This window comes from Thermosulfurimonas sp. F29, from assembly GCF_019688735.1.
Lineage (GTDB): Bacteria > Desulfobacterota > Thermodesulfobacteria > Thermodesulfobacteriales > Thermodesulfobacteriaceae > Thermosulfurimonas_A.
This window is the reverse complement of the sequence record NZ_JAIFYA010000002.1, coordinates 506,200-619,283: the sequence shown is the minus strand read 5'-3', so window position 1 is coordinate 619,283 and position 113,084 is coordinate 506,200. Positions and strand designations below refer to the sequence as shown.

Below are 113,084 nucleotides of genomic sequence, written 5' to 3'. Positions count from 1 at the left end.
TTCAACCTGGAAGGTTGGGGAACGACATAGGCTGCTTTTCTACTCATATTGGTTGTGTTCTTACTTATGCGCTTAATAACTGAAGGTTTAAGTCGGTGGTGAGGGCACGGTCTTTGAGGCCAAGCGGGCCTTGCGACGGGAATGGTGACAGCAGGAATACTTGGAAAATTTTTTTGATTATGGTAAAAATAACTTCAATCTGGTAAATATGGATTGCTATGGAAGGAAGTATGGAAGTACGCTTGGATAAGCAAGGAAGGATAGTTATTCCTGCCAAATTACGGCAAACAGTAGAGCTACGCCCCGGGGACCCACTGATTGTCCGTGTGGAGGGTGGACGGATCATTCTTGAAAGAAAAGAGGCCATACTCGAGCGGGTTAAACAGAGATTTGCGGCGGTACCCCCGGAGGTCGATCTGGCCGAAGAGCTAATCGCCGAGCGCAATGCAGAGGTCCGGCAGGAGGGGTAAACACATAGATATGAATCGCGTTTTGGATGCTTCGGCACTTTTAGCCTTCCTACACAAAGAGCCCGGAGCAGAATTTGTAGAGCTGGAGCGTTCGGTAATCTCCGCCGTCAACTGGTCGGAGGTGCTTTATAAGTGCCTGAGTTGGGGAGTAGACATTCAGGGGTTGCGTGAGGACTTAGAAGCTTTGGGCCTTTCCATCGAACCCTTTACGCTGCAAGATGCTGAGCTTGCTGCCGGATTGTGGCCTCAGACCCGTTCTCTGGGCCTGTCCCTTGGGGATAGGGCCTGCCTCGCCCTCGGCCTGAGGCTTGGGCTTCCGGTGATTACGGCTGATCGCTCTTGGAAGAATCTTCGACTGGACATTGAGGTTCGAGTTATTCGCTAAGAAGCGAACAGGTAAAGCCAAAAATATTAATGGAATCACAAATAGTGAACCTTTCTGTTGGAACATCTTGATCCTAATTGCGGTGCTTCTAAGGAGATTCCGGGCGGAGGTTGAAACGGATTGGTTACCCGCACTCTTGGGGTTTCCACCTAGGAATTTTTGAGCCTTGTCCTGAACTTTCGGGGTAGAGGCGCTTTTTTGAAAGGCGTTGATGGTAGAAATTTTGATGCCAATCGCGGGGGTGAGGAGCTCGTAGGCGAAGCTAGAGGTACACGCTCGGAGCTTCCGCCTGGGGAATTTTTGCGTTATTTTGAATATCGCAGGAGGGATAATATGGAGCTTAGAGAGAAAATAAAAAAGGAAATAGATAATATGCCGGAAGAATTGCTTCATTGTTTACAAAAATATCTTGAGGATATTGTCAAGGAAGATAAACAAAGAAAAAAACAAAGAAAAACGATTCATTTAAAGGGACAATACGATAATTTAAATGTTAGAAAAATAGCTTATGAATCCACTGCTTGTTGATACTAATAATATTAATATATGCGATTGACGCTGATTCTAAATTTCATGGTAAAGCTATTGATGTTATTTTGGGATCAGATTATATATTGTATACTACCTCTAAAAATGTTTCTGAATTTCTAGTTGTTCTGACAAGAAGTAAAGATAAAGATATAAAGATAGATGCTGCCGAAGCTCTAGAAATATTGGAAAGTTTATTTGCCGAGATACAGTCCGGGGTTGGATGCGGACGAATATTTGAACCATGACGTGAAGAGTGATGCAGTGGGGAGGAGGAAGGTGGTTGCGTTTACTATTTTGTGTACTGCTTGATAGCTAATGGTAAATTTTTACCGGAGGTTTAAGATGGAAAAGTTTAGTGAAAAAGATTTCGATCTTGGAATATTGCCTGAAGAAGCAAAAAAAGAATTAATAGATTTTTATCAGTTTTTGATTTTTAAATATGGAAAAAGAGTAAACAAAGTCGAAGAATTGAAAAAACTATTTACGAAGCCTAAAGGAAAATTGCCTCAAGATTATAGGTTTGATAGAGAAGAAGTACATGCTAGATAGATTTTTTGTGGATTCAAATATTTTGATTTATGCGATATGTGAAAACTCGCCAAAATGTGATATTGTCAGGCAATTATTGATAGATAAAGCTAATCAAGTAGTTGTCAGTTCTCAAGTAATATAATGGGTTTATTGCCGTATCTCTAAAGAAAAATATCTTAATTATGGAAAATATTTATGCTAATGCTTTTATGGAAATTTTTGATTTTGCAATTATAACGAAGAGAGATATTAAAAAAGCAATGTTCGTTAAAGAAAAGTATAAATATAATTATTGGGATAGTTTAATAATAGCCTCAGCATTAGAGAATGATTGTTCAGTTTTATATACAGAGGACATGCAGCATGGTCAGATAATTGAGGGGAGATTAAAAATAGTAAATCCTTTTGTCGGGATATCTTAATGGTAATTGCGGTGGCGCTGAGTAGAGTTCGGGCGAAGCTTGAGGCGGATACGGTTACTTGTATCCTTGGGGCTCTTTTTGTATAAAAGATGAAAATAAAGCTGGTTAACAATTTTTCTAAAAAGATAATTTTTACAAACCATGCACTTGAGAGAGCTGAAGAAAGAGGTGCTACAATAGAGGAAATTTGGGAGGTTTTGAATACAGCTGAAAGTTCTCTTGCTAAAAAAGGAAAATATCAAAAAGAAAAGATTTTTAAATTTGGGAAGGAATGGATGGGGAAGATTTATGAGGAAAAGAAAATAAGAGTTATTTATACTGAAGAGGAAGATAATATAGTGGTAATAACTGTTTATGTTTTCTATGGAGAATGGAAGATGGAGGTTAAGAAATGAAGATTTATTACGATGATAAATATGATCTTTTATATATACGTTTTTCAGAAATAGAAAAAGAAAATGTTAAGAATGTGGAAGTTATGGAGGATATTATTTTAGATATTGGAAAAGACGACAAGATAGTGGGAATAGAAATTTTAAATGCATCTGAGAAGGTGAATTTGAAAGATATATTGCCTATTAGATATTTTTCAGAGAGATCTGATCTTCTTATTGAAAATAGGGACTTTGGATAGATTCCCTTACTTCGCCGAGCTGGTAAGGGGCAAGGGCGGCTTATGCCTTTACGTATGCGGTTATCTGCACTCTCGGGACTTCTGTCTGTTGAATCTTTGTGATATATATCACTATGTTACAGATAGCTTTGTTTCTGGATAAGTGGGGGTGGATTAGGCCTTTATGAATAGTCTCTCGGTTGCGGCGGCGCTAAGCAGACTCCGGGCGAAGCTTGAGGCGGATGCGCATTTCAGGGAGCTGGTTAAGGGCGGCGCCACCTTTTTCGTCCTCAGAATCCTCGGCATGGCCGTGGCCTACGCCTTTACGCTTACGGTCACCCGCACCCTTGGGGCTTCCGCCTGGGGAATCTTTGCGCTGTGCCTGACCGTGCTCCAGATAACCTCGGTAATTGGAAGACTCGGGCTGGATACGGCACTTTTAAGGTTTATAGCCCAATACAACGCCCAGGGTAAGGGAGCCACCGCGAGAAGCATATATATTAAATCGGTAAGTCTGGTAATTCCTTTTTCGCTATTCCTTTCCGTTGCTCTATATTTCCTGGCGCCCGTGCTTTCCGCAAAGGTTTTCGGGAAAGAATATTTAACCCCTTACATGAGGCTTATGGCTTTTGCCGTTCTTCCTTTTGTTTTGCTTTATATAAATTCGGAAAGCCTCCGGGCCTTTAAAAAGATAAAAGAATACACGATATTTCAAAATTTACTGCCGTTTTTAATCGCCTTATTTTCTCTTGGAATTTTCTTTGCCTATTTACATATCAAAAGTACGGAAGCGGTTATTTATGCTTATGTTATCGGAATAGGGGCAGCGTTTCTGTTGAGTGCCGCCTCTCTTCGAGAGGAATTCGTTAAAGCAAACGGAACCAAAGAAAATGTTCCCCTCAAACACATACTTTCGGTTTCTTTTCCCATGCTCATGTCAAGCTCGCTTTTTATGGTAATGTCCTGGACGGACACGATAATGCTGGGGATGTGGCGCACGCCGGAAGAGGTTGGTATATATAATGTGGCGGTAAGGCTATCCATGATCACGAGCTTTACTCTTGCGGCCATAAATTCCATTGCGGCCCCGAAGTTTGCCGAGTTTTGGGGAAAGGGAGATTTGGAGAGTTTAAAAAGAGTGGCTCAGCAATCTACGAAGTTAATCTTTTGGACTTCGGCTCCGGTTCTTGTTTTGTATTTAATTTTTCCCGGATGGTTCATGGGCTTGTTTGGAGAGGAGTTTAGAATGGGGGCCTTGGCTCTGGTGTTTCTTGCTCTGGGGCAGTGCGTGAACGCTCTATGTGGTAGTGTGGGATATATTCTTCAAATGACCGGTAAAGAAAAAATCGTTTACGCTGTTATTTTTTTGGCGTGTTTAATTAATATAGGCTTAAATTTCTTGTTGATTCCCATGTTTGGTTTGTATGGAGCTGCTATTTCCAGCTTTTTTAGTGTTTGCTTCTGGAATATAGTTATGTTGTTTTATATTAAGTCTTTGTATGGATTTTATACTGTTAGTTTTGGAATTTTGAGTATGAGGATGGGATTGTAGGTTGAGACTTTCCTCCGGAGGAAGGGTGGAGTTTGACCAGGATATATTCGAATGGTTTCCGGTCGATGGTGTTATTAAGGGTGCGCTAATATATCGTTAGATATGGGGGAAGTGATTATGGAGAATAACAGATTCGTAGCATTGGTTGGAGCTGGATATTGGGGTAAAAATTTATTGAGAGTTCTATATGAATTGAAAGTTTTGCATACAGTGTGTGAAATTGATGAAAGAATTGTCGCTGAAAGAATGAGAAAATTTCCGGATGTATATTATACTTCTTCTTATGAAGAAGTCTTAAATAATAGAGAAATTAAGGCAGTAGTTATTGCTACTCCTGCAGCTACTCATTATGAAAAGGCAAAGCAGGCGCTTTTAGCTAATAAAGATGTTTTTGTGGAAAAGCCATTGGTATTAAATTTGGAAGAAGGAAAAGAGTTGATCGAGATTTCGAAATATAAAGATCTAATTTTAATGGTTGGCCATATTTTTCATTATCATCCAGCGATTATAAAGTTGAAACAAATCATAAAAGATGGTGGTTTGGGAAAAATTCAATATATTTACTCTAATCAATTAAACATAGGTAAATTTAGGACCGAAGAAAATGTGCTTTGGAGCTTTGCTCCTCATGATATTTCGATTATTTTGATGTTATTAGAAGAGGAACCCTTTAGAGTAGGTGCTTTTGGATTGGCAGCACTAAATAAAGATATATTTGATGTAACTATTACTACTCTCGAGTTTAAAAGTGGTATAAAAGCTCATATATTTGTAAGCTGGTTACATCCCTTTAAAGAGCGAAAATTGGTGGTAGTGGGCTCAAAAGCTATGGCTGTGTTTAATGATGTCAGTGATGAAAAACTTGTTATTTATCCCCATCGAATTGAATGGAAGAATGGAAAGATTCCAGTAGCTCATAAGGCGGAATGTTACACCGTGGAGGTAGAACCACTTGAGCCACTAAAAGAAGAGATGAAACACTTTATTGAATGTGTACTTGAGAGGAAGCGTCCGCGAACGGACGGTGAGGAAGGATTGAGGGTTCTAAAGATATTAAAATCTTGTGAAGATGCTCTTCGAGAGGGCAAAGTTATTGAAATAAAAGGTCAAATTTTTGAGAGTGGGTCGTTTTTTGTCCACCCCTCAAGTTACATAGACGAAAATGTGAAAATTGGTGAAGGTACTAAAATTTGGTATTTTTCTCATATTCTTCAAAATACAATAATAGGTAGAAATTGTATAATCGGGCAAAATGTAATGATTGGGCCGGATGTAGTGATAGGAGATGGCTGTAAAATTCAAAACAATGTTTCTGTTTATAAAGGAGTAACTCTGGAGGATGGAGTATTTTGTGGTCCGTCTTGCGTTTTTACCAATGTTATAACTCCACGAGCCTTTATTGAAAGAAAGCACGAATTTAAGCCAACACGGGTAAAACAGGGGGCTACTATAGGAGCTAATGCAACCATCATGTGTGGAGTAACAATCGGCAGATATTCGTTTATTGGAGCCGGGGCGGTGGTGACCTCTGATGTTCCCGATTATGCTCTTTTTCTGGGGGTTCCGGCCAGGCATTCCGGATGGGTCTGTAAGTGCGGTGTGGTGCTTACACGAAAGACAAAGAGTGAGAAAAGAGAGGAATTAGTTTGTGCAAATTGTGGAAGTAAATACATACTTGACGGAGAAAAATTTATAGTATTGGAGGAAAAGATATGAGGGTTATTGCCAGGAGAACGGAAGAGGGTTTCTTGATTCCTTTTTGCGGAAATCTTAAAAATATTCAGGCAGATGAAGTGGAATTGTATGTTTTATTGATAAAAAGATCTTTCACCGAAGAATTAAGAAAAACCCTAAAAAAAAATCCAAACAGAAAGATAGATTTTAAAGAAGAATGGCATAAATATTTAGAGGAGAAATATTGTGGCTAAAATACTCGTTGATATCAATGTGATTTTGGATGCAGTTTTAAATAGAGATGAGATTAGTAGTGCACTCTTAGATAAATTGGCCGATTCTTATCATGAATTGTTTGTAACGGCTTCTATGGTAGCTGTTCTTGATTATTTTCTCAATAAATATAACGCAAACAAAAAGGAATTCAAGAAGAAGTTCTTTAGCAGATTTAAGGTAATTACTACTACTGGTATGGATGCATTGAATGCCTTATCTTTTGAAGACGGTGAAGATGCTTTGATATCTTTATCTTTTAAAAGAGTGGCTAAAGATGGTTTGATAATTACAAAAGACAGGAAATTCCCCTCAAATGGTTTATCGGTTTTAACACCCGAGGAGGCGTTATATAACCAAGAACTTTTTGGTCAAGAGGAGAATAAAACGATATCCCTGTTGGATTTGCAGAAAGAATACAGACATCTGATGGAGGAAATTGATGATGTCATATTAAAGTGTGCATCAGGTGGCAAATACATACTCGGGTCGGAAGTTTCGGAGTTCGAACAGAAATTAGCTAATTACATCGGTGTCAAACATGCCATAGGGGTATCTTCCGGCACGGATGCTTTGGTGCTATCCTTAAGGGCCCTGGCAATCAAACTTAAGGGAAAGGAGTATTGGGATAAAGAGGATTTGGTGATTACTACCCCCCTCACTTTTACCGCCACCGGAGAGGCCATTTTAAGGGCCGGGGCAACCCCTCTTTTTGTAGACATAACTCTTGATACCTTTAACCTTGACCCTGAGGAAGTCGAAAAAACTCTTGAGAAATATGAAAACAGAGTGGTGGGAATTTTACCGGTCCATCTCTACGGACACCCCTGTGACATGGACCGGATAATGAGGCTTGCTCGAGGAGCGGGAATTTTTGTGGTGGAGGATTGTGCGCAAAGTTTAGGGGCTCGGTGGAACGGTAAACAAACCGGGAGTTTCGGCGATGCCGGTTGTTTTAGCTTTTTTCCCACTAAACCTCTCGGAGGCTTTGGAGACGGAGGCATGATAGTGACGGATGATGATGAGCTTGCGGATATCATCAAAATGCTTCGCACGCATGGTGGAAGAGACAAAAATCGTCCCGAGCACATAGGTTACAATGCCAGACTCGACACCCTTCAGGCAGCCATATTACTTACCAGACTAAAATATCTAAATGAATTTACGGAAAAACGCAGGAAAATAGCCGAATTTTATCATAAGAAATTAAAAGGAATAGACTGGCTAGTTCTTCCGGTGGAGCACGAAAAAGCTTTTCATGTATATCATCAATATACGGTAAGGGTGCGGGGAAGGAACAGAGATGATGTGCGGGAAGGATTGAGGGAGAAGGGGGTCCACACCATGGTGTATTATCCGGTTCCGCTTCATCGAATGGAGGTTTTCCGTCGGACCCGAATGGAGATATTCGGAAGTCTGAAGAATGCCGAGACAGTTTCCAAAAGTGTTTTGAGTTTACCCATAGAACCTTTGTATTTTGAGCGTAAGGATATTCTGGAAAAAGTGGTAAGTGCTTTTTTGGAATGCGAGTAAGACCTTACGCTATATGGATATCGCCTTTCGCTACGGCTTACGGGTGGTGGTACGGGTATTGGGCGGTCGCCGGAACGCTTTGCAGGATTTTTTACGAAAGGAGGGGATAGATACAGCGGTTTATTATCCTCTCTCCGTGCATCTGCAGCCTGCTCTGCGGCGTCTCGGCTATCGCTTGGGTGATTTTCCTGTGAACGAAACAGGCTGTGATGAGGTCACGGTGTTTTTGCTTATGTTTTCTGGATAGGAGAGACCATCGGTGCACAAGTTATAACTCAAGTTTTTGAGAGATTTTCGGATTTTAGAGAGGAGGTCTATGTCATGAAAAATTTTAAATATATTGCTGGTTTAGTTTATAAAACCTCAAACATAATGTTAAGCCATATAGAAAATTTTTTGGCTTGTAATGTTTCTTCTAATAACTTTAAAAATCCTCCATTGTTTATAATAGGTGCGCCAAGAAGTGGTACTACTATTTTATATCAAATTCTAATTAATAATTTCGAGTATGGATTCCTCTCGAATTTGCATTGTTTTTTTTACGGATTTCCCTCGTTAGTACAATTTTTTTTAAGGATTTTAAATATTAGTGTATCTTGTATTCCTTATCATTCTCATTACGGTTATGTGTCCGGTTTTCTATCACCAAGTGAGTGTGGCTCTTTTTGGTACAGATGGTTTCCGAAGTCTCCGGATTTTGTCGAATATGTACCTGCGGGAAGTCTTCGTAAAATGCGCAAAGTTCTAATTTTTTTAGAAAGATTATTTGATCGACCTTTATTGTTTAAAAATGTCTATAATTCTTTACGGCTCCAGCATTTTCTTTCCGTTATGCCAGAATCTAAATTTATTGTAGTTAAAAGGAAAATTTATTATAATGCTTTATCTATCTTAATTGCAAGAGTTAGAATTAGCGGATCTTTGAGTAACTGGTTTTCTGTGAAACCGCCAGACATTAAAGCCAATAGCCCATATGAAGAAGTGTTAGATCAAATTGCTGCTATATATAAATATATCGAGCATTTTATTAATGTCTATCCGGACAAATTTTTGGTTATTAAGCTTGAAGATTTAGTTGATAATCCGCAAGAGGAATTAATAAGGATATCATCTTTTTATCCATGGGTTAGGACTTCTCGTAATTATCCTCGCTTTGAAGGTATACTAAATTCTTCTGAAGTAAATAAAGATTTGTCTGTACCAGAAATTAATACGGAAAAATTGAAAGCTTTGGTGATTGATAGATTTGGTAATTTAGATAGTTATCCATAGTAAATGAAAATGATTCTGGGGATATAATGATATCACCTCATCTTTTTGTTCAGCCTAAATGGTTGGATTTGTATAAAGAGGCTTATTTTTTTAGTTATCTGGTAAAAGATGAGATGGTTTTGCCTTTGGTTTTTAAAAATCGTTTCGGCCTGCGTGTTATTACTCATCCTCCACTAACGCCTTACTTGGGGCTTCCTAAAGAATGCGCTACACGGGAAGCTTTGGATTTCTATGCAAAATCTATTAAGGACAAACGCCCAGATTATGTTTATATTGCTTTCCCTCCTGGAGTACATGATTTACTGCCCTTTAAGTTTGCAGGGTTTACAGTCGAAGTGCGATATACTTATATTCTTGATTTAGAATTTGATGAGGAAAAGTTGTGGAGAAATATGGATAAAACTCGTAGAAATGACATTAGAAAAGCCTACAACGATAGACTTCAGGTCGTCTCGTTAGACATTCAATCTGTATCAATAGCCGCAGGTCTTATACGAAAAACCTTTGCCCGTCAGGGTCGATCTGTGCCGTGGCTTGGCCTGGCCAGAAGGATAATGGAGAAGTCTCTTGGTGAAGGCTGGGGACGGGGTTGGCTGGTGAAGCAGGGAGATACACCAATCAGTTTTACCTTCATCGTGTGGGATGAGACGACCGCTTACTACCTTCTCGGAGGTTATGATCAGGAAAAGCGTCATCATGGTGCCGGACCTTTAGGCATGTGGGAAGCCATTCGTTTTGCGAAAAGCATAGGACTTAAACGGTTTGATTTTGAGGGATCTGAAATTCCTTCCATTGAGCGTTACTTTAGAAAGTTTGGTGGAGTACTGACTCCGTATTATGCCGTGCGTTACATGTCACCTCGTTTTCAGATTTTTCACGCTCTTTATCGGATGATGAAGCGAATATGATGCACCACTGGCTCAAATGGCTCGAACGAGAAGAGTGGACTAAAGAAGGGTTGCCACTGGATTTTCCCTCCCAAAGGCCCTTTTACGATCTGCCCATTTTTCGTCCCTATCTTGATGAGTTTATCATCTCACGGGGATTGTGGGAGCCGCCTTCTTACTATGGAAAACGGTTTGCGGTTTGTATCACCATGGACCTGGATTCCTTTTTCACCAGGAAGGAATATCTGCGAAAGCTGGTGTGGGCTTTGCGGAAGCACGAACCCAAGATGATTTTGGCCTCCGTGTATGGCCTGATGAGGAGAAATGGTGATACGGATCTTGAAGATTACTTGGAAGTTTACCGAAAACATAAGGTGCGGGCCACTTTCTTTGTGCCTTTTTACTTGGGATACAGCCAGGATCCCCGGGATCCTCTTTATTCGTTGACCCAAAAGATTGCCTTTGACGGACGGAAATATGTGCTTCGGGAGGTTTTGCTTCGAATAGCAGAAGAGGGCCATGAAATCGGATTGCACCCCTCTATTCCCGCGGCTTTTGATGGGGAACGCCTCAAAAGCGAAAAGCTGGGGCTTGAGCGGATGCTGGACATGGAGATTGTCAGCCTGCGCCAGCACTGGCTGATGTGGCACCCTCAAGAGACTCCCCGCCTCCAAACCGAAGCGGGCTTTCTCTACGATTCCACTTTTGGCTTTAATCGGCTTCCGGGTTTTCGCGCCGGTACCTCTTATCCTTTTCGCTTTTATAAAGACTCGGTTCTTGAGTTGCCTCTTATCCTGCAGGAAGGGACTCTTTTGAAAGGGCTTAGCGCGGGGGCTCTGGGACTTTCGCTGAAACGGGCCGTGGAGCTAGGGAAAACGATACTTGAACGGATAGCCAGGGTGGGCGGCGTGGCGGTGATTCTGGTGCATCCTTCCATTCGGGGATCTCCGGAGAGTGAGGAGCGTCTGAGGTGGCTTGAAGCCCTGTTGAGCGAAGCCATCCATCTGGGAGCTGTCTTTATGACCATTGGCGAAGTGGGGCGTTTCTGGCAGGAGCACTACGAATCCTTGTGGGAGGAAGCTTTGGGGCAGGTTTTTCAAAATTTACCCCTGGAGCAGTGGAATGTGTGGCGTTTTCGGACTGATCGGGAAGAATAGCTCTTCTGTATCCGGAGATGTTTTCCGCCTCCTTCGTCACAGAGGGCCTGACGATTATGGCCTTTTGTGCTGGGATGGAGAAAAACCCCCCACCCGGGGAAAGCGTGTGAGCTGTGCCGCCTCTCTGGTATATCTGGCTCACACCCGTCTTTCCATTCTGGACCTCTCTAAGGCCGGATGGCAGCCCATGGGGACGCCGGACGGGCGGTACTACATCGTGTACAACGGCGAGGTTTACAACTACCGGGAGTTGCGTGCGGAGCTGGAGAAGGCGGGCGTTCGGTTCCGTTCCCATACGGATACCGAGGTGGTGCTCCGGGCTTACGCCCTGTGGGGACCGGAGGCGCTGAACCGGTTCGTCGGGATGTTCGCCCTGGCCATACTCGACACGAAAAGGCGGGCGGTCTTTCTGGCCCGCGACTTTTTCGGCATCAAGCCCCTTTATTACACCCATCTTCCCGACGGGGGGCTGGCTTTCGCCTCGGAGATCAAGGCTCTCTTGGCTCTGCCCGGAGTGAAAGCCCGGGCCCATCCCCAGCGTCTTTACGACTATCTCCGCTACGGTCTTACCGACCACGCCCCGGAGACCCTCTTTCAGGGCATTTACCACCTGCCTCCGGCCCACTACATGGTGGTGCCGGTGGATGAGCCACGAAGGGCCGAACCCGTTCGATACTGGGACCCCACGCCCACGGAAACCCTGGACATTTCCTTTGAGGAAGCTACCTCTCGCCTGAGGGAGATGTTTCTTGAAAGCGTGCGCTTGCATCTTAGAAGCGATGTGTCGCTGGGAAGCGCCCTTTCCGGAGGGATTGATTCCTCGGCCATTGTGTGCGCCATACGCCATCTGGACCCCGGGGCTGAGATTCACACCTTCAGTTTCATTGCCGAGGATGCGCCGGAGATCAATGAGGAGCGCTGGGTGGACCTGGTGGGAAGGCATGTGCGGGCCCGGGTGCACAAGGTGCGTCCCCGGCCGGAGGAGATCGTGGAGGATCTGGACGACCTGATATATGCCCAGGACGAACCTTTCGGCAGCACCAGCATTTATGCCCAGTACCGGGTGTTCCGTCTGGCCCGGGAGCACGGCATTAAGGTGATGCTTGACGGACAGGGCGCAGACGAGCTATTGGCGGGGTATCCCACCTACTATGCGGCGCGCTTTCTTTCCCTTCTTCGGCAGGGAAAGTGGGGAGCGGCGTTATATTTCCTGAGGCACGCCTCGAAGCATCCGGCTTCTCAAGGGATTTGGGCCATTCTCAAGCGGACCGTAGCACATTTGTTGCCGGATTCGTTGCAAAGCCCTCTTCGGCGAATGGCCGGGGAGGAAGTGCTCCCCGCCTGGATGAACGGCGAGTGGTTTGCCGAGCGCGGGGTGCGTCCTCGTCCCCTCTGGAAAAGCCGTAGCCGGGAGGCCCTGAAAGAACAGTTGCTCCTCACCTTTGCCCAAATCAATCTGCCATCCCTGCTGCGCTACGAGGACCGAAATTCCATGTGGCATTCCATTGAAAGCCGGGTTCCCTTTCTCACTCCTCAAGTCGTGCAGTTTGTCTTTTCTTTGCCTGAGGGGTACATTCTTTCCCTTCAGGGCGTGACCAAGGCTGTGTTTCGCGAGGCAATAAAAGGGCTCGTCCCCGACTCCATTCTCAACCGGCGTGATAAAATTGGCTTTCGGACGCCGGAGGCGCGCTGGCTGACTGCTCTTCGCCCCTGGGTGGAAGACTTACTTCGAAGCGAGGCAACCCGGGCGATACCGGTTCTCTGTCTGGAGGCGGCCCGAAAGGAGTGGAAGGCCATGCTTGAGGAAAAGCGGCGTTATGACAGCCGTTTCTGGCGCTGGGTGAATCTCATCCGCTGGACGGAGCGGTTCGAGGTGGAGTATGAGTAAAGTTGTGCATGTGGCGGGCGCGCGTCCACAGTTTATCAAGCTGGCTCCGGTGCTCAAAGCCTTTAGAGAGAAATGCTCATGCCACCTGTTTGTTGCTCATACTGGAAAAAAATGCCCGTCTCATCCTTACCGACTCGGGCGGTGTGCAAAAGGAGGCCTTTTTCTTTCGGGTACCCTGCCTTACCCTGCGGGAAGAGACGGAATGGGTGGAAACCCTTGAGGGAGGCTGGAATCGGCTGGTTGGTACGGATCCAGAGCATATTCTACAGAAGGCCCAAACTGCGCTTTCGTTGAAGAATGATGAGGCACGGACTTTAAAAGACTTATATGGCGGCGGAAGGGCTGCGGAGAGAATCGTAGAGATAATAAGGAAGACAGATGCGGAAGGTTTTGATTGTTACCTATTGGTATCCTCCAAAGCAGGCTATCGGCTCTCTGCGTGTGGAAAAATGGGCCAAGTATCTGCCAGAGTTTGGCTGGGAGCCGATCGTAGTCACGGTGGAGCCTCGCACGGATATGTACACGCGTCATGGTGCGCTTCCAGATGAGCTGCGTCGGGGAAAAGTATATCGGACTCGTGACCTCTCCCTGAATGAATTTCTTTACTCCTGGGCGAGCCGTTTTCGTACGCAAAAAGGCGTTTCCGACGGTGGAGGGTATAAAAGTCCCTCCACGCTCCACCGATTTGGACTAAGGATTGGATCCTTTGCCTACCGCCTTTACAAGCAGCTGATCTGTTTTCCTGATGAAGCCGTCCCCTGGCTGCTCGAATACCCCAAAATTGAACGCATTACTCAGAAGGAACGCCCTGATGTTGTGCTTAGTTCCTCTCTGCCCAACACTTGTCATATTATTGCTTCTCGCCTAAGTCGGCGTTTGAGACTTCCATGGGTGGCGGACTTTCGGGATCTCTGGACGCAAAATCATGCGTTTCGCAGAATTTTTCCACTGCGTTTACTTGAAGTATGGTTAGAGAAGCGCACCATTGCTCACGCAGCTGCACTGATTACAGTCTCAGAACCGCTGAAGGACCAACTGGAAAGTCTTCATCGTAAACCCGTTTTCGTCATACCCAACGGTTTCGATCCGGACGATTTTCCGGAAGAATCTATTTCGTCCAACCCTGATGGACCGCTCCTTATTGTGTATACCGGCATGATCTATCCCGGGAAGCGAGATCCGAGTCCCTTATTTGCAGCACTAAGTGTTTTGTTGCGGCGTGGAAAGATTAGCTCCGGGGATGTGCGGGTGGATTTTTATGGTCGCAAGCTGGATGTTGTATTGGATCTGCTTGAACGCTATCCAGAGGTGAAGGACATGGTGCAGCTTAGAGGAGAAGTAAGCCACGAGGAGGCTATGAAAGCTCAGCGGGCTGCGGATGTGCTTTTACTTTTGGGGTGGACGGATCCTCAAGCCCGGGGGATTTACACGGGAAAAGTTTTTGAGTACCTGGGAGCGAAACGGCCTATTCTAAGCATAGGGCCAGAGGGAGATGTTATTGAAGAGCTTCTTAATGAAACGAAAGCAGGTGTTCATCTAAAATCTGTAGAAAGTATTGCGTCGTGGCTGGAGCGGTGGTTGCAGGAGAAGAAGGTGTACGGTGCCCCTGCTTATCAAGGGGATGAAGAAGTTATCCTGAGGTATACTCGTCGGGAGCAAACGCAAGATTTGTCAAAAACTCTCGATTTTGTGATAAAATTATGAAAAGTGTTTCTTTGAAAAGAATAGAATTTTTATCATCTGTCCTTTTGCGAGGAATCTCCTCGAAAGTTTTGGTTTTGGCGCTTGTTCTGCTTCCTTGGGTTAAGCTCGAGTTGTTTCCTCGAATCACTTGGGCCGATGCGGTATTTCTGCTTTGGGGCCTGACACTTTACATACAATGGACTTCTCATCAATGTCCGTTATGGCTGCCTTCGTGGCCGCTAAGGGTTTACGGGTTTTTTCTAATCCTGTGGACAATAACCCTGCTTACTTCTGGAATGAATGTCCCCCATCTAGGGGCGTATACTTTCGAAATCGTCGGACTCATTTACTTAGCTGGGTTAAGCTGGCTGCTTGCCTATGTTCTTTCCACTTCATCTTTAATCTTTAAAACAACTATTAATGCCATTATTTTAGGGATAACTGTGACCTTATCCTTTGGGCTTGTTGGCATCTTAGATGCTATACTATTAGGGAAGTTCACGGTCTTCTTCTACAACAATGCGAATAAACTTATAGCAACATTCAAGCACCCCAACCAGCTTGCAGGGTTTTTTGTACTATTCTTACCCTTGATTTGGGAGCGTTTTCTCTATGCTACTCGCTTAAAAACGCGCGTGTTCTATGGAGCATTGTCTTTGCTGACGCTTGTGGAAATTGCAGCGAGCGGATCGAGAGCGGGCATGGTCGCTGCGCTCTTCGGGTTGGGGTTGGGCTCAGCATATGTCGTTTTTAGGTTTTCGTTGCGTCGAGTGGTCTTGATAGGAATAATCGCTGCTGGCTTTGGAGCAGCAATCGCTTATTTACAGCCTTCTATTTGGGTGATTCATCGTGCTTTTGGTGGCTTTCAGGTTGTCGCACATGGAGAAATCACCGACCCATTTCGTCAGGAAAACTGGCGTATGGCTTTACAGATCTTCTACCGATATCCGCTCACAGGCTACGGTGTGGCCAACATAGCCCTAGACTACGGGTACGAAATCCACAACACCTACCTCGCTGTGGCGGCAGAGACCGGTTTTTTAGGGCTCCTGCCTTTTATTGGGCTCCTGACTTTCACGCTCTTTCTCGCTTGGCAAAATACTCGTTGGGCTAAAAAAACGGGTCAATGGCCCGATGTGGCCTTGGGGCTGTGGATTGGATTATTGGCCGAGTTGCTGTACGCCACTCAGCATCATATGCTTCGGGCCCGCCACCTGTGGGTGGCGCTGGCCTTAGTGGTAGCGTTAAATGTGCTTCTAAGACGAACATGGTTCTCTGGAGGGCGCGTTTAATATGTGTGGCATTACCGGTTTTTGGATTAAGTATGCTGGGAAAGGTGATGAGCGAGGGCGGCTTGCACAAATGAACGCGTCCCTTACCCACCGCGGCCCTGACGAGGACGGCTTCTTTACCGAAGGGCCTGTGGGCCTGGCCAATCGCCGTCTGAGCATACTCGATCTCGAGGGCGGGCGGCAGCCCGTGTTCAACGAGGATAGCTCGGTGGTGGTCGTCTATAACGGCGAGATCTACAACTACCCCCAACTACGGACTGAACTGGAAGCGAAGGGCCATCGCTTCGCCACCCGCACGGATACTGAGGTCCTGGTGCACCTTTACGAGGAGGAGGGGCCGGATTTTGTGAAACGCCTACGGGGGATGTTCGCCTTCGCCCTTTATGATCAACGCAAACAGGAGCTTCTTCTGGCCCGGGATTCTTTCGGTATTAAACCTTTAGTTTATGCTGAACTACCAGAAGGCTTCTTTTTTGCCTCGGAGCTCAAAGCCCTCCTTTCCCTGCCCTTCTTCCCCCGCGAGGTGGATGGCGAGGCCGTGGCTTTTTACGCTGCTTTCAATTACATCCCCGCCCCGTGGACCGTCTGGAAGGCGGCCCGCAGACTTCCGCCGGGGTATCTCATGCGGGTGAGGAAGGGGAAGGTTGTTGAGCTTAGATCCTATGTGGAGTGGCCTCGGGAACCCGCCCCCTCTTCGATAGAAGAGGCCGTGGAAAGATTGGAGGAGACTTTGAAGGATTCCGTGCGAGGGCATCTTATTTCCGATGTGCCGGTGGGAGCTTTTCTTTCCGGTGGGCTTGATTCCTCCCTCGTCTGTGCGCTGGCCCAGAGAGAGCTTTCCGGGCCCCTCCGGACCTTTACCATTGCTTTTCCCGAGTGGCCCACTTACGATGAGGCTCGCTATGCCAGGAAAGTGGCCGAATACCTTGGTACACAGCACGAAGAAATCCCGGTGACCGCCCGTGAGGCCCGGGAGATTATGTGGGAGGTGTTGGAGCACCTGGACGAGCCCTTTGCGGATTCCTCCCTGGTTAATGTGGGCCTTATCAGCAAGATGGCGGGAAGGCGAGTCAAAGTGGTCCTTTCTGGGGACGGGGGAGACGAGTTTTTTGCCGGATACAACAAGTATCAGGGGCTGGCCCTGGTGGAGAGGCTCTATCCCTGGCGTGGTCTTTTCATGCCCCTTAAATGGCTGCCTTTTCCGGAAAGACGGGGAAGTCGTGTGGGGGAGAGGCTTCGCCAGGTTCGAAAGCTTTTGAGACTGCTTCGTCCGGAGGCTTTCGAGCGCTACCTCCGGGCTACCATGGCCACCGAGCCGGAGACGGTGGACGGTTTGCTCAGGGATGACTTTTCAGGGCCATTATCGGTTTGCTCAAAGGCCCTTTATCGGGTGTGGAAGGAGTCCGAGGAGCGGTATCCGGAAGACAGGATAAACACCTGGCTTCGGGCGGACGCCCACTGGGTACTTCCCTACGATATGTTGCATAAGGTTGACACGGCCAGTATGCAATACAGCCTTGAGGTGCGGGTGCCGCTGGTGGATGTAAGGGTGGCGCGGATGGCTTTTTCCCTTCCCGGTAAGTGGAAGCTCCGGGGATTGACCCGGAAGTGGATCCTCCGGAAGGTGGCGGATAAATACCTCCCTGAGGAGATTCTTGAAAGACCCAAGGGAGGTTTCGGTATCCCCCTCGGGGAGTGGATGCGCGGGGAGCTTCGGGAGGTTTTCGAGGAGTATTTTTCATCTTCGGGGCTTAGCGAATCCGTGTGGAAACCGGAGGGGGTGCGGAAACTGTGGGGGGAACATCTCAGCCGCCGAAGGGATCGGTTCTGGGAGCTATGGAATGTTTTCGTCTTTGAGGTGTGGAGGCGAAGGTGGAGACCGATGTTTTAAGAAAGGCAAGGTTTCTCTTTCTTGCCAATACAGACTTCAATCTTTACAACTTTCGCCTGCCTCTTATGAAGGCTCTGGTGTCAAAGGGGGCCGAGGTCTGGGCGGTGGCCCCGGCCGGAGAGTTCAGCCGGCGTTTTGCGAAACACGGAATACACTTCAAGTCCTGGAGAATCAACCGGCGGACTCTTAATCCCTTTTCCGGTTTTTCGGCCATAAGGGAGTTGAGGAGGATTTGTGAGGAGGTTTCTCCGGATGTGGTGCACGCTTTCACCCTGCGGCCGGCCCTCTACGCGGGGCTTGCCCTTTACGGCACGAAGGTGCGTTTCGTGGCCAGCATAACCGGCCTGGGCAATCTCTATCTGGAAGATGGGATAAAGTGGCGCCTGGCGAGAAGGGGCGCGGAGTTTTTTCTCAGGAGAGCCTTCGCAAGGGCGCAGAAGGTAATTTTTCAGAACAGAGACGATCTGGAGTATTTTGTGAAAGGAGGGATGCTTTCCGGGAAAAAGTCCGTGCTCATCAGGGGCTCGGGGGTGGATGTCCGAAAGTTTTGTCCCGGCATGTTTTCAAGCGAAGAGATCAGGCGGTTCAGGGAGAAGGAAGGGTTGCCGGAGGATGCGGTGGTGGTGCTGATGGTGGCCCGGGTTATTAGGGCCAAGGGGGTGTTTGAGTTTGCGGAAGCGGCGGGAAGGCTTAGGAAAAGCAAAACGGTGTTCGTCCTGGTGGGTGATCCGGACCCCGGGAACCCCTCTGCTCTCACGGAGAAGGAGCTTTCCTTTCTCAGAGAGCAGGGCGTGGTGCTTTGCGGTTTTCAGGAGGATGTGCGTCCGTGGCTGGCCGCGGCGGATATTTATGTGCTTCCGTCTTATCGGGAAGGGCTTCCGGTTAGCGTACTCGAGGCCATGGCCTGCGGGCTTCCGGTGGTGACCACGGATGTTGCGGGATGTCGGGAGACGGTGGAGCCGGGGGTGAACGGATTTCTCGTTCCCCCGAGGGACGGACGGGCCCTGGCGGAGGCGATAGGGCGTCTGGTGAGGGATCCGGTGCTTCGGCGGCGCATGGGAGAGGCCTCGCGTCGCAAGGCCGAAGAGGAATTTTCCCTGGACAAAGTGGTGCAAGCGCATCTGGAGCTTTATAATGGACTATTAACAGAGTTAAGCTAGCTTGAGATTTTGAGGGAGTGGGCTAAAAGCGACCGGGAGCTTGCGGCCATGTTGAGAAACTTTGATTCTATTATAGGGGGAAGAAAATGAAAGTACTGGTGACCGGATGCGCGGGGTTTATCGGATGGCGGGTTTGTGAAAAGTTGCTCGACCGTGGCCACGAGGTGATAGGGGTGGACACTCTGAATGATTACTACGATCCCCGGGTGAAGAGATGGAGGCTTGAGCGTCTTGAGGGACGCCCCGGTTTTGTTTTCCAGGGGGTGGACATTGAAGATCGTGATTCTTTGCGGTCGCTTTTTGAAGAATACGAGATCGAGGCGGTGATCAACGAGGCCGCCAGAGCCGGGGTGCGTTACTCCCTTGAGAACCCCTGGGTGTATCTTCGCACCAATGCGGAGGGCACGCTCAATCTGCTGGAGCTGATGAGGGAATTTGGAGTGAGGAAAATGGTACTGGCTTCCACCTCTTCCCTTTACGCCGGTCAGAAGATGCCTTTTTCGGAGGATCTTCCGGTGAATCAGCCCCTTTCGCCCTATGCGGCTTCCAAAAAGGCGGCCGAGGTGCTGGCTTACACCTACCACTATTTATACGGAATTGATGTTACGGTGGTGCGATATTTTACGGTTTACGGTCCGGCGGGCCGGCCGGATATGAGTATTTTTCGGTTTATATGGTGGGCCTTAAAGGGAGAGGAAGCCGAGGTGTTTGGAGACGGTTCCCAGAGCCGGGATTTTACCTACATTGACGACATTGCCGAGGGCACGATAAGGGCGCTTCGGCCGATGGGATACGAGATCGTCAATCTGGGGAACAGTCGTCCGCACAGTCTCCAGGAGGTGATCACCCTGGTGGAAAAATACACGGGGCGCAAATTGAAGATCAGGCACCGGGAGTTTCACCGGGCGGACATGAAAGCCACCTGGGCGGATATTGATAAGGCAAAGAGGCTACTGGATTGGAGACCCGAGACGGATCTCGTGGAGGGGATCAGGAAGACGGTGGACTGGTTTGTGGCGAACTGGGACTGGCTCAGGGAGGTGAGGATCCCGTGAGTTTGTCGCTGAGCCTCAGAGATTTCGAAGAGGGACGGGAAAGGATTGCGGTGGTGGGGCTGGGATATGTGGGGCTTCCCCTGGCGGTGCTACTGGCTCGAAAGTTCCGGGTGGTGGGGTTCGATGTGGATAGAACCAGAATTGAGGAGCTTAAGAGAAACATCGACCGAACGGGTGAGGTGGATTTGAGCCGGAGGGGGGCGGAGGTGGAATGGACCTGGAAGGAGGATAAGCTCGGGGAGTGTCGGCTTATTATCGTGGCGGTACCCACCCCGGTGGATAAACTCAATGATCCGGATCTCAAATTTCTGGAAGCCGCTTCAGACACGGTGGGAAGGAATTTGAGCCGTGGCAGTGTGGTGGTTTACGAATCCACGGTTTGGCCGGGACTAACCGAGGAGGTCTGTGTGCCCATTCTGGAGAAGGCGAGCGGATTGCGGTGGAGAAAGGATTTTCATGTGGGATATTCGCCGGAGCGTGTAAATCCCGGAGATAGAGAGCATACCATTGAAAAGATCGTAAAGGTGGTGGCGGGAGACAGTCCGGAGGTGGCAGCTTTTTTGGCCGGGATTTACGGGGCGGTGATTGAGGCCGGAGTGCATGTGGCCCCGAACATAAAGGTGGCGGAGGCGGCCAAGGTGATCGAGAACATCCAGAGGGATGTCAACATCGCCCTGATGAACGAGCTGGCTCTAATTTTTCACCGGCTGGGCATAGATACGAGGGAGGTGCTTGAGGCCGCGGCTACGAAGTGGAATTTTTTGCCCTTTGAGCCGGGGCTGGTGGGAGGACACTGTATAGGGGTGGATCCGTACTATCTGGCCCGCAAGGCCCGGGAGGCGGGTTACATTCCCGAGTTGATCCTGGCCGGTCGGAGAATTAACGAGTTAATTCCCGAGTATGTGGCTCAGGAACTCATCAAAGCCTTAATAAAGAACGATAAAAAGGTTAAGGGTGGTCGAGTATTGATTCTCGGTTTTTCCTTTAAAGAAAATGTGCCTGATGTGAGAAATACCAAAGTTTACAATATTTTTAAGGCGCTAAAGGAGTATGGACTTGAGGTTTTGGTTTTTGATCCTATAGCGGATAAAGAAACTGCTCATCGTGAATATGGAATTAATTTTATTGAAAATCCCGAAAATTATGCACCTTTTGAGGCTATATTAGTGGCAGTTAGACACAGTTTCTTTAAAGAAAATTTTAAATTGGACAGAATTTCATTGCTTCTTAATTATCCAGGGATTCTTTTTGATGTTAGAGGCCTTTATGATAGAAAAGAAGCGATAGAGAAGGGACTTTTTTATTGGAGATTATAAAATGTAATAAAATACCTACTGCTTTTACAGGAAGAGTCAATGAAAGCCATAATCCTAGCCGGTGGTTCGGGGACCAGGCTCTATCCGATTACCACAGTACTCAACAAGCACTTTCTGCCCATCTACAACAAGCCCATGATTTATTATTCCCTTTCGGTGGTTATGCTCACAGGGATAAGGGAAGTTATCTTCGTGGTGAACCCGCAGGATCTCAAGGTTTACAGGAGACTTTTTGGGGACGGCTCGCAACTGGGGATGGACATCCGGTATGCCGTGCAGGATAAACCCAAGGGGCTTGCCCATGGGCTCCTGGTGGCGGAGGAGTTTGCGGAAGGGAATAATGTGTGCCTTGCGCTCGGGGATAACATATTCTTCGGGCACGGGCTTCCCGAAATCTTGAAGGAAGCCAGGAAAGATGTGGAGACGAACGGGGGAGCCTGCGTTTTCGGTTACTACGTCCATGATCCCGAAAGATACGGCATAGTCGAATTTGACGAAGAGGGAAGGGTTTTGTCGCTCGAAGAGAAGCCGAAAAAGCCAAAATCAAATTACGCGGTTGTGGGGCTTTATTTTTACGATTCCACGGTTTTTGAGAAGGCCCGGAAAATAAAACCCTCGGATCGCGGGGAGCTTGAAATCACTTCGGTGAACGAGGAGTATTTGAAGGAAGGGAATTTGCGGGTAAAGCTTCTCGGGCGAGGATTTGCCTGGTTCGATGCCGGAACGCACGACAGTTTCCTTGAGGCCGGGGAGTTCGTGGCCACGATAGAGAAAAAGACGGGGCTGATGATCGGCTGTATCGAGGAGATCGCCTACCGGAACGGGTGGATAGACCGGGAGCAGCTCCGGAAGCTGGCCGAGCCGCTCGCGAAAACAGACTATGGCAGGTATCTTTTGAAATTAGCGGATGGTAAATAGATAATTTCGTGTTATAATTTCAGAAAATTTGAAATTATGAGGTTGCTTATGGTTAACCGTCAGGAAATCCGTATAGGAAAGCGAGGGGTTGTGGTCATTCCCGCTGAGCTGAGGAAACGCTATAAACTTGAAGAAGGAGATCTTTTGTTAGTCGAGGCCAGAGAGGATGGAATCTTGTTGCGCAAAGCTGTGACTCTTCCGGTGGAGGTCTACTCTCCAGAAAGAAAGGCTGAGTTTCTGCTATCAACCGCTCTTGACCCTGAAGACTACCAGAAAGCCCGGGAAGAGGTTCGAAAAATGGGGCTCAATCCCGATGCCATTCCTCACATCAGACCGGAAGATTAAAGGTGGATCGCATCTTTTTGGACGCTAATGTGCTTTTCTCTGCGGCTTATCGATCCGACTCAAAGTTGCGAAAACTCTGGGAATTAAAAGACGTCAAACTCATGACCTCCAGATACGCTTTAGAAGAAGCTCGTATAAATCTGGAAACTAAAGAACAGAGAGAAAGGCTGGAGCAACTTGTTAAAGCTCTTGAGATTGTAGAAGAACACTCAGAGGAGAAACTTTCGGACGAAATTGATCTTCCCGAAAAAGATAGACCAATCTTACTGGCAGCGATTAAGGCCAAAGCCACGCACCTTTTGACAGGAGATATACGCCATTTTGGAAAATTCTTCGGACGCTCGGTCAAGGGCGTACTTGTACTACCACCAGCGGTTTATTTTAAGGCTAAAGGATGTTAAGCAATGTTCTTTGAGGAGGCTTGCCTGGTTCGATGCCGGAACGCACGACAGTTTCCTTGAGGCCGGGGAGTTCGTGGCCACGATAGAGAAAAAGACGGGGCTAATGATCGGCTGTATCGAGGAGATTGCCTACCGGAACGGCTGGATAGACCGAGAAGCTCTGCGGAAGCTGGCCGAGCCGCTGGCTAAGACGGAATACGGGAAATATCTTTTGAAATTGGCGGAGGGGGAGAGATAGGGGAGGGAAGTAGGAGAAGATATCCTACCTCCTATGGCATTTTATTCTTCCGCCCGTTTCAACACCTCCTTAAATTCCTCCAGGGTTTTGACCCTGATGGCCGCCCTGTGGAGGACCTTGAGAAGTTCCCTTTGTTGAATGTCTTTAATCCTGGAGATGATGGAGGAGGGGACTATTCCGAATCTCTCCTCCAGGGCCTCAAGGACCATTTCCCTGGCCTCCTCGAGCAATCCCTGTTGCAATCCCTGTTGCAATCCCTGTTGCAATCCCTGTTGAAGGCCTTCTTCGAAGCCTTCTTTTTTGATTATTTCATAGGCCGCGGATTCGATCATAAGGTCTCGCCTCCTTTCTAAAAGTTTAAGCGGTATTTCCCTGGAAACAAGGCCTCCCAGGATGGCCATTCCCGTGAGTAAATCCGCTTTCTCCTCCCGGCTGTACTTCCCCTCATAGATTTTTCTTTCGGCTTCTTCCAGGAGGCTTTCGCCGTCTTTCATGAGGGGGACGAAGGGGAGAAGACAGGGCGGACCTTTTTGGGAGGTGATATGCCCCGAAATTTGGACCACCTGGAATGTTAGGGTCTTTACCTACCGCTGTCATTTTCTGAACCACCCTCCCTGTAAGTATACCTTCTGGAATTCCCTGGAGCGAAACTCAGGACCATCGTCCCGCCTTATCTTCTCCGGTGGCCCATAATGCCGGCATAAATGGTCAAAGTACTCCGCACCCATCTTCCCATCTATCCTTCTGTCTCACCAGGCTCCCAGAAAAAATCGGGTAGCCTCGTCCATGACCTGAAATATCCGGATTTTTTCCGTCAGCTAACCGTTCCTCCTTGGAGTCCATGCTCCATCGTTTCGAAGGCTTTCTGGCAACCTCAATGGGAAAAGCTTCTTCTTCCGTTCTCGGGGTCCTCCGCCAGCCTCGCTTCTTGCGAGGACAAAGACTGGTTGGCCAGTTTTTCTTCGTAAGAAGCCTTTTTTCTCCGATAGAAGTAAGAGGACTTGGATAGAAAAAACCCGCGGTATTTTTTGCGCCACCGGTAGATGGTCTCGCGATACACCGTATTTTCTTGCGATAGCGGCTACGGAGTTACCGGGACTGTCGGCCTCGGCTAGGATTCTTATGATCTGGTCGATAGTAAACTTTTTCATGGCTCACCTCCATTATTTTGAGTTGCCATTCCTATAAATCCTAACATCTCGGGTGGTTCGAAAAATGGGGAGCAGGTAATATGGACACCAAGCGGACCTATTAAGCAGGGGGTGTCTGGAAACCCTTGAAAATACTGGCGGCCCCACCGGGACTCGAACCCGGGTCTCTGGCGTGAGAGGCCAGTATCCTAGGCCGCTAGACGATGGGGCCGTAAGGCATCAATAACATAACTTACTATCAAAAATTGTCAACCATCTTCCAGCAAGAAGTGTTATAATGCAATATCCTGTAACTGTGGATTTTATCGCAATATTTCAGTGGGCCGCCCAGGACTCGAACCTGGAACCTATGGATTAAGAGGAAAGTGCGGCCCTTTCGAAAAAGGAAGTATAACGAGAAAAAAGAAGAAGTCAAGAGCTTTCGACCGTCACCAAACCGTCACCAGGTTTGGCCACCAGGAATTGATGGGCTAGACCCATAGCAGTTATAGAGCTTGCCATTTTTTTCTCACAGGGACCGAAAACAATCCCTTGGCGGGTATCTCCTCAACCCGCCCGCTTCGGTTTCCTCAGCACAATCTCCACTCCCGGCACGGCCCCGTAGAGCTTGCCGGCCCGGATCTCCACGATTTGACGGTCGTCGAGCACGACCACCCCCAGCAGAGCGTCGAGCACCGCCTTCACCAAATTGTCGAGGTCGGGCTTTTTGGCCGGGAGGACTTCCCCCGCCAGCGCCGCAAGCCGCTTCCTCCTCGAAAAACTCTTCGGCACCGGCAAGTAGAACCACAACTCCAGCGCCACCGGCCCCTCGATTGGCCTCGATACCCTCTCCGCCGCAACGAGCCGCACGTAGCTCTTCCAGTCCCGACTGGCCTCCGGATCCTTGAGACCCACCCGACCGTTCCTGAACCGAACCACACGGGGCCGACCCTGCGCCTTCGGTATCCCCCGCACGAAAAACGACACCATCAACGCCTCCTCAACGCCGCAAGAACCCGCGCCTGACGCTCAAACCCCCCGAACGACTCGTCAAGCGCCTTCACCTTGCGCAGCAGTACATCCAGCACCCTCAGCTCCACCCTCTTCCCCACCAAATAGTGCACGCACACCGACCTCTTCGACGAAATCCGCCGAAACCGTCCCTCAAACTGCACAAACGTCGCGGGAGACCAGTCAAATCCCGTCACCACCGCATGTTCCAGCCAGTCGAGATCCATCCCCACGTTCACCGCTCCCACCGTGGCCGCAAGCGCGACCGGATCCCCGCTTCCCGCAAGGCTCCCCACCAGAGATTCGCGGGCCCGCGGCGACGTGCTCCCGTCCACGAACGCCTTCCGCCAACCGCGAAACACCCCCTCGCCCTCCAGAAACTTCCGCACCTCCTTCAGGACGTCCCGATGCCAGACGAACACGCCGATCCGACGGGCACCGCCCTCCGCCAGCATCCTCAGGTACTCCTTCAGATGCTCCGCCTTGCTCGCCTCAAGCGCCCGCCGCTCCGTGGTCAGATGAACTCCCAGGCCCTCCTCGACCAGCGCCTCCGCTTCATCGTCCGTCCGCCGATCCCGCATCAGCTTCCTCAGAACCGCGGCGAAAGCCTCCTCGTCCAGCGGAAGCGGAACAACGCGCCGGACCAGATCCGGCAGCTCCCCCGCCACCTCCTCCATCGTGCGCCTCAGCGTGAAAAGCCCACAGAACTCCCGAAGGTCCCTTCCCGGCCTGAGACCCACGGCCACCTCCCGTCCCGCAAACCGGTTGTACTCCCACACCGTGAGGTGCCGAAAAATCAGTTCCCTGATCAGCGCCGAATACGCATTGCCGCGCTCGTCCACCAGCCCCAGGACTTCCAGGATCGCCAGAAGCTCATCCGGCCTCCCGCGAGTGATCGGCGTACCCGAAAGCCCCATGCGCTTCACCGGGGCCTTCGCCTCCTTCTCGATCTCCCGAACGAGCTGTAACACGTTCTTGAACCTCCGCGACCGACGGTTCTTCAGGTACTGAACCTCGTCGAACACCACGCAGAGAGACCGGTCCCGACGCTGAGCGCGCCATTCGAGCGTCATCCGCCGAACCGCCTCCCAGCCCTTGTCCCCCGCCGAGGCCTGACCGTAGCTCACCAGCACCGCCTCCGCCTCCACGGAAACAACCTCGTCGGGAAACACCAGAACCCTTCTTCCCGTCCACCGCTCCACCTCCTGCCGCCACTTCTCCAACAGAAACGCCGGGGCGAACACCAGAAGATCCGCATCAAACGCCTCGCACGCCAGAATCGCCTGCACCGTCTTGCCCAGTCCCATCTCGTCCGCCAGCAGCACCCCGTGGGGCGCTTCCGCCAGAAACCGCGCCCCCTTCCGCTGATACTCCTTCAGGTCCTCCCGTTCGAGTACGTCAGGACGACGCAACCCGCAAAGGGGAAAATCGCTTTCCACGTAATCCACGCTCAGCTCGGCAAGCCTCTCCTTGACCCGCGGCAGAAGATATGCCGGAAACAGCCACTGTCTGGTCGCCGGATCGTACCGCCGCACGGGAAGCCGTTTCAGAACCGCAAGCGCCTCCTGGAACCGGTCCCCCTTTTCGTGCAGGTGGACCACGCCCACCAGCGGATGCGCGCGACCGATTATCGTCGCCATTTCAACACCTCCTTCCCCTCTATCCCTAAGCATAACAAAAGCTCCCCTCCGTTCCGCGTGGTTCGCCGATCCCCTGGCGGACTCGTTCTTTTCCTTCTCCCACGATGCTGCTTCAACCGCAGGCGGGTTCGTATTCTCCGGATCTCAGGGCCGGACCGCTGTCCGATTATCTCCAGCGCAAACTGGAAACTCAAAGTGGACTCCTTCCCGAAGACCTGGGTCTCAAGGAAATATCCCGCCGCCGGAAAGGAGCGAACGGCCCCTCCGCGACACGCAAAAACCGCAAACCGTATCCCAAGTGGGAAACCGACGAAGCGAGACGTCGCGCCATGGAGGAAGCCCTCGAAGCGCGCCAAGCAGGCGAAAAGATCTCCACCATCGCCGAGGCCCTGGGAGTGACCGAACGCACCGTCAGACTCTGGTTGCGCAAAATGGGACTTTCCGGAAAACCTTTCCGGAAAACCCGGTCGTCCTCCGAAACCGTCTTATGAGAAAAAACAGCAGGAACAGAAACTGCGAACCTTTCTGCTTCTCGTGCTCAAAGAGGACCTTTCGGTGGCGGAAGCGGCTCGACGGATCGGAGTGGCCCGGCGAACCATCTATCGCTGGCTCCAGCAGCACGGCGTCCGCCTGTCCGAACGACCCACCGAACGCCGGGCCGCGCTGGAGTCGCTCCTCCAACGGCTGACGCAGGAGACACAGGAAAACCCCACGCAGGAAGAGGACCGCGAGCCGGAAATCGGAAATTTGCCTGAACAAATAAGTCGTGGGGCGGGCGGTACGCCCGCAACCGGGGTGCCGGGTGGGTGGGCCGCTCTTTCTCCCCCCACCACCCTTACCGGCTTCGCGCCGAAGAACGCTTTTGGGCCTGATCCGCCGCGTCATGGCGATCCGCCGCGTCGGGCTGTTGGTCGATGCGGCGTTGGTGGTTTGTGCGCGCATGGCCCGCCGCGCCTAAAACACCACGCGGCGGGCGACAGGGACGGTTTGTCCGACAGGAGCGGTCGTTTCTGCGGGTACCGATGCCCGCGTTTCCTGCCGTGGAAAGGGGATCAGGGGCTGTGCGGTGGCGAATATGTCGTCCGGTTCGGTGATCCTTGTTCTTTTTCTTGGTCACAAACTGGTTCAAGGAGGTGTTACCATGTCGCAGACCGTTTTGGTCAACCTGACGCCTCATCCGTTGACGATTTTTCGGAAGGGCGAGAAGCGGGAGTATCCCTCCCTGGGAGTGCTTCGTTTGACCGAGAGGACCGAGGAGGTGTCGTCTCCGGTCGATCCCGGTGTGCCCCTGGTGGACAAGCGGTTTGTCAACCTGGAGTTTCAGGTCCGCGGGCCGGAGGAAATGGATAGACTCAAGCGGATTCTGTCCGATCCGCGCTATCAGGTCGTGGTGGTGGCGAGTCTTCCGGTGTTGCAGGCCTTCGCTACGCTGGACAATGTCGAACGGGCGGAGGTTCTGCGGAAGGTGTTCGGCACGGCTCTCGGCATCACGGTTGACGCTGCCTGTCAGCTTGCGGCGCCTGATACCGGGCCGGACTCCGCGGTGCGGGATGAAAACGGTCGCATTGTGGGCGTCAGGCGTCTGATCCGCAGCGTGGAGTATGATTTCGCTCGGTCCGTTGGCATGTCGCGCAAGCGGCGTTTGGTCAGCGCGCCGGGGCTTTGAAGACGCTGGGCTTGAGGGGGGCGGTCATGGTTTCGGCGATGGTTGTCCGCAGGAACGGCAGGGTCATTGCCTCCTTTAGGGATGAGAAGGGTGAGGAGGTTTTTGCTCTTTCGCCGGGTGAGGTTGAGGGACTGGCGATGAAGTTTGCGAGGTGGGTGGATGTGGTTCGGGCTCCTCAGGGTGTGTTTCAGGAGTGGAGTGGGCTTGATGATCGCGGACGGAACGTGCGGATAACTTTTATGCCGTTGAAGCGTCGGTCCGTGTTGGGGTCGCTTTTTTTCAGGGAGAGACCGCGGGGCAGGTTGACCGTTGAGGTTGAGGGGCGTGAGCGGTTTCGGCATGAGGTTACCGATGAGGAGCTTGAAGGAATGATGCGTCGGCTCACCGAGGTGGCGGAGCGGTCTTTGCAGCTCTGGACTCCGACACAGGAGGACCGCACGGTAAGGGTGGAAAGGGACGGTTTGAGATTGGAGGCGGTGTTGAGGGATGTGCCCAAGAGGAACCTGGATTCCGCCAGGCGTGTTTTGCGCGCTTATCTTTCGCTTAATGCACGCAGGGTGGCACGGGGCAATGCGTTCGTTTCGGTGGAGGGCAAACGTTTGCGGTTTTATGAGCGCAGTTTTGATGGTTCGTGGATGTCCTGGTCGGTACCGTTGAACACGGTTCCTGAGAGCGCGGAGGCCCTGGTGCGTTACCTGAGTGAGCGGCGAGAGGTTTCGGGAGACGAGTTGGCTCTTGCGCGGCGGTCGCAGGTTCATTTGCGCGTGGAAGGGCAGGGGCCGAAGAGCGTCCGCGTCCGAGGAATTTCGGCGAACCGGTGGACACTGGGGATGTGAGAATCGCGACTTCCTGATCCTGTCGGGGTGGTTGGGGTCCGGTGGGAAGTCTTTGTTGATTTTTGCGACCTGTTGGGTATATACTGAACAGGGACATTATAAACTCAGCCGAAAAAAGGCAGGCGAAAAATGGATCGAGTCTCAGCAGAATCACAGGTAAGACAACAAGCAATTGCTCGTTTACAGAAGGAGGTGTTGAAAGTTTCGTGGAGGCTGGCTCAGCATATTGTTGAGTGGAAATTAACTGGAGGGACAGCCCTTACTCTATTTCATGGTTTTACCCACCGGTTTTCCGAAGATCTAGATTTCTTTTTTGACCTGTCACCTGATGAGATCAAAGAAATCATTGTAATGTGGGAACGAGAACTACATCACAGTCTGGATTGTGCTATTACCGAATTTGCAGTGCAAGAGAAGGGATCGTCTTTTGTGTCAAGACGTATAGTTGAATTCTCTTCGAGCAACGAAAGCATCATTGTAGATTTTGTTTCAGATCCATTTCCTGGTCTTTTTCCTAAAGAGATAAAAAAAGGCACTTTTCTGGATATGGATATGATGGAATCCAAGGGGAATTTTGTTTTTAGGGTGGATCCCGTTGTAGCTATTGGTGTTAAAAAGCTATGGGCATTTCATACCAGTATGGTGGAACGACTGCCGCCTCGTTCCAAAGATATTGTTGATATTTATGTGCTAGGAACTTCTGCACTGGACATGGTTTCGCTTCTTGATGAGTACAAAAGACTTTTCCCAGATTTTCCTATCGAGAATATATTGTTATTTGCTAGAAACATCGTTAGGCAGATCGATTATTCCAACATCTTGAATCTTAATATATCTATTGAAGAAATGTTCAAGTGGTATGAAGAAAGAGTTCCTAGTATCATAGCCCTTTTTCAATGCGATCTTGATGAAATCCAAGATCAAAAACAAAGGGAATCGAAAATAAAAAGCAGAACTTTTCGCATACGTTATCCCGGGCCTTAAAAAATGTACACCAAAGAAGAAATTTCCAGACGGATGAGATATCTGAACCCGCCCAGGAATTGGGCGCGTCTGTTACTCAAGGCGTTAACTTATGATCGAAGAGAGAAAACCTTTGCAGAGGTGCGTGCGAGTGTTCTGAAAGGCGATTTCGAGCTCACCTTGAGACTTTTTGAGGTGGCGCCGAGTGTGGACTGGATTTGCCGCATACTCGGATTTGAAGAGGCTCAAAAGGTCTGGCTGCGGGTCAAACCGTTTTTGAAACCTTCTGATCATCCTTTTAGTCTTTACCGTCAATGCGAAGCCTACTTGGAGTACTGGCCGCAGGCTCTTAAAAACAACCGCGCCAAGGATGCCTAACCGGACCCTTTTGCAAGCGGCGAGAAGTTTCGGAAAACGAGTTGATTCTCGCGCGGCGGTCAGAGGAGTTGCGGCGAATCGGTGGACACCGGGGACTTAAGTTTTTGATCCCGCCGGACCGGTCGTGCTGATCGTTGCGGTTTCCCCGCCGATCCGTTCGTTTCGGGTTTGGTATGCTTTTATGGGATGAACAAAACACCAGGGAGGTTTCCGGGATGAAAAACAGCAAGGATTTCAATTTGGAGCAGAATTTGCGTCAGGTGGTGGAGGCCTGTTTTGCGCCGTTTTATCGGCGCATGGAGATGCGCATGGTGGCTTCCAAGGTGGCGGACGGCTTATTGAAAATGCTGGACGTGCTCGGACGGGGTTTGCCGTCTCCGAAAGGTGTGGGGGTTGTAAGTGGTTTCGAGTGGCGGCTTGGAGGGCTTGACAGTGGCGCGAATGGTGACAGGCTGCAGTTTACGATTTGGCCCTTGGCCATAGACGTGGAGGACGGGGAAACCAATCTGTGGAGCAATTGTTTTGGGATGGCGATGTTTCTGGAAGCACTATGGAATGAAGAGGTGAACGAGTCTGGTTTCCTGGTGGAGACGGCCTTGACGCCTCGGTTTGCGTTTTCGGGAGCGGCACGGTTTTTTGATGATGTGGTGCGGCCCTGTCCGTTGATGTTCTATAAGATGTTCATGGTGGCTAAGTCTTTCAGAAGCGACAAGTTTTTGATGGAGATTGACAGTATGGTGTTGATGCGGGGCGAAGGCGATGCGGAAAACGATGAGGATGATGAAGATGTACCGGTGCTTCTGACGTGGCGTTCGCCGCTGATGGAAGGGGTATTCTGGTCGGAGGCCCGGACGGAGGATGTAACGGAGTTTTTGCTGGAGAGTTTCCGTTTGGCCGTGCGGCGGTGGTGGGATCTCCTGGGCCTTTGTTTTCAAGAGGAAACAGCGCTGTTTTTCCGGGATTGCTTGGAACTGCGCTGCGACAGGTGTCGGACGTGGTTCGGCAAGAATCTGGGACTCCTGCTCCCGTCGGCGTGCGGGGATCAAAGCGGATCGGCGTCTCCGGAGCGGATTAAAAACCGGAAGATGCAGGTAAACTAGTCTCGGTGCGGTTGACACATCTATGTTTTCCATTAAAAATGAAAATGCCATGAGTTTTAAAGGAAAAGTCTTGGAGTTCAATGAAGAGCAGAGGCGTATTTTCATAGATGCTCAACAGTTATGGGAGGCTTTTTGCGAACTGTATCATGAAGGGCTGTCGTACCGGGGAGGACTTTACTGGAAAAATGTAAGAGGGCGCGATTACTTAATCCGTGTGCTTGATTCACGCGGGGCAACAAAATCACTAGGGCCGCGTTCCCCCGAGACCGAAAAAATTTTTGAGAATTGGCACCGAAAGAAAGAAGAATTTCGACGCAAGCGAGAAGCCTTCATGCAAAAAGCGGATATAGTACGACGAATGTGTAAGGCATTACATTTAAACCGTGTTCCCTTGGTAGTTGCCAAAATCGCACGAGAAATGTTTTTGATGCGAGATTTGCGTAAACGCACCATGATTTTAGGAACTAATGCCATATATGCGTATGAGGCCATGGCAGGAGTTTTTGTGTCTTCTGGACTTTTAGCGACAAGAGATCTTGATGTGCTATGGGATGCCCGCTCGTGTCTGCAGATCGCCGGGCTTTCCAAGGAAGGCTTCCTGGGATTACTGAAACGCGCCGACCCTTCTTTTCGGCCTGGCGATACGCCTTACCGAGCAGTCAATAAAGACGGTTTCTGGGTGGAACTCCTCAAACCCACCCCTAAAACTTTAACCGAAATACAAAATCCACATTTACGAATTTCTCCTTTTCCCGAAGATATGCTGGCGTTGGAAACAAAAGGGACTCGATGGATCGTTTCTTGTCCTAAAGTCTATGCAATTGCTATAGGACACGATGGCCTCCCCGTTCCTCTAGTAGTACCGGACCCTAGAGCATTCGTCCTACATAAACTCTGGGTTGCGCGTCAGACTGACAGACCCGCCCTTAAACGCAAACGTGACGTGGCCCAGGCTCTATTAGTGTTTTACCTGCTCAAACATTACCTTCCTCAGTTTCCTTTAAATGAAGAAACAGTGAACCGGGAATTACAAGCGCTTCCTGTTAAATTGAGAAAACTAACAAAACTCCTTTCCGAAGATAAAAACGAAGATGAAACGTATCGAGCAATTCGGAATGCTTTGCCTTCTATGGGCTACTAACTGTTAACCGATATTTTAACCAAACTTTAACCAAAAAGTCGAAATAATAACGCAAAAGTGGAAAAGTCACCAAAGACGATAACGCCGCTTGACGATCGGCTTAAGGGTGAAGTTTTTGTCACCCACCCCCACTAACCGCGGAGCGGTCTAGTGGGGGCTTATCGGAGCGGGGCGGGACGCTTCGATGGGCTTTCCGGTGAGGGAGGTGGGTGACCGATGAGGAGGCGAGGGACATGGGCGACCGCGGGGCTGAAGCTCCCAGGCTCCCGGCGGGAGGAGGCCCGTCCCTCCGCAAGAACCGAACGCCCTCGTCTCCTCCAGGGAGCCGAACCGTCCCACACGGGACGCCCGATCTATGGGCCGTCCTTAAGGGCGGGAGGTAAGACATGCTGATTGCCACGAAAGACAAGCATGGCAATCCAGGGCACCCCACGAGGAAGGTGGACATGGTGTTTCGGCTGGTTCGTCGCGGACGGGCGAAGCTCATCGGCGGCGGGTTCAAACCTCTGTGCGTCCAGTTTCTGGACCGGGAGTTCGATCCGGCGAAGACCGTGCCGAGGAGGTTCACGCTGGTTGTCTGGCCTGGATTTAAGAGAGTTCGTTACGCCCTCTTTGACGGTGTGGATCTCATTGATCGGGGAATCCTCCAGGCGAGAACGCCCGAGATCAGGAAGCTCATCGAGGAGAGGAGGATGCATCGGAGACGAAGGCGGTATCTGGAAAGAAAAAAACGAGAGCGAAAGGGGCTCCCACGATTCAACAAGGTTCGGAGAACGGTTTTCGAGAAGGGGAAACGGTCTCCCACGGTGGACCACGGAGTGAGGACGGTTCTTTCCCTGATAGGAAAGATTCGGAAGTGGTGGAGTCTTCCCTGGGCCGATCTTGAGCCGGTGCTCGTGGACTTCCGGCTCGACGTGCGGGCTATCACCTGGGGGAAACCGGAAAGGCCGGAGGACTATCAGGTTTCACCGAGGGGAAAGTTCAAGGGCGAAAGCCCGAAAGAGTACACCAGACGGGTATGGGGCGGGCGATGCGCGGTCTGCGGACGGACGGAGGACGTGGAAATTCACCATTTGAGACCGCGCAAGCAAACCGGAACGGATCTTCCTGAGAACCTGATACCGCTTTGCGGAGCCTGTCACCGTCTGGTTCACCACGGATTGCTTCCCATCCCTCTGAAGGGAATGGACCAGCGGGCGCTGGGTGTGGTCAACACGGTGTGCGGTTTGCTTAGGAAACTGGAATTAAAAGCAATTTCGGCTTGGAAGGCGGTTCGCAGGAGACCGGACGATCCTCTCATCGGGGCGTTCGAAGCGATCCTTGGAGCGGACATCGAGCCGGAAGAAATTCCCGAAAAACGTCTAGCGCAGTTCAGGCGTCACCGAAGAGCGGTGGTTCATGCGGTTCGAGACAGGCTGTATCGGGTGGACGGAAAAATCGTGGCTCGCAATCGGAACCGGAGGACGGATCAGAAGGAGCCGAGCTGGAACGAGTATAGGAAAAAACACCCCAAGCATGTAGGTATGGTGGAAGTTAGTCTGGGGGTAAAGTTGGTGCGACGGATACAGACGGACGTCCGGGGAGGGAACATTTATCGTGCAAACGGCGTGGTGTTTGTAGCCAGGGCTGCGCAGCACAATGGTCGAAGCATTTACTCTCCAGATCTAGAAAAAATGACGGGAAAAAACTACATCAGCATCAAGAGGTGCAAAAGACTCATGTATAACGAAGGTATTACACCGATTCCTCTCCACCCAACCTGCGGTCTGGGCGGAGAATTCTCGGCAGAAATGTGTTGAAAATTAAAGCCCTGCAGGAGAGGGTGGCCGGTCGGGACCTTTACGATCTTGCTTTCATCGTAGATGTTTGGAGCAGAAGGCTCAAGCGGGACACGCTCAGGCGGGTGCTTCAGTTGTTTCGACAGAAAACGGTTGAGGAGTGGATGTCGGAGTTCGAACGGGATTTCCAGGATGATGCTCGTTTGGGGGAAGCGGCGTTTTACTTGACGTATTCGCGCTTGTTGTACGGAATCAACAAAGTGCAAGTCTTGTTACGGAATGCGCGAGGGAACCATCCTGCTTGCTAGCTGAAAGACCGCGCGGCGGATTCGTTCAAGATGGTTTTAGCTCGAACCACGGCGTAAGATCCTTCCACCAGCCGAGTTTGGGCGGCATGGCCAGGCCGTACCAGCGGGTCATGGTCTCCTCGAAGTAGCCCTCACTCGAAGTAGCCCTCAAGCCTCTCATGCCAGTGGCCGAAGAGCCAGAGCCGGGGCCTTGCGGCGAAAAGGATCTCGTCGAGCATGTCCCGCGTCGGGTCCCGCAGGGAGCCGTTCTCCGAGGGCTCCGCTCCCCAGGAGAGCCTGAACCGGAAGGCCCGAGGGGCCTGATGCGAAACTACGATGTGGATCTCCTCGCCCTTCCGTTTCACAGCTTCCACGGCGGAGAGTGCCGCCACAAGGTCCTCCCCGCTCGGTATCTCCTCCGGGAACCAGCTATGTCCGAACCGGCGCATCTCTCGATCTATGGAAAGTCCGCCTCCGAAAAAGAGCACGTTTCGGCCCTTGACCTCCACCACCGCACCGCGCGGGCAAAGAAAAACACCCGGAGCGACCTCGATGGGCTTTCGACCGTGGCGCTCGATGAATTCCATTATCGTCCAGTGGTCTTCGTGGTTCCCGTCGCAGAAGTAGACCGTCGCACCCTTGAGGTCGAAGCAGGAAGGATGGAAGACCGGGATGAGCTCGCGGGTCTTCTTGTCCACGTACCTGTGCTTGGGCCAGAAACCGAAGTCCCCGCAGGCAATCACGATGCCGCCCTCGGTCCGCTCCACGGCCACGTTGAGCCACTCCCACTCCCCGTGGATGTCGCCCACGGCCAGAACTTTAGCCATGCGGAAACCGGGCTTTTGCTCCGAATTCGGGCAAAGGAGTCTCCAAGCCGAGTCTTTCCGTCACGAAGGCCAGGTGCTCCGCCGTCCTTTCCGCAAGCCGGACGAATTCGCCGGGAGGAAAGGGAGGCGGTGTCATCCAGGAGACGGGCTCTTCGATTTCCCGAAGGCGGCTCGCCAGGTGCTCGTAGAGCGCCCGGCTCCAGGCCGGAACCCATCCCTCGCGGGCGAGCACCTCGAGGATCCTTTCCTTCCGTCCGAGGAGAAACGGCGGGTCGCCCGCGGAGAACCGGGGCCTCAACCAGAAGGCGAGCCCCATCGCCGGACAACGCACAGCTCGCTTGAGGTCCTGAAACACCCAGTCCAGACCGAAAGGCGGCCAGAACGGACGATATTCGCGCAAGCGCGCAAGCTCCATCTGTTCCCTCACCTCCTCAAGGGCCTTTTCGAAGCATCGGACGCCCAAGCGAACTTCCTTCAACATGGCCTGATAGCGCAGACGCGGATCGAAAAACGCCTGGAAGACCTCTTCCGAACCGATCTCGGCGGCTCCCCGCAAAAAACCGGGTGAAACGTGGATCACCCGTCCAGAAAGAAGGACCTCTTCGGCGAAAACAAGATTCAGGCGTCCCTCGATCTCGCCGGGCATGAAGAAGGCTCCATCCGATTCGCCGAGTCCCTGGGCGTCGAGCACGGCCTCCTGGGTTCTGCCGCCGTAGCGCCTGCAAAACACGAAGAAGTCCCAGTCGGAATCGGGATCGGCGTCGCCCCTGGCCCTTGAGCCGTAAAGCACCACCGCGAGCACCCCCTCGGTTCGCCGAAGAACCTCAACGGCCCGCAGCACGCCGGAGGGAGCCTCCCGATGGAATCCATTCGAAACCCCCTTGAAGCGGACTACCGCCGCAAGGAAAGTCCTCGCATCGATCCCCAGAAAGGACTCGTCTTTCCGCGGACACGAAGGCGGCACCACGGGCGTCCGAACCAGTCTTTCCAGGTACCGTTCCGCCAGGCGGTCCATCCGCGCTTTCCTAAGCTGCGGCGAGAAGTCTTTTCGCCTCTTCCGCGAAAAGCAGTTTCACGGCGAACAGCGCCGGGAAGCCCACGGCTTAAGCCGTGGGAGGAACGGCGCTAGGCCGATGTACTCTGGGCTTCGATGTAGCGCCTGATGGTTTCTGAGGACACGTTTCCCGCTGTAGACACGAAATACGCTCTGGTCCACATGCTGGGGAGTTTCCTCAGCCAGGGAAACTCCCTTCGCAGCACCCGCGCGGTATATCCCTTGATGCGAAACATAATCTGGTTCGGTGCTAGATTCGGAGGCGCAGATACGAAAAGGTGCACATGATCAGGCTGTATCGCAAGCTCAAGAACCTCAAGCTTGAGCTCCCCGGCCTTTTCCAGAATCAGTTCTTTAAGCCTTTCAGCCACTCTCCCCACCAATACCGGCCTGCGCCGCCTCGGTATCCAAACGAAATGGTAGTTCAACAAATACATTGAAGTGTAAGCCCGTTTATAGTCTTGACTCATAAACAAAAACATACTACGCTTAAAGCAAGATGACAAGGACGGAAACCGTTCGCTTGCTTCCCACACGGCGGGAAAGGCGCATTCTCAAAGAAATCGGCGATCGGGTTAGTGCTCTCTGGAACGCGGCGAACTTCGTCTGTCGCCAGCGGTTCTTCAAAGGGGAGAAGGTTCCCTCCTACGGTGAACTGTGTTCGCTCATGAAGAACACACCGGAATACCAAGCGCTTCCCTCGGATATCGCCCAGGAAGTTCTCAAAAAACTGCGCCAGGCGTGGACTTCGTTTTTCAGGCTGAAAGCTCTTTATGCGATGGGGAAGATCTCCGAGAAACCATCGCCTCCTCGCTACCGCAAGGACCGGACCACGGGAAAAAGGTTTTCCGACTGGATTCCCGTGAAATCCGCACGCGCGTATGCTGTGGACGGCGATTGGTTTCACCTGACATTGCCTGCGGATATGAGAAAGCGTCCGGGGGATCGGTTATCCGTGCTCTACAAGGGAACCATGCGTTTTCGAGGCAAACGCACGACCTGCGAAATCAAGTACGACGCCGCAAGGGATCGCTGGTATGCACGAATACAGACCGAAATCCGAACGGTGAAAAAAACAGGGAAACGGCGCGCCGCTATAGATTTGGGCGCGAAACGCACAGCGGCGCTGGTCATTGAAGGGGTTCCTGTGGGAATCGTTTTCTCGGCTCGCAACCTGTGGAAGGATTACCGATACTGGACCAGGCGCATAGCCGAACTGCAATCGCTCCTAGCGTCCCAGGGGCTCAAGACAAGCCGACGACTCAAGAAGCTTTATCGCAAACGCACGGCTCGACTGGAGCACGCTTTGCGGGCTTTTGCCAGAACTGTAGCCGAAATTCTCAAGGCACATGATGTGGGACTCCTCAAGGTCGGCTACCCCAAGGAATGCCGGAGCGAGATGCGGTTCGGCAGAAACAACATCAAGGTTCACAATTTCTGGGCCTTTCTCAAGGCGATCAGGTATCTCAAGGACGCCTGTGAACGGCGCGGGATAAAAGTTGAGCCGGTGGACGAGACCGGAACTTCGGAAAGGTGCGCCGTGTGCGGGGAGGAGGTCAAGCGTCCGAAGCGTTCCGTGGTGATTTGTCCCGAACATGGAAGAATGCACGCCGATGTGAATGCGGCGTGGAACATTCTAGGGGAAACCCCGGACTACGGGGACGGGCCGGAGGCCGGCCTGGCGTGGGTAACCTGCGAGTGGGACAAGCACTCGTGGAATCCACGCCGTCAATCCCTCAGTCGCGTCCCATCCGCGGCTGAGGTTCTGAGGGTTGCATCCCTCAGAATCCCACGGCTTTAGCCGTGGGAGAAGTCAAAAGGGCCAGGTAAGGCCAGTCCTCATGGTTTCCACCGACGAAGTAAACCGGAACGGGAAGCTCGATCTCGCCGTGAAGGAACTTTATGGCCTGCACCTCATTATCAAACACCTCGTAGATCAGAGGTGCGTCCTGCGGGCCGCTCGCCTTAAGGATGCGCAGGTACTCAGGATCGTCCGAGGAAAGGAAGGCCAGGTCCCCCACCTGGAAGGCCAGCTCCACCCCACAGCGGTCGCGCAGGACCGCAAGCACCCTTGCCAGTAGCTCGAACCGCCCGTGCACGTCGCCGACGACCGCAAAGCGCATGATCGGTGCCTCTGGAGTCGGCGGGGGGATTCGAACCCCCGTAGGACCGGATTTGCAATCCGGCGCCTCACCGCTCGGCCACGCCGACCCCGCTTTATTCCAAAAGTTCCTCTACCGTCCAGAGCTTGCGCTTCGGACGGGGATGAACCTCAAGCTCAAGCTTAAGCGCCTCAAGCACCCGGCACACCTTCCGAAAGGATACCCGGCCCACAAACCCGTTTTCCAGAGCCGAAAGCGCCGTCCGAGAGATTCCCGCTTTAGAGGCCAGGTCCGCCTGGGTCAAACCGAGCTCCCTGCGCCTTTCCCGGATCTTCCTGCCAAGGTCCTCGCAAAGCATGGGGCAGCTCCTTCACGGTTTTCCGGAGACCCTCGGTCAAGGAAAACTCAAGCACGACCTTCATCCGCCGGGCAAGCCTTGCGGTTTCAGGCCCTCCGTCCCTCTCAAGGTGCCGCACCGTCTCAAGGAGATCCTCCGCGGCGGCAAGCGCCTCGTCCCATGCCGAAACCACCTCTCCCCCGTCAAGACCGCACCGTTCCTCGCCGAAACGCTCCAGAGTTTTCTGGTCGAACCAGACCCTGCGTCCGAAGAGGGTGAGAGCCGGTTGATCCGTGGGATCGTACACCCAAGTGCAAACCACGTCGTAGGCCGGAGCCAAACGCACGTCCCCAGCGTAGGGATGCGAATACAGTACACCGAAGTTCTTGAGATGCGCATCCCCGTTCTTGAGAAGGAAATTGAGCACGAGGAGCTTGTAGAAGCGCTTGAGGTCCTCGGCGGGATCAGCGGAAATTTTGCGCAGGACCCTGGCCACGGCCTCGTACGATCCGTCGTACTTGCGGTTGCGGGTCTTGCCGAGAAGGGAAGCAAACTCCTCGAAGGCCGCTCCGGTGTCGAACCGTTCCACCACGAAAAGCCTTCCGTTCCGGGAAACCCGGAACCGTGGCACAGGAAGCCCCGCCCGACGGCAGGCCTCCATGCACAGTCTCTCGTTTTCGGCAAGGGCAAAAAACTCCCGTCCGAAGGTCTTGACCACGAAGCGTCCCGTGCGGAGAACCCCCTTCTCGTCGTCCTCAAGCTCAGCCAGCACCTTGGGTTGCACGCCTCCCACCGGCGAGGCGGCGAGAAAAGCCTGAGCCAGCTCCCGGAAAAGACCCGGATCGTCGCTCTCAAGCACCTCGGAAAGCCGGAAAAGAGGTTTTTCGGAATCAAGCGCTTTTTCCCTTTCGGTCTTGAAAGTCAGAAATCCTTTTATGCGTGGAGCAAGCACCTCGAAGATCTCAAACTCCTCGAACATTTCGTACCGCTTGGCGAGCATGTCCCGCAGAACCCGGTAGAGCCATCCCTCCGGCATGAACTGATCAAACACAGGAAGGAACTCCGCCCGCGATACGTAACTTTTGGGCGTGTAGGGCATGACCATGGAAACCGGATTGTCCCTCTCGTAGTTGAAGACGTGCTCCAAGGTCTCCGGCAGATACCAGTAAACACCCGCCCTCTCCCCTCCGGCGAAAACCACGACACGGTGCGGTTTGTTCATACTGTTGAACATTTTAAGAGGCAGGCACACAGCTGTCAAGAAAACGTACGGTGTGGTTTCCGGTTTTTGGTCCTGTGTCGGCTTGTCGTCAAGTGTCGGGTCATGTCTTGCGCACCCGTTTGCGGCTTCCGTAGTCGTCGAACGGATCGATGGCGTACGGATCGGCCAGGGAACGTAAAATATCCAGAATCCCCAGCACGGAAAACACGGCTATCCAGGACGCCAGGGACACCCCGGCGCCTTTCCCGGACTCCATGCGCTTGATCGTAGAGACCGAAACGCCGGTGCGCCGCGCCAGATCCTCTTGACGCAGCCCGGCTGCAAGCCTAGCCCGACGCGCAATCTCCCCCAACAACCGCACAATCTCGCTCTCATCAGCCGTGAGAAGGACCGCCATGGCGAGAACACCGTTTGCTCGGAAACCGACGACTGTGGCCTTTGATTTGATTGAGCCGTTTGCGCACCGCTTTGCACAAGCTCTCGGTTCCGGGAATGTCCGAAATTTCCCGCAGGTAACTTTCGGTCAGATCGACGGCGTCGTCCAGAACCGTTTTCGCCTCAGCGGAAGAAAGTCCCAAGAGCCTGCCGAACCTTACCAGATCAGAACGCGAAAAATCCCCGGTCTTTCCCAGAAGCGGCATGGAATGTTCGTCCAAACCCCAGAGGTTTCCCACGAGATCGTAAGCGGGCGACAATCTCAGGATCTTGCCGTCCCAAAGACAGGCGAAATTTTTGAGATGATCATCCGTGTTGACGATCATGACGTTGACCACCGCCTGCCGAAAGAACTGACGCAGGTCCCGGTCCGGGTCGGAAACGTAGCGTCGAAGCGAACCGGCCACGGCTTCATAACCCGCCTCCACCATGTGGCTTCCCCCCATCAGAGTGGCCAGGGAAAGAACGATACATCGACCATGAAAAGGAGGGTTCAGTCGAACGATGTCGAACCGTTTGACGGCGAGACAACAGGCATCAGCGACTTCAATTACGCGGAAATCAGGCACCGGGACTCCCAGACGCTTGGCGAACCTGAGTCCGGCGGCCTCGACCAGAGCATTGGTTTTCGGCGAAGGATCCAGAACAGACGGAAACTTAACGAGCCAAGGGGTTCCGTCTTCGTCAACCAAGGTGACTTTGGGACGCGCTCCTCCTGCGCTCGTGCCGGAAACCTGAAGATAGCGAAAGACCGCTTCCGCTTTGCGCATTTCGAACTGTGTCGATTCTCGAAAGCAGGCTTTCAGGGCCTCGAACGGAATCCAGGTCGGAGGCGGAGGATGCTTTAGGTCCGCTGCGGTGCAGAAAAGAGCGCCTATGAGAGAAGTGTCCTGCAGTCCCAGCGCGAGATGCCGACGTCCTGAAAAATCGAAACGGTGCTTCTTGGAAAGGATGGCCAGTCCCCAAGCGTCCGGCAGAGTATCGTCAAGCACGCCCAGAGGCGCGCTCAGAGCCGTAGCCCGAAAAACTTTTTCGACAAGCGGCAACCGGATCGGATCCAGAGGATAAGCATCCTTCCTGCGCAAATAAGACTTCAGATACCGGAAAACTACGCGCTCGCCGCTGAGCATCAGCTCGCCGGACGGTACCGGGTTCCCCTCAGAATCTATCCGCCAGACCAACAACCGCCTGCGCTGCGCCAAACGCATACCACAGATAGCATAGATCAAAACTGATCCCTTGTCAAAGAAAACAGGGGTTAAAGGCGCTTTTTTGAACTGTTAACCTCGGATTGAGGACGACGGAAACTCAACCGCTGCCGGGAAGCCTCTTGCCCGATCGGTTGACCCGTGCTCCTCCGGCGCTTGTGCCGGAAACCTGGACCATGCGTTTGATCGTGGAAACCGAAACACTACGGTTGTAGAGAGTTCTTGCGATCAGAATGACGTCTGCGGGAATTGGCGTTAGCTTCAGCGTCGATTCGGTTCAGGATTGCTTCGCGGGCATGATAGACGTGGGTGCGGGCGGTTTCTCTGTCGAACGAACGGCTAAGACGGTCGGCGAATTCCAAAAGGCGTTCCATTGTGTCGCGTATCGGGAAATCGAACCAGTGGAACCGTTCTGGCGGACTGGACAGGTCGATCTTGGGAGCCAGAGCCACTATCTCGACATCGCTTGTGTCTACACCAGCTGCGGCGATTCGGTCAAGAGCAGTCTTAATCTGTCGTAGTTTTCGTTGGCCGAATACGCTGAACGTAGCCTCAAACAGAGCCAACAATTTCTTGCCGTCCGGCGTGTAAACGGCAAAATCGAGTTCGCAAATGCTAGTGTGTGTCTTGACGATCTGGCGTCCTGCTTCCCGGCCTGGAAACACCGTGTAGAGTATGCCGGTCCACCACGTTTCCCAGAAAGATTCCAGGTGTTCGAGATAGGTTGACCAGAGCCGGTTGCGCACCGATTCGTTCAGGAATCCCCCCAACAAAACCTGCGGCGCGAACGGTTCTACGCACCTGAAGCAGAAGCAGAGAACGGGGTCGTCGAGCACGTAAAAAGACTTCTTGTCGCGGAAAGGTTGTTTCTCGCGACGGACCATACCGAGTTCTATCAGGTTTTTGAGGTACGGTGCGAGCTGGTGTGGCGGCATCCCGGTGTGTTTCTGTATGGCGGCGAACATGGAGGCCCGTCTCCGTCCTATGGCCCGTACGAGACCGAGAAGCGTATCGGGGGCGCTAGTTTCCTCTCGCAGGATAAAAAGCGGCTCGTCCAGGAACGGCGAATCCGGCCTAAGCGCCTGTTCCAGGACGGCAAGACACGCTTCCTTGAAGGGGACCTCGGTGTCCCGCAGCGGTGTCGGATCGAGCCAGGTCCAGTACCCAGGAATACCTCCCACAATAGCGTACAGGGCCACACCGCGAAACCATGTCAGACCGAACGCATCGCACAGGTCTTCCAGGTCAAGAGGCCGCACATGGATGCTCATGGTCTTGCGTCCATAGAGAGGTTCGCCTGTATCGAAGAACGCACGCCGCATGACGGAACGCGCGGACCCACAGAGGATCAGGAGAAGGCGAGGATCCGGCTTTGCGTCCGCATGCACGTCCCAGAACGCCTGCAGGACCGAAGCGAACGAAGGATCTGCCTCCATGAGCCGCGGGACTTCGTCCAGCACGAAACAGAGCTTCGTCCCGGCGGTCGTTTCCATTAACGTTTTCAATAAACCGGTCAATCCCTCGGCGGACTCCAGTTCCACCCGTGTCCCGATCTGTCTGGATATTTCCTCGGCCATGAACCGGTAGAGCACCTGCGCGGGACGTCCTCGCGGAACCTGCACGTACACGCTCGACCCCTTGCGTCGTCCGATGTGCTCCAGGATGAGCCGCGTCTTTCCCACTCGTCTGCGGCCGTGCACCACCACAAACGAGTTTCGTTCAGCCAGGTCTTCCCGTTCCAGCGTCTCCAACTCCCTCTCCCGTCCTACAAACTTCAACACTATAACCCCTGTCCCGAAAATTTTGTGTGTTGATGTTATTATAATACGAAAAATATAAACAGCGAATCGAGCAGTCCTCGATCTCGTGTCAAACCGTTGCCGCCACATGCGAGCCGGATTCTACGCACCCGTTTGCGTCTAATTCGTCAATACCACACCGGTCCGAAACCGCCGCCGCACGAGCTCGTTCCGACGCACTCGGTCCCTAAACCGACGCAGAACCGCCGTCACCAGCCGCACCATCGCCTCCCGATCCGAAGCCAACACCACCTGCCGACAAACGGGCGAAAGCAACTCCTTCACCTTCGGAAGATCCCCCTCATCGCCGCAGTAAAGCCCTATCACCCGACACCGACGCCCGACCCGCACCCAAACCTCCTGGTCCTCTTGCGACATGAACGCCCCGTCCGTGACGACAAAAATCGTCTCCGGCTTGTCCGGAACCAGCGCATCATAAACCGCAAACCCGTCCGTGCCACCGGTCTGAAGCCGCTCAAGATCCTCAAACCGCTCCATGCGAGCAAGCATGCGTTCACCACCAACCATCCGGGTTGCAAACACCCGCGCCTCCGCAAGCGGCGCAAGCCGTCGGGAAACCTCCATGAAAAACGCTCCCCAGAACACCCCCTCCCGCAGGGGCTTCCCGTACATCGATCCCGACGTGTCCAACACCACATCGCACACCGGAAGCGGAAGCGGTTCCCTGATCGTCTCCTGCCGCAGCCAGCACGCCGGAAGACCGTTCTCCTCCGCGGACCGCACCAACGACCGCACGTCAAGCCGCTCACCAACCACGTCAGGTGTCCAAACCGTCTTCGGCATCATCCGCACCATCGGAAACCTCCGCAGGAGACGCTGCGCCGTTCTCCGTCCCTCGGCCACGGCCCGCACGTGCTCCTCATCCGGCTCCGCACCGCCGAGCTCCCTCGCCGGAACCAGCCGACACCTCCCCAAACGCGACCCGGCAAAACGCTGAAGCAACCGCCGCAGACCCTCCTCCTCGCCATCCTTCATCGTCCGCAATGGTTCCACATCGTCCGGCGTATCGTCGTTATCCGGTTCGTCCGACGGACAGGACGCATCCGGGGCGTCCACGTCGAACGTTCCCTCCGGGTCGGGCTCGAACGCCTTCCCCTCCTCGTTGAAGCTCGCCTCGCCCTCAAGACCGGGAATCCCCCTCGAAAAACCTCTCTCCGCCTCGTGACGGGGAAACAGCTTTGCGAGGGTCTCCCGCCACCTTGCGAGAAACGCCTCGGCCTCCCTCGCCGTCTCCGCAAGCGACTGGCAGCGCTCCGCACACCGCCTCGCCGTGCGCGCCAGGTCCCCGATCAGCTCCCGAAACTCGGAAAGCTCCACCCCGCTGTCCGCAAGACGCTCCCGCAACGCCGCGGACCTCAAACCCTCCTCCATCCGCCGCCGCGGAAGATCCCCCAGAGAAACGTACACGTCCGCCAGGTCCGCAAACGAAGCCGCATAGAAAAGCGCCGCCGGTCCGTACCTCTCCACCGCCTCGTCGCCCCGCATCCGCGCCAAAAACACCCGGTGCGCCCTCTCCACACACAAAAAACCCTGCGGAAGCCTTTCCGCCAGACGACATTCCACCCGCCGATCCTCCAACAGATTGACCAGATTCCTCAGCAGGGGATCCCCGAAAATCCGTTTGCGCTCCTCCGGGTCTTCGGGAAGCCTGCTCCAGACCACATGACAGTTCTCGTGGTAGAGCAGCCCCAGAAACGCCTTCCGGTCAAAGCTCAGGGCGTAGGCAAAGTTCACGTACACGCTTCGCCTGTCGTAGTTGAACCAGGCCGGGGCCCCGACGTCGATTTCGACCGTGCCCTGAAACCGCACCCCCTTCGGGCCGTTGCAGGTCTCCTCGAAAAGCCGCCGCAAACCGTTCACCAGAAGACCGGCCCCCATCTCGCGGGCGAAAAGCGCTCCCTCGCCCCTGAGTTTCATCCGGTCGAAATCCTCCTCGCCGAGAAGCCGCCCCGCCTCTCGGATCAGCTCCTCGCCGGAAATGCCGGGGTCAAGCTTCCCCGTCCGCACCAGCTCCGCAACCCGCGAACGCCTCATGCCCTCGCCTCCTTAAAGGTCCACGGGACTTGCGCCCCGTCCCCGCCGCACGGTTCTAACCGTAGCTCTGGCGGAGGAAACCCGTCGCCTCGACGCGGCTCCCTTCGCCGACTCCGCCGGAGCCGGGGATTTCGCCGAAGTCAACCGGGAAAGCGTCCACGCCACCGTTTTGGCCGCCTTCGAGAGATCCACCGCCTGCCGGAACGTCTCCATAAGCCCGTTCAAAGCTTCCCGCCAGTCGGGGTTTTCTCCCGGACGCACCAGCCTCACGAACGCCAGCTCCATCGCCCGCGCTAGCGCCACCTTGGGATCGGTCCCGTTCCGCGCCGCCGCAAACGTCTGCCGCACTACGTTTACCAGAGCCCGCGTGGAGATGCCCTCAACAAGCGGTCCCTCCTCCCCCTCGGCCATGGTCCGAACGGCACCCGCAAAACGCACTAAGGGCCTCCACAGCGTCTCCCTCAGCGCAAGCACCGCCTTCTCGTCGAGACCGTCCCCCAGAACCTCGCGCGCCGCATCCTCAAGGATCAGCATCTCCTCCTCCGGCGAGGGGTATCCCACGAACACCACCGCCAAACGATCAAAAAGCGCCGCCGGTATCTCGTAAACTTCGTTGTAGCCCGTGTTGGCCGTGGCCGCAAACTTCAGGTTCTCCCGCGGTGCCGTGAGCGTCTCCCCCGTGAAGTGATTCCGAAGCACCCATTCGCTTTCGTCGTACACGTTGATCGCCTCGATGAAAATGGACTGGTGGCGGGAAGGCATCCGGTTGATCTCATCCGCCACGAAGAGCACCTTTTCGCCGCGGGCCGCCCGCTGAAACGCCTCGCCCAGCGGACCGTACCGGAAAACGAACCCCCGACCGTCCGTACGGGGCACGAAGGTCCCCAGCAAATCAGCATCTTGGAGCGATTCCCGACCCGCCACTACCACCGGCACAAAACCGTCCTCACGGGCCTTCTGGAGAAGACAGGTGGTCTTGCCCGTGCCCGGAGGACCCACCAAAAGCACCCCTGAACCGTACCGAAAAGCGAACTCGATCTGCGCCTCCGCCTCGGCGTTACGAAACCGTATACCCATGGCTTACTCCCCTCCGAAGTCTGCGTATCCTGCGCTGAGCAAGACGTTTCCAGTAGGATCGATAAACGTCCCGAAGTGCTTTCTCGGCCTGATCCCGCGCCTCGTAGAAAACCTGTTCGATCAGCTCGGCTTCCCGGCGGGCCACTTCGTCCTCCGTGGGGCCTTCCCGCCAACCCCGTCCCCTTGTCCGCTCAATCACGTCGTCCCAGGCGTCCTCATAAGCGTCCGCCGCAAGATCCGTCAGGGTGCGCCACCTCGATGCCCCGATCAACCAGGCCGCCTCCATGAACCCGTCGTCAACCTCCGCGGGCGAGGGGGTCTGAAGCACGAGCCGCACGCCATCTTCCTCAAGATCGGCCAGCTCCTCCAGCAGATCGGGATGCCAGCGCCAAGGGTCCCGTGCGGCCACCCCCCGCCAACCCTCCTCCACGAAGATCCGCCTAAACTCCTCATAGTCCTCCGCCACACATGCGTCCGCGATGGCCTCCGCGATTTCCTGCTCTCTGTGCTCTGCCATCGCAAACCTCCCATCATGGATTCGGAAGAGATCCCGCCGAAACGAAAAAGAAAACCGCCGAGGCCCGCGCGCGGCGAAATTGCGAGTGACGGAAAAACGGACGAAAAAGGAGTGGACGGTTCCCGTGTTAGGGTGTTGTGGTGCCGTTGACGGAATTCCCGTTGGAGGAACCGCGGCTCCGGCTGCGGGCCAGGCAGATCCCTTTCCCCGAAGGGAGACGCACCCACCGCCAGCCCAGAGACCGGCACAGCGCTATCACGTGAAACTGCGCCGTCGTCAGGTTGCGCTGCGCCATGGTGCGCACCTGACTCTGAGCCTGCAGCACATCCTGCGGCCTGCGCTCCCGCACCAGAAACCGCCCCATATCCACAGACTGTTCCGAACCCGCGGCGACATTCCCTCTTGTCCTTTCCTCCGCGTTTTCCCTTTCCCGCTGTGTTTCCCGTTCCCCCGGCCAAACGCACCTCAGTCCGAGCTTCAGCTGCCCGATATTTTTGACGTGGAAACGCTCGGCCAGTACGGAAGGATCCAGATCGAGGGCGTAGCGACGCCCCGGAACGATTTCGCCCAGATCCGCAAGCTCGCGTCCTCCGAAGTGGAGCACAAGCCGTACACCTCCACCCCGCTCCAGACACCGCCTGATCGAATCCGCCTCCGGGTTCGTCCGCACCGCAACCCGCACCCTGTGCTCACCCCACGACCACACCTTCGCCTCAATCTCACGATTCGCCGACCGGGTTTCGCCCTCTTCCCTGTCTTCCCTGTCCGTCCGATTCGGCCGAGAAGCGGCGAAAGCGTGTTCCCCATCGTCGTCCCGGTGCATCACCGAAACACCGGGGATGCGGATGGAGAACCGCTCGCCTTCACCATCGTCCTGGTGCATCATCACCGAAACGCCGGGAACGCGGATGGAAAACCGTTCGTGTCCTCTGCCCGCCCGCGCCGCGGACGAAAAGACGGACGAAAGAACCAGCGCGGCCGCCAGAAAACCTCCCGCTACCATCCGCACCGCTTTCCGTGCCTTCATGGTTCAACCTCCCTTCCCCGATCAGACGAACGGTCCGCGGACCCCTACGGCCCGCGGACCGCTCCTTCGGCTACCTTTTCACATAAAGCGTCGCGCTTCCCGTCTTGCCGTTCGCACAGGATGCGCTCCAGGCCCCCGGACAGCAACGCACCTCAAGCCTGACCCAGGTCGTGGTGCTGTAAGGACGTTCCACTTCGAGGCCGGAGTAGGTCCTGCTGAAGCTGTTGCTCGTGGGCTGATCAGGCAGGTCATACCAAGTCGCAAACGGAATCGAGGTGTTTCCGTAATAGACACTCACGACGTAACCCGTCCGCTTGACGAACCTGTACTTGCAGCGCCCGCCCGCAAATCCCCTAACGGTCACGGTCGCGGAGAACGACTTGCGTCCACCGTAAGTGCGCAACGGATTGCTCCAAGAACTCGACGGTGACAGACTCACCGTCACCGACCGACTTGCGGAAGCGCTCCGATAACTCCTGTACGCACCAGACGAAGCGGAAGAAACGGGCTTCCCCTTCGCATATACCGTCACGCTGCCTTCCCTGCCGCCAGCACAGTTCGTGCTCCAGGTCCTCGGACAGCAACGCACCTTGATCGTCTGCGACTGTACCGACTCGCTGTCGTTTTTGACGGTGAGCGGCGCCTGCGCATTGATGTTATCGTTGTCCACATTGGCATACAGCGTGCTCCAGCGCCCCTCGGTTAAACCGAGCACGTCCATGTCTCGGTTCGACGATACGTAGTACTTGCACGATCCTCCCTTGAACCCCTTGATCACAAGCGTCAGGTTGAAGCTACCGTTGGGCGCAAGCGGACGGCTACGTGAAGTTCCCGCTGAAGCCCCAAGCGTCACCTCCAGCGGACGGTTCACTTGGAACCGGATTTGATCCCCCTCACAGTAAGCGCTGTCGGACGATTCACCCCGCGGACAGCACTTCACGCTGAGAGTCACCGTCCCCACACCGTGACCGGTGAGGTTCCACGTCACGTCTCCGGTATCCAGCTCATCCTGCGACACCGGGTTCCACCACGCTACCCACCGCCCGTTGGTGGGCCTGAGCGTAACGTCGTTGCTTACCTTCACGCCCACATCGCTGACCGTATCCCCTGCATCATACTTGTACCAGCAAGTGCCGCCGCGGAATCCTGAAATGTAAAGATGCACCTTGACCCCGGTGGTGTATTCGTTCTGATCCTGTTCCAGTCCGTTAAAATCAAACTGAACCAACCGGGTCACCTGGGGACGCTTCACCGTGAAGTTCGACTCCACCTGCGACACATATGCTTTGTCGCCGCTTCCCAGACGGCAAACCACCCTGTACTGCACCCGTCCCTCGTAATTCTGCGGAATGATCGAGGCCACCGTCGCGTTGCTGAGATCGATGCTCACATTCTGCTCGGTGATGGACACAGTGCTCACCGCCGGGTTCGCATTCGGATCATTGGGATACTCCACCGTGAAGGTGCACTTTCCGCCCTTGAAGCCGTGAATGCGGATTCCCCCTCCGATGGGATCGTTGGGTTGCCGCTCGCCCGTCGGAATGCTCGATGTCACCGACGGTCTCAGCACGGTGATCTTCTGAACACCGCTTTCCACCCACTCGCCGTTGTTGAAGTTCGGATCCTTGCACCGCATCGCCCAGTTGAGCTCCGCTCCCCGCGCCGATGCCATCAGGTTTAAGAAAACGCTTGCCCAGGGCTTGCCCTTTCGTTGCGTAAGACCCTCGATAATCGCCTTCGGCTGGAACGAAGTCTGCAAGCAAATACCACTATCCGCCGTCGCCACAGGCTGCCAGTCTGCCCAGGTCGCTTCCGTGGTCGTGACCCAGCCGGTGTCCAGATCAACGTTGCCGTTCGCGTTGACGTCCATCCAGACACGCATCTGACAGGTAAGACCGCCGAGATCGCTCAGTTTCTTGCCCGACAGCGTGTAAAAGCACACGGTCGCCTTTCCTGTGTCCGTGGGATACAAGGCGGACGGATCGACAAACAAGCGCAACCACATCTGCGGACTCTCCGCGGAAGCCATGGCGGAAGATCCGTACTTTACAACCCGCAGCGACCGTTCCAGCACCACGCCGGACAACTGAAAATTCCGGAAAGTCTGTTCCCTGTCCCGCAAGGCTGCAGCCAGGTCGTCCACCTCGTCGCACGCAATCCGAACCGCCAATTCGTCAGCATCATTTTTCGCTTTGAGCTGCACGGTGTCCGTGTGCACGGCCTGATGCGGATCGTAAGCGACCGTTCCTGGAGGCGTCGTCCACCCATCCCGGCCAACCTGAAACCCCTGCGCGCCCTTGAACTTCACCAGGCACAGAACCTGCTTGTCGTTGTGAACATTGTCCACCGTCAGCTCCGCGGTGACGGTCTCCTCCGGACGAACCACGTCGCTCGCCGACCGCAGAGTGAGAGTGGCCGTGAACTTCTTGGGACCCCGCCTTCCCCGAAACGCATTCACAAACTCCTGCCCGAACGACATGTTCACATACCGCACCCGCACGAACTTCTCATAGGACTGCCCGTCCTTTTCGCAGACCACCCGGAAGGTTTCGTCGTGATCCTTGTAAACCGGCGTCCACGCCACATTCGAGGTATCGTAATCGGCCCTGACGGTGTAGTTTTGGCCGATCACGGTCACGTCACCCGGCGTTCCCACTTCCCAGTGACACACGGCGTCTTTGAGCCCTTCGTAAGTGAGATCAACGTAGACCGGTTGATCCGCATACAGCGTCACCACGTCGTTAGGACCGAGCTGATCGGCGTCCCAGGTCTGCACGCCCCATCTCTCGCTGTTTTCCAGCTGTTCCTGGCGAATCACCAGCCGGATGCGGGCCCGGGAAAGCGGCTCGCACCGCCCGTTCAGCCACGTGTAGCCGGTCTCGCACAAACACTGACCGGAATGGTTGGGATCAGGACCGGTGGCGTGAGGGGTGCGCCTAGGATCGCACGGACCTTCTATCGGAACACACCGTCCTTGTTTCGCATACCACTGGTACCCAGGCTCGCACTTACACCAACCGGAGTGACTGGGATCAGGACCGGTGGCGTGAGGATCGCGTTCGCACAAAGGAGGATTGGTAGGAGGATTGGTGTCGCCGGGGTTGCCGCCGCCACCAGACGTATTGGTCGGAGTGAACGGATTCGGATTAGTTACAGTGCCGCCGCCACTGGACGGATTGCTCGGAGCGGATGAACTCGGATTGGACGCAGCCGAGGCGAGCACGCAGCGGTTCCCCGTCCAGGTCCCGCCCAAGGACTCGCATATCTGCCGCGGGCTCTGCTGCGAACCCTGCGCGGTCTGCTGAGGAAGCACGCAGCGGTCGCCCGTCCAGGTCCCGCCCAGAGACACGCACACGTCCTGAAGGGAAAGCTGCGTCCCGTTTCCGCCGTTGGGAGAGGGCTGCGTGATCCCCTGAATGGCCGCCTCGATCCCCGGCGTGTTCTCGCACACACAGTTGCGCTTCTCTTTCACGCACTTCTGGTAAAGGTCCTCACGGGTGAGAACCGGAACGAACTTGAGCACCCCTCCGCCGGTCCCGTTGGCGGCCTGGATCTCCCAGTAACCGTACACGCCTCCGTAGTCGAAGAGACACTGCCGGATGACCTCCACGTTTATCTTGAGGTCCCTGGGCGGACGGGCGATCACCGCCCCCGCACGAACCACCCAGAGAAACACCGCCAGTAAACCGCAAAGGACCGTCCACACCGTCATTCCGCGCCGGATGTCTTTCATGACGCTCCTCCTCCCTGCATGGGGTTTCGCTTTTTCCGAGAAAAAGAAGTCCTCTCCCCTCCACCCGCCGAACCACGCCGAATCCCTCCGGGAGATGACAGCCTCCGCTTTGTTATGCTAAGAGATGGAAAGGAAAACACGCCGGGAGGGATCGGCCATGACGAAAAGGCTTGCGGTCGCAACGACGATCATCGTGATGGTCTTGACTTTCGTTATGGGGAGGGCCTTGGCCGCGGCGCTCCGCCCGAACCTGATCGGGGATGTCGTGCGCCGCGGACCGCGGAAAGGCGCCTTCGCCGGATGGCAAGACTTGCAATCGCACGTGGTGCACGACTACTGCAATCTGGACGAGTATGAAAGGGAAAAGGTCGAAAGTGATCCCGAAGAATATTCCTGGTTCAGGGTTGTGGATAATCTGTTACAGGTGGGATACTATGTTAACTCGGTTCCCCACTCTTGGTATCAGGCCCGCGGGGTGGATCTCGGGCGGGTGATCGTGCCGGTGATCGCCACGGAGAACCTTACGCCGGACAGGGCCGCGGCACTCCGCACGGCCCTCCGCATCTGGAACGCCATCGTCCCCTGGCGGTTCGAGCTGTGGGGCGGCCTGCACATCCGCTTCGATCAGCAGACCGCCCCCGTCTGGCGGGAAATCTACTATGGCTACGAGGACGATCCCGACCGCATGCTCCGCAAAATGAGCGAGTGGCTTCCGCAAATCACGGACTGCGTTTCCGGCGCACCGCATGGTCTGGGCTGTCCGCCCTACCGGTTCTACGAATCCGTGCGTCTCGACGACGGCGAAACCGTCTACCTCGCCCCGCCCGTCTTCGTCTTCTACAGGGAAGACGTGGACCGCATCCAGGACCTCGGCCTGAGAGAGTATGTGCCGATCCTCGATGCTTGGGGTGTAACTCTACCCAACACCTTCGCTATGGTATTTTTGAATAATCTCGGGGATGTAGATACAGAAACAATCCTTCACGAATTCGGGCATGTCATGGGGTTGAACCACGCCTTCAGCGATCCCGCGGACTCCGAAATTTATCATGCGCCCGAAGAGGACCTTTTGGCCGAGGGGTTCTCGGTCATGAGCTACGACGGCATTGCTTTCCCCACCCTCCAGGACATCGAGCAGTTCCAGAAGGGCTACTGCGAGTACATGGACTGGTACCCCGGCCACGTCCGCCTCAAAAAGGACGCCTCACTCTGGGCCGAACGGTACCGGCCCTGGTTCTGGGTGGACACGTGGGGAAATTGGGTAAATGGAACCGGTCCCTACGACTACACCGTAGCCCTTCTCTACTTCACGCCGTGGTTCCCGTTCGACGTCTCCTTTTGCCGCTACGACGCCCGGTCCGGCGATGAGGTCGGATGCAAGCACTGGCCCTGGGGCAACCGTCCCCCCATGGAGCGCCACGCCTACCAGAAACCCGGTCGGGACGTGTTCCCGCCGAGATACATCAGTCCTTGGGTCGCAAGCTATCTTTCACTAAAAGACGCCATCTATGACGACTCCGATCCTCTCCAGCTCAACCTCTTTCCGGTAACCCCCACGGAGGTATCGGGGTTCACCATCACGGACAGTCGCGGTCGGAAGCTGGCCGGGTTCTGGACCTTCGGGCGCGTCCCCGAAGAGGACCAGGAGGCCCTCTGCCGGGCCATGAACGGAACCCGCTACACGGAGTGGTACGATGACGATTTGTACCGGGCCGCCTGGGCCTGGACATGGTATGGGGTGGACGAAGTCAAAAATTACTACTCCAAACAAGCCCACCGCGAGGTGCTGTTTCTGTGTCTGTTTCCGGGGCGGAGCTGGGACGAGGTGAAGGATCGGGCGCTGGCGGTTTGGCGGCACTACGCCCGCTACGGCGAGGTCGGCTCCGACAACGGCTCCGATAACTCCGGTTCTGGTTCCGATAACTCCGGCTCCGGTTCCGATAACTCCGGCGGTTCCTCCGGCAACATGGGGGACGATCCGTTCACAAGCGCATGCAAATCGTTTCACAGCTTCATCCCGTGGGCTCTGGCGACCGATCCCCTGGGCGGTGCCGACGACAACCTGGTCTCCTTTGTCCTGTGCGCCAACGCTACCCTCGACGACGTCCCCTCCCTCCGTCCTCGCTCCGTGATGGCTTCGCGGCCCCTCGATCACGTCCGCGTCGTTCTGACCGTCACCTCGCCGGAGCTTCCCCGACGGTTCGCCGGACGCGTCCTGCATCGCCTGGTCGTGGCCTGCCGCAACGACTCCGGCTGGTGCACGGACCTCCTCGACCTGGGAACGGTGCGGGTGGACGAAAACGGCTACGTGAACGGACGCGTCTACGTGGTCTTCCCCCTCGTGCCGGAACCCGCGAACCTCGAAGCCTTGGCGGGGACCTCGTGGACGATCTACTTCGCCTTGGCCCCCGACGACGGACACGGCTCCTGGAACCTCGAAGACCTCCTCGTGGGCGTAGTGGGGCTAAATTTGTAGAAGAGGACGACATCGTGGAGTTTTTCGTCGGCAGGCAACGGGAACTGGAACGCCTGGAAGCCGCCTACCGCGCCCGATCCCAAAGTTTTGCTTGACCGGATTCGTTCCTGCTCCGAACCCGGCGGAAGGACCTCGCCGGATTAACCGTACCAGACGGAAGGCTTTATCCCAAAAAGTTGAACTTTTTGGGAACAACGTTACCATTTAGTAAAGATGATAGGTCTTGATAGGATAAGGGAAGAAAGTCTTTATCCGCGGGAGCTACTCTCAAAGCTTGAGCCCTGGCTTGCCCGCAGGGAGGCCATAGTCATAGTGGGCCCGCGTCGGGTGGGGAAGACCTCTCTGCTCAAGCTTCTGGCCCTGAGGCTGGCCGAAGAAGGGAAACCGGTATTTTTCTTCGACCTCGAAGATCCCGACGACCGGGATGTAATCGAGGCCGGCCCCGGGGCCCTCAGGAAATTTCTGGGCAGACCCGGGGTGGTCTTCTTGGACGAGTTTCATCTGCTCGAAGATCCGGCCCGTTTCGTAAAGCTCACCGTGGACCACTTTCCCGAGCTCAAACTCATCCTCACGGGTTCCTCAAGCCTTGCGGTTCTCAAGCACTTCAGGGACTCCCTCATCGGTCGCCTGGTGGAGTTTGAACTTTTCTCCTTAAGCTTCCGTGAATTCCTGCATTTCCGGGAAGAAGACTCTTACGCTCGCTGGCTTGAACCCGTCTCCATCCGCCAGCTCCGGGCCCCCGAGCCCTTACGAATTCCCGGAAAGATATGGGAGCTGCTTGAAGAGTTTCTCCTTTTCGGAGGCTTTCCCGAAGTCGTTCTGGCCCGGGATCCGGAAGTAAAGAGCAAGCTCCTCTCACAGATCTTCCGCCTCTACGCCTTGAGGGATCTAAGGCTTCTCTTTGCCCAGCCGGACCCCAGAACCTTTGAGAGGGTCTTCCTGGCCCTTTCCGGAAGCGTGGGGTCCATAGTCAAGTTTTCGGAGATGGCCTCGGACATAGGAGTAAACCACAAGACGGTAAAACACTACCTGGAACTACTTAAGGCCCTTTTCCTGGTGAAGGAAGTGCCGCCGCTTGCGGAAAACCCCCGCACGGAGCTCAAGAAGGCCTGTAAGGTCTATTTTGCTGATACCGGACTTTTAAGCTGGGCCTTGGGCAACTTCTCTCCCTTGGCCTTAAGGCCGCAGGCCGCTGGACTTTATGCGGAAAACATGGTAGCCCTTGCCCTCTTGAGAAACTTGAGACCTGAGGAACGCCTCCGCTTCTGGCGAAAGAAAAGCGGCCCGGAAGTGGACTTCGTGGTCCTTACTTCGGGAGAATATCTCCCCGTGGAAACAAAATTTCGCGGACGCCCGGAAAAACTCTCCGGCCTGAAGTCATTCATCAAACGGTATCGTCCTCTCCGGGCGGTAGTGGTCTCCCGCGACCGGTGGGAGGAGAAATCCCTCAACGGGACCAAGGTGCACTTTTTGCCGTTGGTTCTGTTTGAGGGATAGAGAACTTAACAAAAATTTCCTTACAAATTTTTCGTCAATTGATCCCTGTCACCGTAAAGTCGCCACTGACCGTCTACGATTTGGGCCCATCCCACCGGACGCGCTTCCTCCGGCTCCATCCGGTACACCGCAAACGCCGAACCGTATCCATCGCCCCAATGATACTTTTGTCTGCCGGTTGATACTAGCATGGTCCTTCCCTCCTGTTTTCGAAGTTTCCTAAGCCAGATAAACAAAAGAAAGGCCCGGCGTTGAACCGGGCCGCGAAAACTGCCGATGGGAAACCCGTCCGAAGACCGCGCTCAGCACTCAAAGACCCGGCACCGGGCCGAGCCTCCGGCTGTCTCTAACGGTCCAGACAGACCCGATACCAACCGTACACCAGGTCCGCAAAGTCGGATGACGAAGCCGCCCCCACATAAACATCCCAGCAGCTTCCCGCCAGAGCCGCGGTGTCGAGAGGAGACTCGATCAAGGGAAACGACATCTCGTCGCCCGAAGCTGTCGCCTGACCGAGGCTCATTATATCGGAACACCACCCGGCCTCGCGGTTGCAAACCATCCAGTAACGCATCAAGGGACGACCGATGTGGGTCTCAGGGACCAGCAACCGAACGTGCATCACGGAAGGCCCCGCGGGCCGATGGATCACCTCCGCCGGAGCGTCAGGCGGCGAGTGCAGGGTCCCGTACGGAAGAACACCGGGAGGCCCCAGCTCGATCGGCCCCGGCGTCTCGCTTCCGAACGAACAGTACCTTCTCTCGGAACCCTGAACATCATGCGCTTCCAGATGCACCGGCTCCGCCTCCAAAGCCGTAAGCACCCGCATCGGCGTCGAATCCACATCATTGACCTCGCCCCACGAGGTCACTCGCCAAGAGTCCCCGGCAAGCAACATGGACTGCGCATAGCACGGATCGAACGGATCGTTCACGTTCACCGTGCCGTTCGCCGGAAGGTGCAGCAGCCAGAGCGAACGTCCCCAAGAAGAATCAACGTTGGCTTTCGACTCCGTATATCCCGTTATCAAGAGAGAACCGTCTGGGTTGACCGCTGCGTCGAACCAGCCGTCGTCGGCCTCGCCGCCAAACTTCTGGGCGTCCAGAAAGTTTCCGCTGTCGTCGAACCGCAACAGCACACCGTAGGACACCTCCACCGGCGAAAAGGCTCCCCGCCTGGACACGGTGAAGGTGCTTGCCACCGTGACCGTGTTTCCGTTGACGACCACCGAGGAACGCCCGGCGAAGTTGGGGTTCGTCTCCAGAGCACCCTGACCGTCCTCCACGTATCCCCAGAAACGTCCCCACTCCGGTTCGCCGTCTCGGTTCAGCTTGAGTAGCACCGTCCCGTGCGCAAACAAGTTCTCCTCCACGAACTCCATTCCGAACCCGGTAACGTAGTATCCGTCTTCGGTGACCGCCACATCGGTTCCCGTCCCGCCGTAAAGTTCGTTTTTGCGAAAGCGCCGCCGCCAAACCAGTTGCGCATTCTCGTTAAACTTCGCCACGTACAGCGAATCGTTCTTATCAACGCCCGCGACGACGAATCCTCCATCGGGCGTCGGCTTCGCTCTGAAGAGATCCCAGGCGGATTCGTCAGCGAGCGCAGCATCCACGGTTCCGTTCTCCTCAAACACCACCAGCCACCCGCCTCTAACCTGGTTGGGATCGGAAAACACTCCAGAAAATTGACCGAACCCGACGGCGACATAGCGGTTCCCCACGCGGACCACATCGTGGAAACCGCGCGCACCGTTGCCATGCCCCGTGAACTTCAGGCTCCAGATCACGCCGCCATCGGCGTCCGTTCGGAAGATTACACCGTTTTCGGTGACCGCCACATAGCCCCCGGACGGAACCTCCGCAACGCCTTCCACCGCTCCGAGACCGTAAGGAAAGTCCGTCGAATCGTACACCTTCATCCAGACCGGATTGAGCCGGGGATCGAGCCTGAGCAGGAACCCGTTTCCCGTTCCGTTTTCGAACGCGCCGCCGACGACGATGCCTCCATCCGCAAGCCGGACCAAAACCCTGCCGGACAGATTTCCGGGAGCATCAACAGCGCTCAGCGAAAACGCCAGGGCCGCAGCGCCCCACCAGACCACCCAGCCCAAACAAACCAGAAACGCCAATCCCTGAACGACTTTTTTCGCCATCGGACTCCTCCTTTGAGACGGTTTGGTGTCATCATACTTGCCCGAAAAGAGAACCGCAAACAACAAAAAAGCCCGGCGTTGAGCCGGGCCACGGATTTGCGGTGGACGAATTCGGAACTAATAAACCACAAGTGTATCGTTATCGCTATTTTTTGCGGCTTCCGTTATTGTCAACATTTTGCACCGTCCGGTTTCCGCATCCCCCACCCATACGCCGCCCAACGCATGACACACCGCCACCACGTGCAACTTGGCCATCCGCAAATTGCTCTGTAACTTGCTCCTGAACCGTTCGGCAAACCTCTGTTCTTGGTTTACACTTGTTGTCTTGGGCACATTTTCATCTCCCTTCGAAGAATCTGCTCTCCCAGAATTGTTACCGCCCTTTGAACCCTCAAAACCGGACCCTCCGCCACGGAAACCATGGTAACCCGTCAAAAACTCCCGCGTCACTTTAATGCCTCTATCAACTTTCACCGCCACTTCAGCCCGCGCTTGCCGAAAACGCTGGGATCCATTGTCTTCCTCCTCAACAGCCTGTATGTAATTGTCCTCACAAACACCGACAATCCTGTAACGCCCTTCCCTGTTGAAGCGCACTTTTAAAACACTATTGGGCTGCACCTCTCGCTTGATCAGCACATCATCTTCGGCTTGCCCGGTTCCCTTCTCAGCAACCTGCAACCAACACCGATTCACACCGGCAGGCGCGTCCACAATCAACGTCGCCTGTATCGTCTGCCCAACCGTAACCCGTTCCGCCGAAAGACTCAGCGCTACCCGCAACGGCGGCAATATAAGAGCCTGTTTGCGCTTTAACCACGCGCGAAGCTCCTTGGAACCGTGATCCATCGCTTCCCGCCAGACACTCTCAGAATCCGCCCAAATAAAGCGCTTGAGATCCTTGTCCCAATGAACGATCTTGGCCGGATCAGTTCCGTTGTCCGCCAGCGTCCGTAACCGTAACAGCCAAGACCGTGACTCCTCCAAATCCTGCGGGTTTCCAATGTTTCCCTCCGTTAGCAGTTCCTCCACCTGTTTCCAGCCCATGTAGGCCAACCGCCTAACGCGCCGCTTTTTTTCTTCATCAGTATAGCGAGATCTGAGCACCGCTTGAATTTCGCGACGCCAGTTATCCGCCACCTTTGCAACGGTCGTTTTGGACGCCATTATACAGTCCAAGGAATGCTTCTTTTCGGTGCTTTTGGTGCAAAACAATGTGCCCGAATGTGAATATAGATCTGAAAATCTATAGTGCCACCACAGCTTGGATGCCCTCTTGTTCCTCTCAAAATCAACGCGAGAATAGAAAAACGGAGCAGATTGTATTCTGCCAACAACTTGTCCTCTTCTGTCGTATGTGACAATCACAGCCCACTGCTTATTTCTGTATGAATGGAAATTGGCTAACACTTCTCCCAGTTTTTTGTCAGACAAGTCGAAAATTTCGAGTTTGCGTCCCCTATACCTTCTATTGCTCCAAATTTCCGAATGCTTCACAAACACCTTTTGTGGCCAATTTGTCTTTTCAAGAGCCGGTCCTATATACAACGATACACGACGGTTATCGTTTGCCGCTATAAGCGTGCCGTTTTCTCCTCTCAAAACCAACGAATCAATGCGCCCGTTGTTCCACCAACCAATCATGTGGTCGGAATCCCCCTGCCGATACAAAGGAAGAAGGTTCCATGCATAACGCAACATGCGCAGCCTGTCTTTCGCCTGCTTGGATCTCTTGGAATCAGGCTTCAACATCTCCTGACGCAAAGATTCGTCTATTTCAGCCAACACCACGCCTCTCGCATCTATTAAGCGAAAAATGCGTTGGTCACTCGCCATTATCTTCGTTACTTCCACCCTGACTGCCACCGGATCTTCCTGCTTCAGGTTTCCTTTTTCGTCTAAACAAAACACTTTGACTGCATCCCCTGCTTCCGTGCGCCAGTAAAAACATTGCTCAACCTCAGATCGGTTTTTAATAACCGCCTGCACAATGGGCAGGGGAAGTGAAGCAAAATCAATTGATGCGGAATCTCGTGAAGTGGAAGCTCCGTAATATCGAGCTTTTATACTGCTGGGTACAACCCAGTGTCCATTGGACCACTCGTCATTCCAATCAATCCATCCAATCACATCTTTCTCCGAAAAGGAAGCATCCCCCAGACGCCGCTTAAGCACGAATACTTTGCCCTGCTTAGCGACTTTTTGCCAGAGGTCATCTGGAACAGGCACATAATTCCGATCAATCTTTTCCGGAACTTCCGGTGTAGTCTCAATGCGTGGCGACACTTGATATCCGAGTATGCAAGCACAATAGTGCCAACCATAAATGTCTCTCCAGTGAACAAATCGTTTTGTACGGCAATGAGATGCAAAAGAGCCATCGCATACTCCTGCTGCCAGCCTCGTGTTCCTTGGATAACGCAAGTCGCTAAGGTAAAGCCGAAGAGCCTCTTGATAAAACCGTCCCAAGAAGTAATCCCGGACACGGCGAGCAGAAGTCAAGGGAAAAGCCATCGAAGCGGAAGCCCCCAAGGAACCATGTGCAGAAGAACTTAAACCCTGGTAACTTTCACGCTTTACGCCATCTGCTCCAACTACAGCGCTGATTTGGCAGGGGTTGTACAGAGGCCTGACCTTCTCCGTTCCGTTTTCATAATGCTCCACCAGATACCACTTGCATCCTGGGTAAATTGTTTCAGCATCCACCTTCGCATCGGGAGCATATATGTAAAACCAGCTTGCCTGAACCGCTCTCCACCCCATCATCGCCAAAACCCAGCTCAAAACCAGAACCAAACCAATACGTTTCCCTGCTTTCATTGCTCGCCTCCCGGCACAATCTTTTTTCCGCCCTGCTTGGAAGGAAACGAAAAGAACTTTCTCTCCCGAAAACCCCTTGAGCACACGAAACGATGACCGCGTCTACGGCAACCCTCCGCACAGGCGAGTACCGTTCCAGCCGATCACGCAGACCTGCACGTCGGATCTCTCCGCCGCAAAGGACCAGAACGGCGCATAGGTCGGCACAAGCGGAACCGTGAGCCGTCCCCATACACCTTCGCGCGTCGCCCGCAGGTCGAAAATCTCGCCCCCCTGAAGGTCACACGGTGTCCGCACGTCCGCGCTTCCGTCCGCACCGCACACCCATGCCCCGTATCCGTCGCTGTTCACCAGCCGCAAACGGTTCCCGTACGCACCATTCCACACGAACTCCACCTCGCCGCGTCCGTTCACGAGAACCAGCGCCCCGTCCACATTGACCAGCCGCCGCGCCAGATCGAACCGACGCACGACCCCGTCCTGCGGCACCACGTAAACCCACCGCCCCGCCGTCACCACCGGCGCACACCGCTCCGCACACACCCGATGGCCCTCCTCGCTAACCACCTCGAAAACACCCGGCCACGCAAGATCACCGTTTGCGTCCAGAACCGGTCCCTCATTTCGACCGATCCGCGCCGTCGGATAACGTTTGCGGCTCAACCGCAAAAGCCCGCCTCCGCTGTCCGTGGCGTTGTCCGCATACGCATACTCCAGCACCAGCGTCCGCAAACACCGCTCCTCGTAAGGCACGTAAACCACATAAACCTGCGCCTGAACCAGATCCCCTCCGTCGGCAAGACGAGCCTCGCCCACCTGCTTCGGAACCGCTCCGGGATTGTATCCCTCGCAAAAAACCCGCACCGGCTCGAAGTTCAGCGTCCCGTTACTCGACCGCACCGCATAAGCGAAACCCAGCAACCCCTCCACCCGTCCGTAGCGGCTGACCGGCATCACCCAGGGACCCGACAGCCGCACCACGACGTGACCGGTCGCAAAGTTGAGCACACGCCGGTCGGAAAACAGCGACTCCGGCTTGCTCGCAAGTATCCCCTTCAGCCAGACTTCTGCCACATCGTCCGGCGTGAATCGAACGGTTCCGTTGGTGTCACCACTGTTTTCTCCGGTAGCGGTTTCGTTCCCTTCGCCGACGGGAACATTCAGCGCGAACGGATACCTCCTTCCCGAACGCCGGGACTCCAGAAACAGGCGATGGTTTCCCGCCGTGAACACTCGCAGGACACCCTTCAGGGGAGGTCCCGGCAGGAAGGCGTCGAAGTCGTTCAGCTCGTAGTAAACCGGTTCGGTCGTCCACCTCTCTCCGTTCCAGTAGAGAACCCCTTGCGCGGCCTCCGTCCCCACGGCGAACTCACCCGATCCGTGGAACCGAACCTCGAAACCCTGTCGCTCGCCGATCCAGCGTGTTTCGATTTCCGCAGCCGTTTCCGTCCCGTTTTCCGTATTATCGGTTCCGATGCCGCCGGTTTCGACATGTCCCGCTCCGTCGTTCCACCGCCAGACCTCGAAGACTTCCGGCGCGAAACACAGCCGTCCCCGTCCGCTGACCAGCGCCGTCAGACCTTCGCTCTCCCCTTCAAAGCGGGCCTCGTCGCTTGAGGCCTCCAAACAACGAATCGGCGGAGAACCCGCCTCCGTGAGGCTGAAACAAACGTCCAACACGGTTCGCTCCGCGGTCTCATTGTCGGCTCCGCAACCGAGAGCCGCAAGCTCCTCCGGCGTGTAGTATTCGGGATGCGCGCACGGATCGTCGTCTTCGTCCTCACCCACGGCCAGATTCTCGACGACAAGACCCGGCAGAACCAGACGGTGTATCCGCGCCCTGCCGCCCACCGTCTCCACCGCGATGCGCGCAAATTCGTGACGACCGTCAGGAACCAACACGAACTCCCCCGCCGAACCCGATTCCTCGTAGACACGCCGGTAAAGCACCACCTCTTCGGCGGAACCGTTTGCGGAACCGTTCGAGGAATCCGCCTCGCCGCAGGACGTCACCAGGGAGACGGTGAGAACGCCCCGCACCTCGAACCGGGGGACCGTGACACCGGTTGCGGCCCGGACCGTTGATTGCTCCATCCCTCTCAGGCCAACCCGGAAGGAAAGACACAGCCACAGCAGCACCACGGCGACCACGAAACGAATGGACGTCGAGAGTCGCATGTCGCACCTCCTCTAAAATTGGGGAGTTTTCTTGAGGCCAAAAAGAAAAAGGGGGAGCAATGTCGCTCCCCCTCCTGACTGTGCCGCTGTGTCGCGACTTCCGACGTTTAAGGAACCTCGCAGTAACCGTCCTCCAGGGAACCGCGCCACTCGCCTCCGAGAGCCCGACAGATAGCCACCCGATGGTACAGACTTCGACGCACATTTTCTACAGCCTGTTGCGCAAAATGCAACCTTAAGGTGGTTTCCGTGACCAGAGGAAGATTCTTCAATTGATCATGCTCCTGCGTCAGGGAAGCCACTTGACCCCTTAATTGATCACGCCCTTGTGTCAAGGACGCTAACTTGTCCTTTAACTGATCACGCTCTTGCGTCAAAGGAGCTATCTCCTGCGTCAAAGAATTTACCTTGTTCTTTAATTGATCGCGCTCTTGTTTACAAGAGTAGCCTCGCGGCATCCAGGCTAACAGCCCCGCCCCGAAAAAGACAAGAGTCCAAAGCGCTACAATCAGCCAAAATCGAAAATGGTTGCCCTTCATGACAACGCTCCTCCTTCTCATCGGGTTTTGTAAGCCTCTCATTCCAAAAAGAACCCCACCCCCTCCTGAACGCCCCAACCACACCGGAACACTAGCCCAGCGAAGAGGAAATCTGCATGAGGGGTATCCAAATAGCCGCAAACACGATGAACATGACCCCCGCCGTCAGCACGATGGCCACGGGCGCAAGCAGGTTCTTCGCCTTCTCGATCTCCGCATAGAACCGCGCCCGATACACGTTCGAGGCCATCCGCAACGTGTCCACACTCATGCCCCCGCGCACCGCCGCCGTCATGAACACCAGCGCCTCGTCGTCGAAAAGCCCCGTCCGCTTCATGGCCTCCACAAGATCGCCCCGTGCCTGCAACCGCTGCCGTATCCGCGTCACCGCGTGCCCGAACATCGTACGGCGACCTCTCCGTAGTTCCTGCGCCGCCATCACGTCCAACGCCTCCGTAAGCGTGTACCCCGCCTCCCCGTAAGTCAACAGCATGTCGAAGAAGAGATACTGAAGCCGCAACCGCTGCAGACTGCGCACCACGGGCATCTCAAACAAAAGCTCCGCATTCTTGAGCACATAAACCGTCACCGCCAAAAACGCTCCCGCACCACACCAGAACCGTTCCCTCAGCCAATCGCCCGCCGCGAACACGAAAGCCGTGAACCGGGGAACCTTCTCCGGCGGAAGCGCATCCACAAGCGGCCTCAGCTTGGGCAGAGTGAAAAACACCGTCACAAAAATCAACAACACCACGAAAAACAACGCCCCCACAGGCTGAATCAAAGCCACGATCGCCTTCCGCTTCTCCTCCCGCTCCTTGGCCTCGAGCTCCATCATCTTTCTGACGGCCGTGGCCAGATCGCCGGTCTTCTCCCCGGCCATGAGCATCATCACTTCGTGGTGCGAAAGGGTCCCGAAGGCCCGCTGAACCGCCTCCGTGAAAGTCCGCCGCCGTTCCATCTCCCGCAGAATCACCTCGCAAACCCGTCGGGCCTCCTCACTCACCACCATGTAACCCCGCACCGCCTCCACCACCGAAAACGCCCCCAACACATTCGCCAGATAAGTGAAAAACTCTCGCTTGAGCTTCTTCCGCCGCAACCGCTCCGTGAACATTCCGCACTCCCCCCCCTCGGAATCTTACCCTTCCGTGTCGAGAACGGCGCCTACCGACAGATGCTCCTCCTCGCCCACCGAATGCTTCCATCCGCCACGGATCCATCGCACCACCACACCGCCGCCTTCAACCCGAACCAGACGCACCCGATCCCTCACCACGTCACCTACGCGGTAAACCGTCCGCTTGCCGCCCGCGGTCTCGAACACCACCGCATCGCCCACCACCCCCACAAGCCGCAAAACATGGTCCTCCGAAGCATTCACCTCCGGAGACTTTCCGACCGGCTCAATCGAAACGATTTCGCTGGCCTTCCGCGGCGGCGAAGCCTCCGACGGCTTTTGCTCCGAGGAAAGGTTTTCAGGCGTCGGAAGTGGAGCAAGCGATATTCCTGAATCGGCACTTCCGGCTTCCGGCCCGAAAAACCTCGCCCCCGGCTCCTCCACCTGCCGACGCTTGACACCGAGAAGCGTCTTTTCCTCGGTCTCGATCCTGCGCACCGCACCGTAGAGGTCCGCAAGCGACCGCAAAGCCTTCACCTCCTCCTCGATCACCCTCCGACGGTTCGCCAGCGTCCGCGCCAAACGCCGCCAGCGCCCCTCCTCCTCAAGCCAGTCCCGATAACTCTTCGCCGCCGAACCGTCCCCCGGCACCGCCTCCGCCGCAATCCAACGCGCCCTTTCGAATTCCTCCAGAAGAAGCCTCCTCGCCGCCTCTTCCGGATTTCCCACCGCCTTTTCCTCCGCTTTCCCCTTCGCCTTCTCCTTCTTCCCGACAAGCGCCAAAAACAACCCGACCGACTTTTCGCTCTCCTCTTTGTTCTCCTCAGCCACCGCTTTTTTCGCTTTCTCCGGTTGAGCCGCCTGAGTCGGTTCGATCGGCTTCAGCTTCGCCGCAAGCCCCTCCGCCTGCTTCCCCGGTTCGGCCCGCCGCTCGACCGCACGTTTCCCGGTTGACCGCTCACCGCGCCGTGCCGCCGCACCGCCGCGCACGACACGGTTCCCCGCAACCTTTCCCGCAACCCGCTTGGAAACCGACCGAACCGCCGTCGGCCTCCGGGAAACAATTCCGGGCCGCCGAAACACTACCTTCCACACCACCGCCCCCGCCAACACCAGCACCGCTAAAACCGCTAAAACCCCACCAACGACCACGAACTTCTTCGTTTTCCTCATGGCTTCACCCCCTTCTTCACAGAGTGACGATGGTCGGAGTCAAAATCATGAGCACGACCTGTCCCTCTTGACTCTTGCCGCGCTCGCCAAGCAGAAAGTCAAGCGGCGGTGCCCCTTTGCGGTCGAACACCACCGCCCGCCGCGCTGAAGCCGCCACCACCACCGGCTCCCCGCTCTTCACCCGCAGGGTGAAGTACTGCTTCCGTACCGTCACGTCCGGGTTCTGCACCACCGTCCCATCCGAAAAGGTCACCTTCTCCAGATTCACCAGGTCCTGCCGGGCAATGAAAAGCGAAAGCGTCACCACCCCGCTCTCCCGGTCCGCCTGACCTTGGACCTTCACGTCGAACCCCAGACTGAGCTTCCCCTTCGTCACGGATACGTGCGAGGTGGTGGCCGTCTCCCCGCTCACCACATTGGTCTCCACCTTCGACACGTACTCCCGCTCCTCACCCTCGGAGAACACCGCCGTCCCGCCCTGCGCCAAGTACAGCTCCGTGGCGTCCACCACCACGCCGTGGTGCTTCTTCCGCAGAAAGTTCACCAGCAATGCATGCTTGTCCGGGTTGGCCAGGTTTCGGTAACCCAGGGCGTAGGCGTCCTCGCGAGGCTGCGTGCTCCCACCCTGGAAGACGAACTCGCCGGTCTTGCTCCCTACGCCCCACTCCCAGGGCTTTTTCAGTATCAGGCGCCGCAGCAGGAACTTCCACCCCAGCGCGAACTCGTAAGCATCCGACCGACTGAGCCGTACCATGGTCACCCGCACCCGTATGGCCGCGTTCAGGTTGCGCACCAGGTCCCGCACATACCGTTCCACCCGAACCATGCGCTCCGGGGTCGTCTCCACGTCCAGCCGCCCCAGCGACTCGTAAAACACCCAGCGCCCGTCCTTCCCGATCAGATCCGCCAGGACACGCTCCAGGTTCTCCCGGAAATGGTTGGACGACTGCGCCGACACGTGAAACCCCTCCCGCTCTATCGAAGTGCCGGAGGTCTCCTCAAGCACCGCCACCGGTACCACGAAACTGCGGCGCACCCACCGCCCCAGGTGCAACCGACAGCGGCCCTCCGACCGGTCCACCGTCGCCACGAACCCGGTCTGCCGCTCCACCGTTTCGCCGATCTCGCACAGCGTGCGGAACCGCACCGGTCCCCAGTCCACCTCCGCTTTCCGCAGGTCCTCGTCTTTCACCTCCGGCGCAAGGACCGCCTCCACCTCACCGGCATAGATCCGCAGCAGCCGCACAAACTCTCCCAGGGTCTCCCTTCCGCCCACGGGTATCCGTCGGGAGCAAACGCACCGCCTGCGCCGCACGGGACGCGCGGGATACTCCGCCTCGATTCGCACCGTCGGAGGCTTTTCCGTCCGCACGGGCCGCAGATGCTTCTCCACCGTTTTCGCCTCCTTCGGCGTGAGACTTCGCTCAAGTTCCCGTTTCATGGTCCGATCCAGGTCCACCGGCCCCATGCGCTCCATTCTTCCCGCGCATCCCGTAAACACCGTCAGCGCTACGGCCAACACGATCAAGCCCGTTAAACGACTACAAATCCCTTCCCGGATTCGCTTCACGGCGCTCCCTCCCTTGCGACAATTTTGTCCCTATCTCCAAAAGAACTCCCGCAACGCGCCTTTCTTTTCGAGGAAGCTGGATTGATCCGGGCAACCTGACTTAAGTCCGAGAAGGAGATAACGCGATGGATTCGGCCGCATCGATGTTTCCCCAAGCGTTTCCCCAAGCGGAATCGTCCGGCGGGACGGCCCCGTCTGACGAGCGGACGGCGGAGGAGGCGGCCCGAGCCCGCGCGCTTATGGTCGAAATAAGGGCCATGGCCGGTCGGGGTGAGCTGGATCACGAATCCGTGCGCAAACTGGCTTCCATCCTGGTCGGCCTGCGGGCGGCGAACCGGTCCGACCTCGCCCGCACCCTGGAAACCGAGTTCACGGAGATCATGGGCGACCTGGCCGCCGAGATACAAAAAATCCTGCGACGCAAACGCCTCCGGTTCCTGGAAACCGCCCTGAAAAACATCCGCCGCGACCTGCTGCGCCGCGGACGACGCCCCGACCCCACACTGGAACAGTCCGTCCGCCTCTACGCCGATATACTGGGACTCCGAAACGAAGTCGAACTGCGCCTTGCGGCCTGGCACAGGGAACACCAGCGCCGCCAACAGGAACACGACATCCTCATGACGCCGTTCCCGAAACGCCTCGCTTAATTGACCGGAAAATCAGGGACAGATCTCGTAAACAGCCACGTAGCAGTCCGTGCCGTTTCCCAGAGCCGTTGCCACCTCGCACCACACCCGGTACGAAGTGTCGTTCAGACTCTCATACCAGGCCCGCACACCCTGAATCGGATATCCGTCACTCGACGCAAACATTACGGGCGTCACGTACGCTTCCCAGGCCCCGCGCACCGGACAGGACCGCTTGGTCAGCGTCGTCCCGCTCGGAACCACCCCGGCAAACATGATCTCCTCATCCTTGACCGGGAAGATCGTGGCCTCGGTCATGGTCACCACGATCCGAGGGGGACTCGCGCTCCTATCCAAGACAGCGAAAGGCACACGCGCCAACACCGCCCCGGCTTCTTTATACCGGGCTATGCCCCCGGAAATCGTGATGACGAGACGCTTCGGAACCGCCGTGTTGTTGGCCGAGATGGAAACCGTCCCCCCGAAGGGATCCTGGGGAGCCTTGGGAAGAAATCCGTTGGTCGTGAGGTCGCTCCAAACGGACGGAAAATTGCGTTTCCCTACGTCCGACCAGTAGTACCGCCGTGCCGCTTCGAGGGTCCAGTTCAGCTCCGCCGCCAAACGTTCCGCCGACGCAATCCGGGTCTTCGCCAACCGGGAGGGCAACCACAGCGCCGCCACCAAAGACAACACCAGCATCGCCACCGCAAGCTCGAACAGCGTGAATCCCTTCCGACCACCATCTTCCGCATCCGATGCGTTGGACTCCGAAACCGCCGATGCCTTCCGCATACGCCAAGCGTCCCTCAGCTCGACGCAAAGCATACGGGTCAGGAAACAAACAAGCGATGCAGCCTCCACGTTTTCCCCGCCGCTGCGGTTCTCAAGCGGAAGCTCGAACCTTTTCGTTTTTCCATTCAGGGAACCAGAACGCATTCCAGCACCGACTGCGTGCCGTTGACGTTACAGGTGCAATTTCGGGCCACCCCCGTCCGGTATGCTTGATTCCCGACCCGACAGAGAAGATCCAGCTCCGGGAGGCGGCCCTGCACCGTCACCGTCAGGCAGTCATCGTCGCCGCCGCAGAGGGTCCACCCCACCGTGACGGTCTGGCCCACGGGGGGTTTCTGGCTCCAGGTGAAAGGCAGGCTCCATCCCTCGGCGGTCCAGAGCTGAGCCAGCGTGGGGGTCCCCCGCGCCTCGGCCCGACGGTAAACCTGCTCCCGCACTCCGGCCAGAAACCCCACCGCGGCCTTAACCCGATAACGCTCCATCAAACCGGGAACCACCACGGCCCCGACCGCAACCAGCAACCCGATCACGACCGAAACCACGGCGAGCTCCAACAAAGTGAACCCCTTCCTTCCGGCCATCGGATCACCAGGTCCTGTATCCGGCAATGCGCACCTTGAGAACCGGAGGACTGGCTGTGGTGTCGCACACAGCCCGCATGGACGCATTGCTGCTGGCGTATCCCGCCGTATCCGTGCCGTTCGCCACGTCGGTCACCCCGTTGAGCGCGTTGAACCTCTCGGCCACCTTGGCACAAATGTCCTGGTTGGGCAGATTGTTGACCGTGATCTCCGCATACGCCGAAGCCGTCGAATCCACAGCGACGTCCCAAGTCATTCCCCGGAAAAACCGGGTGCTGAGGTTGATTCCGTGACTGGTAAGCCAGTCCTTGGCGCTTGCGGGGGCAGTTTCACCCTGACAACCCTGAGTCAGGAAGTTGTAGAGGGGACCACAGTCCTCGTCCGCCCGCATCGTCTCTATGGCCCTGCCCATCTGACTGAGCGCCACCGACAGCTGCTCAATCTTCCGCTTCGTGAGATACCCCGGCACCTGCGTGGCCAGCAACGCCGCAAGCCCCGCAATCAAAATCATCACCACCGCAAGCTCAATCAACGTGAATCCCGCCTGTCTCCTCATGGCCATACCTCCTTCTGTTTTTTTCTTTTGGTTCCCCTTCTAAAAGAAAGACTCGGAGGGAGGACGATCGTTTCGCATGTCTGATACCCGGTTGAAAACTTCGGGGTTCACCCTGCTTGAGCTGGCCGTGATGTTGGCGATCCTTTCGGCTCTGGCCGCATTGTCGTTTCCCTACCTTCGGCGCGTCGTGGCCGTCAACCGCGAAAGACGCGCCGTGGCCTTTGCCCGCGCCGCAGCCGACGCCCTCTGCCGCTACTGGATCAACAACGACCGCCTTCCCGACAACCTCACCGTCCTCGCCACCGAAGGATACTTCCGGGCCTCCCCGCCGCCGGGAACCGAAGTCTCCTTTTGGGGAGGAACCGGAGCAGGCGACCCCGCCTGCCTCAACACAAACACCTACATCGCCGTCTCCGTGCGCAACCCCGACTTTCAGGGACTAGTCCTCGACCGGGACATCTCCTACGACGCGGCCAACCACACCTACACCGCTTACTGCGTAACTCCCGCGCCCTACTCGGACTACTTCTTCAAGGCCTGGCTCGGCCCGGATGGAAACTGGGACAACGCCTCATGCCCCGGCGCCGAACTTCCCTGGCGTCCCTGAACTGCCGCCGGGGAAGATGGCCTGCCGAGAACCCGCACCGCCAGCTCCTCCGCACGACGACGCACAATCCACGCCGCCCGCCGTAAAACCTCCGGTCCCACCTCCGTCGGCAACCTCTCCGCCTCCCCCGCAACCGGATCCTCCTCCTGAGACAACCGCACACCTCTCTCCCCGGCAAGCCTCGCCATGGCCTTACGCATGCCCTCCGAAGGACGAAACATAACTCCGCTCCTCCGTCATCCGCTTCTTTTCTTCACCGCAACCCCCAAAAGAAAACACCGGAGGTTCCGTCATGGCCGTCTTGATCCTCGCCGAAAAACCCAGCGTCGCCCAGGACATCGCCAAAGCCTTCGCCCGCACCCTGAAACGGGACCGCACCCACTACGTGGTCCGCGATCCCGACCTCCTGAACGGCGAAGAAACCATCATCACCTGGGGATACGGCCACCTCCTCGAACTAAAAATGCCCGAAGAATACGACCCCCGGCTGAAGGAATGGTCCTTTCAGGGACTTCCCATCTTTCCCGCCCGTTTCGAGTACCGCCCCATACCGAAAACCCGTCAGCAGTTGCAGGCCATCCGCGGTTTCGTTCAAAGCGGAAAGATTTCGCGGGTGATTCTGGCCACGGACGCCGACCGGGAGGGACACCTCCTGGGCATACTCATCCTGCGGTATGCGGGCTGGAAGGGACCGATCCTGCGGTTCTGGACCTCGGAGGCCCTTACACCGGAAGTGGTGCGCCGGGTGCTTCAGCGGGAACTTCGCAACAATGACGAGTTTCGTCACCTTTACGCCGAGGGCCTTGCCCGTCAGCACGCCGACTGGCTTTACGGGATCAACCTGACCCGCGCCCTCACTCTGGCCGCGGATGCCTCCCACCCGCAAACACCGCCGCAACGGTCCTGCCGAAACGTGTACTCCATAGGTCGCTGCCAGACCGCCGTGCTCGCCATCCTCGCCCAACGGGAAGAACAAATCGCCCGCTTCGTCCCCCAGCCTTACTGGTTGGTAAGCGCTCGCACACCCTGGGGCGAAGCCTACGTGGTCCCCTGCCCGGCCCTGAAAAACATCCCCGAACTCCGAACCTCCTCACCGACAGCCGAAGAGACCGAAGAGGAAACCGAAACGGATCCCCCGGAACATGACGGTTCGGCGCGGAACCGCTCCGGGACCTCCGCGCCCTTCCGGTTCGCCCGCGAGGAGGACGCCCGCGCTACGGCTCAAACCATCGCCCGCCTCGGCTCCGCCCGTGTCGTCTCCGTCAACCGCCGCAAACAAATCGTCCCCCCGCCGCGGCTCTTCTCCCTCTCGGAACTCCAGTCCGAGGCCAACAAGCTCTACGGGTTCTCCGCCCGTAAAACCCTCGACCTGGCTCAGTCCCTCTACGAAACACACAAGATGATCTCCTACCCCCGCACGTCCTGCCCTTACATGGCCTCCTCCAACGCGAACAAACTGGCCCGGTCCCTCAAGATGGTCGGTGTTCCCGACCCCGGACAGGCTCTCAAGCGGGCCTGGTCCCGCCTGATCAACGACAAAGCCGTGGCCGAAGCCTCTCACCACGCCATCGTGGTTGAACGCCTCCAAAGCGCAGCGGGGAAGGAACTTTCCCCGGACGAACGTAAGCTCTTCGAACTGATCAAGGCCCGCATGCGTGCTGCTGTGGACGAACCCGCCGTCCAGGAAACTCTGGAGGTTCGCCTGCGCTGCGGCGACTACGAACTGGTTCTCAAACGCACCGTGCTCGTCTCCCCCGGTTGGAAACGCCACTACCCGCCCGGACGCGTTCCGCAAACCGCTCAGCTGAAGGCAGACATCCGTCCCGGCCGAACCGTTTCCCTCGAAAACGTTCGCACCGAGCGCAAACAGACCGAACCCCCGCCGCGCTACACCGAGGGAACCCTGGTCTCGATCATGAAGAACGCTTGGCGTCTGGTCAAGGATCCCCGCCTGCGTGAAATTCTGAAGGAAGCACGGGGGATCGGCACGGACGCCACGCGGGACCAGATCATCGAAACCCTCAAGACGCGCGGTTACGTCGTCTCCCGCGGGAAGACCCTTGCGGTTTCCCCGAAGGGTATGGCCTGTTACGAGGCCGCGTGTCGCCTGAAGCTCTCCGCCGCGGATCCCGCCACCACCGCCGTCTGGGAGAAAGAGCTCGCCGCCATCGGCCGGGGGCAGGCCTCTTACGACCGCTTCGTCAACGGAATCAAGAAGCTGGTGAAAACCGAGGTGGACCGCATCGTTCAGGCCGTGCGGAACCAAACCCTGAACCTTCCCTCGGCACCCACCGCGGCCCCAACGCGCTCCCGCGCTCCGCGCGGACGACGTTCCCTTCGACGACAAACCACACGCCGGTTTCGCAAAGCGTCCTCGAACGACCGCTGAGGGGAAGAACTATGCAGTGGCGCAACCACCTCCACACCGGGTTCACCGTGGGATGGGCCGTTTTCGGGAATCCGGTGGCGGCGGCGCTGGCCGCCTGGGGCGCCCTCCTCCCCGATAAACTCGCCTTCGGGTTCCGCCGACACCGCGACTGGACACACTCGCCCCTCATCTGGCTGGCTCTCTTCCTCTTGATGCGGAAAACCGCCGCCCTCTTCGACGTCCCACCGGAAGCCGTCCGGTTGGCCCTGGCCGTTCCCCTCGGTGCCCTCGTCCACGTCCTCTGCGATGCCCTCTCCCGCGCCGGGGTGCCCCTTCTCCCGCCGGGAATCCTCTGGATCGGGATACCCCTTTACCGCACCTGGGACTGGACCGAAGAGGTCGTGGCCGCCCTGGTCTCCGGCGCTGCTTTGGCCACAGTCTTCGCCGGACTCCTCTGACCGCTCCGCCACCGCAGCATCACCCGCACGGGAAGACGTCGGGGAATCTCCACCAGAAACGGCGGAAGACGCCGCAGCTCAGCCTCGCTCGTCTTCTCCGCCGCTCCGAAGAACTCCGACAGTCCCGCCATGAGGCCCTCCCGGAACCGGTTGTCCGCTTTGCGCTGATACTGAAGACAGACGTTCTCATTGCAGACCACACCCGTGGAATCCCTCCGCGCCGCGGCAAACCCCGCCGAAAACGCCCGCGCAAACGCCTTGAGCAAGGCCAGCTTGCGATCGTTGCGCACCACATACCATCCGAACCCCGGAAACCCTCGCATCGAAAACACCCAGCCCTCCACCTTCGTCGTCGTCCCGTCCGCGTGCACCAGCTCCCGCACCACACCCGTTGCCCGCATCAAAACGGGATCGGCGGTCGTCTCCCCCAGGAGAAAATCGCGGTTTGCCGCAAAACCCGCACAGGTCCCCGGATCGGTCACCCGCAACACGAGCGGCATCCGACGCCCCGGAATGCCCACCGTGGGCTCGTCCACCTCCGCCGAAAGCTCGCACACCCTCTCCGTCCCGCTCGCGATCCCGCCGGAAGACGAACCGGAGGTCCCGGAACCGTTCGCCGACCGCTCCCGTTTCCCCCCAGAAGCCGGAGAGGACAGAACCGCAAGCCCAAGGCGCGTGGAACGCACCGCCTCATCCCACAGCGCAAGCAGCAAATCTTCATCTCCCGCCGCTCTCCCTGCGGTCTCACGGGAAACCTCCCGCACGGACGGATGAAACGAAGGGCAAGGGGAAGGTTTCGACGTCTTCGGGGACGGCGTCATCGGCTTCGGCTTCGGATGAACGTCGCCGTTCGCCGTTACCGGAGGAACCAACACCCCTTCCGAGGCAAGTTTCTCGATCTCCTTCGTTTGCGCCTCGTGCAGAGACTCCGTGGGCGCCGGGTTGAAGGGCGAAAGGTTGCGCCGCACCGAGGAGGCCATCGGCGGGATGGCCCGTTTCGTCGGCGTCCGCTTCGGAAACAACACGGCCTTCACCACCAGCACAACCGCAATCAACACCGCCGTGAACCCTCCCGCCGCCGCAAGCAGCTTCCGACGCTCCTTGAACTCCGCAAGAAGCCTCGCCACCCGATCACCTCCCTTCACCTCAAACATCGAGCATAGGGGCGTCCCACCACGTTTCGTCGTTCACCGAACCGGACTGCTTTGCGCCGAAGAAGTCCGGCGGAAGCGCGTCCACCCTCAGCCGCGCATGCCGCTCCACCTCGCAGGGCGAAACGACTCCCTCCAGCACGAGACGCCATCCCACCTGGCTCATGGTCTCCCCCGACACGCCCTCCGCACCGGCATCTTTGAAAAGCTCGTCCATGCGGGAAAAGTCGTAGGCACCGCTCGCCACCATGCGCCGGAAAAGTGCCCCCGTGGACAACAGATCCCACAGCACCGTGCGACCGCGGAACCCCTCCCCGCGGCAGTCCGGACACGGAGTCGGTGCACCGTTCTCCGCAAAAAGCACCCCCATGGGAACCCTGATCATCTTCGCAGGCAAAACCCGAAAGGACCGCCTCAGGTCCTCCAGAAAATCCCGCCACATCTCGTGCGTCCAGTAAAGGGTCCGGCCTATGTAGATCTTTTCGCCGTACCTGGCGATGAGGGCCGGGATGCGATCGGCCAGCTCATTCAGCGGAACCCGCAGGGCGCACCGGGGACACACCCTCCGCACCAACCTCTGGTTCAGCACCACCCGAAGCACCGAAGCCACCAGGTCCGCGGGCTGCCCCAGCGTGTGCGTGAACCGCATGGGGGCTTCGAGCACCGAAGTGGCATGCACCGTGGTGATCACCAGGTGACCCGTCACCGCGGCCCGCAGCACCTCCCGCGCCGTCTCTTCGTCGCGCACCTCGCCCACGAAAATCACATCGGGATCGTGCCGCAAAACCCCCCGCAAAGCGTTCGCAAAGGTCACCTCCGCCTCCGGGTTGACGGTAATCTGAACCAGACTGGCCCTCTCCGCCTCCAGAACGTGTTCCACCGGATCCTCGATGGTGATGATCTTGATCGGTTCCCGGAAAAGGTGTTCCAAGAGGGCGTACACGGTGGTGTTCTTCCCCGATCCCGTGGGACCGCACACCAGAATCAGACCGTGCTTCCGTAGGAGAAACCGGTGCAGCTTGCGCGCCGTGGCGGGAAAGAACCCCAAGTCCTCCAGGACGAACCGACGTTTGCCGCCGGACCCCCGCGCGTGCGTGAGCCTCAGACAGACCTGCGCCCGACGGCCTTCCTCCGTCTGCGTGGGAAGCAGCGACACCCGCACGTCGAACACACTCTGCGGCCCGACGCGCCAGGCGATCCGGTAGTCCTGAACCCCCGTGTAGTCCCCCGGATTGGCCTTGGCCAGCACCTGAAGGTAGTTCACCAGCCGATCGTGGCGCACCCCTGTGTCGGGAATCTCCCTGACAAGCCGCAACACCCCGTCCACACGCAGGAACACCCGTATGGTGCGCCGCCGGGGATGAAACTCCACATGCACATCCGACGCGTTCCGCAGGTACGCCTCCCGCAGCACATCCTCCCAGAACACACGGGGGATGAGCATCGTGTACACGCGGAACGGTTCCTCATCGCCGCTTTCCCCGGCCAGGTGCTGCAGAAACCGCACGTAAAGGCCGGGAGGCGTCACGATCATCCGCGAGGAACGTGCCCCCGTGAGAAGCGCCGCAAAGGGGTTGGGGGTCACCGTCCAACCCCCCTCCGTTGAAAACACGTAAGCGTCCATGGCCCGGTCCAGAGCATCGCGGGAAACCTGTTTGTTCCCTTCCGACACGGTTCGGAGAAGCGTCTGCAGGTCGTTCGTGAAACGTGCCCCGACCAAATGCGCCAGAAACGCCGCCAGCAGATCCGTATACGGTTCGATCTCCCGCCGGTCGTAAGCCACGAAAACCAGATCGCTCACCGTCCGCTGTCTGGAAAACCAGTAGTGCGCCGAATCGCATACCCGTATCAGGTGAAGCAGGAGATCACGCAGATCGTCGTCGGTTCGGTCCACGGACCGAACGAACTCGAACCGTGCACCCTGCGCCAGAGCCTGAAGGTGTTCCTCGCAAACCCTGCGAAACTCCTCAATGGAGCCGGGAACCTCGCGCCGCACCGCCGCCTCCCTGTCCCGGTTTTCCCGTTCTTGGTCTCCTCAGCGAATAGGAGGAAACCGTCACCTCTCCTTCATCGGGCTTCACGCGCACGACCAGACCCGGCACGACGGCCCGCAGGCTTTCAAGACTCCGCCAGCACGGTTCCGTGAGGGGAAACCGCCCGACAAGAACCGGGCGATCTCCCTCCCAATGCGCCTCCAGATGCTCCGGCGAACAGCCCGCAAGCGCCTTCACCAGCATCCGCAAAAACCGCTCCCGCGCCGTCTCCCGTAGATACGTCTCCGCGAGGCTCACATCTCCCAGCCGCCGGGCCAGATCCTCCTTGAGCCGGGCCAGTTCGTTCGTTTCCCGTTCAAGTGCCGCGCGTCGCTCGTGCAACCGGTAGAGAGTCCAGAGCCGCTGCGTCGTCGTCGCCGCGGTCAACACCGCGTAAACCGCCAACCCCGCCGCCGCAAAGCGCAACACCGACTGCTTCGCTCGCTCCCGACGAACCTCCTCGTAAACCCGCCACTCCGCCTCCCGCACCGGCCACTCAAGACGACGATCCCCCAACAGACAAACCTCCAGATAACGACCCGGATCCGCTTCCCTGCGACGAACAAGCTCCTCCTGAAACTGCTTCCAGGCCTCCCGGTACTCGTCAAATTCGGGAAACGCCTCGGCCAGGGCATCGTTCTTGTCCAGATACGGCGCAAGCCACTCCAGAGCACGCACCACCACATCCCCCTCACGGAGAACCCGTCCGGCGCAAAACTCTTCGATCAGTTTCGCTGCGGCTTTCTGATCGAGACGCAACCGCGCTCGCCAGAACTCCAACGGAACCGGCGTCGATTCCACCAACCACCAGTCGCCCGCAAGCCTCGCCCACAGCGATGCCGTCACCACGGCATCCACAGGCACACCCTTCGCCGCCGCGGGGAACGAAAAATGGATCACGATTTTGCTGGCCGCGCCGAATCGCCGAAACGTTTCCGAGGGTGTGATGTCCGTCAGAGTCCACACCGCTTTGTCTTCGGCTCCGGCAGCCCGCAGCACGGAGTTCAGGGGTTCCCCGATGGCTTCCGCGATGCGCACACGCCGCCACCACCCCTCGGCGCACGTCCGAATCAGCTCCTCCTCCGTTTCCCCGGCGAAAAGCGACAGCACGTTGACCGCCCGGTGCTCCAGCCCCGCAAAACGCCAGGGCCGCAGGGACACACAAACCACATGGTTGCAAATCACCAGGGCGTCCTCGTACTCGGACTTCACGGTGGAACGGTTCTTGTAATCGAAAAACATCAGCGGACCCCCTTTTCGTCCGGGCAGAAGGGATTGGGACCGACTTGCCACCGCAGAAACTCCTCATCCGAGGCCTCGACCCGCACGGGGAAGGGACATTTTCTCGTCTCGAAAAACACGGCGAAATCCGCGTAACCCCCTTCCCCTGTCGTTTTCCCGCCGGGCTCGTCCGGGGAGGGAAGCACGAACCTTTCGAACGCGAAGATTCCGGGTCCCAGTCTTTCGTGAAGAAGCGCAAGCGCCGCCTCCAGGTCCGCCGGAGACCTCAGAGGCGTCCGCAGCATCCACCGCCTGGATCCCTTCGCTTCCCTGAAAAGCATGAGGCCTGCCGGAAGCCTCTGCGCGGCCTCCGCGAAACCGATCCGACGGAAAACGGTTTTTTCGTGCCTGAAACGGAGACTTTCGGCCAGATCCCGCAGTCGCCGCACGTCCTTTCGAAGCGCGGCTTGTCGTCGTTCGAGCTGCCGCACGGCGAGCTGTTCCCCCTTTATCCACCGTGCCGTCATCCAGCCGGTCGCCTTGAACAGAAAAATCAACGCCGCCAGCAGAAGAAACAGTTCCCGTTGCCGCATCCCGCAACCCTCCGCATCCGGAACTGAAAACACAAAAGAACCGGGTTCTTTTGTGTAGTGGCGGCATGGGTCTCAAACCGGAGCGCACGCATTTGGGGACGACCCGTCCGGAAGAATGGCGCGCACGGCGCCGTACCGCCGAACTGTTGCTCCCGCTGGCCGCCCTCATTCCCGCCCTCGCCGGGATAGCCCTCCGCACCCCTGAGCTCGGCCTGCTTCCCTTCGCGGGACTCCTGGGATACGCCTCCTACGCCCGCAAACGGGAACCCCGTCCCCTCTTCACCGTCGAACGCAAGAAGAACGACCCCCGCTACCCCTTGGGACTGGTTCCCTTCGTGCACCTGGGACGAACCGCCGAGGGATGGGATCTCATCATCCCCTTCGACAAGCTCACCCGCCACTTTCTCATACTGGGTACCACCGGAGCGGGAAAAACCACCCTCATACGCAAACTGCTCTACTCCGTCATGCACGTGGGCGGCGGTGCCACCTTCGTGGACGGAAAATCCGACACCAAGGACACCTTCGAGGTCTTCTGCCAGCTGGTGGAGGAATGCGACCGCCGGGACGACTTTCTGGTGCTCAACTTCTTGGACCCCCGGCAGTCCAACACCTTCAATCCCCTTCTGCGCGGAGACGCCGACGCCCTCACGGAAATATGCGCCAACTTCCTGCCGGAGGTCTCCGGCGACGGTCAATACTGGCAACAGCGCGGACTCGTCCTCATGAGAAGCGTGCTCACCATCCTGGTCTGGCTCCGCGACCACGACGACCGGGGCCGTTACAAACCCCTCTACCGCCCCTTCACCTTCTGGGACGTCAAGGAAGCCCTCAGCCTGAGAAACGTCCTCCGGTTCGCGGACATGGTCCGCAACAACATCATCCCGGAGAAAGACGAATTCGGTGTTCCCGTGGGTCAGCGCCTCATTTCGTATCTGGATCAGCTGGGACCCTGGGAAAAACTGCTCGACCAGATGAAGAAACAGGCGGGAGGCGCGGATTCGCAGGAGATGGACGACGCAGACGTGAGCCTTGAAACGGAACAGGTGGTGAAGCAGCACGGGTTCGCCGCTCAGCAGTGGGACGCCGCCCTCGACCTCCTCGGAGGAACCTACGGCGCCATAACCGCCACGCGAAACCCCGACATAGACATGCTGGACGTGATCAAAAACTCCCGCATCCTCTACGTGCTCCTTCCCTCGCTGGGGAAATCGGAAGCCACTCTCCAGCAGATGGGCAAGATGATCCTCGCCGTGATCAAGATCGCCCTCAACGAGCTTCTGGGAAAAACCGTGGTGGGCGAGGCCAAGGAGATCGAACGTCAGGTGCGGCGGGTGCGCCCCCTTCTGCCGCATGTATGCATCCTCGACGAATACGGTTCGTACGCCGTGAAGGGGTTTTCCACCGTGCTGGCCCAGGCGCGGTCCCTGAACTACGCCGTGGGCATCTCCGCCCAGGAACTGGGCCGTCTCATGCGGGATCAGGCCGAAGGCGAAGCCCTGGTGGCCAACACCAACATCAAAATCTTCATGAAGATCGAGGACAAGAAGACCGCCGAGATAGCCATCGAACGAAGCGGCAAGGAATGGAAGCTCGTTCCCGGTTCGGTCCGACGGGAACAAGGATTTCTGGGTCTTGCGCGCGACGAGGTCCCTGAATCCTGGTCCGTCCAAGAACGGGATCGCCTGCGTATCCTGGACCTTACCGCCCTCGGTCCCGGTCAGGCCTACCTCATATACGAGGACCGCCTCGTGCCCTTCCGGGTGCCCTTCATGGAAGGCCGCAAAGTCAAAAGCCTCGGCCTACTCAAGCCCGTGAAAGTCCTCCCCCTCCCGGAAAACCGAGAGGACAACACCGAACCCTCCGCGTCCGAGGCCCCGTCAACCGCGAACCGAACCGCAACCGGAGAACTCGAAAAGACCGAAACCGCAACCTCCGAAAAAAGCGACACCCTCGTGCGTGACCTGTGGGAGTGGTTCCGGCGAAACTACACGGGACGGGTTCCGTTGGGTTCCCCTGAAGTTTTTCGGGAGGTGCTCCGTCTCTTGGAGAACAGAACGCTTTATCTGGCGCGGCTTTTCGAGCTTCGGGCTCCGACCGCACGCCAGGTGTTCGCGCGCAACGCCGCGGGCACCTCCCGCGTGGATGCCCGCATCCGCCAAATCCTGGAACAGGAACGGACCCGGCTTGCGGACCGCCTCACCGTGAACCCCGCCGACCTGGTGAAACCCACCCGAACCGCCCTCCGCATCATCGAAGAGGCGCGTCGTCTCCCCGAACGCCTGGCAACCGGCGCCTGATCTTCCGCTCGATCTCCCCCTCGATCCTCGCCTCAAGATCCCGCACGACCTCTTCCTCCTCCGGCGGCGGAATTCTTCCCTCCTCCATCAGCCGGACATGCAAGCATTCGTGAAGAAGCCTCCCACCATCGGTCTCCGGCGGCGTCCACAGCACGATCCCCTCCCCGTCACGCACCACAAAAGGCTCCGACAAAGACGCATCCACCCGAATCCGTACCACTTCTTTTCCGGCGAAAAGAACCTTCCGGTTGGAGACGTCGAATGGAACACCTGAAGCGTTTACTGAAGCGCCTGGAAGAATCCGCCCCGAAAGCGGTCTGTCGCTATGACCCCGAAACGGGACTTTCGGTCGAAGCGGAGGAAATACTCTACGAAGGCGATTATGAGGAGGTTCTCGACGAGCTGGAAGCCCTCTCCCCGGAGGACCAGCAGCGGTTTTACGAACTGTGGCTTGAGACCCATCCGCAACCGCAGGCACCCTCTTCCCCTCAAAGGGAACCGAAGGGGACCACGCGGACCGAAACGCAACCGGCCCGAACCCCTCGCGCGGTCCTTCTCGAATGGATCGTGGTGCACGTTAAGGACCCCGACCGCATGCTTCAGCACGGCAACCTCGCCCTTGAACGCAAGCTGTCCCCGGTGATCCAGGCCGTGAGGAGGCGCCTAGCGCGGTGCGAGACTTGGAGCGAATTCCGCGAGGAGTTGCGTCGCATCGTGAGGCAGCTGCCGGGATGCGCCTTCCTGGTGCGCTGGGACGACGAACCGCCGCAAATCTACGCCCACGGTGTCCCTCCTGAGATCCTGCGCCGCTGCTGGCAAAAACACGTCCCCAAGGGCGACTACCACCGATACAACCCCGAACGGGACGACTTCGAAACCTACAGCTTCCAGATCAGGCGTTTCAGTCGCGTTCAGATGCCGATGAGTTCCTGGTGAGCCTCCTCCTCCACGTGACGGAATCCGTATTCAAGAAGCTGTTGCAGGTAGGAGTTCGCGCTGAGCATGATTCGTGCTACCGGACGCACGAAGAGCACCGGTGCGGTTACCGCGGCCACCATGGAAACGAACACATAAAGGGCCGAGTTCGCAAAGACCAGCTGAACCACGATGACGATGAGACGCGAGAGGACATCCACCACCAGCACCTTGAGCACCAGCACCGCGAACACGAACACCGCCAGCAGCACCGGGGTGCCGAACAGAGCCAGCGTGGAAATGCCGAAGTGCCGCAGCTTGTGTCGTCCCCATTCCCCGAAGGGATAGACGAAAGCCAGAATCGGAGCGAGCAGTCCCAGCATCACGGCCCGTATCAGGAAGTATCCCGCGGCCACGTAGAACGCCACCATCGCACCTCCCACGAAGAAGAGGTTGGCTACGGCGTACTGGACCGTGAGCAGGAATTTGTTGAGGAGGTCGGTGGCGGTTCCGGCGGCGACTCCCAGGCTTCCGGAGGCGAAAAGCGCCAGCAGGGTGGACAAAGCGGCCCCTCCGGAAACCAGAGTCCCGATCAGCAGAAACAGCACCCCCGTGAGGGCGGCTATCAGCTTGCTCTTGCGGGTTTTCTCCATCAGGAGAACATGCGCTTCCTCGATGCGACGCCGCAGGTCGGGATCGTTCTCTATTGCTTGCCGGATTTGTTGGGCAGCCTCGTTTGCCTGTTGATTGGCCAGCTTCTGGAGCCGAAAGTAGAGAAACGGTGCAAGCAGAAACCAGTCCCGTTCGTCGGGAGCGGTGGGATCTTCGCCCAATTCCGTCTGCATGAGAAACATGGCCCTGGCGAACTCCTGTACGGCCCGCATCGCTTGTGCGGCGCTCGTGAAGTTTGCGCTGTTTTCGGTTGAAGCGGAGGTTCCCATGTCGGATTCCGGCAATGCGCCCGCTTCAGCCCCAGAGGAACCCTGGGCCTCGCTTTCGGATTCCGCGGCGAGGGTCCCCGCTACATAGTCCAGCACCATGCCTCCGGCCTCCATGCCGAGGTCCGCTCCCCTCAGCACCAGCCACATGCAAAGGGGCCGCGAATCCTGCACGTCGATCCCGAACACGCGCGCCGGAAGCATCAAAAACAAAGCCAACAGAAAGGTCCCCCAGAACCTGACGATCATGGACAGATCGGAGACCGCCTCCCCGCGAAAGATCCGCAGCAGGTGACGCGCTATGGCCGCAATCCAGGCCACCAGAAAAGCAGGCCAGAACACGTACTTGAAGAGCGCATCCGCCAACCCCTGAACGACCACATTGTAGCCCTGACCGTATCCCAGGCTCCCTTGACCGCGGAACACGTAATCGAGGTGGGACTTGAGAATCCGCAAGGGTTCGGCGACCAGCGCGATGTAGTCCATCTGCTCGGCATTGCTCGTCGAGTGCTCCGCTCCCCAGACATTTCCCCCCACGCACGCCCAAAAAACAATGAGGACGCACGCCGCACAGAGAAAAAACGCTCTCTTTCTCGCTTGATCGTTCATCGATAGGTTTTCGTTTTTTCTTTTCCGTCAAGACGGGAAAAGAAAAAAGAAAAAAGCGAAAGGGGGCTTGCCATGTTCAGGTTCCGCGGCGTTTTCAGGGTTTCCGATCCCGGCGTCTTTGATCCGTACACGGCGGTGCCCGAAGGAGAAGTCCTGGACCGCGTGCTCGTGCTGTCCGGCAACGCTTCGAGCCCGCAGGGCGTGCGGTCTTGGGTTTACCTGGGGAAGGCCCATCCCCGACCGGACGAAGAATGGCTCCGAGAACGGTTCGGCGAGCGTTTAACCCGCCTTGAGGACATTCCGCTGAGTGTGCTATTCGCCTTAACCCAACAGAACGAAGAGGACACGGTAGCCCTGACTCTGGACCCAAGAAAACCTCCGACGGTTCTCCATCAAGAGGAATCGGGCAGGCTGGTGGCGGCGCATCCCGCCGAGCCGAACGGCTGGATCGTTGTGGCGTGCGAAAACGGCACCTGGCGGGTAATCGGAGCCGGATCGGGAGAACTCGAACATCCGGTCCTGCGGCGCGCCGTCCGGGAACTCGGCGTTAACCGAACCGCAAAGACCGGAAGAACCGCCGCGGTCAAGCGCTGCTGTGCTCCGTCGCGCTGAGAAAATCCCGCGCCCGGCGCAGAAACCGTTCCCGCACGGCCTCCGGGGAAACCTCGCCGGGCGCCCCTTCGGGGTAAAACTCGGCCAGCACCCGCACCGTCACCAGGAAAGCCCGCCTCCGCGGAAGCGAAGGCATCTCCTGAAGAAGCATCCGTACGCAGGCATCCCGCAGAACGGTCTCCTCCCGACGGGTGGTGCCGATCCAGCGCTCCTCCGCCGAGGGAACGAACCTCAACACCCCGGCTCCCAAACCCTCCATCACCACGAACGCCTCGGAGTACCGCGAAGTAAGCGTCAGGGACCTCAGCAGTTCCCTGCGTCGCTCATCCAACCCCAAAAATTCCGCCGCCTCGTTCACCGGAGCGGTTTGAGGGTTCTCCGGCGAAGTGAGGCGCAGGAACACTTTGAATCCGCTGTTTTCCGCAAAGATTTTCATCTGCTCGGCGTCCAGGTCGCTCAGGCTCTGAGAAATTAGCCAGGCGGACACGTTGATGGTGCGTCCCTGACGGGCCACATCCACCAGCTCCGCCAAAGCCGCGGGGACTCCCCTCAAATTGTGGAACTCGTCCACGATGAACACCTTCTTCCGCACGAAAAGCCGTTGCTCCCGTTCGTCCAGGAGACCGGTGTCCACCTGATCCTCGCGGGCCAGAGCCCCGGACCAGTAAAGCATCCTGCGCCATACCAGCATGAACACCAAGGCGCACAGATCGCGAAACCCCAACAGGCGTCCCCCCCACACGTAGAACGGATCGGATCGGAAGACGACCTGTTGCGCGGGTGCGCGGTTGAAGATCCGATCCCGTGCCCCGGTGAGGAAAGCGGTCAACCGCCGATGCACGGACCGCGCGTCGCGGCGGTCCTCCTCCGTCACGGCGAATCCCGGTGACTGAAGCACCTCCAGCAGGTCCTCCGGGCGAGGCAAGGCCCAGGCGTGCGCCAGCCGGGCCAGAGCCAGGGCCTCCGGTTTCCGGGTCCGTCGCCAGGTCTCCGCATAGAAGTCCCGCGCCTCCAGATAGGTGTGAAAGTTCAAAAACTCCGGCGCAGGCGAAGCGTAGGGGTCCACCGCGCGGGGTTGCTCGCGAAGGTCAAGACGTATGCGGTAAGCCCGACGTATCGCTTTCTCCAGTAACTTGCGTTCGGTCATGCTCATGCCTTCAAGCGCTGCGGGGAAAAACCGCTCCGAAAGGAACGCCACCAGATCCTCCGGCGGCTCCCGATAAAAAATCGGATACTCCAGCGGATTGAGCACCTCGGTGTCCTCGTCCAAGGAAACGACACGGCAGTCTCCGCCTAGGGTCTCGATCAGGGCCTGATACGAAGGGTACCGGGCGAAGTCCACTACCCCGATGAAGGGCTCGTGAACCGAACGCCAAAGTCCGGCGATCAGGTTTTGAGCCAGAAAGGTCTTACCGCTTCCCGAAGGCGCTACGATGAACCCGCACCACTTGGCCGCACGGGACGAAACGGGATTGAACCCGCAGGGTTCACCCTGACGGTTGCGTCCCAGTATCACCGGGTTTTCGCGGTCCCCGACAAAGGAACCGAAAAGCCCCGGCGTTATCCGTGCGGACTGCCCGGCGAGCAGGTACAGGCGTCGGGATTCGGGAATACGATAACCCGCGCCGAAGGGCCAGACGAACCGGGCCTCGACCGCATACCCCACATCGCAGTAAAGATCCACACCCGCAGCGCTGAAGGCGCTTCTGATTCGGGTTTCCGCCCGTCGGAGGAGCTGGACGTCCGGTGCGCACACCACGCAGTAACCCGCGGTCTGCACCACGGTTTCGCCCCTTTCGGCTCCCGCCCGCAGGAAGGCTTCGATGGCGCGGCTTTTGAGCAGGTTGTCCTCCCGAGCCCTCCCGAAAGCCGTCGCCCGCGCCAGGGACGCCTCCGTCTTGAGCTTTTCCTCAAAGGCCCCTCCGTGAGGCGGCGTGAAGTGCACAAGGTACAGACTCGCACACCCCTCCTCCTCCCGCAGGTCCGAGGCCTCCACCCAGGCCTGCCAGAAGTCCTCCGCATCGAACCGGCGAAAATTGGCCAGCCACCAGCACGAAAAACAGTACCCATCGTAGAAGAACCGCCCTTCCCCCAGAAACACCGTGTCGGACAGAACGGGAAGACGCCTCACGGGGTCGAACCGCGGGGGGAGCTCGCCTCGCCAGAAGACATCGCGCCAGCGGTAGGGATGCAGCAGCAAAGCGACCGCGCTCAGGGTTTCTTCATGAGAAAGGGGACGGGTCTCCGCACCCAGGCGGCGGATCTCATCCAGCAGCGCCGAGATCGAGGTCCGCAGGGCGCGCCGTTCCGCCAACATGCGGGACCGGTCGTCGCCGAACCGTCCCGGATCGAAAGGGGCCGACACTTGGAGAAACACGCGTCGGTGCATGGTGAACCGCGTCGGGTCCGGCGGTTCGGTCCGCATCGTGTTCCGCCATCCCCGCACCGTCTCCGCATCCGGGAAGGGAAACGACGCCAGCAGCCAGGACACGCAGAACTCTCCCGTGCGTCCCCGCAGGAGAGAAGCGAACCGCTCCACGGGAACCGAAAGATCATTCTCCCCCAGGCTTTCTAGGGGCGGTCCCCGAAACTCGACCAGCGGCGAGGCGTATCCCCCGTCGGAAAGACACCACCCAGAATCCTCCGGCCAAAAAAGCGGAAACAGTCCGGCCAGCGTTCTTTTCCTGAACATTTCGAGAAAACCGAAAAAGAAAGGAAGGGGAGAGGTGGAACCGATCGAGCGGGCTCTGGTTTTCGTGATGGCTCTGGAGGAAGCGGTCCGAACGGCGGCGCAGGCGCTAAGCGAGATCCCCGAAGCGCGGGAAATCCTCGGCGAACTCACCGATGAGGAACTTGACGCCCTGGCGCGCTGTCTGGTTACAATAAAGGTGAAGGGACCCCTTGAGTTCGTTAAGGAGGTGGCTCGTGCCGCAGGAACCGAAATCAGCAGAGCTACCCGAACGGAAAAACCCGAACGAACCCCATCCCCGCGGTTCTCCGTCTCCCGTTGAGGCCCGGATCGACCTGGAATACGTCTTTCCGGGTCTGGCGGACGAGGTGCGCAGAATCCTGCAGGTTCAACTGCACGGAGAACCTTCGCCGCGGATGCAAATTCAAGTGCACGGGAAACTTTCGCGGATGCGGTCTCCGGTCCGACGGTCCCTTCTGCGGCGACTGTGGGAGACCGGAAGCGTGCACGACCTGCACACTCTGTTCGTCACGAGCCGGGAGCTTCTGGAGCAGAAAGCGGCCCTTCTGGAAACGACCAGTCCCCACCGGAAGGCCGTGATTCTGGGGCGTCTCTGGCTGAACCTGTTAGGACGCTCGCTGGAGTTAGCCCTGCGGGACTACATGCACCTGCGCACATTGCACCTCACGAAGAGGATCGGTCCGGTCCGTTCGGGGGAAGACGAACGGAGGATGAACGTGCATCTCGGCCTGGGACGCCCCGCAAGCGTGACGGCCATCCTGCGCGCTGGGGCCCTGCGGCACCTGCAACGCACGGCAAACGTCACAGCTCCATCCGCCGAACGAACACAGCGCCGCGAGCGCAGCAACCTCATCACGCCGGTTCCGTTTCCGAAGGAACCGTCTCCGCCGTTTTAGCCAACCAAGGAAACCGTTCGCTCGGATCGGTAATCGGTTTGCGTTCCCCGCCGGAAAGGAATTTTTCTCCGTAGAGGAGGTCCCGCAGGAGCTCCCAGGCCACACGTCGCCTAGGAAACCGCGCGAACTCCGCCGCAAGCAACCAGGCCGCCACGAGAAACACCAGAAGATAACCCCCCAGCACGACCAGGGCACCGCTGAACCCTTTGAAGATTTCCACCACCAGCGCTATCGGGCAGAAAAACACCCCTCCGGCGGCAAGCACCAGCAGGTCCTCGGCGGGCGTCTTCACGGACCAGATGAGCGGAACAATGGGAATGGGAAACACGGAGGGCGCGTTGACCAGGCGACACCACCGGTCTTCGTTAAGTTCGGGTTCTTCATTGGATTCGGAGCGGTTGCGGGTTCGTTCGGTCATATTACCACAGGTTGCTCAAGGGATTGCTCCAGGGCGTGGAAATGCGTGTGCCCTGAGTGAGGTACAGCACCAGTCCGACGAAAAGAATAGGCGCCAGCGCCAGGATCACACCCCAGACCATCATGCGCGTGCCCCGTTTCTGAGCTTCGGGGTGATCGTCGGAGGCTTTGGTGCGTATGCCGTTGATGAAGCTCACCAGCCCCATGATCTCGGCGAAAAACACCGAGACCCAAAGCGTCAAACCCGCCGCCCGCTTGACTATCGTGACCAGATCCGTGGCATCCACAACCGGCTCTTGTCCGCCTTACTGGAAGAGGTTTTCGGGAGAATTGCCTGCACCCTGAAGCATCCCGCCGGGGCCGAAGTTCGAAACCGACACCTTGGCGCTGTTCGACAGGTAGAGAATCATCCCCATGAAGATGATTGCGGCGAGCCCCATGCCGATGCCCCAAATGATGCGGTGCTTCCCGGCTTTCTTCTCACGGGGGTCCTCATCGGCGCTGGCCACCTTGTAGAACCCCGTCACCACCAGAAACAATCCACCGATCAGAAGAGCAAACATCAACGCCCAAAGCGCTAACCCCGCCGCCCGCTTCACCATTTGGGGAATCGTGCCTGAACTTACTTGGCCCGTTTGTTGGTCCGCCGCCCATGCGTCCGACACCGCAAAAGGCGCCAGCAATAAAGCATTAATAACTCCGTAAATCATCCGCTTCGCCCTCATTTCGTCTCCTCCGTAAGAGCTTTCAAAAACTTCTCAATGCGTTCGTGTCCCTGCCGGTCGTCATATACGAAAAGAAGCCTTCGGTCGGGAACCCAACGCACCCAAGCACTTTCGTCGTCCGTGAGAGCGAGAACCTGAAGGAGAAAACGCCGGGAATCCCCGGAAACCGTCCTTGTCGGCAAACGATACACACGCTCCGCACACCGACGCACGATGAAACTGCGGGGGCCGATCCTCTCCACGAAGAGTCTTTCCACCTCCTCAAGGAAGTCCACCAGGTCTTCGCTATCCGTGAGGAAAACGTCTCCGCTCAGCTTGCGGTCGCCGAGTGAGGGCGGATCGAACACCGCGAACAGCCGGTTGCGCGCAAAAAGATCTCGCAGGGTGTCGCTGCGGTGAAATTCGTGCACCCGCAACAGGAAGACAGCGCTTCCCTCCGAAACCGCCGCGGACGCCGACGGCCCCAAGGAATGCTCAACCGCCGCGCGGCCCTCAGCGGCCCGTTCCGCCGCATCAAGGTATGCCTTCAGGCCTCCCGCAAGCTCCCCGGAACGGTCCGCGTTTTCTCCGGAAAGGGAGGAAGCGTTTTCGGACCGCGGTGCGGCTATCCCGACACGGTTTTTCGCTTCGCTTCGGACTTCGCCTGCGGGGACCAGATCGGGAGGAGTTTGCATGGGCCCCGCGCATCCCCACGTGACGACCGCTGCGACCAGCAAAACGATCATTTTCCTCACGGCTCACCTCCACCGAAAACACTTTCGAGGCGCCCAGCGGGACTCACGATGCTCGCAAACCAACGGTTCCTCATCGGCTCCCTTCCGAACGACAGTGAAACCCTCCGTGGGAAACCACACCTGACGCGGACATCCCTCCGGACAGTCCCACCTGCCCCTCAAGAAGAGGTACGCCGTTTGATCGGTTGTAAAGCGGCACTCGAACGCATCGCCGGAGACATCGGATTTCACCTTGCACGACCAGGAGGGTCCCAGCAGATCCGTCGCTGAGATGCCATGCTTCGATTCATAGGTCTCCCACAAACGCAGCAGGTCCTCATCCGCCAGCCGCTTCTTCTCGTCAAGCGTCGGAAGCTCGAAACGCACCAGACCGTCGAACCGGTCCTGTGCGCCCGTGGTCTCCCGCAGAAACAGCAACAGGGGACATTCCGTCTCCCCGCCGGGACCCTTCCGCTTCACGAACACCACCATGTCAGCCACCCGAAAGGGAAGACGGGGGAGCACCGCCAGGTGTCGCTCGTCAAGTGCGACCACCTGAAAAGCCTCGGCGTCGCTTAGGGCATAGGTTTGTTTGTTTTTCCCGGCGCGCAGCGGCCAGCCGAATTCAAGCACCGTCAGGCGCCCTACCGCTACATTGACGGTGAACGGCGTCCTCCAGTCCGCACACGAACGAAACCGCCGGGCCACAATCACCGTGCGTTCCTCGCCGGGACGATTGACCAGAGGCTCCTCGAAAGCACGTCGGTGTTCAACCACGCGCCGTTTCAATTCCCGCAAACGCTCCGGCGGCGTGGACAGCACCCTCCGCCGAAGCTCAGCACGCCGATCCCCTTCCCCCTCGGCGGAAACCTCACGGTACCCTTCCAACCCTTCGAGCAGAGAACCCCCCTTTGTCTTCCCCGGCGAACGGGTTTCCGCAAGTCGAGAACTTTCCACACTCCGCTGATAGATCAGGTCGAAGTTCACCGGAACCGTACCGTTCGTCCTGTCGGAGCCCGCCGCGAATGCCACCTGAACCATCATGCCCAGCCACCATCCAATCGCGATTACCCACGCAATCAAACGCACGTTCTTTTTCCTTTCCCCGAAACTTCGAATTTCCGAAAAAGAACCGATTTTACGGAGGGACGACGCATGGCTGTCCTGCGAATGCTGGGCGTGATGTTCATGGCGGGTGTGCTGGCGTCGGGATGCGGTTTCCGTCAACCGGTGGAATCACCGCAGGAAGCGGTTCAGCAGGCCATGACGGTCCGTCTGCGCGAAGCCCGGCGTGAAGGCTACCTCCAAGGCTGGAAGGAAGGCTACCGTGAAGCCCGTCGGGAAGTCCTGAGAATCCTTCGGGAAAACATGCAAGCGTACCAAGCATGGCGAGAATTCGAAAGGGCCGCTCACCGTGGCATGGTGGTTCCCCCGGTGATCGCCGTCGAGCGTGTACGCGGACGTCTCTCCGCGGACGGACGCGAATACCGCGGCCCCGCCTACCGTGTGCGTATCGTGCGTCCCGCCCGTCTCGTCGCCGACAACCCGTGGGATCTCGATAAACTCCTCAACCCGGAACACCTCGAACCGCTGGGCGTATACGACAGTCGCCGGGAAGCCGAAGCCGCCCTGCGAGCCCTCCGCCGCGAATACCCCTCTTGGCGCTTGACCATTCTGCCTTCCGCAACCGGTCGTTACTGGCTGGTCGTGCGACACCTCCGCGCTGAACCATGAGTCGCGAATCTCATACCAGCGGTGGCGGACTATCGAACGTTGTTTTCCTCTCGGTTCTGCTGGGCGCCACCGGGTTCAGTCTCTGGGTCTTCTGGACATACGTCCCCGTTTTCCGCGCACCGGTCTTCCTGGCTTACGCATGCATAAGAGCCATCGGAGCGCTTCTGGCTCTCGACTTCGAGCACAGCCGATACGCGCTGCTTCTCGGTCTCAGCGCCTTTCAAACGGCCCTCCACCATCCCGTGAGCTGGGAATTTTTCCAACGCACCCTATCGCAGTACGGACCGAGCCTTTCCCGGTTGATCATCGCCCTAACCGTCGAGTGTGGTGCGGTGTGCCTGGTTTATTTCCTGCGCCGTCGTCCCCTGACCGAAAACACCGTCATCCGAAAATACCGGAAACTTTCCTTCCAGGATCTCGTCCGCCGCATGAAACTGCCCCCTCCCGAAACCGACACCGACGAGAAAAAACTGGTCGAATGGTTCGCCAGAGTGCGAGAGGATCGAAACGTGCCGCCCAACGTCATAGCCCGCAAACTCGGCAAATTCGACAAGGACCGCAGACGCATGTTCATCAACTTTTTCGAACGCTGCCTTCAGCGGGGGGAAACCCTGCAGCTGATCAGCGATCCCAAAGAGCTGGAGCAACACACCCTGCGAGAAATTCGCAGCATGACGAACTTTTTCGACCTGCTGCCCGAACCGGCGGAGCAAAAGACCTCAGCGAACGGTCGAGAGGAACCAGATGAAGTGGGCGAAGAGGTGGTGGAAGTGTTCGAGCTACTGACGCCCGACCGGACAGGCTAGCGCAGCGCGAACACCAGAAGAAACAGAATCACTGCGAGAACGAAAACACCGCCGAAAATGCCCGCCATGAGTTTGGGATTTTGCAACAAGCGGTCAACAAACGAAGACGGAATATCGTCGGGTTTAGATTCGGATCGAGCTTGCGGTTGGACCTGCGGTTGAGGTTCTGGTTGGGGTTCTGCGGGCTTTGAGGACTCATGAGAACCGGCTTCGGAAGGCGCTGAAGGCGCGGACTTCGTATCGGATACAGACGATGCGGGTTCAACAGGCCTCTGCGTATCGGTTTCAGTGGTTTCGGGGGAACGGAACTGTTCGTCGGGTTTTTCGTCTTGCGGCTGTGTGTGCGGCGGTTGGCTCTGAGGCTGCGGATGTCGGTCCTGAACGGATAGGTTCTGCTGGACGAAATTTTCCACGATCTCGTAAAGAGCACACACGGCCATGAACAGCTGATTGACGGCACCCTGCAGTTCGCGGATTTCCCGCTTCAGTTCGGACTTCACGGTGGAAGCCGTGACACGGGTAGCAGACCGCACCGACTGCACGGTGCGCCGTGTTTTAGCGGAAGTCTCCAGATCGATTCCTCCTTCCGGCGTTGCCATCCTTAGTTCAGCCGGGGTTTCCGTTGCTTCCGTTTCGGAAACAACGTCCGCTTCGAGATCGGCGGCCTTCTGTCCCATATCGCGCTCAAGGCCCCCCACGACATCTTCAACGGAAGATTCTAGGGCAGGTGCCTTGTCACTCTTGTCGCCGCGACTAATGGAAACCGGAGTCGAATCGCCAATGGCTTCCAACAGGTCCTGAAGTTCCTCATCCCGCACGGCACTCCTCCGTTTTCAGGGAGTCTTTTTCGTCGAGAAAAGAATCACTTGATCCGGGAGGTAGAGCCGTGCGGACAAGATCCGAGTCCGAATCCGCCGAGCCCATTGTCGCAATATATGAACTGGCGCGTAGTGTCCGGTGGTGGCGACGGATAGCTCTTTTTGCAAGTCTCGGAACGGCACTATCTCTGGTGGCCCTATGTCTCACGCTTTACGGATTGAACGTATTGGCGCGCAGGCCTCCCGTGCCTCTCGCCTACTCGCCGGACGGACGTCCTTACCCGGCCTTATGGAGCCAGCGCAAACGCGTGCTCACCATCGAAGTTCAGGCCTTTGCGAAAGAAGTGACCCGCAAACTGTTCGAGTGGAACTACGGAGAATTTCTGGCGGACAACCCCGAAGTTTGGAAGCGCGTCATCATACGGCGGTTGAGGTTTTACTACGAGCCGTCGTACCTCAAGGCGTTGGCGGAGGGGATGGTGGCCGGAAGATTCGTGCAGTCGCTCCGGCAGCGTCGAGCGCAAACTCTGATACGGTTCGTGCAACCCGTTGATGTGGCCTTCAAAAACGGATTCGTCTGGGCGCGCGTTACGGTGGATCGAACCGACGTTTCCGCCAAGGGACGCAAAACCCTGACCCTGCGAGTGATTTACAAGATGCACATGGGCGACCGATCCCTGGAAAATCCCTGGGGACTCTGGATCGTGTGGCAGCAGGTTGAAGAGGTGGGACGCCGTCACGCTGTCAAGCGTATTTTTCGCTGATCGCCCCGCCGAGGCGCAGGGTGCGAATTAGTTACTTTGATTGGTAGGAGAGAACAATCGAAAGGAGGGAGGGTTATGCAGGATTGGGTAAAGGAGCACGTGTTGAGACGTTTAACGAATCTGGCGTTCAAGAAGGCGGAAATGGTTGTAGGCGACAGGAAACAGAAGGTTTACCGGCGTTTGAGGTTGGTATGGCGGTACCTGGGGTTTAGTGCGCGGGATGCGGAGGAACTAGAACGGCTGTGGAGGTCTTCCAATGAGCAGGAACCTTTGCACCGGATCACGATTATCACGGATTTGAAGGAGGTATTTGAGGATTCGGATGTGCTGGAAGGGTATTGGGAGTACAAGCAGGTACGGGAACGCATTCGCGACCTCCAGATGCGGCTTGCTCGGTTGAAGCTACAGAAGGAGAAGGTAGAGAACCAGAAGCGGGAGCTAGAGAGGCGGCAGGAACAGCTGGCTGAGAAGTTGCGGACCTTACAGGAAGAAAAAAAGCGCATTCAGCAGGCCTTGAGAGAACTGCGACAAGAAAAAAAGAGTGTGCAAGCGGATCTTAGACAAACTGTTCAGGAGCTGGAAAATTTGTCCACGCGAAAAGCGGAGATTTTTCGTCGTTGGAAGGAAAGGTTCGCGGAAGTTTTCCAAGGGATACGTAGGAAGCGTCGAGAAAAATTTGAGGAGTTGCGAAAAGAGATGGCTTCGACTTGCGATGGTTTTTCGGTTCTTCTGGAAGCTTTGGGACAACAATTGCCTTTCTCCCATCACCCTAAAAATTGAGGGATTCTTTGGGGAAGGCGCAAAAACTGGCATCCCCCCCCACCTTTTGGTCGATTTGAAGAAAACCCTAGGGGGGGTGCCAGTTTCTCGAGACAGAAAACTGGCATCCCCCCCCACCTTTTGGTCGATTTGAAGAAAACCCTAGGGGGGGTGCCAGTTTCTCGAGATAGAAAACTGGCATCCCCCCCCACCTTTTGGTCGATTTGAAGAAAACCCTAGGGGGGGTGCCAGTTTCTCGAGATAGAAAACTGGCATCCCCCCCCACCTTTTGGTCGATTTGAAGAAAACCCTAGGGGGGGTGCCAGTTTCTCGAGATAGAAAACTGGCATCCCCCCCCACCTTTTGGTCGATTTGAAGAAAACCCTAGGGGGGGTGCCAGTTTCTCGAGATAGAAAACTGGCATCCCCCCCCACCTTTTGGTCGATTTGAAGAAAACCCTAGGGGGGGTGCCAGTTTCTCGAGACAGAAAACTGGCATCCCCCCCCACCTTTTGGGCGATTCGTGCATTTTGGGAAAAACCCTAGGGGGGGTGCCAGTTTCTCGAGACAGAAAACTGGCATCCCCCCCCACCTTTTGGGCGATTCGTGCATTTTGGGAAAAACCCTGGGGGGGGTGCCAGTTTCTCGAGACAGAAAACTGGCATCCCCCCCCACCTTTTGGGCGATTCGTGCATTTTGGGAAAAACCCTAGGGGGGGTGCCAGTTTCTCGAGACAGAAAACTGGCATCCCCCCCCCACCTTTTGGGCGATTCGTGCATTTTGGGAAAAACCCTGGGGGGGGTGCCAGTTTCTCGAGACAGAAAACTGGCATCCCCCCCCACCTTTTGGGCGATTCGTGCATTTTGGGAAAAACCCTGGGGGGGGTGCCAGTTTCTCGAGACAGAAAACTGGCATCCCCCCCCACCTTTTGGGCGATTCGTGCATTTTGGGAAAAACCCTGGGGGGGGTGCCAGTTTCTCGAGACAGAAAACTGGCATCCCCCCCCACCTTTTGGGCGATTCGTGCATTTTGGGAAAAACCCTAGGGGGGGTGCCAGTTTTTTGGGGGCGCAAAGAGAGCAACGGCGAAGTGTTCCGACCAGGCTTTCTTTTTTAGTGCAAAACGAGAAGGCGGATGATGGCGGGAAGGCTTACAGAGATAGTAGGCTGTTTGGAGCATCAAGGTTTTCTTTTGATTGTAATAGCCCACAGGACATCCGCCATCGTCCGCCCCCTCTCTTTTTCGCCCGGCCCCGCAATGGGGCCGGGTTTTTTTAAAGCCGCCATTTTCAACCTGCCGTGTTTGTTAGGCTTAATGACGGGGATGAAAAAAACACCAACTTAAGGAGGTGCGTTATGGTCGAGTATCGTCAGGTCAACATGTTGCAGGTTCATCCGGTGGCGAAAGAGTTTCCTCCGATGCCTCCGGAAACTTTTGAGGCTTTGGTTCGGCAGATCAAGGAAACCGGTGATCTCTTGGTGCCCATTGTAACCATGGGCACGGTGGTTCTGGATGGGCATCATCGGTTAAAGGCAGCGCGGGAGGCCGGGCTGGAAAAGGTGCCGGTTGTGGACGTACGGTCTCTTCCACCGAATCGACTGCTTCAGACGCTGGTGAGCCTGAATTGTCTGCGCCGCAATTTGGACACGAACACGCGCATGCGCATGGCAAGCTGGTTGATACTGACAAAGTATGTCGATCCTCTTGACCGAGAAGGTTTACGGAAACTAGCAAAGTGGATAGGGGTTTGGGACTACAAGGTCGTTTTATTAGCTCATTTAGCGCGTGCTAATCCCGAATTATTTAAGAGGTTGGCGCATGGTCAGGTGAAGTGGAGTGACGATGAGGTGCAAAGTGTAGTTTGGGGTCTCTCAAAGGAGTCTGGAGTCGAGACCGGCGAGAAAGCTACGAAGACGGCGGATGAGATTGATTTGGAAAGGATCAGGGCGGAGATACAGCAGCAGGTGGAGAGCGAGTTGAGGAGTCGGTTGGAGCGGGAGTTTGAGCAGAGGGTGGAGCAGGAGGTAGCGGCTCGGCTGGCGACTATGGAGGAAACAAAAGAAGAGTTGGGTGAACAAGAAATAGATGAAGAGGCGTTGAGGGAGGAAATTCGCGAAGAGGTGGAGGCACAGGTGCGCGAGGAGCTGGAGAAAGCAATGGAGGAGGAAGTGGAGCGGCGGGTACAGGCGCGGTTAGTGGAGCATCTGGAGCAGATGCAACGTGAGCAAGAGGAGAAGGTACAGAAGCTACAGCAACGTATTCAAGAGCTTCAGGACAAGTTGGATCATACGCAGGGTGGTTCGGCGGAAGATATGCGGGAACTGGAGGAACGGTTGCAGAAGTTACAGCGCGAATTTGACAAAGTGCATCGTCGCATGGAGAAGTATCGTGCCGAGGCGGAGAAGGCGCGTCGAGAGTTACAGAGGATGATGACACCGGAAGAGTGGCGGTTGTTGCGTGCGATTGATTTCCCGATGGAGCTGATGGGGGAGTTATGCAATCGGCTCACCTCGGCAATGGACGCCATTCGGATTGCGGCGAAGGCGGGGAACGCGCGGGTGTTTTCTCCGTTTTCGCGGGATGTGGTGTGGCGGTACAAGAGTCGCATTTTGGAGCTGGAGCATTTGTTGAAGGAGCTGAAGGCGTTCGTGTTGTTCATGTTGGGCGAGCAGGAGTGGCCGGAAGAGGATCCCCGGCGCAAGCAACGTGTTCCGTCTGTTGAAAAGATGCGGGAGGCTTACGAACGGAATTTAGCCGCCGTGCAGGAACGCAATTTTTACAACCACGATACGATTGATGATGGGGTTGATGCGGTGGAAATGATCCAAGAAGCGACGGATGGGGCATCGGTTGACGAAATAGTTTTCGATGAGAACGCTGAGGCCGCTGAGGAGGACGATGAGGAGGGGAGATTGCGCGTGGAGGATCATTCGGTGACTTCGTGAGCGCACGAAGCGACGTGAGTGCTGAAGCGGATTGCGGGAAAGCGGAAGAAAAGAACGAGAGTGCAGCGGATTGCGCATCGTTTGTTGCTTCTGACGATTCTGGTTCTTCCGGTGTTGAAGATTGTTCCACGGAATGCGGGGATGTTGTGTCCGCAAGTACATCCGGTGATACGGATGACGCATTTGGCACGACGAATGATGCGGTAGTGACCGGAAAGGCGGAAGAGGGGAATGGTTGTGTGACGGAGGGTGCGGCGGGGGATGTTTCTGCTGTAGTGGACTGCAGAAAACGGGAAACGGTTAAGCGTATTAAGCAGGTGATAGAGGCGTGGGAGAGATCGGCGCAGGAGTTGTTGGAGAAAAATCTTGAGAAGGAGCGCAAGCGTCAGGAGGCGAAGAAGCGGGACAAATCCGAAATATTACGGGAGGCATTTTTTGAGCTTTACGGAGCCAATCTTGACAAGGAGGATGAGGAGGTGCGGAGCTTACAAGAGCTGTATGAGACTTTGCAAGAGTTAAAAGAGGCGCGTCCGGATACGTTGGACAAACGTTATCGGACGACGCGCAAGTACATAGAGATTCGAAATCGGTTGCACAAGTACTTGTTGGATGCGGAGCTCGGGTACCCGGATGTATTCCGGGAGGGAGAAAACAGGATTGTGCACCACATTCAGCACCTGATCATATTGGGAGAGCCGCTGATGAAGTATTACGAGTTTCATGTTCATCAGGTGTTGAATTTCTGGCGTGGCATTGTGGAGAGGGCGAAGAGGGAAGGGGATCGGGCTTTTGAGATTGTGTATTCGCAGTCGATCAAGGAGCTTGAGGAGCTGTGGCAGCAGTTTCGGGAGGCGCGTCAGGAGGCGTTCAAAGCATGGGAGGAGTGGGGGCGGAGGAGAGCGCATCCCTGGCAGCAGCTGAGGTGGGCGTGGAAGAACAGGGCGGAGGATTTCAAGAAGCATCCGGGTTTAGCGAAGTTTTATGAGGAGTGGGTGCGAGCGCATCAAGAGGATTTACAGCAGGAATTTTGGTTCTGGGTGTTCTGGTCGATTGATCGGCTGTACACGGTGAACGACGATTTGATTGAGCAGCGGTTGGGAGTGGAACACGGGCGCATTCACTTTCAGATTCTCGATGAGTACAAGAAGTCGTTACGGACGGTGGAGGTTTGCGAAGACACGCCGCGGGAAGAGGATGAAGAGGAGCATCATGAGAAGGTGGTTCCGAGGATTGAACGGGACGAGGTGATGGAGCGTGAGTTATTGGAGCTGCTTTTCCGGTGGGACCGGGAGAGTTTTCGTGTGTTTTTCCGTTTGGCGTATGAGCGTGCCGAGGAGGAGAATGCGCGGGTGGCCAATGTTTTGAGGAAGCACTTCTATGAGGTGTTGGATGCGGAGGGGGTGCTGGATCGGGAGGCCTGGAAAAAGCTGAAGCAGCTGGTGCGGGAGGAGCCGATAGCGACGGTAGCGGCTTTGGACTATGCGGCGGTGCGGTTGCATCCGATGCTGGCCAACAGTCGGTACTGGACGGAGAAGGTGCGGGAGAATCCGGTTTTGTTGGTGGAGCTGTTGGAGCAGTTTTATGAGCTGAGGGGCACGGTCTCGCCCGGTGAGATGAAGATTTTTGCTGACAAAAGACCGGAGAGAAGGGGGGGCGACGATGGCCGGGACGACCAGCACCAACATGCATCGGCGTCTTGAGATTTGGGCTCGTCAGGGGCTTGTTCAGGAGGAAGCGGTTCGGAAGCTGGCGTGTTTGGACGAGAGGCAATTGCAGGTGGTGTGTGCGGTGCTGTTCACGGATTTGATCAAGTTGAAAGCGGAGGATGCGGAGAAGATTGTGGAGGCGGCGGGTCGAGGGGAGAAGGCGTTTATAAAAACGGTGAGGTCGGTTGCATACAGGCTGGCGCGGGATCGGAGTCTTTGTGATGCGTATTTACGCACGGCTCGTGTGGCACTCAATCGGTATCTTGAGGAGGTGTTGCGGGTGGTGCGGCGGGGAGGCGAAGAAGGGCGTCAGTACGGGAGTGAATTGATGTTAAGGTTTTTGGAGGAAGCGATAGCACCGGCGGTTCGGATGCTGTTGATGATAGGGAGCCAGCTGGGGGCGGAACGCAAGTTACATCTGCGTCTCAAGGAAAAGCTGATGTTGTAGTCCGTTCGTTTCGCTTTTCCCTCATCAAAAACACGCAGCGAAGGAGGGGGCTATGGAATCCATGGGATTGGTGCGTTTGCTGGAGGATTTAGGTTTTGGGCCGGGGAAACGCATGGGGACGTACGTGTTTTTCCGGTGTCCGTTTCATCAAGAGGTTCATCCCAGTTTTGCGGTGGGGGGGCCTCGGTTTGACGGTCGGCGCGGGTACTGTTTCGGGTGTGGACGGAGTTATTCGGCGGTGGACGTAGTGTTACAAGCGGGAACGGCGCACGATTTCAGGGAAGCGGCGGAGTGGTTACGCAAACACTATCCCGAGCTTGCGCCGGAGGGACAGCCGGAAAAACAAACCAACGGAAGGGATCCGACGGAACGGTTTTTGCGAAAGGTGCGGGAGCTTCATGCGGTATTGAAGGATCGGTTGTATGAAGATGTGTTGCAGAAAGGTGAGTGGAGTCGGGCATGGCGTCGGGTGAAGGGGTATGATCTCGAGCCGATGGAGGTGATGTTGTATCAGTTGGGGGTGGTGGAGGAGGCGGATCGTTCGCGTTTTGAGGAGGTGTTTGGTTCGCAGCGTGGGCGGAGGTTATGGCGGCAGGCTGTGGGGCGTTTGGTGGCGCCGGTGATTGAGCCCGGCACGGGGCGTGTTGTGGGATGGTGGGGGCGTTTGGTGCGTGAGCATTCCGAAGGCAGTCATCCTGATCGCAAGGTGCTGTATATTGCGGTGGATCGGAATGCGCGGGTGCCGTTCGGGTTGCATCGGTACAGGGACGGCGATGTGGTGATAGTTTGTGAGGGAGCGGCGGATGCATGGGTGTTGGGAACGCGGCTTTACGGGGACGGTGTGACCGTAGTGGCGGCGGGTGGAATGGTGGATCGATTTACGCCGGAGGTATTTCGGAGGTACGGACTGCGGTGTCCGTCGCGGTTGATTTTTGCGCCGGATGCGGAGTGGAGTGCGGTGCGGACGTTGGTGCGTAAGGCGGATGTGTTGGAACGGATTTGGAGCGAGGAAGGGACGGAGCTGGGGGTGTTGGAGATTCCCGCCGGTCGGGATCCTGATGAGTATGTCAAGGGGAGCGAGAAGGTTTCGTTGAGGAGTTTGCGGGTGCGGTCCTTGAGGGAGTTTGTAGCGGGGCTGGCGCGTGGAGACGGTTGGGAGGGTGAGGCGGCGGAGAGCGAAGGGCTTGCTCCGAAGACCTTGGGAGCGAGCGGTTTGGAAGCGGAAGCGCGTCGTACTCTGAAGCGCATGGGAGACGATTTACGGGATGAAGATGAGGAGTTGCTGCTGTTGGCGGATGCGGCGATGAAGTACGATGAGGAGGAAAGAGAAAAGGTGCTTGTCGAGCTAGCGAAAAGTCGCGGCATGACGGTGGCGGAATTGAAAAAACGGTTACGCAGGCTGGCGAAGCGAAAGTTTTTAGAGCGACCGCAGATTTGTTTTTTGCATCCGGCGCTGGATGCGGTGTTTGATGAGGAAACGGGGACGGAGATTATTGTTGCGGGTTATGAAGCGGAGGAACTTGTAGCGGGAGAGACGGTGCGGTTCAACATACATTTGTTGAATGTGAACGGAGAGGTTCAGATACGGAGTGTGGAGCGCGGTCAGCCCTTGTTGGTATTTGAGGTGGAAGGTAAGGAATCCAAACGATACGTAATACGTCCGTCGGGGACGGCTTTACCGTCATTGAATCATGCGGTTGGGGGGACGAATTTGCTGGTTCGGGTGCGTGAGGGACAGGAGAAAGGCGATTTGCGAGAGCTGTATAGTGAGCTTTACGGGCTGTTTCGCAAGTATGTGGGATTAAGCAAGCAGGCGCATTATGAGATATTAGCGTTATACACGGTGATGACGTATTTTCATCGGTTATTCACGGCGGTGCCGTTTTTGTTTTTATTCGGGGGGAAGGAAAGCGGAAAAACTCGGACGATGCAGCTTTTGGAGCGGTTGTGTTTTAATGCGCATTTGGTGACGCGTCCCTCGGAGGCGGCGATAGGAGACATACTGGATGGTTTCCGGGGGACGTTGTTGATTGATCAGGCGGAGTTTTTGAGTTTGAGGGGTTTTGAGCCGATGGTGAACTTTTTGGCGGGGACTTACACGAGGGACACGGGTCGTCGGGCGATAGTGATGATTGGTAATCGTGGAAAGCGGGAGATTCGGGTTTTTGACTGTTACGGGCCAAAGGTGTTTGCGGGGTTTCGGGAGCCGCTGTTGGATTTACGGGATCGGATGATAACGATCAATCTGGTTCGGCAGATACGGGAGTTTCCGACGCCGACGGCGGATTCGGAGGACTGGGAGAGGATACGGGGGGCGCTGGTGGTGGCGTACTTGAAAAATGCTCGTTTGGTGCGGGAAGTGTATCAGGATGCGGGTAATGACGAACGCTGGCGGGTTTTATTTGAAGGGGTGCGGCGGGAAAAGCGGAAGGAAGAAAAAGAGGAAGTGGAGGGGGTGTGTTTAACAGGGCGGGTGTTGGAGTTGGTTCGGCCTTTGGCGACGTTGGCTGAGGTATGCGGTAGTCAGAATCTCGGTGAAATTTTGTGGGAGATTGGTCGTCAGCATAGTGAGGTTGCGGTGGCGGTTTTTTACAAGGACATTGTGGTGTTACAGGCGTTGTGGGATTTGGCTCGGCAGTCGCAGGTGGGGAAGACGGGAAGGAAGGTGGTGGTGGGTTTGTCGGATTTGGTTCCCATTGTGCGGGAGCGCGGGGAGGATTTGCACATGCGGGGGGTGCTGGAGGTTATCAAGCGGCAGCAGGTGGCTTCCGGAATCAAGGTGGACTGGAACGGGGAGGTGTATGTGGAAGTTTCGGTGCCGATTATTGAGCGTCGCCTGGCGGTGTTGACGAACACGAAAAGAGGAAACGGGAAAGACAATGGCTTTGGGGGAACCGATTCCGAAAATGTGAACGGTAAAGAAGCGGAGTGGATGTGGGAGCAGGCGAGTGATCAGCGGATCATGTAGTTCTTTTTTTGTGACGATGGAAAACGAAAAGAGGGAAGGAGGAGTCTGATGCGCAGGGTTGTAGGGGGTTTGGTGTTGGCGATGTTTTTGGCGGGGACGGGTTGGGCTCAGGCGCCGGAGCCTGCGAAGGCGGAAAGGGTGAGGGAAAAGACGGTGTGTTTGGATTTGTTGCGCAAGCTGGAGCGCAAGATGGAAGGGGGGGTGGGATTTTATGTGGATGCGAAGACGTTGGAGTGTGTTCGGAAGTATGGTGACTGGCGCAACATATTGAGGGAAAACGAAGCGGCTTCCCCGGCATCTACAGCATTGTCGCGTGCGGAACCCGTTTCGGAGGAGCCATCTGTTCCTCCCGCTGAGAACCGGTTTACTGAAGACACGGAGTCCGTTGTGTCTTCGGTTCCCGGGCGGGAGGCAGCGTCTTTGAACGAGACATCCCCTTCGGGGGAGTCTTGGGTATCTCCGGAGGGTTCCCCGGAGGTTGTGCAGGATCCCTTCCAGGAAATTCTGGCTCGGTTGGCGGATTTAGAGGAAAGAAGCGTAGGGACATGTGAGCAGGCGGTAGAAGAGATACGCAGGTTACGTCAGGAGATTGCGGAGATGAAGAGGTCATCCGTGTCGTCCGGTGTTTCCGCGAGTGTTCCTGTTACGGGGGCTTGCGTTGTGACGGTTCACTTGAAGCGGGGGCTTTTGTCGGAGAATGTGAAGCGGATACTGGCGGGTTACGGTTGGCGCACGCCGCCTGGTTGGTGGGCCACGGACAAGGATTACGAGGTGGAGGCGGACAGCGAGATCCGGGGACGGGACTTGTATGATGTGATTCAGAAGATACTGGAGCGGCGTGGGCTTAGGGCGATATTTTACCTGGCCGGGCGATCCGTACGTGTAGTGGAAGCGGCTTCGAAGTAGTGATGGAAGCGATGGAGGAGCTTGTGTATCGGCATTGGGACGGTGAGGACCTTTGTGCGGACGATTTTCCGGACGATCTGTGTCGGCTACGGGATAGAGCGTTTTCGGAGCCGAAAAGTGGCGAAGAAGAAGGCGATGCGTGTGAGGAGCGGGCTGACGGAATGCCAGTTCGGGATGATCGAGAGGATTTATCGGAAGCCGCCGCGCAGGAACTCTGGGAGAAGCTGACGGAGGAAGCGTATCAACACGATCCGGCGTTAGGGGCTCTTATGGCCGGATTACGGGTGCAGAAAGTCCGAAAATCGTGTTGGTTTATGCGCATTCGGTGCGGATCTTGATCTATCGTTCTTGGTTTTCCGCATCGCTTTTCCGTATCAGGCGGCTAAGGTTCCTGCTGGAATCGGTTGTGCCGATGTGCGGTAACATCTGTTGTCATGTTCATATCGGATGGCATTCCGGCGGGTGTTACGGAATGCGCTAATTCCTGAATTTTCTGGTTCAAAAGATCGTATTCCTGCAGGATCTGTTTCCAGGATTTGTTTGTGTCACTTGTCTGAGCGAAAATCCGCAGACAGTACCTGAAGGCGGAGGAATGCAGGGTGAGAAAGTCGGTGGGTTCGATGCGTATTCCCGCACTTCGCATGATGGTGCAGAGTTGAGAAGTGAGATTGGTGGCATGTCTCATAGCCACATCCAGTATATTGAGGCGTTGTTCTTTCGACCTCTCCTGAACAATGTTTTGTAGATATTGATTCTGTCGTTCGGCGATCCGCTGGACCGTTTCCAGGGTGACCTGCAACCGATTGTGCATCATGAGGGATTCGCGTTGCTGTCTTTCCGTAAAGTTTTCCATGGACTTCAAAAATTCCGCCAGGCGCTCGTTGAGCAAACGTATTTCGTTCGTGAGGGGATCACGTGTGGTGTAGCGTGAGGTCACTCCGGAGCGTTTTTCCGTCGTCGCACGATTGATTGTCGAGCGCCGAACAGGACGTTTTTCGCTTTTCCCGGATTCGGGTTCCGGTTCGAAGGAAGACTTCTTGTCGATGTCATCAACGTCTGCTTCAACCCGGACAGCTTGCTCATGGGATTTTTATTTTTCCTGTTGAGTTTTTTGTTCCTGTTCGGTTGTCCTTTCCTGTCGCGGCGGGAAGTGTCGGGCTATGAAGCGGGTTACGGGTATAGCTGCTGCTACCATGGGAGAATCGGGTGAGGAGGTCTCAAGCGTCAGCACACCATGCGGGTGCATGATCAACCGTAAACCGTTCTTCTGCAGGTCTTTGACGTTGAGAGAGGTCGAGGTCTCGTAGAGCACTTCTTCATTGCCGTTCACGTTGGCTACGATGCGGATGCGCAGGCGGATCCTGTTGCCGTGAAGGTGTCCGAAGGCTTCCGGGGAAATTTGGCGCACCTCGCGGTTTTCACCGGGGCGTGTCTTGTTCCAGAACTCCAGACGATGCTCGCGACCATCAAGGGAAACATCCACCCGTAGAGGCCCTTCGAAATCGAATGCCCGCAACGGTTTTTCCTTCCGCACGTTGACTTCGTTTATGTTGACGAAGTGGTTGGGAGCCAGGTAATCCGGTACACCGAAAGTGACGAGTTCCGTGTCGAAATAGCGCAGGACGTTTTCGGGGTCGCTAAATATTTCCGGGGAAACTTTCAGGAGTTCGGCCAGTTCCGACGGAGAAGCTTCAAGGTAAAAGGCATGCCCCGAACGCGCGATGAGGTGTAGCCGATAAAGGTCTTCGGTATCGCCGCGGGAGATGTGTTCCACATGGGTGCACCAGGCTTCTCTTCCGAGAGTGTCGAATTGGACGATCCGGTTCTGATCGTCAACGACGAACTTCACCCGTGTTCCCAGAAACGTTTGTTTGTAGGTTTCGTATTCATTGCCGCTGTCGCACTGCGTGCGAAAGGTTTCGCCGTCCTCGGTGAACAGGGTGAGTTCGCCGCTGTCCGGGTTCCAGCTCACCTGGTGCACGACCGCTTCCACTTCACGCGTGCGGCCGGTTTCATTAACGGTGTTTTCATTAGCGGTGTTCATTGCGGCATTCATGGAACACCTCCTCCAAGGTCAATTGTCCCCGGTAAGGGGCTAAAAAAGAATGCAACGCCTTAAAATCCGAACCGGTTTTCCAGATCCTTCTGAAGCGATTCGAGCAGAGTGTCGTCTGTTCGGTTTGAGGGGGTGTTTGTCTGTGGTTCTTCGGAGATGGCGTTTCCGATTTCTTCCAGGGTTCGGGCTATGCGGGCCACGGCGTCGCGGGAGTGGTCGATGTTGAAGAGCACTTCGGCGACCCGTTGGCGGATTTCGGGAAAACGAGCGAAGGCCAGCACCATGGCTTCCACGAGCACGGAAGGGGCCACGCGTATTTGCGACAGGACACGGACGGCTTCGGGGTCGTTGATGCGGATGCTGAGGCTTTTTTTCTCCCGTGTGGTGTCGTTGGGGTTTTTAGTCATGGTGCACCTCCTGTGCGATTTTTCGGTTCAGCTCCTCGGCCAGCAGGTGTTGACCGAAAGCGTTGGCCAATTCGGGGGAGACTTCGCGGGGTCTGATGAGGCGTGGGGTGCAAGTGGAGCAGGATTTTTCGCCGAGAACGGAGGCGAAGAAGTCCGCGGGTAGCAGAGCTGCGCCGCCTCCTCCCAGGACGAAGGCGTCAGCGGCAAAGAGGTCTTCACCCAGCAGTCGACGCAGGTTGGACTCCAGGGCGGGGCGATATCGATCCAGGGCTGCGCGTATGGCGTCGGAGGGAAGGCGATGACGCCGAAAGGCTGCGATGTATTCCAGTTCGGGGAAGGGGATCTCCGCCCAGCGCGCGTCCATGCGGGCAAGAACGGAGCGCAGTTCGGTCACAAAAGCCCGCACACCGGATCGAGCCAGGCTTTCCCCGCGCAGGAATCGGAACTGACCGGGAGAGGGCTGCAGAAAACAGAGCACATCGGTGGTGTTGTGGCCGATGTCGATTACAGCTAATCGTTCGACGTCGGCGAAGGCATCCGGGTTTTCGGTGTAAACGGTCTTCAGGATTCCCAACCCTTGGGGGACGCAGAAGACCCGTGTTTCACGGACGATTTTTTTCAGGGTTTTCGTCGCAGCGGCGGCGAAATCGGAACGGTTGTTCCAGACAGCGGGGGGTAGGCTTACGACCGTGATGAGAGCGACGTCGCGGTGGGAGCCATGCAGGATACGAGAGATCCCGGCTGCGGCTAGAAGCGGCGCGGTTTCGAACCAGGAAGCGTAATCCTGGGGTTGACGCGCACCGGGCAAGGCGGCTGCGGTTCGTCCCGTCACGCAAAGCGTTCCGTTGTCCAAGGGAACGGTTTCTCCGGCTTCAAACTGCAGTTCGCCGGGGAGAAACAGACCGTCCTCGGCGAATTCATCCTCACGGGAAACAATGGCCAGCACCGAGGGAAAGCTCAGGGAACGGGGTTCATCCCGGTCCGCGAACCGAAAGACGGCTTTGGTCAACCCGAAGCCGGGGTCCAGACCGACGGTCAGGCGAACGGTGTGCATGATCTACCTCCTCGTGGTTTTGTTGTTGTTGTGGGCGGCTTGAAGAACGGCGTGAACGGGAAGCCCTCCCAGCCAGAATCGTCCGTCGGCGAACACGATAACGGGTGTTCCCTGAAAGTTCAGGTCTTCCGACAGGATACGTTCGATTTCCTGGAGGCCGTCACGGATACGGTCGAGTTCGTCCTGCGATGGGGTTTCCGGGATGTCGAACGAGCGTTCGAGGAGCATTTCCCAGGCCCGTTGGGGGTTTTTGCGAGCGACGTAGGCGACCGCAACGGCGTGGTCCTCGGCCTGCGGATGTATAGGGAGCGGGAAGAGGATCACGGCCACGTGCAGACGTCCCTCGCGGATCGCTGAATCCAAGGAGTTTTCCAGCGCATGGCAGAAGGGACAGTCGGGATCGACGATCAGGTAAACCGTGGGCTTCTGAGGGTCGCCTATTTTGAAGGCGGTGAGCGACTTGAGTTTTTCGAGATCGGCGGGGGACAGTTTCTGCAGGGCCAGGCGGATTTCAAAGTCCAGGGGCAGTTGCGTATCGGTGTTGATGAATGTTCCTTCCGCGATCACGTTGGGGTGTTTCGTGTGGAGGTAAAGGGGTTCGAGGTCGCCCATGGGCGAACGCAGGTAAACGCCGCACCAGTGAGGGAGCGAGGGAACCGGGCGCACGGTGACGATGGAAACTTCGGGGGGCAAGTCTTTGAGGATCGTGCGGACCTTGGCTTTAGTGGGGCAGGTTCCGGCGGCGAACGGCTGACCGGGAACCAGCAGGGTTGCACCGGTAAACAGGATACCCAGGGTTGCTCCGATTGTAGTTTTCTTCAGCGGTTTTTTCATGGCGGTCCTCCTCATTAAGGATTTCTTTTTCGACAGGGAGTAAAAAGAAAAGGGAGGTGACGGAGAAGATGAAGGTGTTGTCGTTTGATTTAGGCGGCGGTGGGTCGCGGGAGTTTGTGCGGAGGGCGCGTCGGCGGTTTGTGGCGGCGATGGCGGCGGGTATGGCGTTTCTGTCCGCGATTGCGCCGCAGGCCGGGGCGGGGGATTGGAGGGAAGCGTTTTTTGAGGTGGTGGGAGCGGCTGCGGGGACGATGCTTACGGATCGGCGGGATTCCGATCTGGAGCGAGCGGCGGCGGCGGTTGCGGGCACGGCGGCCGGGGCGGTGCTGTATTCGGCCCTGACGGGGAAGACCCTTGATCTAAAGCAGACCATGGCCCGCGGAATAAGCGCCGGAGCGACGGCCATGACCGGTTCACGTCAAGATAGCGACCTTGAACGCGGCATCAAAGCGGCGACGGGGGTGGTGGTTTACGAGGGGTTGCGCTGGATGGTTCAAACGAACGGGGAAAACCGGACGGCATTACAGGCATCGTCGCCGCGAAAAACGGAGGTGCCGCGGAAAAACGATTTCCGGCAGGATGCGGAGACGCGGTGTCATTTGCGGCGCGTGTATGTGGAGGAGAACGGGCGAGTGGTGTCGCAGCGTGTGGAGGAGGTGTGCGAGGCTACGAAACGCATGCCGGGGTATTATCCCGCGGTTGGAGGGATGTGATGTTTCGTGTTGAGGGAGACACTTTACGGATCAAAGGTGTTACTAAGGATCTTGAGGTTTGGCGGACGGGCACGGCTTTGGTGGTTTTTCTGGAGGGCGGCAGGGGGACGGTGCTGTTTGCGGAGACGGCGAATGAGGCCCGTCGGTTAATGAGGGTGCGGCGGGCTGTTTCGGACAATGAGGGGCCGGTGGTGGTACGTGTGGCGATGTGTGGCGAGCAATTGGCGCGGTTTGTGCGGTCGGAAGTCGCTTCATTGGGATCCTCTTGAAGGGAGGGATGAACGATGACGGTAAGCTACGGAGAATTTGTGCGGCGCGGGGCGCAGGTTTTGAGGGATGAGAAACCCCGCGAACGGGCGGCTTTTTATTTTTCGCCCTCGAATGCGGGGGCTTGCAAGCGGGAGCTTTTTCTGGAGGCGACGGGTCGGTATCGGTTTGAGCCGGACGACATATTGTTGGGTATCATGCAGGACGGAGAGACGCACGAGGACCTGACTCTGCGTCAGCTCAGAGAGGGTGGAGTGGAGGTGGTGGGAGTTCAGGCACCTCTTGACTTGCTTATCGAGGATGCCGGGGATGCGGCTTTGTTCCTTGCGGGAAGCGGGTATGCACGGTGTCCGGTGTGCGGGGTTGGTTTCGAGAGCGGGGTTTCGGTATTGCACGGGCATGCGGATGCGCTTCTGCGCAACCCGGAAACGGGGGAAACGGAGGTGTTCGAGCACAAGGCGGTATCGGGGGCACACTTTGACAGGTTGACGCAGGTTCTGGAGAAGAAGGGGTTCGGTCCTTTTTTCCGGGAGAGCCGGAGGTATGTGGTGCAGGCGGGGTTGTATGCGGCGGTGTTGGGGTTGAGCGAAGAACGCGGTGCGGAGGCCGTGTTGTTTTACAAGAATCGCAACCGTCCGGAGTTTTTGGAGGTGCGGTTACGGTATGAGCCCGGGGAGGACGCTTTGCGGTTTGTGGAGGCTCATCTTGTGAGGGAGGGTCGGGCGCGTCGCTTATCGGCGGAGCCGGTGGTGCTGGCGCGGTTTTTGGAGCGTCTTGAGCGTCGGTTGCGGGATGTGGGGCAGGCGGTGCGGATGTGGCGTGAATCCGGCGGAGAGAACGCCTTCGTTGAAGTACTTAAGGAGGTGCGGCGGTTGACTAGTGATGAGTTGCGGGAGTGTCGTTTCTGTGAAGCGCGGATGGCGTGCGCAAGGACTTTCGGAGGGTTGCTGGAGCGGCAGCGGACGGCGGAGAGAGACGAAGGCGAACGACGCGAGGTGAGGCCGGAGGATCTGGGGGCGGATGAGGAAACGCATCGGCGTCTTGAGGAGCTTGCCGAGCAATTTGCTCATCTTGATGAGGAATTGAAGCGCATTGAGAAGCAACGTGATGAAGCCAAGCGGGAGCTCACGCGGATACTGGATGAATTCTGGGAGAAAGGGATGCTTATGCCGAACGACTGTGTCAGGCTTCCGAGGGTGCGGGTGTGGCGAACGGTATTTGAACGGGAAGAATTTGATCGGCAGTTGTTCGAGGGCCTTTCGGAGGAAGAGAAGGAGGTGGTGCGTCGCTGTTTGACGTCGCGGGTTTATTCCTACTGGAGTTGTCGCACGGAAGCTGCGTCTTCGAATCCCAAGAGGGAGAAGAGAAATTCCGTGGCGAAAAACAGGATGGTTTCCGAGTTTTCCCGATAGGAGGGGCAGGGTGGCGGAGGTGCGGAGTAGTCGGTTGACGCTTTTGGGAAGTGTTGAGGATTTAAGGCGGTTGGCGGAGGAGTTTTTGTGGCGTGTGGAGGAGGCGGAGGTTTACGGGTTCAGGATGCCGTACAGCATGGTACGGCTTTCCGGGCCGGAGGCTTTTGCGCAGTTTCTGGACGATCTGGAAGAGGTGTGGAAGAGGTGGCTGATGGTGGGAAGTTTTGCTGCTGCGGGTCGGGGGCGACCGGTGGAACGGGTGGCTTACTGTTGGTGGGTGAGGTTTACGGGAGGGACGCCGGAGGGTTTCGAGGGAAACGACGTGCGGCGGATGTTGGCGTGGTGGTTGGAGACCAAGGCGCCGTTCAGGGGACGAAGCGGTGTGGTTTTCGTGGGACGTCCCCGTGGGACGGAGGGGAATGTGCTTGACCTAGTGGTGGCGATGACGCCTCATCCGTTCGAGCCGAAGGTGGCTCATCAGGACGGTTGGCGGGTGCTCACGAAGTCGCGTTTGGATTTTGTGCGTGACCTGATGGAGGGATGCGGTGAGGGGTCGGGGTCGTTTGGTGGTAATAGTTGAGGCTTTCGGGAAGATTGCCGTAGCGCGTCGGGTGTTTCGGGAGGTTTTCGGGGACCGCGAGGTTGTGGTCCTGGCTACGGGGGGTGCTCTTTACGATCTTCCCGGAAACCGGTTGGGGATCAGTGAGAACGGGGAGCCGGAGTGGACGCCGGTGTCAAGGCGGCGGTTGGGGTTTCTGGCCAGGGCGTTGCAGCGAACCGAGGCGGGCGACTTGATCCTGGTGGTCACGGATGCGGATCGCATGGGGGAGCTGACGGCGATGCACGTGTGGGATCTGGCGAGGAGAGTCGGGGCACGAGGGGAAATGCGGCGCGTGCGTGCGAGCGTTTTGGAGGAGAGAGCGGTGCAGCGGGCCTGTGAACGCATGGTGGAGGAACCGGATCGCCACCGGGCGGAGGCGGAAACCTTGCGTCGGTTGGTGGATCGTTTGATTGGTTGGGAGTTTTCCAGGCGGGCTGCGGCGGAGTTGATTCGGTACGGTTGGCGCAGGGAATGGGGGCATCCCGCGGTGGGACGGGTGAAGATGGCGTTTCTGGATCTGCTGGACGGTTTGCGTCGGGGGGACGTTGAGGGGTCGAAGCTGCTCGTGGCGGCGCGGGGGTTTGCGGGCGCGGTCGGTGCGGTTGTTCGCTTGGACGGACAGGGATGGGGGCGCATGCGGGTGTTGGGTGTGGACCGCGTTCGTAGGGCACAGGGCACGAAGCTGGCCCGATTTCTGGGAAGCACGGGCAGGCGAGCGGGTGTGCGGCAGGCTTTGAGGTCTTACCGGAGCCTGCAGCGGCTGTACGAGAAGGGGTTGGCTTCGTATCCTCGCACGCGCAGTGAGGAGTTTTCCCCCGAAGGGGTGGAAACGATCAAGGCGGTGGCGGTGTTCGAGGGGTTGTTGCCTGCGGAAGCGGTTCCCCGCGAGGACGGATTCGCGCACGAAGGGTTGCGTCCGGCGATGGCGCTGGCCGTGGACGATGTGGCCAGGCTTCTCAAGGCCGAGGCGGAAACGGAAGAAAAGAAGAAGGAAGAGAAGAAGGAAGAAATGTCTGAGCTGATTGCGGCGTATGAACGGTTGTATCGGATGTTCGTGGAGAGGGCGGTGTGGGGGGAGCGGCGGTACGAGGTGGAGATCACATGGTCGGACGGTTCGCGGGAGAGGACGACGATTGCGCTGGACGGATCCGAGGAGAACCGGCGGTTTGAGGAGGTTTTGACGCGGGCGATCCGGGAGGACAGGGATATTGAGGTGTGGGCGGGAGGGGCGTTGATTCTATCGAAGGATGCCGGGTGGGTGTTTGAGGATTTTATGAGGCTTGTGGACGAGAGGGGTGTGGGAGCGCCTTCGACGTATGTTCCGATTCTTGCGAGTCTCTGTGAAAAGGGATACGTGAGCGAGGACCGATTCGAGGTGCGGGAGCCGGGGACGGTTTTGCTGGAGTGGGTGCGGGACCGGGAACCCTGGCTGGGGATGAACCTCTCGGCGCACCTGGAGAGGATGCTTGAGGAGTATGAAGAAGGTCGGCTCGGATTGGCGGAGATGGTGGAGACTCTGCGCGAGGGGAGCCGGGGTCGCCTTGACGTGCAACGCCTGCCGAAGGCCTCCGAGCGTTTGCGTCTCTCTCCCGTCGGCATCTGACCGTTTCTGACCGTCCACGAAAAAAAATCAAGGTTTCCGGTCGAAGACGGGGTTCTTTTGTCGTTCGTCAAAAAAAACGGTGAAGGAGGTGTGGTTATGGCGAGCATGCCCGAAGACAA

The 113,084-nt window shown here is 56.6% G+C and carries 111 protein-coding genes, 2 tRNA genes and 4 pseudogenes (1 of these 117 running past the window's edge); 65 read left to right on the top strand and 52 right to left on the bottom strand.

Annotation, left to right across the window (positions count from 1 at the left end; genetic code table 11):
- Positions 1–230: 230 nt before the first annotated feature.
- From K3767_RS07745 to K3767_RS07610, 28 genes and pseudogenes are all read left to right on the top strand, one after another.
- Positions 231–470 (top strand): AbrB/MazE/SpoVT family DNA-binding domain-containing protein, encoded by a 240-nt coding sequence (locus K3767_RS07745; RefSeq protein ID WP_221172996.1) that lies wholly within the window; start codon positions 231–233, stop codon positions 468–470.
- A gap of 10 nt (positions 471–480) precedes the next feature.
- Positions 481–855: a type II toxin-antitoxin system VapC family toxin gene (locus tag K3767_RS07740; protein ID WP_221172995.1), complete on the top strand. Its 375-nt coding sequence runs from the start codon at positions 481–483 to the stop codon at positions 853–855.
- Positions 856–1,014: 159 nt separating this feature from the next.
- Positions 1,015–1,383 (top strand): hypothetical protein, encoded by a 369-nt coding sequence (locus K3767_RS07735; RefSeq protein WP_221172994.1) that lies wholly within the window; start codon positions 1,015–1,017, stop codon positions 1,381–1,383.
- Positions 1,377–1,631 (top strand): hypothetical protein, encoded by a 255-nt coding sequence (locus K3767_RS07730; protein ID WP_221172993.1) that lies wholly within the window; start codon positions 1,377–1,379, stop codon positions 1,629–1,631. The genes K3767_RS07735 and K3767_RS07730 overlap by 7 nt, the downstream gene beginning before the upstream one ends.
- Positions 1,632–1,728: 97 nt before the next feature.
- Positions 1,729–1,935 (top strand): hypothetical protein, encoded by a 207-nt coding sequence (locus K3767_RS07725; RefSeq protein ID WP_221172992.1) that lies wholly within the window; start codon positions 1,729–1,731, stop codon positions 1,933–1,935.
- 164 nt (positions 1,936–2,099) lie between these two features.
- Positions 2,100–2,339, top strand: coding sequence for a PIN domain-containing protein (locus K3767_RS07720; protein ID WP_221172991.1), 240 nt, complete (start codon positions 2,100–2,102; stop codon positions 2,337–2,339).
- Between the two features lie 89 nt (positions 2,340–2,428).
- Positions 2,429–2,734, top strand: coding sequence for a DUF4258 domain-containing protein (locus K3767_RS07715; RefSeq protein WP_221172990.1), 306 nt, complete (start codon positions 2,429–2,431; stop codon positions 2,732–2,734).
- Positions 2,731–2,973, top strand: coding sequence for a DUF2283 domain-containing protein (locus K3767_RS07710; RefSeq protein ID WP_221172989.1), 243 nt, complete (start codon positions 2,731–2,733; stop codon positions 2,971–2,973). Before K3767_RS07715 ends, K3767_RS07710 begins: the two co-directional genes overlap by 4 nt.
- A gap of 163 nt (positions 2,974–3,136) precedes the next feature.
- Positions 3,137–4,504 (top strand): flippase, encoded by a 1,368-nt coding sequence (locus K3767_RS07705; RefSeq protein WP_221172988.1) that lies wholly within the window; start codon positions 3,137–3,139, stop codon positions 4,502–4,504.
- A 117-nt stretch (positions 4,505–4,621) separates the two neighbouring features.
- A complete protein-coding gene (locus K3767_RS07700) occupies positions 4,622–6,220 on the top strand; it encodes a Gfo/Idh/MocA family oxidoreductase (RefSeq protein WP_221172987.1) in 1,599 nt (532 codons plus the stop codon).
- Positions 6,217–6,432: a hypothetical protein gene (locus K3767_RS07695; RefSeq protein ID WP_221172986.1), complete on the top strand. Its 216-nt coding sequence runs from the start codon at positions 6,217–6,219 to the stop codon at positions 6,430–6,432. The genes K3767_RS07700 and K3767_RS07695 overlap by 4 nt, the downstream gene beginning before the upstream one ends.
- A complete protein-coding gene (locus K3767_RS07690; protein ID WP_221172985.1) occupies positions 6,425–7,984 on the top strand; it encodes a DegT/DnrJ/EryC1/StrS aminotransferase family protein in 1,560 nt (519 codons plus the stop codon). Before K3767_RS07695 ends, K3767_RS07690 begins: the two co-directional genes overlap by 8 nt.
- A gap of 13 nt (positions 7,985–7,997) precedes the next feature.
- On the top strand, positions 7,998–8,231 hold the full coding sequence (locus K3767_RS07685; RefSeq protein WP_221172984.1) for a DegT/DnrJ/EryC1/StrS family aminotransferase: 234 nt from the start codon (positions 7,998–8,000) through the stop codon (positions 8,229–8,231).
- Positions 8,232–8,305: 74 nt separating this feature from the next.
- Positions 8,306–9,256, top strand: a complete 951-nt coding sequence (locus K3767_RS07680) for a sulfotransferase (RefSeq protein ID WP_221172983.1) — start codon at positions 8,306–8,308, stop codon at positions 9,254–9,256.
- Between the two features lie 26 nt (positions 9,257–9,282).
- Positions 9,283–10,164: a GNAT family N-acetyltransferase gene (locus K3767_RS07675; protein WP_221172982.1), complete on the top strand. Its 882-nt coding sequence runs from the start codon at positions 9,283–9,285 to the stop codon at positions 10,162–10,164.
- Positions 10,161–11,300, top strand: a complete 1,140-nt coding sequence (locus K3767_RS07670; RefSeq protein ID WP_221172981.1) for a hypothetical protein — start codon at positions 10,161–10,163, stop codon at positions 11,298–11,300. The genes K3767_RS07675 and K3767_RS07670 overlap by 4 nt, the downstream gene beginning before the upstream one ends.
- Positions 11,266–13,188 carry an asparagine synthase (glutamine-hydrolyzing) gene (gene asnB, locus K3767_RS07665; protein WP_221172980.1) on the top strand — a complete coding sequence of 641 codons (1,923 nt, stop codon included), beginning with the start codon at positions 11,266–11,268 and terminating at the stop codon, positions 13,186–13,188. The genes K3767_RS07670 and asnB (K3767_RS07665) overlap by 35 nt, the downstream gene beginning before the upstream one ends.
- Positions 13,189–13,280: 92 nt before the next feature.
- Positions 13,281–13,499, top strand: a pseudogene (locus K3767_RS12290) (UDP-N-acetylglucosamine 2-epimerase); the annotation flags it as partial.
- Between the two features lie 67 nt (positions 13,500–13,566).
- The gene (locus K3767_RS07655) at positions 13,567–14,892 is read left to right on the top strand and encodes a glycosyltransferase family 4 protein (protein ID WP_255592342.1); all 1,326 of its coding nucleotides are present in this window, start codon (positions 13,567–13,569) and stop codon (positions 14,890–14,892) included.
- 11 nt (positions 14,893–14,903) lie between these two features.
- On the top strand, positions 14,904–16,163 hold the full coding sequence (locus K3767_RS07650; RefSeq protein WP_221172977.1) for an O-antigen ligase: 1,260 nt from the start codon (positions 14,904–14,906) through the stop codon (positions 16,161–16,163).
- Position 16,164: 1 nt separating this feature from the next.
- Positions 16,165–18,054 (top strand): asparagine synthase (glutamine-hydrolyzing), encoded by a 1,890-nt coding sequence (gene asnB / locus K3767_RS07645; protein ID WP_221172976.1) that lies wholly within the window; start codon positions 16,165–16,167, stop codon positions 18,052–18,054.
- On the top strand, positions 18,036–19,214 hold the full coding sequence (locus K3767_RS07640) for a glycosyltransferase family 4 protein (RefSeq protein WP_221172975.1): 1,179 nt from the start codon (positions 18,036–18,038) through the stop codon (positions 19,212–19,214). The genes asnB (K3767_RS07645) and K3767_RS07640 overlap by 19 nt, the downstream gene beginning before the upstream one ends.
- Before the next feature lie 86 nt (positions 19,215–19,300).
- Complete coding sequence (locus K3767_RS07635; RefSeq protein ID WP_221172974.1) at positions 19,301–20,269, top strand: GDP-mannose 4,6-dehydratase; 969 nt, start codon at positions 19,301–19,303, stop codon at positions 20,267–20,269.
- Complete coding sequence (locus K3767_RS07630; protein WP_370630450.1) at positions 20,266–21,585, top strand: nucleotide sugar dehydrogenase; 1,320 nt, start codon at positions 20,266–20,268, stop codon at positions 21,583–21,585. The genes K3767_RS07635 and K3767_RS07630 overlap by 4 nt, the downstream gene beginning before the upstream one ends.
- 39 nt (positions 21,586–21,624) lie before the next feature.
- Entirely contained in the window at positions 21,625–22,503 is an 879-nt protein-coding gene (gene rfbA / locus K3767_RS07625; protein ID WP_221172972.1) for a glucose-1-phosphate thymidylyltransferase RfbA, read from the top strand.
- A 48-nt stretch (positions 22,504–22,551) separates the two neighbouring features.
- Positions 22,552–22,848, top strand: a complete 297-nt coding sequence (locus tag K3767_RS07620; protein ID WP_221172971.1) for an AbrB/MazE/SpoVT family DNA-binding domain-containing protein — start codon at positions 22,552–22,554, stop codon at positions 22,846–22,848.
- 2 nt (positions 22,849–22,850) lie between these two features.
- Positions 22,851–23,249, top strand: a complete 399-nt coding sequence (locus K3767_RS07615) for a PIN domain-containing protein (protein WP_221172970.1) — start codon at positions 22,851–22,853, stop codon at positions 23,247–23,249.
- Between the two features lie 13 nt (positions 23,250–23,262).
- Positions 23,263–23,487 (top strand): annotated as a pseudogene (locus K3767_RS07610) (glucose-1-phosphate thymidylyltransferase); the annotation flags it as partial.
- Positions 23,488–23,528: 41 nt separating this feature from the next.
- Here the strand turns inward: K3767_RS07610 and K3767_RS07605 are convergent.
- The 5 genes from K3767_RS07605 to K3767_RS07585 form a co-directional block, all read right to left on the bottom strand.
- Positions 23,529–23,819: a hypothetical protein gene (locus K3767_RS07605; RefSeq protein ID WP_221172969.1), complete on the bottom strand. Its 291-nt coding sequence runs from the start codon at positions 23,817–23,819 to the stop codon at positions 23,529–23,531.
- A gap of 486 nt (positions 23,820–24,305) precedes the next feature.
- On the bottom strand, positions 24,306–24,638 hold the full coding sequence (locus K3767_RS07600; RefSeq protein WP_221172968.1) for a transposase: 333 nt from the start codon (positions 24,636–24,638) through the stop codon (positions 24,306–24,308).
- 135 nt (positions 24,639–24,773) lie between these two features.
- Positions 24,774–24,849, bottom strand: a tRNA-Glu gene (locus K3767_RS07595).
- 335 nt (positions 24,850–25,184) lie between these two features.
- Positions 25,185–25,607 (bottom strand): RusA family crossover junction endodeoxyribonuclease, encoded by a 423-nt coding sequence (locus K3767_RS07590; protein ID WP_221172967.1) that lies wholly within the window; start codon positions 25,605–25,607, stop codon positions 25,185–25,187.
- Positions 25,607–27,268, bottom strand: a complete 1,662-nt coding sequence (locus tag K3767_RS07585) for a DEAD/DEAH box helicase (RefSeq protein ID WP_221172966.1) — start codon at positions 27,266–27,268, stop codon at positions 25,607–25,609. Before K3767_RS07585 ends, K3767_RS07590 begins: the two co-directional genes overlap by 1 nt.
- A gap of 104 nt (positions 27,269–27,372) precedes the next feature.
- Here K3767_RS07585 and K3767_RS07580 point away from each other — a divergent pair, with 104 nt between their 5' ends.
- The 9 genes and pseudogenes from K3767_RS07580 to K3767_RS07540 all read left to right on the top strand — a co-directional run bounded on the left by K3767_RS07580 (position 27,373) and on the right by K3767_RS07540 (position 35,151).
- Entirely contained in the window at positions 27,373–27,759 is a 387-nt protein-coding gene (locus K3767_RS07580; protein WP_221172965.1) for a helix-turn-helix domain-containing protein, read from the top strand.
- A 22-nt stretch (positions 27,760–27,781) separates the two neighbouring features.
- Positions 27,782–27,955: pseudogene (locus K3767_RS12285) on the top strand (helix-turn-helix domain-containing protein); the annotation flags it as partial.
- A 454-nt stretch (positions 27,956–28,409) separates the two neighbouring features.
- Complete coding sequence (locus K3767_RS07570; RefSeq protein ID WP_255592341.1) at positions 28,410–28,934, top strand: hypothetical protein; 525 nt, start codon at positions 28,410–28,412, stop codon at positions 28,932–28,934.
- 26 nt (positions 28,935–28,960) lie between these two features.
- On the top strand, positions 28,961–29,770 hold the full coding sequence (locus tag K3767_RS07565) for a hypothetical protein (RefSeq protein ID WP_221172962.1): 810 nt from the start codon (positions 28,961–28,963) through the stop codon (positions 29,768–29,770).
- 129 nt (positions 29,771–29,899) lie between these two features.
- A complete protein-coding gene (locus tag K3767_RS07560) occupies positions 29,900–30,754 on the top strand; it encodes a nucleotidyl transferase AbiEii/AbiGii toxin family protein (protein ID WP_221172961.1) in 855 nt (284 codons plus the stop codon).
- Between the two features lie 33 nt (positions 30,755–30,787).
- Positions 30,788–31,111, top strand: coding sequence for a hypothetical protein (locus K3767_RS07555; protein WP_221172960.1), 324 nt, complete (start codon positions 30,788–30,790; stop codon positions 31,109–31,111).
- Positions 31,112–31,326: 215 nt separating this feature from the next.
- Positions 31,327–32,211, top strand: coding sequence for a hypothetical protein (locus K3767_RS07550; RefSeq protein WP_221172959.1), 885 nt, complete (start codon positions 31,327–31,329; stop codon positions 32,209–32,211).
- A 22-nt stretch (positions 32,212–32,233) separates the two neighbouring features.
- A complete protein-coding gene (locus K3767_RS07545; protein ID WP_221172958.1) occupies positions 32,234–33,352 on the top strand; it encodes a GSU2403 family nucleotidyltransferase fold protein in 1,119 nt (372 codons plus the stop codon).
- 386 nt (positions 33,353–33,738) lie between these two features.
- Positions 33,739–35,151, top strand: coding sequence for an RRXRR domain-containing protein (locus tag K3767_RS07540; protein ID WP_221172957.1), 1,413 nt, complete (start codon positions 33,739–33,741; stop codon positions 35,149–35,151).
- Between the two features lie 312 nt (positions 35,152–35,463).
- Here the strand turns inward: K3767_RS07540 and K3767_RS12130 are convergent, their stop codons facing one another.
- The 4 genes from K3767_RS12130 to tnpA form a co-directional block, all read right to left on the bottom strand.
- Positions 35,464–35,589 (bottom strand): hypothetical protein, encoded by a 126-nt coding sequence (locus K3767_RS12130; RefSeq protein WP_255592340.1) that lies wholly within the window; start codon positions 35,587–35,589, stop codon positions 35,464–35,466.
- On the bottom strand, positions 35,570–36,244 hold the full coding sequence (locus K3767_RS07535; RefSeq protein ID WP_221172956.1) for a metallophosphoesterase: 675 nt from the start codon (positions 36,242–36,244) through the stop codon (positions 35,570–35,572). The genes K3767_RS12130 and K3767_RS07535 overlap by 20 nt, the downstream gene beginning before the upstream one ends.
- The gene (locus K3767_RS07530; protein ID WP_221172955.1) at positions 36,237–37,259 is read right to left on the bottom strand and encodes a nucleotidyltransferase domain-containing protein; all 1,023 of its coding nucleotides are present in this window, start codon (positions 37,257–37,259) and stop codon (positions 36,237–36,239) included. Before K3767_RS07530 ends, K3767_RS07535 begins: the two co-directional genes overlap by 8 nt.
- A 110-nt stretch (positions 37,260–37,369) precedes the next feature.
- Positions 37,370–37,768: an IS200/IS605 family transposase gene (gene tnpA / locus K3767_RS07525; protein WP_221172954.1), complete on the bottom strand. Its 399-nt coding sequence runs from the start codon at positions 37,766–37,768 to the stop codon at positions 37,370–37,372.
- Between the two features lie 53 nt (positions 37,769–37,821).
- Between tnpA and K3767_RS07520 the strand changes: the two genes are divergently transcribed.
- Positions 37,822–39,099: an RNA-guided endonuclease TnpB family protein gene (locus K3767_RS07520; RefSeq protein WP_221172953.1), complete on the top strand. Its 1,278-nt coding sequence runs from the start codon at positions 37,822–37,824 to the stop codon at positions 39,097–39,099.
- Here the strand turns inward: K3767_RS07520 and K3767_RS07515 are convergent.
- The 12 genes from K3767_RS07515 to K3767_RS07460 all read right to left on the bottom strand — a co-directional run bounded on the left by K3767_RS07515 (position 39,080) and on the right by K3767_RS07460 (position 52,810).
- Positions 39,080–39,421 carry a metallophosphoesterase family protein gene (locus K3767_RS07515; RefSeq protein WP_221172952.1) on the bottom strand — a complete coding sequence of 114 codons (342 nt, stop codon included), beginning with the start codon at positions 39,419–39,421 and terminating at the stop codon, positions 39,080–39,082. The genes K3767_RS07520 and K3767_RS07515 overlap by 20 nt on opposite strands.
- Before the next feature lie 12 nt (positions 39,422–39,433).
- Positions 39,434–39,509 (bottom strand) — tRNA-Cys (locus tag K3767_RS07510).
- 6 nt (positions 39,510–39,515) lie between these two features.
- The gene (locus K3767_RS07505) at positions 39,516–39,704 is read right to left on the bottom strand and encodes a helix-turn-helix domain-containing protein (protein ID WP_255592339.1); all 189 of its coding nucleotides are present in this window, start codon (positions 39,702–39,704) and stop codon (positions 39,516–39,518) included.
- Positions 39,679–40,959, bottom strand: coding sequence for a type II toxin-antitoxin system HipA family toxin (locus K3767_RS07500; protein WP_221172950.1), 1,281 nt, complete (start codon positions 40,957–40,959; stop codon positions 39,679–39,681). Before K3767_RS07500 ends, K3767_RS07505 begins: the two co-directional genes overlap by 26 nt.
- Before the next feature lie 100 nt (positions 40,960–41,059).
- Complete coding sequence (locus K3767_RS07495) at positions 41,060–41,320, bottom strand: helix-turn-helix transcriptional regulator (RefSeq protein WP_221172949.1); 261 nt, start codon at positions 41,318–41,320, stop codon at positions 41,060–41,062.
- A gap of 13 nt (positions 41,321–41,333) precedes the next feature.
- Positions 41,334–42,602 (bottom strand): type II toxin-antitoxin system HipA family toxin, encoded by a 1,269-nt coding sequence (locus tag K3767_RS07490; RefSeq protein WP_221172948.1) that lies wholly within the window; start codon positions 42,600–42,602, stop codon positions 41,334–41,336.
- A 203-nt stretch (positions 42,603–42,805) separates the two neighbouring features.
- Positions 42,806–44,491: an ATP-binding protein gene (locus K3767_RS07485; RefSeq protein WP_255592337.1), complete on the bottom strand. Its 1,686-nt coding sequence runs from the start codon at positions 44,489–44,491 to the stop codon at positions 42,806–42,808.
- A 30-nt stretch (positions 44,492–44,521) separates the two neighbouring features.
- Positions 44,522–46,456 (bottom strand): hypothetical protein, encoded by a 1,935-nt coding sequence (locus tag K3767_RS07480; protein ID WP_221172946.1) that lies wholly within the window; start codon positions 46,454–46,456, stop codon positions 44,522–44,524.
- Between the two features lie 12 nt (positions 46,457–46,468).
- On the bottom strand, positions 46,469–47,533 hold the full coding sequence (locus K3767_RS07475) for a MoxR family ATPase (protein WP_221172945.1): 1,065 nt from the start codon (positions 47,531–47,533) through the stop codon (positions 46,469–46,471).
- Positions 47,514–48,050 carry a hypothetical protein gene (locus K3767_RS07470; RefSeq protein WP_221172944.1) on the bottom strand — a complete coding sequence of 179 codons (537 nt, stop codon included), beginning with the start codon at positions 48,048–48,050 and terminating at the stop codon, positions 47,514–47,516. Before K3767_RS07470 ends, K3767_RS07475 begins: the two co-directional genes overlap by 20 nt.
- A gap of 127 nt (positions 48,051–48,177) precedes the next feature.
- Positions 48,178–49,077 (bottom strand): hypothetical protein, encoded by a 900-nt coding sequence (locus K3767_RS07465; RefSeq protein WP_221172943.1) that lies wholly within the window; start codon positions 49,075–49,077, stop codon positions 48,178–48,180.
- 70 nt (positions 49,078–49,147) lie between these two features.
- Entirely contained in the window at positions 49,148–52,810 is a 3,663-nt protein-coding gene (locus tag K3767_RS07460) for a hypothetical protein (RefSeq protein ID WP_221172942.1), read from the bottom strand.
- Positions 52,811–52,967: 157 nt separating this feature from the next.
- On the opposite strand from K3767_RS07460, the gene K3767_RS07455 reads away from it, so the two are divergent.
- Entirely contained in the window at positions 52,968–55,286 is a 2,319-nt protein-coding gene (locus tag K3767_RS07455; protein WP_221172941.1) for a hypothetical protein, read from the top strand.
- Between the two features lie 213 nt (positions 55,287–55,499).
- Positions 55,500–56,783 carry an ATP-binding protein gene (locus K3767_RS07450; protein WP_221172940.1) on the top strand — a complete coding sequence of 428 codons (1,284 nt, stop codon included), beginning with the start codon at positions 55,500–55,502 and terminating at the stop codon, positions 56,781–56,783.
- 20 nt (positions 56,784–56,803) lie between these two features.
- On the opposite strand, the gene K3767_RS07445 is transcribed toward K3767_RS07450, so the two are convergent.
- The 9 genes and pseudogenes from K3767_RS07445 to K3767_RS07410 form a co-directional block, all read right to left on the bottom strand.
- Entirely contained in the window at positions 56,804–56,974 is a 171-nt protein-coding gene (locus tag K3767_RS07445) for a hypothetical protein (protein ID WP_221172939.1), read from the bottom strand.
- Between the two features lie 155 nt (positions 56,975–57,129).
- Positions 57,130–58,290: a hypothetical protein gene (locus tag K3767_RS07440; protein ID WP_221172938.1), complete on the bottom strand. Its 1,161-nt coding sequence runs from the start codon at positions 58,288–58,290 to the stop codon at positions 57,130–57,132.
- 441 nt (positions 58,291–58,731) lie between these two features.
- Positions 58,732–58,938: pseudogene (locus K3767_RS12280) on the bottom strand (hypothetical protein); the annotation flags it as partial.
- Between the two features lie 117 nt (positions 58,939–59,055).
- The gene (locus tag K3767_RS07435) at positions 59,056–61,761 is read right to left on the bottom strand and encodes a hypothetical protein (RefSeq protein ID WP_221172937.1); all 2,706 of its coding nucleotides are present in this window, start codon (positions 61,759–61,761) and stop codon (positions 59,056–59,058) included.
- 102 nt (positions 61,762–61,863) lie between these two features.
- Positions 61,864–63,939 carry a hypothetical protein gene (locus tag K3767_RS07430; RefSeq protein WP_221172936.1) on the bottom strand — a complete coding sequence of 692 codons (2,076 nt, stop codon included), beginning with the start codon at positions 63,937–63,939 and terminating at the stop codon, positions 61,864–61,866.
- A 107-nt stretch (positions 63,940–64,046) separates the two neighbouring features.
- On the bottom strand, positions 64,047–64,211 hold the full coding sequence (locus K3767_RS07425; protein WP_221172935.1) for a hypothetical protein: 165 nt from the start codon (positions 64,209–64,211) through the stop codon (positions 64,047–64,049).
- A gap of 358 nt (positions 64,212–64,569) precedes the next feature.
- Entirely contained in the window at positions 64,570–65,595 is a 1,026-nt protein-coding gene (locus tag K3767_RS07420; protein ID WP_221172934.1) for a type II secretion system F family protein, read from the bottom strand.
- A 24-nt stretch (positions 65,596–65,619) separates the two neighbouring features.
- Positions 65,620–66,771 carry a hypothetical protein gene (locus K3767_RS07415; protein WP_221172933.1) on the bottom strand — a complete coding sequence of 384 codons (1,152 nt, stop codon included), beginning with the start codon at positions 66,769–66,771 and terminating at the stop codon, positions 65,620–65,622.
- A 16-nt stretch (positions 66,772–66,787) separates the two neighbouring features.
- On the bottom strand, positions 66,788–68,341 hold the full coding sequence (locus K3767_RS07410; RefSeq protein ID WP_221172932.1) for a hypothetical protein: 1,554 nt from the start codon (positions 68,339–68,341) through the stop codon (positions 66,788–66,790).
- Between the two features lie 143 nt (positions 68,342–68,484).
- Here K3767_RS07410 and K3767_RS07405 point away from each other — a divergent pair, with 143 nt between their 5' ends.
- Positions 68,485–68,991, top strand: a complete 507-nt coding sequence (locus K3767_RS07405; protein ID WP_221172931.1) for a hypothetical protein — start codon at positions 68,485–68,487, stop codon at positions 68,989–68,991.
- 12 nt (positions 68,992–69,003) lie between these two features.
- Here the strand turns inward: K3767_RS07405 and K3767_RS07400 are convergent, their stop codons facing one another.
- The 3 genes from K3767_RS07400 to K3767_RS07390 form a co-directional block, all read right to left on the bottom strand.
- Positions 69,004–69,762, bottom strand: a complete 759-nt coding sequence (locus K3767_RS07400) for a Tfp pilus assembly protein FimT/FimU (RefSeq protein WP_221172930.1) — start codon at positions 69,760–69,762, stop codon at positions 69,004–69,006.
- A gap of 125 nt (positions 69,763–69,887) precedes the next feature.
- On the bottom strand, positions 69,888–70,343 hold the full coding sequence (locus K3767_RS07395; RefSeq protein ID WP_221172929.1) for a type II secretion system protein: 456 nt from the start codon (positions 70,341–70,343) through the stop codon (positions 69,888–69,890).
- Between the two features lie 4 nt (positions 70,344–70,347).
- The gene (locus K3767_RS07390; RefSeq protein ID WP_221172928.1) at positions 70,348–70,899 is read right to left on the bottom strand and encodes a type II secretion system protein; all 552 of its coding nucleotides are present in this window, start codon (positions 70,897–70,899) and stop codon (positions 70,348–70,350) included.
- 76 nt (positions 70,900–70,975) lie between these two features.
- Here K3767_RS07390 and K3767_RS07385 point away from each other — a divergent pair, with 76 nt between their 5' ends.
- Positions 70,976–71,506, top strand: a complete 531-nt coding sequence (locus tag K3767_RS07385) for a hypothetical protein (RefSeq protein WP_221172927.1) — start codon at positions 70,976–70,978, stop codon at positions 71,504–71,506.
- On the opposite strand, the gene K3767_RS07380 is transcribed toward K3767_RS07385, so the two are convergent.
- Complete coding sequence (locus tag K3767_RS07380) at positions 71,422–71,727, bottom strand: hypothetical protein (protein ID WP_221172926.1); 306 nt, start codon at positions 71,725–71,727, stop codon at positions 71,422–71,424. The genes K3767_RS07385 and K3767_RS07380 overlap by 85 nt on opposite strands.
- Positions 71,728–71,798: 71 nt before the next feature.
- On the opposite strand from K3767_RS07380, the gene K3767_RS07375 reads away from it, so the two are divergent.
- Entirely contained in the window at positions 71,799–73,895 is a 2,097-nt protein-coding gene (locus K3767_RS07375) for a DNA topoisomerase (RefSeq protein ID WP_221172925.1), read from the top strand.
- Between the two features lie 11 nt (positions 73,896–73,906).
- Positions 73,907–74,332, top strand: coding sequence for a metal-dependent hydrolase (locus tag K3767_RS07370; RefSeq protein ID WP_221172924.1), 426 nt, complete (start codon positions 73,907–73,909; stop codon positions 74,330–74,332).
- On the opposite strand, the gene K3767_RS07365 is transcribed toward K3767_RS07370, so the two are convergent.
- The 4 genes from K3767_RS07365 to K3767_RS07350 are packed head-to-tail and all read right to left on the bottom strand — an operon-like array spanning position 74,245 to position 79,330.
- Entirely contained in the window at positions 74,245–75,459 is a 1,215-nt protein-coding gene (locus K3767_RS07365; RefSeq protein WP_221172923.1) for a hypothetical protein, read from the bottom strand. The genes K3767_RS07370 and K3767_RS07365 overlap by 88 nt on opposite strands.
- A gap of 19 nt (positions 75,460–75,478) precedes the next feature.
- On the bottom strand, positions 75,479–77,479 hold the full coding sequence (locus tag K3767_RS07360; protein WP_221172922.1) for a GspE/PulE family protein: 2,001 nt from the start codon (positions 77,477–77,479) through the stop codon (positions 75,479–75,481).
- Positions 77,451–78,758 carry a hypothetical protein gene (locus K3767_RS07355; RefSeq protein WP_221172921.1) on the bottom strand — a complete coding sequence of 436 codons (1,308 nt, stop codon included), beginning with the start codon at positions 78,756–78,758 and terminating at the stop codon, positions 77,451–77,453. The genes K3767_RS07360 and K3767_RS07355 overlap by 29 nt, the downstream gene beginning before the upstream one ends.
- Entirely contained in the window at positions 78,758–79,330 is a 573-nt protein-coding gene (locus K3767_RS07350; RefSeq protein ID WP_255592335.1) for a hypothetical protein, read from the bottom strand. Before K3767_RS07350 ends, K3767_RS07355 begins: the two co-directional genes overlap by 1 nt.
- 65 nt (positions 79,331–79,395) lie before the next feature.
- On the opposite strand from K3767_RS07350, the gene K3767_RS07345 reads away from it, so the two are divergent.
- Entirely contained in the window at positions 79,396–81,630 is a 2,235-nt protein-coding gene (locus K3767_RS07345; RefSeq protein WP_221172919.1) for a type IV secretory system conjugative DNA transfer family protein, read from the top strand.
- On the opposite strand, the gene K3767_RS07340 is transcribed toward K3767_RS07345, so the two are convergent.
- Positions 81,581–81,823, bottom strand: a complete 243-nt coding sequence (locus K3767_RS07340; protein ID WP_221172918.1) for a hypothetical protein — start codon at positions 81,821–81,823, stop codon at positions 81,581–81,583. The two genes, K3767_RS07345 and K3767_RS07340, sit on opposite strands and share 50 nt — an antisense overlap.
- Before the next feature lie 68 nt (positions 81,824–81,891).
- Here K3767_RS07340 and K3767_RS07335 point away from each other — a divergent pair, with 68 nt between their 5' ends.
- The gene (locus tag K3767_RS07335; RefSeq protein ID WP_221172917.1) at positions 81,892–82,566 is read left to right on the top strand and encodes a hypothetical protein; all 675 of its coding nucleotides are present in this window, start codon (positions 81,892–81,894) and stop codon (positions 82,564–82,566) included.
- Here K3767_RS07335 and K3767_RS07330 read toward each other — a convergent pair.
- Positions 82,542–84,092, bottom strand: a complete 1,551-nt coding sequence (locus K3767_RS07330) for a hypothetical protein (RefSeq protein WP_221172916.1) — start codon at positions 84,090–84,092, stop codon at positions 82,542–82,544. The genes K3767_RS07335 and K3767_RS07330 overlap by 25 nt on opposite strands.
- Positions 84,093–84,164: 72 nt before the next feature.
- Here K3767_RS07330 and K3767_RS07325 point away from each other — a divergent pair, with 72 nt between their 5' ends.
- Positions 84,165–84,704, top strand: coding sequence for a hypothetical protein (locus tag K3767_RS07325; RefSeq protein ID WP_221172915.1), 540 nt, complete (start codon positions 84,165–84,167; stop codon positions 84,702–84,704).
- Here the strand turns inward: K3767_RS07325 and K3767_RS07320 are convergent.
- Complete coding sequence (locus K3767_RS07320) at positions 84,676–87,396, bottom strand: hypothetical protein (protein ID WP_221172914.1); 2,721 nt, start codon at positions 87,394–87,396, stop codon at positions 84,676–84,678. The two genes, K3767_RS07325 and K3767_RS07320, sit on opposite strands and share 29 nt — an antisense overlap.
- Positions 87,397–87,430: 34 nt before the next feature.
- Between K3767_RS07320 and K3767_RS07315 the strand changes: the two genes are divergently transcribed.
- Together K3767_RS07315 and K3767_RS07310 are read left to right on the top strand one after the other, a co-directional pair.
- Positions 87,431–87,715, top strand: coding sequence for a hypothetical protein (locus K3767_RS07315; RefSeq protein WP_221172913.1), 285 nt, complete (start codon positions 87,431–87,433; stop codon positions 87,713–87,715).
- Positions 87,630–88,310: a hypothetical protein gene (locus K3767_RS07310; protein ID WP_221172912.1), complete on the top strand. Its 681-nt coding sequence runs from the start codon at positions 87,630–87,632 to the stop codon at positions 88,308–88,310. Before K3767_RS07315 ends, K3767_RS07310 begins: the two co-directional genes overlap by 86 nt.
- Here K3767_RS07310 and K3767_RS07305 read toward each other — a convergent pair.
- From K3767_RS07305 to K3767_RS07285, 5 genes are all read right to left on the bottom strand, one after another.
- Positions 88,267–88,728 (bottom strand): hypothetical protein, encoded by a 462-nt coding sequence (locus K3767_RS07305; protein WP_221172911.1) that lies wholly within the window; start codon positions 88,726–88,728, stop codon positions 88,267–88,269. The two genes, K3767_RS07310 and K3767_RS07305, sit on opposite strands and share 44 nt — an antisense overlap.
- Before the next feature lies 1 nt (position 88,729).
- Complete coding sequence (locus K3767_RS07300) at positions 88,730–88,969, bottom strand: hypothetical protein (RefSeq protein WP_221172910.1); 240 nt, start codon at positions 88,967–88,969, stop codon at positions 88,730–88,732.
- A gap of 63 nt (positions 88,970–89,032) precedes the next feature.
- Positions 89,033–89,452: a hypothetical protein gene (locus K3767_RS07295; protein WP_221172909.1), complete on the bottom strand. Its 420-nt coding sequence runs from the start codon at positions 89,450–89,452 to the stop codon at positions 89,033–89,035.
- Positions 89,449–90,186, bottom strand: coding sequence for a hypothetical protein (locus K3767_RS07290; RefSeq protein WP_221172908.1), 738 nt, complete (start codon positions 90,184–90,186; stop codon positions 89,449–89,451). Before K3767_RS07290 ends, K3767_RS07295 begins: the two co-directional genes overlap by 4 nt.
- 3 nt (positions 90,187–90,189) lie before the next feature.
- A complete protein-coding gene (locus K3767_RS07285) occupies positions 90,190–91,209 on the bottom strand; it encodes a hypothetical protein (protein WP_221172907.1) in 1,020 nt (339 codons plus the stop codon).
- A 111-nt stretch (positions 91,210–91,320) separates the two neighbouring features.
- Here K3767_RS07285 and K3767_RS07280 point away from each other — a divergent pair, with 111 nt between their 5' ends.
- Complete coding sequence (locus tag K3767_RS07280; RefSeq protein WP_221172906.1) at positions 91,321–91,899, top strand: hypothetical protein; 579 nt, start codon at positions 91,321–91,323, stop codon at positions 91,897–91,899.
- Positions 91,896–92,705 (top strand): hypothetical protein, encoded by an 810-nt coding sequence (locus tag K3767_RS07275; protein WP_221172905.1) that lies wholly within the window; start codon positions 91,896–91,898, stop codon positions 92,703–92,705. Before K3767_RS07280 ends, K3767_RS07275 begins: the two co-directional genes overlap by 4 nt.
- Here the strand turns inward: K3767_RS07275 and K3767_RS07270 are convergent.
- Positions 92,702–93,523: a hypothetical protein gene (locus tag K3767_RS07270; protein WP_221172904.1), complete on the bottom strand. Its 822-nt coding sequence runs from the start codon at positions 93,521–93,523 to the stop codon at positions 92,702–92,704. The two genes, K3767_RS07275 and K3767_RS07270, sit on opposite strands and share 4 nt — an antisense overlap.
- Before the next feature lie 68 nt (positions 93,524–93,591).
- Between K3767_RS07270 and K3767_RS07265 the strand changes: the two genes are divergently transcribed.
- From K3767_RS07265 to K3767_RS07225, 9 genes are all read left to right on the top strand, one after another.
- Entirely contained in the window at positions 93,592–94,287 is a 696-nt protein-coding gene (locus K3767_RS07265) for a hypothetical protein (RefSeq protein WP_221172903.1), read from the top strand.
- 75 nt (positions 94,288–94,362) lie between these two features.
- Positions 94,363–95,067 (top strand): hypothetical protein, encoded by a 705-nt coding sequence (locus tag K3767_RS07260; protein ID WP_221172902.1) that lies wholly within the window; start codon positions 94,363–94,365, stop codon positions 95,065–95,067.
- Positions 95,068–96,182: 1,115 nt separating this feature from the next.
- On the top strand, positions 96,183–96,389 hold the full coding sequence (locus K3767_RS07255) for a hypothetical protein (protein ID WP_221172901.1): 207 nt from the start codon (positions 96,183–96,185) through the stop codon (positions 96,387–96,389).
- Between the two features lie 11 nt (positions 96,390–96,400).
- The gene (locus tag K3767_RS07250; RefSeq protein WP_221172900.1) at positions 96,401–97,990 is read left to right on the top strand and encodes a ParB N-terminal domain-containing protein; all 1,590 of its coding nucleotides are present in this window, start codon (positions 96,401–96,403) and stop codon (positions 97,988–97,990) included.
- Between the two features lie 14 nt (positions 97,991–98,004).
- On the top strand, positions 98,005–99,690 hold the full coding sequence (locus tag K3767_RS07245) for a hypothetical protein (RefSeq protein ID WP_221172899.1): 1,686 nt from the start codon (positions 98,005–98,007) through the stop codon (positions 99,688–99,690).
- Positions 99,650–100,144, top strand: coding sequence for a hypothetical protein (locus tag K3767_RS07240; protein ID WP_221172898.1), 495 nt, complete (start codon positions 99,650–99,652; stop codon positions 100,142–100,144). The genes K3767_RS07245 and K3767_RS07240 overlap by 41 nt, the downstream gene beginning before the upstream one ends.
- A 52-nt stretch (positions 100,145–100,196) precedes the next feature.
- Entirely contained in the window at positions 100,197–103,112 is a 2,916-nt protein-coding gene (locus tag K3767_RS07235) for a CHC2 zinc finger domain-containing protein (protein ID WP_221172897.1), read from the top strand.
- A 48-nt stretch (positions 103,113–103,160) separates the two neighbouring features.
- Positions 103,161–104,018, top strand: a complete 858-nt coding sequence (locus K3767_RS07230; RefSeq protein ID WP_221172896.1) for a toxin co-regulated pilus biosynthesis Q family protein — start codon at positions 103,161–103,163, stop codon at positions 104,016–104,018.
- Between the two features lie 23 nt (positions 104,019–104,041).
- On the top strand, positions 104,042–104,356 hold the full coding sequence (locus tag K3767_RS07225) for a hypothetical protein (protein ID WP_221172895.1): 315 nt from the start codon (positions 104,042–104,044) through the stop codon (positions 104,354–104,356).
- Positions 104,357–104,400: 44 nt separating this feature from the next.
- Here the strand turns inward: K3767_RS07225 and K3767_RS07220 are convergent, their stop codons facing one another.
- The 5 genes from K3767_RS07220 to K3767_RS07200 all read right to left on the bottom strand — a co-directional run bounded on the left by K3767_RS07220 (position 104,401) and on the right by K3767_RS07200 (position 108,369).
- Complete coding sequence (locus tag K3767_RS07220) at positions 104,401–104,955, bottom strand: hypothetical protein (protein WP_221172894.1); 555 nt, start codon at positions 104,953–104,955, stop codon at positions 104,401–104,403.
- Between the two features lie 153 nt (positions 104,956–105,108).
- Entirely contained in the window at positions 105,109–106,074 is a 966-nt protein-coding gene (locus tag K3767_RS07215) for a hypothetical protein (RefSeq protein WP_221172893.1), read from the bottom strand.
- Positions 106,075–106,133: 59 nt separating this feature from the next.
- Complete coding sequence (locus K3767_RS07210) at positions 106,134–106,481, bottom strand: hypothetical protein (protein ID WP_221172892.1); 348 nt, start codon at positions 106,479–106,481, stop codon at positions 106,134–106,136.
- Complete coding sequence (locus tag K3767_RS07205; protein ID WP_221172891.1) at positions 106,474–107,535, bottom strand: ParM/StbA family protein; 1,062 nt, start codon at positions 107,533–107,535, stop codon at positions 106,474–106,476. Before K3767_RS07205 ends, K3767_RS07210 begins: the two co-directional genes overlap by 8 nt.
- A 3-nt stretch (positions 107,536–107,538) precedes the next feature.
- Complete coding sequence (locus K3767_RS07200) at positions 107,539–108,369, bottom strand: thioredoxin fold domain-containing protein (RefSeq protein ID WP_221172890.1); 831 nt, start codon at positions 108,367–108,369, stop codon at positions 107,539–107,541.
- 56 nt (positions 108,370–108,425) lie between these two features.
- Between K3767_RS07200 and K3767_RS07195 the strand changes: the two genes are divergently transcribed.
- From K3767_RS07195 to K3767_RS07175, 5 genes are all read left to right on the top strand, one after another.
- Positions 108,426–109,082 (top strand): hypothetical protein, encoded by a 657-nt coding sequence (locus K3767_RS07195; RefSeq protein WP_221172889.1) that lies wholly within the window; start codon positions 108,426–108,428, stop codon positions 109,080–109,082.
- Between the two features lie 284 nt (positions 109,083–109,366).
- The gene (locus K3767_RS07190) at positions 109,367–110,761 is read left to right on the top strand and encodes a hypothetical protein (protein WP_221172888.1); all 1,395 of its coding nucleotides are present in this window, start codon (positions 109,367–109,369) and stop codon (positions 110,759–110,761) included.
- Positions 110,762–110,771: 10 nt separating this feature from the next.
- Positions 110,772–111,341 carry a hypothetical protein gene (locus K3767_RS07185; protein WP_221172887.1) on the top strand — a complete coding sequence of 190 codons (570 nt, stop codon included), beginning with the start codon at positions 110,772–110,774 and terminating at the stop codon, positions 111,339–111,341.
- Positions 111,307–112,965 (top strand): DNA topoisomerase, encoded by a 1,659-nt coding sequence (locus tag K3767_RS07180; protein ID WP_221172886.1) that lies wholly within the window; start codon positions 111,307–111,309, stop codon positions 112,963–112,965. Before K3767_RS07185 ends, K3767_RS07180 begins: the two co-directional genes overlap by 35 nt.
- Before the next feature lie 96 nt (positions 112,966–113,061).
- Positions 113,062–113,084 carry the 5' portion of a hypothetical protein gene (locus K3767_RS07175; protein ID WP_221172885.1) on the top strand. 880 nt of this gene lie beyond the right edge of the window, so 23 of the gene's 903 nt are visible here — the first part of the coding sequence; it begins with the start codon at positions 113,062–113,064; its stop codon lies beyond the right edge, outside the window.

Excerpts from the sequence above, each read along its gene's own strand:
- K3767_RS07745 (WP_221172996.1), top strand. The coding sequence starts at position 231 with ATGGAAGTACGCTTGGATAAGCAAGGAAGGATAGTTATTCCTGCCAAA.
- K3767_RS07740 (WP_221172995.1), top strand. The coding sequence starts at position 481 with ATGAATCGCGTTTTGGATGCTTCGGCACTTTTAGCCTTCCTACACAAA.
- K3767_RS07725 (WP_221172992.1), top strand. The coding sequence starts at position 1,729 with ATGGAAAAGTTTAGTGAAAAAGATTTCGATCTTGGAATATTGCCTGAA.
- K3767_RS07720 (WP_221172991.1), top strand. The coding sequence starts at position 2,100 with ATGGAAAATATTTATGCTAATGCTTTTATGGAAATTTTTGATTTTGCA.
- K3767_RS07715 (WP_221172990.1), top strand. The coding sequence starts at position 2,429 with ATGAAAATAAAGCTGGTTAACAATTTTTCTAAAAAGATAATTTTTACA.
- K3767_RS07710 (WP_221172989.1), top strand. The coding sequence starts at position 2,731 with ATGAAGATTTATTACGATGATAAATATGATCTTTTATATATACGTTTT.
- K3767_RS07705 (WP_221172988.1), top strand. The coding sequence starts at position 3,137 with ATGAATAGTCTCTCGGTTGCGGCGGCGCTAAGCAGACTCCGGGCGAAG.
- K3767_RS07700 (WP_221172987.1), top strand. The coding sequence starts at position 4,622 with ATGGAGAATAACAGATTCGTAGCATTGGTTGGAGCTGGATATTGGGGT.
- K3767_RS07695 (WP_221172986.1), top strand. The coding sequence starts at position 6,217 with ATGAGGGTTATTGCCAGGAGAACGGAAGAGGGTTTCTTGATTCCTTTT.
- K3767_RS07685 (WP_221172984.1), top strand. The coding sequence starts at position 7,998 with ATGGATATCGCCTTTCGCTACGGCTTACGGGTGGTGGTACGGGTATTG.
- K3767_RS07680 (WP_221172983.1), top strand. The coding sequence starts at position 8,306 with ATGAAAAATTTTAAATATATTGCTGGTTTAGTTTATAAAACCTCAAAC.
- K3767_RS07675 (WP_221172982.1), top strand. The coding sequence starts at position 9,283 with ATGATATCACCTCATCTTTTTGTTCAGCCTAAATGGTTGGATTTGTAT.
- K3767_RS07670 (WP_221172981.1), top strand. The coding sequence starts at position 10,161 with ATGATGCACCACTGGCTCAAATGGCTCGAACGAGAAGAGTGGACTAAA.
- asnB (WP_221172980.1), top strand. The coding sequence starts at position 11,266 with ATGTGTGGCGTTTTCGGACTGATCGGGAAGAATAGCTCTTCTGTATCC.
- K3767_RS07655 (WP_255592342.1), top strand. The coding sequence starts at position 13,567 with ATGCGGAAGGTTTTGATTGTTACCTATTGGTATCCTCCAAAGCAGGCT.
- asnB (WP_221172976.1), top strand. The coding sequence starts at position 16,165 with ATGTGTGGCATTACCGGTTTTTGGATTAAGTATGCTGGGAAAGGTGAT.
- K3767_RS07635 (WP_221172974.1), top strand. The coding sequence starts at position 19,301 with ATGAAAGTACTGGTGACCGGATGCGCGGGGTTTATCGGATGGCGGGTT.
- rfbA (WP_221172972.1), top strand. The coding sequence starts at position 21,625 with ATGAAAGCCATAATCCTAGCCGGTGGTTCGGGGACCAGGCTCTATCCG.
- K3767_RS07620 (WP_221172971.1), top strand. The coding sequence starts at position 22,552 with ATGGTTAACCGTCAGGAAATCCGTATAGGAAAGCGAGGGGTTGTGGTC.
- K3767_RS07605 (WP_221172969.1), bottom strand. The coding sequence starts at position 23,819 with ATGATCGAATCCGCGGCCTATGAAATAATCAAAAAAGAAGGCTTCGAA.
- K3767_RS07600 (WP_221172968.1), bottom strand. The coding sequence starts at position 24,638 with ATGAAAAAGTTTACTATCGACCAGATCATAAGAATCCTAGCCGAGGCC.
- K3767_RS07590 (WP_221172967.1), bottom strand. The coding sequence starts at position 25,607 with ATGGTGTCGTTTTTCGTGCGGGGGATACCGAAGGCGCAGGGTCGGCCC.
- K3767_RS07585 (WP_221172966.1), bottom strand. The coding sequence starts at position 27,268 with ATGGCGACGATAATCGGTCGCGCGCATCCGCTGGTGGGCGTGGTCCAC.
- K3767_RS07580 (WP_221172965.1), top strand. The coding sequence starts at position 27,373 with ATGCTGCTTCAACCGCAGGCGGGTTCGTATTCTCCGGATCTCAGGGCC.
- K3767_RS07570 (WP_255592341.1), top strand. The coding sequence starts at position 28,410 with ATGTCGCAGACCGTTTTGGTCAACCTGACGCCTCATCCGTTGACGATT.
- K3767_RS07565 (WP_221172962.1), top strand. The coding sequence starts at position 28,961 with ATGGTTTCGGCGATGGTTGTCCGCAGGAACGGCAGGGTCATTGCCTCC.
- K3767_RS07560 (WP_221172961.1), top strand. The coding sequence starts at position 29,900 with ATGGATCGAGTCTCAGCAGAATCACAGGTAAGACAACAAGCAATTGCT.
- K3767_RS07555 (WP_221172960.1), top strand. The coding sequence starts at position 30,788 with ATGAGATATCTGAACCCGCCCAGGAATTGGGCGCGTCTGTTACTCAAG.
- K3767_RS07550 (WP_221172959.1), top strand. The coding sequence starts at position 31,327 with ATGAAAAACAGCAAGGATTTCAATTTGGAGCAGAATTTGCGTCAGGTG.
- K3767_RS07545 (WP_221172958.1), top strand. The coding sequence starts at position 32,234 with ATGTTTTCCATTAAAAATGAAAATGCCATGAGTTTTAAAGGAAAAGTC.
- K3767_RS07540 (WP_221172957.1), top strand. The coding sequence starts at position 33,739 with ATGCTGATTGCCACGAAAGACAAGCATGGCAATCCAGGGCACCCCACG.
- K3767_RS07535 (WP_221172956.1), bottom strand. The coding sequence starts at position 36,244 with ATGGCTAAAGTTCTGGCCGTGGGCGACATCCACGGGGAGTGGGAGTGG.
- K3767_RS07530 (WP_221172955.1), bottom strand. The coding sequence starts at position 37,259 with ATGGACCGCCTGGCGGAACGGTACCTGGAAAGACTGGTTCGGACGCCC.
- tnpA (WP_221172954.1), bottom strand. The coding sequence starts at position 37,768 with ATGAGTCAAGACTATAAACGGGCTTACACTTCAATGTATTTGTTGAAC.
- K3767_RS07515 (WP_221172952.1), bottom strand. The coding sequence starts at position 39,421 with ATGCGCTTTGCGGTCGTCGGCGACGTGCACGGGCGGTTCGAGCTACTG.
- K3767_RS07500 (WP_221172950.1), bottom strand. The coding sequence starts at position 40,959 with ATGAACAAACCGCACCGTGTCGTGGTTTTCGCCGGAGGGGAGAGGGCG.
- K3767_RS07490 (WP_221172948.1), bottom strand. The coding sequence starts at position 42,602 with ATGCGTTTGGCGCAGCGCAGGCGGTTGTTGGTCTGGCGGATAGATTCT.
- K3767_RS07485 (WP_255592337.1), bottom strand. The coding sequence starts at position 44,491 with ATGTGGCGGCAACGGTTTGACACGAGATCGAGGACTGCTCGATTCGCT.
- K3767_RS07480 (WP_221172946.1), bottom strand. The coding sequence starts at position 46,456 with ATGAGGCGTTCGCGGGTTGCGGAGCTGGTGCGGACGGGGAAGCTTGAC.
- K3767_RS07475 (WP_221172945.1), bottom strand. The coding sequence starts at position 47,533 with ATGGGTATACGGTTTCGTAACGCCGAGGCGGAGGCGCAGATCGAGTTC.
- K3767_RS07470 (WP_221172944.1), bottom strand. The coding sequence starts at position 48,050 with ATGGCAGAGCACAGAGAGCAGGAAATCGCGGAGGCCATCGCGGACGCA.
- K3767_RS07465 (WP_221172943.1), bottom strand. The coding sequence starts at position 49,077 with ATGAAGGCACGGAAAGCGGTGCGGATGGTAGCGGGAGGTTTTCTGGCG.
- K3767_RS07460 (WP_221172942.1), bottom strand. The coding sequence starts at position 52,810 with ATGAAAGACATCCGGCGCGGAATGACGGTGTGGACGGTCCTTTGCGGT.
- K3767_RS07455 (WP_221172941.1), top strand. The coding sequence starts at position 52,968 with ATGACGAAAAGGCTTGCGGTCGCAACGACGATCATCGTGATGGTCTTG.
- K3767_RS07450 (WP_221172940.1), top strand. The coding sequence starts at position 55,500 with ATGATAGGTCTTGATAGGATAAGGGAAGAAAGTCTTTATCCGCGGGAG.
- K3767_RS07445 (WP_221172939.1), bottom strand. The coding sequence starts at position 56,974 with ATGCTAGTATCAACCGGCAGACAAAAGTATCATTGGGGCGATGGATAC.
- K3767_RS07435 (WP_221172937.1), bottom strand. The coding sequence starts at position 61,761 with ATGAAAGCAGGGAAACGTATTGGTTTGGTTCTGGTTTTGAGCTGGGTT.
- K3767_RS07430 (WP_221172936.1), bottom strand. The coding sequence starts at position 63,939 with ATGCGACTCTCGACGTCCATTCGTTTCGTGGTCGCCGTGGTGCTGCTG.
- K3767_RS07420 (WP_221172934.1), bottom strand. The coding sequence starts at position 65,595 with ATGTTCACGGAGCGGTTGCGGCGGAAGAAGCTCAAGCGAGAGTTTTTC.
- K3767_RS07415 (WP_221172933.1), bottom strand. The coding sequence starts at position 66,771 with ATGAGGAAAACGAAGAAGTTCGTGGTCGTTGGTGGGGTTTTAGCGGTT.
- K3767_RS07405 (WP_221172931.1), top strand. The coding sequence starts at position 68,485 with ATGTTTCCCCAAGCGTTTCCCCAAGCGGAATCGTCCGGCGGGACGGCC.
- K3767_RS07400 (WP_221172930.1), bottom strand. The coding sequence starts at position 69,762 with ATGCGGAAGGCATCGGCGGTTTCGGAGTCCAACGCATCGGATGCGGAA.
- K3767_RS07395 (WP_221172929.1), bottom strand. The coding sequence starts at position 70,343 with ATGGCCGGAAGGAAGGGGTTCACTTTGTTGGAGCTCGCCGTGGTTTCG.
- K3767_RS07390 (WP_221172928.1), bottom strand. The coding sequence starts at position 70,899 with ATGAGGAGACAGGCGGGATTCACGTTGATTGAGCTTGCGGTGGTGATG.
- K3767_RS07385 (WP_221172927.1), top strand. The coding sequence starts at position 70,976 with ATGTCTGATACCCGGTTGAAAACTTCGGGGTTCACCCTGCTTGAGCTG.
- K3767_RS07380 (WP_221172926.1), bottom strand. The coding sequence starts at position 71,727 with ATGTTTCGTCCTTCGGAGGGCATGCGTAAGGCCATGGCGAGGCTTGCC.
- K3767_RS07375 (WP_221172925.1), top strand. The coding sequence starts at position 71,799 with ATGGCCGTCTTGATCCTCGCCGAAAAACCCAGCGTCGCCCAGGACATC.
- K3767_RS07370 (WP_221172924.1), top strand. The coding sequence starts at position 73,907 with ATGCAGTGGCGCAACCACCTCCACACCGGGTTCACCGTGGGATGGGCC.
- K3767_RS07355 (WP_221172921.1), bottom strand. The coding sequence starts at position 78,758 with ATGTTTTTCGATTACAAGAACCGTTCCACCGTGAAGTCCGAGTACGAG.
- K3767_RS07350 (WP_255592335.1), bottom strand. The coding sequence starts at position 79,330 with ATGCGGCAACGGGAACTGTTTCTTCTGCTGGCGGCGTTGATTTTTCTG.
- K3767_RS07345 (WP_221172919.1), top strand. The coding sequence starts at position 79,396 with ATGGGTCTCAAACCGGAGCGCACGCATTTGGGGACGACCCGTCCGGAA.
- K3767_RS07335 (WP_221172917.1), top strand. The coding sequence starts at position 81,892 with ATGGAACACCTGAAGCGTTTACTGAAGCGCCTGGAAGAATCCGCCCCG.
- K3767_RS07330 (WP_221172916.1), bottom strand. The coding sequence starts at position 84,092 with ATGAACGATCAAGCGAGAAAGAGAGCGTTTTTTCTCTGTGCGGCGTGC.
- K3767_RS07325 (WP_221172915.1), top strand. The coding sequence starts at position 84,165 with ATGTTCAGGTTCCGCGGCGTTTTCAGGGTTTCCGATCCCGGCGTCTTT.
- K3767_RS07320 (WP_221172914.1), bottom strand. The coding sequence starts at position 87,396 with ATGTTCAGGAAAAGAACGCTGGCCGGACTGTTTCCGCTTTTTTGGCCG.
- K3767_RS07305 (WP_221172911.1), bottom strand. The coding sequence starts at position 88,728 with ATGACCGAACGAACCCGCAACCGCTCCGAATCCAATGAAGAACCCGAA.
- K3767_RS07295 (WP_221172909.1), bottom strand. The coding sequence starts at position 89,452 with ATGAGGGCGAAGCGGATGATTTACGGAGTTATTAATGCTTTATTGCTG.
- K3767_RS07285 (WP_221172907.1), bottom strand. The coding sequence starts at position 91,209 with ATGATGGTTCAGGTGGCATTCGCGGCGGGCTCCGACAGGACGAACGGT.
- K3767_RS07280 (WP_221172906.1), top strand. The coding sequence starts at position 91,321 with ATGGCTGTCCTGCGAATGCTGGGCGTGATGTTCATGGCGGGTGTGCTG.
- K3767_RS07275 (WP_221172905.1), top strand. The coding sequence starts at position 91,896 with ATGAGTCGCGAATCTCATACCAGCGGTGGCGGACTATCGAACGTTGTT.
- K3767_RS07260 (WP_221172902.1), top strand. The coding sequence starts at position 94,363 with ATGCAGGATTGGGTAAAGGAGCACGTGTTGAGACGTTTAACGAATCTG.
- K3767_RS07255 (WP_221172901.1), top strand. The coding sequence starts at position 96,183 with ATGGCGGGAAGGCTTACAGAGATAGTAGGCTGTTTGGAGCATCAAGGT.
- K3767_RS07250 (WP_221172900.1), top strand. The coding sequence starts at position 96,401 with ATGGTCGAGTATCGTCAGGTCAACATGTTGCAGGTTCATCCGGTGGCG.
- K3767_RS07240 (WP_221172898.1), top strand. The coding sequence starts at position 99,650 with ATGGCCGGGACGACCAGCACCAACATGCATCGGCGTCTTGAGATTTGG.
- K3767_RS07235 (WP_221172897.1), top strand. The coding sequence starts at position 100,197 with ATGGAATCCATGGGATTGGTGCGTTTGCTGGAGGATTTAGGTTTTGGG.
- K3767_RS07230 (WP_221172896.1), top strand. The coding sequence starts at position 103,161 with ATGCGCAGGGTTGTAGGGGGTTTGGTGTTGGCGATGTTTTTGGCGGGG.
- K3767_RS07215 (WP_221172893.1), bottom strand. The coding sequence starts at position 106,074 with ATGAATGCCGCAATGAACACCGCTAATGAAAACACCGTTAATGAAACC.
- K3767_RS07210 (WP_221172892.1), bottom strand. The coding sequence starts at position 106,481 with ATGACTAAAAACCCCAACGACACCACACGGGAGAAAAAAAGCCTCAGC.
- K3767_RS07205 (WP_221172891.1), bottom strand. The coding sequence starts at position 107,535 with ATGCACACCGTTCGCCTGACCGTCGGTCTGGACCCCGGCTTCGGGTTG.
- K3767_RS07200 (WP_221172890.1), bottom strand. The coding sequence starts at position 108,369 with ATGAAAAAACCGCTGAAGAAAACTACAATCGGAGCAACCCTGGGTATC.
- K3767_RS07190 (WP_221172888.1), top strand. The coding sequence starts at position 109,367 with ATGACGGTAAGCTACGGAGAATTTGTGCGGCGCGGGGCGCAGGTTTTG.